The 115,343-nt window shown below is 67.7% G+C and carries 101 protein-coding genes and 1 riboswitch (2 of these 102 only partly in view); of the genes, 39 read left to right on the top strand and 62 right to left on the bottom strand.

Translation table 11 applies throughout. The features are described from left to right. Nucleotides 1-117 carry the beginning of an ABC transporter substrate-binding protein gene (locus NET02_RS09330; protein ID WP_284057130.1) on the bottom strand. 1,644 nt of this gene lie to the left of the window's left edge, so the window shows 117 of its 1,761 coding nt (coding positions 1-117); it begins with the start codon at nt 115-117; its stop codon lies off the left edge, out of view. Nucleotides 118-180: 63 nt separating this feature from the next. Next, nucleotides 181-864, bottom strand: coding sequence for an ArsR/SmtB family transcription factor (locus tag NET02_RS09325; RefSeq protein ID WP_284057129.1), 684 nt, complete (start codon nt 862-864; stop codon nt 181-183). Between the two features lie 642 nt (nt 865-1,506). Between NET02_RS09325 and NET02_RS09320 the strand changes: the two genes are divergently transcribed. After that, nucleotides 1,507-3,168, top strand: a complete 1,662-nt coding sequence (locus NET02_RS09320) for an FAD-dependent thymidylate synthase (RefSeq protein WP_284057128.1) — start codon at nt 1,507-1,509, stop codon at nt 3,166-3,168. 10 nt (nt 3,169-3,178) lie between these two features. On the opposite strand, the gene NET02_RS09315 is transcribed toward NET02_RS09320, so the two are convergent. Both NET02_RS09315 and NET02_RS09310 read right to left on the bottom strand, forming a co-directional pair. Then, nucleotides 3,179-3,646: a hypothetical protein gene (locus NET02_RS09315; protein ID WP_284057127.1), complete on the bottom strand. Its 468-nt coding sequence runs from the start codon at nt 3,644-3,646 to the stop codon at nt 3,179-3,181. A 58-nt stretch (nt 3,647-3,704) separates the two neighbouring features. After that, the gene (locus tag NET02_RS09310; protein WP_284057126.1) at nt 3,705-4,607 is read right to left on the bottom strand and encodes a YihY/virulence factor BrkB family protein; all 903 of its coding nucleotides are present in this window, start codon (nt 4,605-4,607) and stop codon (nt 3,705-3,707) included. A gap of 154 nt (nt 4,608-4,761) precedes the next feature. Here NET02_RS09310 and NET02_RS09305 point away from each other — a divergent pair, with 154 nt between their 5' ends. The 3 genes from NET02_RS09305 (at nt 4,762) to NET02_RS09295 (ending at nt 6,394) form a co-directional block, all read left to right on the top strand. Next, nucleotides 4,762-5,724 carry a cation diffusion facilitator family transporter gene (locus NET02_RS09305; RefSeq protein ID WP_284057125.1) on the top strand — a complete coding sequence of 321 codons (963 nt, stop codon included), beginning with the start codon at nt 4,762-4,764 and terminating at the stop codon, nt 5,722-5,724. A gap of 101 nt (nt 5,725-5,825) precedes the next feature. After that, nucleotides 5,826-6,020, top strand: coding sequence for a hypothetical protein (locus tag NET02_RS09300; protein WP_284057124.1), 195 nt, complete (start codon nt 5,826-5,828; stop codon nt 6,018-6,020). A gap of 167 nt (nt 6,021-6,187) precedes the next feature. Then, on the top strand, nt 6,188-6,394 hold the full coding sequence (locus NET02_RS09295; protein WP_284057123.1) for a hypothetical protein: 207 nt from the start codon (nt 6,188-6,190) through the stop codon (nt 6,392-6,394). 27 nt (nt 6,395-6,421) lie between these two features. Here the strand turns inward: NET02_RS09295 and NET02_RS09290 are convergent, their stop codons facing one another. From NET02_RS09290 to fliP, 26 genes are all read right to left on the bottom strand, one after another. Next, entirely contained in the window at nt 6,422-8,197 is a 1,776-nt protein-coding gene (locus NET02_RS09290) for a M28 family peptidase (protein ID WP_284057122.1), read from the bottom strand. 18 nt (nt 8,198-8,215) lie between these two features. Continuing rightward, entirely contained in the window at nt 8,216-8,917 is a 702-nt protein-coding gene (locus tag NET02_RS09285) for an AroM family protein (RefSeq protein ID WP_284057121.1), read from the bottom strand. Between the two features lie 95 nt (nt 8,918-9,012). Beyond that, nucleotides 9,013-10,794 carry a M28 family peptidase gene (locus NET02_RS09280; RefSeq protein ID WP_284057120.1) on the bottom strand — a complete coding sequence of 594 codons (1,782 nt, stop codon included), beginning with the start codon at nt 10,792-10,794 and terminating at the stop codon, nt 9,013-9,015. Nucleotides 10,795-10,882: 88 nt separating this feature from the next. After that, a complete protein-coding gene (locus NET02_RS09275) occupies nt 10,883-11,941 on the bottom strand; it encodes a CapA family protein (protein ID WP_284057119.1) in 1,059 nt (352 codons plus the stop codon). Then, on the bottom strand, nt 11,938-12,840 hold the full coding sequence (locus tag NET02_RS09270; RefSeq protein ID WP_284057118.1) for an ABC transporter permease: 903 nt from the start codon (nt 12,838-12,840) through the stop codon (nt 11,938-11,940). Before NET02_RS09270 ends, NET02_RS09275 begins: the two co-directional genes overlap by 4 nt. Nucleotides 12,841-12,853: 13 nt before the next feature. After that, nucleotides 12,854-13,801, bottom strand: a complete 948-nt coding sequence (locus NET02_RS09265; RefSeq protein ID WP_284057117.1) for an ABC transporter permease — start codon at nt 13,799-13,801, stop codon at nt 12,854-12,856. 224 nt (nt 13,802-14,025) lie between these two features. Beyond that, the gene (locus NET02_RS09260) at nt 14,026-15,783 is read right to left on the bottom strand and encodes an ABC transporter substrate-binding protein (protein ID WP_284057116.1); all 1,758 of its coding nucleotides are present in this window, start codon (nt 15,781-15,783) and stop codon (nt 14,026-14,028) included. 79 nt (nt 15,784-15,862) lie between these two features. Further along, entirely contained in the window at nt 15,863-16,699 is an 837-nt protein-coding gene (locus tag NET02_RS09255; RefSeq protein WP_284057115.1) for an IclR family transcriptional regulator, read from the bottom strand. A gap of 348 nt (nt 16,700-17,047) precedes the next feature. Next, a complete protein-coding gene (gene csrA / locus NET02_RS09250; RefSeq protein ID WP_284057114.1) occupies nt 17,048-17,317 on the bottom strand; it encodes a carbon storage regulator CsrA in 270 nt (89 codons plus the stop codon). An 8-nt stretch (nt 17,318-17,325) separates the two neighbouring features. Then, entirely contained in the window at nt 17,326-17,784 is a 459-nt protein-coding gene (gene fliW, locus NET02_RS09245; protein ID WP_284057113.1) for a flagellar assembly protein FliW, read from the bottom strand. 30 nt (nt 17,785-17,814) lie between these two features. Next, on the bottom strand, nt 17,815-18,690 hold the full coding sequence (gene flgL, locus NET02_RS09240; RefSeq protein ID WP_284057112.1) for a flagellar hook-associated protein FlgL: 876 nt from the start codon (nt 18,688-18,690) through the stop codon (nt 17,815-17,817). A 9-nt stretch (nt 18,691-18,699) separates the two neighbouring features. Continuing rightward, nucleotides 18,700-20,106 carry a flagellar hook-associated protein FlgK gene (flgK, locus tag NET02_RS09235; RefSeq protein WP_284057111.1) on the bottom strand — a complete coding sequence of 469 codons (1,407 nt, stop codon included), beginning with the start codon at nt 20,104-20,106 and terminating at the stop codon, nt 18,700-18,702. A 206-nt stretch (nt 20,107-20,312) separates the two neighbouring features. After that, nucleotides 20,313-20,672 (bottom strand): hypothetical protein, encoded by a 360-nt coding sequence (locus tag NET02_RS09230; RefSeq protein ID WP_284057110.1) that lies wholly within the window; start codon nt 20,670-20,672, stop codon nt 20,313-20,315. A 77-nt stretch (nt 20,673-20,749) separates the two neighbouring features. Beyond that, nucleotides 20,750-21,067, bottom strand: coding sequence for a flagellar biosynthesis anti-sigma factor FlgM (flgM, locus tag NET02_RS09225; RefSeq protein WP_284057109.1), 318 nt, complete (start codon nt 21,065-21,067; stop codon nt 20,750-20,752). Nucleotides 21,068-21,212: 145 nt separating this feature from the next. After that, complete coding sequence (locus tag NET02_RS09220) at nt 21,213-21,992, bottom strand: flagellar hook-basal body protein (protein ID WP_284057108.1); 780 nt, start codon at nt 21,990-21,992, stop codon at nt 21,213-21,215. An 11-nt stretch (nt 21,993-22,003) separates the two neighbouring features. After that, the gene (gene flgF, locus NET02_RS09215) at nt 22,004-22,747 is read right to left on the bottom strand and encodes a flagellar basal-body rod protein FlgF (protein WP_284057107.1); all 744 of its coding nucleotides are present in this window, start codon (nt 22,745-22,747) and stop codon (nt 22,004-22,006) included. Further along, nucleotides 22,744-23,373, bottom strand: a complete 630-nt coding sequence (locus tag NET02_RS09210) for an anti-sigma factor domain-containing protein (protein WP_284057106.1) — start codon at nt 23,371-23,373, stop codon at nt 22,744-22,746. Before NET02_RS09210 ends, flgF begins: the two co-directional genes overlap by 4 nt. Nucleotides 23,374-23,377: 4 nt before the next feature. Beyond that, nucleotides 23,378-23,860 carry a hypothetical protein gene (locus tag NET02_RS09205; protein ID WP_284057105.1) on the bottom strand — a complete coding sequence of 161 codons (483 nt, stop codon included), beginning with the start codon at nt 23,858-23,860 and terminating at the stop codon, nt 23,378-23,380. A gap of 16 nt (nt 23,861-23,876) precedes the next feature. Next, nucleotides 23,877-24,665, bottom strand: a complete 789-nt coding sequence (locus NET02_RS09200; RefSeq protein WP_284057104.1) for a sigma-70 family RNA polymerase sigma factor — start codon at nt 24,663-24,665, stop codon at nt 23,877-23,879. Between the two features lie 38 nt (nt 24,666-24,703). After that, the gene (locus tag NET02_RS09195; RefSeq protein ID WP_284057103.1) at nt 24,704-25,018 is read right to left on the bottom strand and encodes a hypothetical protein; all 315 of its coding nucleotides are present in this window, start codon (nt 25,016-25,018) and stop codon (nt 24,704-24,706) included. A gap of 141 nt (nt 25,019-25,159) precedes the next feature. Continuing rightward, complete coding sequence (locus tag NET02_RS09190) at nt 25,160-26,236, bottom strand: flagellar biosynthesis protein FlhF (RefSeq protein WP_284057102.1); 1,077 nt, start codon at nt 26,234-26,236, stop codon at nt 25,160-25,162. 4 nt (nt 26,237-26,240) lie between these two features. Next, a complete protein-coding gene (flhA, locus tag NET02_RS09185) occupies nt 26,241-28,301 on the bottom strand; it encodes a flagellar biosynthesis protein FlhA (protein WP_284057101.1) in 2,061 nt (686 codons plus the stop codon). 22 nt (nt 28,302-28,323) lie between these two features. After that, on the bottom strand, nt 28,324-29,373 hold the full coding sequence (gene flhB, locus NET02_RS09180) for a flagellar biosynthesis protein FlhB (protein WP_284057100.1): 1,050 nt from the start codon (nt 29,371-29,373) through the stop codon (nt 28,324-28,326). Nucleotides 29,374-29,380: 7 nt separating this feature from the next. Beyond that, nucleotides 29,381-30,163, bottom strand: coding sequence for a flagellar biosynthetic protein FliR (gene fliR / locus NET02_RS09175; RefSeq protein ID WP_284057099.1), 783 nt, complete (start codon nt 30,161-30,163; stop codon nt 29,381-29,383). 22 nt (nt 30,164-30,185) lie between these two features. After that, nucleotides 30,186-30,455 (bottom strand): flagellar biosynthetic protein FliQ, encoded by a 270-nt coding sequence (locus NET02_RS09170; RefSeq protein WP_284057098.1) that lies wholly within the window; start codon nt 30,453-30,455, stop codon nt 30,186-30,188. Nucleotides 30,456-30,468: 13 nt separating this feature from the next. Beyond that, on the bottom strand, nt 30,469-31,284 hold the full coding sequence (gene fliP / locus NET02_RS09165; RefSeq protein WP_284057097.1) for a flagellar type III secretion system pore protein FliP: 816 nt from the start codon (nt 31,282-31,284) through the stop codon (nt 30,469-30,471). Nucleotides 31,285-31,570: 286 nt separating this feature from the next. Here fliP and NET02_RS09160 point away from each other — a divergent pair, with 286 nt between their 5' ends. From NET02_RS09160 to NET02_RS16685, 8 genes are all read left to right on the top strand, one after another. Next, nucleotides 31,571-31,804, top strand: coding sequence for a flagellar FlbD family protein (locus tag NET02_RS09160; RefSeq protein WP_284057096.1), 234 nt, complete (start codon nt 31,571-31,573; stop codon nt 31,802-31,804). A gap of 12 nt (nt 31,805-31,816) precedes the next feature. Further along, entirely contained in the window at nt 31,817-32,629 is an 813-nt protein-coding gene (locus NET02_RS09155) for a flagellar motor protein (RefSeq protein WP_284057095.1), read from the top strand. A gap of 6 nt (nt 32,630-32,635) precedes the next feature. Further along, entirely contained in the window at nt 32,636-33,367 is a 732-nt protein-coding gene (locus NET02_RS09150; protein WP_284057094.1) for an OmpA/MotB family protein, read from the top strand. A gap of 27 nt (nt 33,368-33,394) precedes the next feature. Then, entirely contained in the window at nt 33,395-33,910 is a 516-nt protein-coding gene (locus tag NET02_RS09145; RefSeq protein ID WP_284057093.1) for a flagellar basal body-associated FliL family protein, read from the top strand. Between the two features lie 13 nt (nt 33,911-33,923). Beyond that, nucleotides 33,924-34,958, top strand: coding sequence for a flagellar motor switch protein FliM (gene fliM / locus NET02_RS09140; RefSeq protein WP_284057092.1), 1,035 nt, complete (start codon nt 33,924-33,926; stop codon nt 34,956-34,958). Further along, nucleotides 34,931-35,317 carry a flagellar motor switch protein FliN gene (gene fliN, locus NET02_RS09135; RefSeq protein ID WP_284057091.1) on the top strand — a complete coding sequence of 129 codons (387 nt, stop codon included), beginning with the start codon at nt 34,931-34,933 and terminating at the stop codon, nt 35,315-35,317. The genes fliM and fliN overlap by 28 nt, the downstream gene beginning before the upstream one ends. Next, complete coding sequence (locus NET02_RS09130) at nt 35,317-36,117, top strand: FliO/MopB family protein (protein WP_284057181.1); 801 nt, start codon at nt 35,317-35,319, stop codon at nt 36,115-36,117. The genes fliN and NET02_RS09130 overlap by 1 nt, the downstream gene beginning before the upstream one ends. Nucleotides 36,118-36,385: 268 nt before the next feature. Continuing rightward, a complete protein-coding gene (locus NET02_RS16685) occupies nt 36,386-38,899 on the top strand; it encodes an NAD(P)-dependent malic enzyme (protein WP_284057090.1) in 2,514 nt (837 codons plus the stop codon). Nucleotides 38,900-39,028: 129 nt separating this feature from the next. Here NET02_RS16685 and NET02_RS09120 read toward each other — a convergent pair whose 3' ends face one another. Together NET02_RS09120 and NET02_RS09115 are read right to left on the bottom strand one after the other, a co-directional pair. Continuing rightward, nucleotides 39,029-41,752: a cation-translocating P-type ATPase gene (locus tag NET02_RS09120; RefSeq protein WP_284057089.1), complete on the bottom strand. Its 2,724-nt coding sequence runs from the start codon at nt 41,750-41,752 to the stop codon at nt 39,029-39,031. A gap of 191 nt (nt 41,753-41,943) precedes the next feature. Beyond that, nucleotides 41,944-43,341: a universal stress protein gene (locus NET02_RS09115; RefSeq protein WP_284057088.1), complete on the bottom strand. Its 1,398-nt coding sequence runs from the start codon at nt 43,339-43,341 to the stop codon at nt 41,944-41,946. A 224-nt stretch (nt 43,342-43,565) separates the two neighbouring features. Here NET02_RS09115 and NET02_RS09110 point away from each other — a divergent pair, with 224 nt between their 5' ends. From NET02_RS09110 to NET02_RS09100, 3 genes are all read left to right on the top strand, one after another. After that, nucleotides 43,566-44,330: a fumarylacetoacetate hydrolase family protein gene (locus NET02_RS09110; RefSeq protein WP_284057087.1), complete on the top strand. Its 765-nt coding sequence runs from the start codon at nt 43,566-43,568 to the stop codon at nt 44,328-44,330. 41 nt (nt 44,331-44,371) lie between these two features. After that, nucleotides 44,372-45,013 carry an HD domain-containing protein gene (locus tag NET02_RS09105; RefSeq protein ID WP_284057086.1) on the top strand — a complete coding sequence of 214 codons (642 nt, stop codon included), beginning with the start codon at nt 44,372-44,374 and terminating at the stop codon, nt 45,011-45,013. A 67-nt stretch (nt 45,014-45,080) separates the two neighbouring features. Further along, on the top strand, nt 45,081-46,403 hold the full coding sequence (locus NET02_RS09100; protein WP_284057085.1) for an MFS transporter: 1,323 nt from the start codon (nt 45,081-45,083) through the stop codon (nt 46,401-46,403). Between the two features lie 15 nt (nt 46,404-46,418). On the opposite strand, the gene NET02_RS09095 is transcribed toward NET02_RS09100, so the two are convergent. The 4 genes from NET02_RS09095 to NET02_RS09080 all read right to left on the bottom strand — a co-directional run bounded on the left by NET02_RS09095 (nt 46,419) and on the right by NET02_RS09080 (nt 50,403). Next, a complete protein-coding gene (locus NET02_RS09095) occupies nt 46,419-47,474 on the bottom strand; it encodes a S1C family serine protease (RefSeq protein ID WP_284057084.1) in 1,056 nt (351 codons plus the stop codon). A 25-nt stretch (nt 47,475-47,499) separates the two neighbouring features. Continuing rightward, the gene (locus NET02_RS09090; RefSeq protein ID WP_284057083.1) at nt 47,500-48,021 is read right to left on the bottom strand and encodes a hypothetical protein; all 522 of its coding nucleotides are present in this window, start codon (nt 48,019-48,021) and stop codon (nt 47,500-47,502) included. 324 nt (nt 48,022-48,345) lie between these two features. Further along, nucleotides 48,346-48,996 carry a potassium channel family protein gene (locus NET02_RS09085; RefSeq protein ID WP_284057082.1) on the bottom strand — a complete coding sequence of 217 codons (651 nt, stop codon included), beginning with the start codon at nt 48,994-48,996 and terminating at the stop codon, nt 48,346-48,348. Nucleotides 48,997-49,017: 21 nt separating this feature from the next. Further along, nucleotides 49,018-50,403 carry a TrkH family potassium uptake protein gene (locus NET02_RS09080; RefSeq protein WP_284057081.1) on the bottom strand — a complete coding sequence of 462 codons (1,386 nt, stop codon included), beginning with the start codon at nt 50,401-50,403 and terminating at the stop codon, nt 49,018-49,020. A 310-nt stretch (nt 50,404-50,713) separates the two neighbouring features. Here NET02_RS09080 and NET02_RS09075 point away from each other — a divergent pair, with 310 nt between their 5' ends. Then, nucleotides 50,714-51,421, top strand: a complete 708-nt coding sequence (locus NET02_RS09075) for a phosphatase PAP2 family protein (protein WP_284057080.1) — start codon at nt 50,714-50,716, stop codon at nt 51,419-51,421. A 24-nt stretch (nt 51,422-51,445) separates the two neighbouring features. On the opposite strand, the gene NET02_RS09070 is transcribed toward NET02_RS09075, so the two are convergent. Then, entirely contained in the window at nt 51,446-52,657 is a 1,212-nt protein-coding gene (locus NET02_RS09070) for an aminotransferase-like domain-containing protein (RefSeq protein WP_284057079.1), read from the bottom strand. A 285-nt stretch (nt 52,658-52,942) separates the two neighbouring features. Here NET02_RS09070 and NET02_RS09065 point away from each other — a divergent pair, with 285 nt between their 5' ends. The 3 genes from NET02_RS09065 (at nt 52,943) to NET02_RS09055 (ending at nt 55,825) form a co-directional block, all read left to right on the top strand. Then, nucleotides 52,943-53,563: a hypothetical protein gene (locus NET02_RS09065; RefSeq protein WP_284057078.1), complete on the top strand. Its 621-nt coding sequence runs from the start codon at nt 52,943-52,945 to the stop codon at nt 53,561-53,563. 503 nt (nt 53,564-54,066) lie between these two features. Then, nucleotides 54,067-55,287: an FAD binding domain-containing protein gene (locus NET02_RS09060; RefSeq protein WP_284057077.1), complete on the top strand. Its 1,221-nt coding sequence runs from the start codon at nt 54,067-54,069 to the stop codon at nt 55,285-55,287. 52 nt (nt 55,288-55,339) lie between these two features. After that, nucleotides 55,340-55,825, top strand: a complete 486-nt coding sequence (locus tag NET02_RS09055) for a VOC family protein (RefSeq protein ID WP_284057076.1) — start codon at nt 55,340-55,342, stop codon at nt 55,823-55,825. Nucleotides 55,826-56,083: 258 nt separating this feature from the next. On the opposite strand, the gene NET02_RS09050 is transcribed toward NET02_RS09055, so the two are convergent. From NET02_RS09050 to NET02_RS09030, 5 genes are all read right to left on the bottom strand, one after another. Continuing rightward, the gene (locus NET02_RS09050; RefSeq protein WP_284057075.1) at nt 56,084-58,501 is read right to left on the bottom strand and encodes a xanthine dehydrogenase family protein molybdopterin-binding subunit; all 2,418 of its coding nucleotides are present in this window, start codon (nt 58,499-58,501) and stop codon (nt 56,084-56,086) included. A 60-nt stretch (nt 58,502-58,561) separates the two neighbouring features. Beyond that, nucleotides 58,562-59,047, bottom strand: a complete 486-nt coding sequence (locus NET02_RS09045) for a (2Fe-2S)-binding protein (RefSeq protein ID WP_284057074.1) — start codon at nt 59,045-59,047, stop codon at nt 58,562-58,564. Nucleotides 59,048-59,049: 2 nt separating this feature from the next. Further along, nucleotides 59,050-59,922 (bottom strand): FAD binding domain-containing protein, encoded by an 873-nt coding sequence (locus tag NET02_RS09040; protein ID WP_284057073.1) that lies wholly within the window; start codon nt 59,920-59,922, stop codon nt 59,050-59,052. A gap of 416 nt (nt 59,923-60,338) precedes the next feature. Then, entirely contained in the window at nt 60,339-62,231 is a 1,893-nt protein-coding gene (locus NET02_RS09035; RefSeq protein WP_284057072.1) for a helix-turn-helix domain-containing protein, read from the bottom strand. Nucleotides 62,232-62,536: 305 nt separating this feature from the next. Next, a complete protein-coding gene (locus NET02_RS09030) occupies nt 62,537-63,916 on the bottom strand; it encodes an MmgE/PrpD family protein (RefSeq protein ID WP_284057071.1) in 1,380 nt (459 codons plus the stop codon). A 208-nt stretch (nt 63,917-64,124) separates the two neighbouring features. On the opposite strand from NET02_RS09030, the gene NET02_RS09025 reads away from it, so the two are divergent. The 3 genes from NET02_RS09025 to NET02_RS09015 are packed head-to-tail and all read left to right on the top strand — an operon-like array spanning nt 64,125 to nt 66,487. Continuing rightward, complete coding sequence (locus NET02_RS09025; RefSeq protein WP_284057070.1) at nt 64,125-64,865, top strand: ABC transporter ATP-binding protein; 741 nt, start codon at nt 64,125-64,127, stop codon at nt 64,863-64,865. After that, nucleotides 64,865-65,956, top strand: coding sequence for an ABC transporter permease (locus tag NET02_RS09020; RefSeq protein WP_284057069.1), 1,092 nt, complete (start codon nt 64,865-64,867; stop codon nt 65,954-65,956). The genes NET02_RS09025 and NET02_RS09020 overlap by 1 nt, the downstream gene beginning before the upstream one ends. A 3-nt stretch (nt 65,957-65,959) precedes the next feature. Beyond that, on the top strand, nt 65,960-66,487 hold the full coding sequence (locus NET02_RS09015) for a DUF84 family protein (protein WP_284057068.1): 528 nt from the start codon (nt 65,960-65,962) through the stop codon (nt 66,485-66,487). Nucleotides 66,488-66,543: 56 nt separating this feature from the next. Here the strand turns inward: NET02_RS09015 and NET02_RS09010 are convergent, their stop codons facing one another. Beyond that, nucleotides 66,544-67,422, bottom strand: coding sequence for a histidinol-phosphatase (locus NET02_RS09010; RefSeq protein WP_284057067.1), 879 nt, complete (start codon nt 67,420-67,422; stop codon nt 66,544-66,546). A gap of 512 nt (nt 67,423-67,934) precedes the next feature. Next, a riboswitch (cyclic di-GMP riboswitch) is annotated at nt 67,935-68,020 on the top strand. 76 nt (nt 68,021-68,096) lie between these two features. Between NET02_RS09010 and NET02_RS09005 the strand changes: the two genes are divergently transcribed. The 7 genes from NET02_RS09005 (at nt 68,097) to NET02_RS08975 (ending at nt 82,786) form a co-directional block, all read left to right on the top strand. Beyond that, nucleotides 68,097-70,433 carry a glycosyltransferase family 2 protein gene (locus tag NET02_RS09005; protein ID WP_284057066.1) on the top strand — a complete coding sequence of 779 codons (2,337 nt, stop codon included), beginning with the start codon at nt 68,097-68,099 and terminating at the stop codon, nt 70,431-70,433. A 60-nt stretch (nt 70,434-70,493) separates the two neighbouring features. Further along, the gene (locus NET02_RS09000) at nt 70,494-72,125 is read left to right on the top strand and encodes an ArnT family glycosyltransferase (protein WP_284057065.1); all 1,632 of its coding nucleotides are present in this window, start codon (nt 70,494-70,496) and stop codon (nt 72,123-72,125) included. Beyond that, nucleotides 72,122-73,549 (top strand): alkaline phosphatase family protein, encoded by a 1,428-nt coding sequence (locus NET02_RS08995; protein ID WP_284057064.1) that lies wholly within the window; start codon nt 72,122-72,124, stop codon nt 73,547-73,549. Before NET02_RS09000 ends, NET02_RS08995 begins: the two co-directional genes overlap by 4 nt. Nucleotides 73,550-75,712: 2,163 nt before the next feature. Next, entirely contained in the window at nt 75,713-76,906 is a 1,194-nt protein-coding gene (locus NET02_RS08990) for an endo-1,3-alpha-glucanase family glycosylhydrolase (protein WP_430981077.1), read from the top strand. Between the two features lie 21 nt (nt 76,907-76,927). Beyond that, the gene (locus NET02_RS08985; RefSeq protein WP_284057063.1) at nt 76,928-77,641 is read left to right on the top strand and encodes a hypothetical protein; all 714 of its coding nucleotides are present in this window, start codon (nt 76,928-76,930) and stop codon (nt 77,639-77,641) included. A 108-nt stretch (nt 77,642-77,749) separates the two neighbouring features. Further along, nucleotides 77,750-81,742 (top strand): fibronectin type III domain-containing protein, encoded by a 3,993-nt coding sequence (locus NET02_RS08980; protein ID WP_284057062.1) that lies wholly within the window; start codon nt 77,750-77,752, stop codon nt 81,740-81,742. A 60-nt stretch (nt 81,743-81,802) separates the two neighbouring features. After that, nucleotides 81,803-82,786, top strand: coding sequence for a hypothetical protein (locus tag NET02_RS08975; RefSeq protein ID WP_284057061.1), 984 nt, complete (start codon nt 81,803-81,805; stop codon nt 82,784-82,786). Nucleotides 82,787-83,067: 281 nt separating this feature from the next. Here the strand turns inward: NET02_RS08975 and NET02_RS08970 are convergent, their stop codons facing one another. Continuing rightward, a complete protein-coding gene (locus NET02_RS08970; protein ID WP_284057060.1) occupies nt 83,068-85,509 on the bottom strand; it encodes a CBM96 family carbohydrate-binding protein in 2,442 nt (813 codons plus the stop codon). 939 nt (nt 85,510-86,448) lie between these two features. On the opposite strand from NET02_RS08970, the gene NET02_RS08965 reads away from it, so the two are divergent. Beyond that, entirely contained in the window at nt 86,449-88,539 is a 2,091-nt protein-coding gene (locus NET02_RS08965) for an AAA family ATPase (RefSeq protein ID WP_284057059.1), read from the top strand. A gap of 124 nt (nt 88,540-88,663) precedes the next feature. Then, on the top strand, nt 88,664-89,089 hold the full coding sequence (locus tag NET02_RS08960; protein WP_284057058.1) for an ester cyclase: 426 nt from the start codon (nt 88,664-88,666) through the stop codon (nt 89,087-89,089). Nucleotides 89,090-89,147: 58 nt separating this feature from the next. On the opposite strand, the gene NET02_RS08955 is transcribed toward NET02_RS08960, so the two are convergent. Then, nucleotides 89,148-89,669, bottom strand: coding sequence for an arsinothricin resistance N-acetyltransferase ArsN1 family A (locus tag NET02_RS08955; protein ID WP_284057057.1), 522 nt, complete (start codon nt 89,667-89,669; stop codon nt 89,148-89,150). A 213-nt stretch (nt 89,670-89,882) separates the two neighbouring features. Here NET02_RS08955 and NET02_RS08950 point away from each other — a divergent pair, with 213 nt between their 5' ends. The 3 genes from NET02_RS08950 to NET02_RS08940 all read left to right on the top strand — a co-directional run bounded on the left by NET02_RS08950 (nt 89,883) and on the right by NET02_RS08940 (nt 92,392). Beyond that, entirely contained in the window at nt 89,883-90,179 is a 297-nt protein-coding gene (locus NET02_RS08950) for a hypothetical protein (protein WP_284057056.1), read from the top strand. 165 nt (nt 90,180-90,344) lie between these two features. After that, complete coding sequence (locus NET02_RS08945; protein WP_284057055.1) at nt 90,345-91,316, top strand: ABC transporter ATP-binding protein; 972 nt, start codon at nt 90,345-90,347, stop codon at nt 91,314-91,316. Further along, nucleotides 91,313-92,392, top strand: a complete 1,080-nt coding sequence (locus NET02_RS08940) for an ABC transporter permease (protein ID WP_284057054.1) — start codon at nt 91,313-91,315, stop codon at nt 92,390-92,392. Before NET02_RS08945 ends, NET02_RS08940 begins: the two co-directional genes overlap by 4 nt. Nucleotides 92,393-92,519: 127 nt before the next feature. Here NET02_RS08940 and NET02_RS08935 read toward each other — a convergent pair whose 3' ends face one another. The 8 genes from NET02_RS08935 to NET02_RS08900 all read right to left on the bottom strand — a co-directional run bounded on the left by NET02_RS08935 (nt 92,520) and on the right by NET02_RS08900 (nt 99,249). Continuing rightward, nucleotides 92,520-92,954 (bottom strand): TIGR03668 family PPOX class F420-dependent oxidoreductase, encoded by a 435-nt coding sequence (locus tag NET02_RS08935; RefSeq protein ID WP_284057053.1) that lies wholly within the window; start codon nt 92,952-92,954, stop codon nt 92,520-92,522. Between the two features lie 361 nt (nt 92,955-93,315). Further along, nucleotides 93,316-93,537, bottom strand: a complete 222-nt coding sequence (locus NET02_RS08930) for a DUF2795 domain-containing protein (protein ID WP_284057052.1) — start codon at nt 93,535-93,537, stop codon at nt 93,316-93,318. After that, the gene (locus NET02_RS08925) at nt 93,524-94,549 is read right to left on the bottom strand and encodes a DNA-3-methyladenine glycosylase family protein (protein ID WP_284057051.1); all 1,026 of its coding nucleotides are present in this window, start codon (nt 94,547-94,549) and stop codon (nt 93,524-93,526) included. The genes NET02_RS08930 and NET02_RS08925 overlap by 14 nt, the downstream gene beginning before the upstream one ends. Before the next feature lie 109 nt (nt 94,550-94,658). Then, a complete protein-coding gene (locus tag NET02_RS08920) occupies nt 94,659-95,465 on the bottom strand; it encodes a hypothetical protein (RefSeq protein WP_284057050.1) in 807 nt (268 codons plus the stop codon). A 14-nt stretch (nt 95,466-95,479) separates the two neighbouring features. Continuing rightward, nucleotides 95,480-96,355, bottom strand: coding sequence for an ABC transporter permease (locus NET02_RS08915; RefSeq protein ID WP_284057049.1), 876 nt, complete (start codon nt 96,353-96,355; stop codon nt 95,480-95,482). After that, nucleotides 96,348-97,094, bottom strand: a complete 747-nt coding sequence (modA, locus tag NET02_RS08910; protein ID WP_284057048.1) for a molybdate ABC transporter substrate-binding protein — start codon at nt 97,092-97,094, stop codon at nt 96,348-96,350. The genes NET02_RS08915 and modA (NET02_RS08910) overlap by 8 nt, the downstream gene beginning before the upstream one ends. Nucleotides 97,095-97,110: 16 nt before the next feature. Beyond that, a complete protein-coding gene (gene modA / locus NET02_RS08905) occupies nt 97,111-97,881 on the bottom strand; it encodes a molybdate ABC transporter substrate-binding protein (protein WP_284057047.1) in 771 nt (256 codons plus the stop codon). A gap of 234 nt (nt 97,882-98,115) precedes the next feature. Then, the gene (locus tag NET02_RS08900; protein WP_284057046.1) at nt 98,116-99,249 is read right to left on the bottom strand and encodes an XRE family transcriptional regulator; all 1,134 of its coding nucleotides are present in this window, start codon (nt 99,247-99,249) and stop codon (nt 98,116-98,118) included. 218 nt (nt 99,250-99,467) lie between these two features. Between NET02_RS08900 and NET02_RS08895 the strand changes: the two genes are divergently transcribed. Beyond that, nucleotides 99,468-100,298 (top strand): SDR family NAD(P)-dependent oxidoreductase, encoded by an 831-nt coding sequence (locus tag NET02_RS08895; RefSeq protein ID WP_284057045.1) that lies wholly within the window; start codon nt 99,468-99,470, stop codon nt 100,296-100,298. Between the two features lie 27 nt (nt 100,299-100,325). After that, nucleotides 100,326-102,104, top strand: coding sequence for a nitrilase-related carbon-nitrogen hydrolase (locus tag NET02_RS08890; RefSeq protein WP_284057044.1), 1,779 nt, complete (start codon nt 100,326-100,328; stop codon nt 102,102-102,104). Nucleotides 102,105-102,158: 54 nt separating this feature from the next. On the opposite strand, the gene NET02_RS08885 is transcribed toward NET02_RS08890, so the two are convergent. The 8 genes from NET02_RS08885 to NET02_RS08850 form a co-directional block, all read right to left on the bottom strand. Further along, a complete protein-coding gene (locus NET02_RS08885; RefSeq protein ID WP_284057043.1) occupies nt 102,159-103,079 on the bottom strand; it encodes an ABC transporter permease in 921 nt (306 codons plus the stop codon). Continuing rightward, nucleotides 103,072-104,019 (bottom strand): ABC transporter permease, encoded by a 948-nt coding sequence (locus tag NET02_RS08880; protein WP_284057042.1) that lies wholly within the window; start codon nt 104,017-104,019, stop codon nt 103,072-103,074. Before NET02_RS08880 ends, NET02_RS08885 begins: the two co-directional genes overlap by 8 nt. Before the next feature lie 30 nt (nt 104,020-104,049). After that, nucleotides 104,050-105,747: an ABC transporter substrate-binding protein gene (locus NET02_RS08875; protein ID WP_284057041.1), complete on the bottom strand. Its 1,698-nt coding sequence runs from the start codon at nt 105,745-105,747 to the stop codon at nt 104,050-104,052. Nucleotides 105,748-105,945: 198 nt separating this feature from the next. Next, on the bottom strand, nt 105,946-106,704 hold the full coding sequence (locus tag NET02_RS08870) for a FadR/GntR family transcriptional regulator (protein ID WP_284057040.1): 759 nt from the start codon (nt 106,702-106,704) through the stop codon (nt 105,946-105,948). A 218-nt stretch (nt 106,705-106,922) separates the two neighbouring features. Beyond that, nucleotides 106,923-107,366 (bottom strand): hypothetical protein, encoded by a 444-nt coding sequence (locus NET02_RS08865; protein ID WP_284057039.1) that lies wholly within the window; start codon nt 107,364-107,366, stop codon nt 106,923-106,925. Between the two features lie 10 nt (nt 107,367-107,376). Next, nucleotides 107,377-109,494, bottom strand: a complete 2,118-nt coding sequence (locus tag NET02_RS08860) for a hydantoinase/oxoprolinase family protein (protein WP_284057038.1) — start codon at nt 109,492-109,494, stop codon at nt 107,377-107,379. A gap of 28 nt (nt 109,495-109,522) precedes the next feature. Beyond that, nucleotides 109,523-110,806: an FTR1 family iron permease gene (locus tag NET02_RS08855; RefSeq protein ID WP_284057037.1), complete on the bottom strand. Its 1,284-nt coding sequence runs from the start codon at nt 110,804-110,806 to the stop codon at nt 109,523-109,525. Further along, nucleotides 110,803-111,957, bottom strand: coding sequence for a hypothetical protein (locus NET02_RS08850; RefSeq protein WP_284057036.1), 1,155 nt, complete (start codon nt 111,955-111,957; stop codon nt 110,803-110,805). Before NET02_RS08850 ends, NET02_RS08855 begins: the two co-directional genes overlap by 4 nt. A 360-nt stretch (nt 111,958-112,317) precedes the next feature. Between NET02_RS08850 and NET02_RS08845 the strand changes: the two genes are divergently transcribed. Beyond that, complete coding sequence (locus NET02_RS08845; RefSeq protein WP_284057035.1) at nt 112,318-112,545, top strand: hypothetical protein; 228 nt, start codon at nt 112,318-112,320, stop codon at nt 112,543-112,545. 249 nt (nt 112,546-112,794) lie between these two features. Here the strand turns inward: NET02_RS08845 and NET02_RS08840 are convergent, their stop codons facing one another. Next, nucleotides 112,795-113,409, bottom strand: a complete 615-nt coding sequence (locus tag NET02_RS08840; RefSeq protein WP_284057034.1) for a hypothetical protein — start codon at nt 113,407-113,409, stop codon at nt 112,795-112,797. Between the two features lie 310 nt (nt 113,410-113,719). On the opposite strand from NET02_RS08840, the gene NET02_RS08835 reads away from it, so the two are divergent. Then, a complete protein-coding gene (locus NET02_RS08835; RefSeq protein ID WP_284057033.1) occupies nt 113,720-114,805 on the top strand; it encodes a sensor histidine kinase in 1,086 nt (361 codons plus the stop codon). A gap of 326 nt (nt 114,806-115,131) precedes the next feature. Further along, nucleotides 115,132-115,343 carry the start of a serine hydrolase domain-containing protein gene (locus NET02_RS08830; RefSeq protein ID WP_284057032.1) on the top strand. Its footprint extends 1,144 nt past the window's final position, so only the first 212 of its 1,356 coding nucleotides appear in the window; it begins with the start codon at nt 115,132-115,134; its stop codon lies off the right edge, out of view.

The raw sequence follows: 115,343 nt of genomic DNA, 5'->3' as shown, positions 1-115,343 counted from the left end.
GAGGCCGAGCGCTCCAGCCGCGGCAAGGCCCGACGCCAGGACACGGCGGCGACTTAGCCGCGTCGCGAGCCGCATACCCCGAGCATCGCGCGTCATGCCTGCGTTGCACTCAGTCATGGTTCTCCTCCTCTTCTCTGTCCGGATGTTCCCCTGCTGGCACGACGAACACCCTCTACACCGCTACGAGTGTGATCCGTCTCCCCCGCGTCCGGCCTCGCCGCGCGAGCGCGCTGCCCGGCGTCGACGCCGTTGCGGATAGGTCGCTCGCGATGCGTGCGGGAAAAGCACAGGCGTAAACTCGAGCGTAACCTCCCCGCCCTCCTGGTCGAGCGACTGAAACAGATCGATCAGCTCCTGGAGCCGCTGCTTGAACTCGCGCGCCCGCTGGGGCGTCGTCCTGACGATCCAGCGATGGACCAGGCTCATGTCCGGATGCTGCGAAAACACGCCTTGGACGAGCGCCGCGCGGAGATGCCAGGCTGTCAGGTCGAGCGTCGTCATGACGAGCTCGACGCTGGCGTCGAGCCGCTCCTGGCCATCCCCGCCCTGGAGCATCGCTAGCGGCAGCCGGTAGAACCGCGCGACCGCCCGGTAGTACTTCGTCTGGATGCCAGACTCGATCGCGGTTCGAACCAGCCGGATCAGTCCCGCTTTCTCTAGCTCGCGGACGTGGTAGTAGAGCGTGGTGGATCGAATGCCGAGCCGCTCACCCACCTGCGCCACGTTGAGCGCCTGTTCCTGGAGCGCCTCCAGGACGGCGAGCCGTAGCGGATGCAGGCAGGCGCGAAGGGTTTCGAGGTCTTCGATCACGAAGACCTCGGCAGGCTCGAACGCATCCTCCTGATTGTGCTCTGCGTCGCTCATGGTAACTCATTCTATGAGTCTTCAACATTCAAATGTTGTTGAACGGAGTCTAACGGCCGCTGGACACCGAGTCAAGGGGGGAGACGGCGTTACGCCTGCGGTGGGAAACGCGGGCCTCGGCTACTGCTGCGAGCCTCCGGCCCGGGCCGCTCCGCTTCCGGGCGAGCGCGCCGAGTACAATGGGTACCGTGGTCGCGCAGTCCGGTTCCGCGCCGTCTCCCCGGAGGAGCTATCGCTGCGTTCACGGTCTCCGGCGGTACGTCCGAGGTACGGCTCGGCGCGGAACGGTCGCTGGAGCTCACCACCGCCAGCAGAGAGAGGCGAGCCCGCGGGCACGGTGTCGCCTCGTTCGAGCAGACCTGCCTGTCCTGGCAGCGCAGCGTCCAGAGCGGCGAGTCCCAGGGTCGCACCCCGCATGCCCCGCCGGCAGAGATTCGGGAGGTCGTCTACCAGGTCTGGCCGGCCTGGCGACCGGCGCACTCGACTGGCTGGTCACGGTGACGATCGCGGTTGGAAGACGAGGCCGGGTGAGCCAGACCTCCAGCCCTTGTACCTGTACGTACACCTCTGCCATACTTGAGCGTGTGCAGCGCGGTTACCGCGGCTAGCAGGCTCCCGGCATCACGAGCGCGGAGGATTGTCATGGAGACCGCGTATCCTTTCCGTTCCGAGCCGCCCAGAGTCCGGCTCCTCACCTCGGAGTCAGCGTCCCATCCGTTCGCGCTCACCATCGCGGCCGCCTGGTCCTGCTATGGCCCGCGTCCAGCCAAGGTCGAGAGCGTGCTCGACCTGCTCGACGAGTCCCGAGACGAGCCGGGAGACGAGACCCGGCTGGCGCGCCGGCGTCGCGCTCACCGCCTCTACGCTGACCTCTTCGAGGCCGGCCACCACACCACCTTCCAGCACGCCAACTTCGTCTTCGTGCTCGACGGCGTCTCTCGTCTGGCCATCTGGTCGTTCTTCCACCACCATCCCTTCTACAACTCCGAGCAGGTCTCGCAGCGCTACCGCGAGGTCTCAGGCAAGACGATGGTCACGCCCGACCTGCCCGAGCCGCTGCTCGAGGTCTACCGGAGTGCCATCGATCGGGCCCTGGCGGGCTACCGCCGCCTGACCGAGTTGCTGATCCCGGACATCACTGCCCGCTACGCGCAGGTCTTCCCGGCACGAGCCCGGGCGCGCAGCCCCGAGGCCGCTCAGAAGCTGCGCACGGCCGTGCAGCGGCGGGCCCAGGAGGTGGCTCGCTACGTGCTCCCGCTGGCGACGCCAGCGCACCTCTACCACACCATCAACGGGCTGACCCTGCTGCGCTACTACGTCCTGGCCAACCAGCTCGACGCGCCGGCCGAGGTGCGCTACCTGGTGAACCGGATGGTCGAGGAGGTGCTGAAGGTCGACCCGTACTTCCTCGGCGCGCCCGGGCACCCGCTCGACCTCCAGGTGCTGGCGGCCGAGGACACGCTCGAGTACCAGGTGCTGGCCCAGCTCCAGGAGACCCTGCAGCGGCCGGCCAGCGAGGCCTTCTTCCGCGAGTTCGACCAGGCGCTCGAGGACTACGACTCGAAGCTGGTCAGCTACAACCCCGATTCAGAGCGACTGCTGGCCGACGCCGTGCGGGCCGTGCTCGGACGCACCCGCGAGGAACTGCCCGACCGGGAGGCGATCGCCGAGGTGCTCGACCCGGCCCGCAACCGGTACCTCGGGCATCCCCTCTTCCTGGCCATGCATTCCAAGCTGATGCAGACCATGGCCCACGTCCCCTTCACCTTCCAGAAGCGGATCAGCGGCGCCGAGGACGCCCAGAACCAGCGCCACCGCGGCACGATCTCCTCCGGGCCGGTCCTGACCGCCCATCTTCGCCAGGAGCCGGACGTGATCATCCCGGCCGACATCGCCCGGGTACCGGCGGCGCTCGACGAGTACCTGGCGACCATCCAAGCGCTCTGGGACGCGAAGAATCGACTGCTGGACGCCGGCGTGCCGGCCGAGCAGGTGCTCTACCTGCTGCCCAACAGCCACCGCGTCCGCTTCTACGAGTCGGGGACGCTGCTCACCTACTTCTGGAAGTGGGTGAAGCGGCTCTGCTACAACGCCCAGACAGAGATCTTCGAGACCGCGCGACAGGAGACCGAGCAGGTCGCGCGCGTGTTGCCGGAGATCGGCCGCTATGTAGCCAGGCCGCCCTGCGTCCTGCGCAGCGAGGCCGGCATGCGCCCCGCCTGCCCGGAGGGGGAGCGCTACTGCGGCATCCCGGTCTGGCGCGACTACGAGTTCGCCGAGCTTGCCCAGCGCCGCGTGCTCTGACCCAGCCGCGCTACGGCGCGACCTCTATAGCGACGTTGTCGAAGGAGGCCTGGCCGGGCACGTCGGAGAACCCCTCGGCGTAGACCCCAGGGATGCCGCGCGAGACGCTGCTGTCGTCGAACGCCGCCACCTCCGTGCCGTTGATCACGAATGTGATGCGGCTGCCGATAGCCGACATCATCAGCGTGTTGAAGTCGGCTGGGTAGAACAGGTTGGAGGGCGTCGGCTCGACGAGCGAGGTGTACTGGCTGTCGACGAAGACGCCGCACCCGTAGGCCGCCTGGCTAGTGATGTAGCAGAGATAGAAGCTCAGGTTGCCCCTGTCGTCAACCTTGATGACCGCGAGGTCGTCACAGGTGCTGACGCCCACGAAGCGCGCCGGTCGCTCACGGTTGCTGCCCGCGGGGACCACGGTGATGGCAGCCGCGCCCTCCACGACGTGCGCATTGGTGACGAGGCACGTCTGGCAATAGGTCATTGGTATCAATTCCCAATGTCTGAACCTCGCGCCAGCCTCCAGAGACCGATCCGGCGGCTCACCGATCCGCGGCACTCGTCGAGCCAGCACGCTCGCGGAAGAGCACGGCCGCGAGCTGCGCGCCGAGCAAGGCCGCCAGCGCGACGAAGTACACGAACACCAGGAACGCGACGACCCCGCCCAGCGTGCCGTAGACCACGTCGTAGCGGCCAACGCGCGCGACGTAGAAGCCGAACCCGGCCCGGATCAGCTCGATGCCCAGCGCGGCGGCGAAGGCGCCGATCGCCAGATCGCGCCAGCCCGGCCGTGACGCGGGGAGGACAGCATAGGCCAGCAGGGTCAGCCCCCACGTCAGGAAGAGCGAGAGCGGCCACAGCACCCAGCCAGCAGGCACCCACTCTAGCTCGACGCCCAGCCGACGCGGGATAACCGCGAGCACGCTCAACAGCAGGCCGAGCGCCGTCCACAGCACCGCCAGCGCCACGAGCCCCAACACCGCCAGCAAGTCGATGAGCCGGCCCCGGATATAGGGCCGGGGGCGGGTGACCTCGAAGGTATCGCTCAGCGCGCTGCGCAGGGCACCGACGACCTGGCTGGCCCCGAGCAGGGAGCCGAGGAGCCCGATGACACCGAGCAGGCCGCCGCGAACGCCGGACAGCTCAGCGATAGCGCGCTCGATCTCGTCGCCGAAGTCGGCGGCCTGAGGAACCTGGGAGATGACGAAGTCGACCACGCGCTCTCGCGTCGCCGGGTCACCGACGACTAGGCTCACCAGGCTCACCAGCAGGATCAGGAAGGGGAAGAAGGAGAGCAGCGCATAGTAGGCCAGCGCCGCGGCGTAGGTCCCTCCTTGGTGCCGGGAGAAGCCCTGGACGACCTCGGCTCCGAGGCAAGCCGGATACCACCGCCGCACTCTCTCCACGGTCGCGCCGGCCCGGATGCGCACAGCTCGAATCACCATGCCGCACCCCTCTCCGAACAGGCGGGGGATCGCCAGGCGCCGGGGTCTTGCATCGATTTCACGCGGCCGAACTTGGAAATTGGCCCCTGACTAACCGGACCTGGTGCCGGTAGAGTTACCGTCATGGACTGATCGCCTGATCTTCCGAGGGCCGATGATGAAACCGGTCGACGCTGGCGAGTCCGCACCAATCCGAGATCTCTCGACACCTCGCCGGACCGCGAAGATCCGGCAAACGCTGCTCGTCGTTCTCCTGCTCAACCTGCTCGTCGCGATCGCCAAGCTGGCCTATGGCCTCATCAGCGGCAGCCTCAGCATGACTGCCGACGGTATCAACTCGCTGATGGATGGCGCTGCGAACGTCGTCGGACTCATCGGTCTGGCCATCGCCGCCCGGCCGCCGGATCCCAATCACCCCTACGGGCACCGGCGCTTCGAGACCATCACCGCGCTGGCGATCGCGATGGCAATGGTACTCGCGGTCATCCAGATCGTGCAGGAAGCCTGGCATCGCTGGCAGGCGGGGACGATCCCCGAGGTGACCCCCTTCAGCTTCGCGATCATGGGCGGAACGCTGCTTGTCAACGTCGGCGTGACGCTCTGGGAGCGCCGCCGGGGGCGGGAGCTACGGAGCTCGATCCTGGTTGCGGACGCCAAACACACCGCAGCCGACGCGCTCGTCTCGATCTCGGTCATCGCCGGGCTCGCCGCCGTGCGGTTCGGGTTTCCAACCGCCGATCTCGTCCTGGCCATCGCGGTCGCGGGGGTGATCACCTGGGGCGCCTGGACGATCATGCGAGACGCGGCGCTGACGCTCTCCGATACTGCCGCCGCTCCGGTCGAGGTCATCGAGCGCGCCGCGCGGACGGTTCCGGGCGTCCGAGGGATCCACAACATCCGCACCCGCAGTGGCGAAGGGCTCGTCTGGGTCGATCTGCATATCCAGGTCGACCCCCACCTGCGCGTCGAGCAGGCACACGAGATCGCCAGCGCGGTAGCCGCTCGAGTCGAAGAGGAACTGGGCCAGCCCGCCGACGTAACCGTCCATATCGAGCCGGCCACCAGCCGGCACCTGCGACCGACCCGAGGCTATCGTCCCTGGCACGAAGAGCGCTGACGCACTCGCCGAGCCGCAGCATCGCAGGCCACGGCGTGCTATCATTGCGCTAGTACTCAGCGTCACAGCGAGAGCGTCGCTTACGAAGAGGAGCGTGCGCCATGTCGCGCTTGCAGGTCGCTATCTGGTTCGCGCTGCCGCTGGTCGGGCTGCTGATCCTGATGACCTTCGCTGGCTACATCTACGGCGCGCTCGCAGTCGCCGGCCTCGCCGGCCTGGTCGCGGTGGTTCTGCTCCTCGTCATCTTCTTCTCCCGCGGCCAGCGCACCAGCACGAAGCCGCCGGGAGGAGAATGACGCCAGCGGCCTCGAGCGAGCCAGGAGCCTGATCCAGGCCACTGCCGCTGGCGAGCCCGACTGTGGACACTCCGCATCGCCGAGCCGGGAGCAGCGAGGGCGAACGCCGAGCCCTGCCCGCGCTCTTGAGGGTAACCGTCTATCGCCACTCACCGCCGGATCGAGCTATGGCCGACCTGCTCACCGTCGTGACCGCCTTCGCTGCCTTCCTGGCCGGCCCGCCGTTCCTCGCCTCCTGCGCCGACCACGCTGACCGCTGCGATCGAGCTGGAGACACGCTGGGGGCCTTCGCCTGGACGCTGGCCGGCGTGCTCGGCGCCTACGGCGTGGGGTTGGCCTTCCTCGTCCTGGTGATTATGGCCGCCCGGTCATAGTCTAGCGGGGCGACCCGCTCTTCGCGCCTACAGGGCACTGGCGACATCGTCTGCCAGCGCGGTCGCCCGGCGTAGGGCATCTTCTATCCGATTGCGCTGGCGCACGAGCTGCGTCCAGAGGAACCGGTACTCGTCGCTCACCGGGTCGAGCCCGGCGAGCCGGCGCATGGGCGCCAGCCCCGGCAGAACCGGGAGCTGCAGTGCCGGGTCGAACTCGTACGGTCCCTTGACGGTGAAGAGGACTGGGTTGAGCAGCCGCGACAGCTCGCGCATGCCCCGGTTCAGCTCGGCTACCTGCCCGCCGTCGTCGCTGGCTCGCTGTGCGGCCACGTCGAGCCGCTCGGCGGCCCGCTGGAACGCCTGCGCGCGCTCCAGCGCCGGTGCCAGGTTCAGGTGCGCGCCGGCGGCCTCCTGCAGCTCACCCAGGTGGCGCAGGAAATCGCCAGCGACTGGCACGAACCGGTACGGGTGCCGCCGCGGCAGGCACATCCGGGCGATCATCGTCACGTAGACGCGGGTGTCGTCGGCTAGGACACCGGCATCGGCCTTGTCCAGCGTGTCGTGGGGGGTATGCCACCACCAGCCACCGCCAGAGCCGCCGACGGCCTTGCGGTCGGGGTGGTCGGGCGGGAGCATCCGGAATGCCCCCAGCGAGGGTAGCCCAACCCCGAGGAACGACTGGTCGCCGGCCTTGAGCGGGCGACGAAGGTTCGGCTCCTGCCCGGACAGCTCTCGCACGACGGCGGCGGTGACGTGCTCCACCTCGGCCGTGTTGTAGCGACAGTCCCAGACGGAGGCACCACGGATCCCCGGGGAGTCGATGTTGAGATAGCCCAGGCAGCGCTCGCGCAGTTCCATGAAGTGCGTATCCGCGTACCAGGTCGAGCCGGAGTAGCGGCCCGTCGAGTGGCCCGGCCACCAGGCGAAGCGCACGCCGTAGTGCAGTGCCTCCTGATCCTGCGCCAGGATACAGGCCATCTCGATCAAGCTGGCATCGCCGGTCGCGTTGTCGGTGATCCCCTCGTACCACGAATCGATATGAGCGCCGACGAGCAGGAACGCCCCCTCGGGGTCGCGACCGGGGATATCGGCCACCACCAGTGGCAGCCGCATCCACTCGGTACGGACTTTCGAGGTCAGCCGAGCGCGCACTGGCCCGGCAGCGCAGGCCTGGGCCAGCCGCTCGCCGTCGGCGTTGGTCACACCGAGGGCCGGGATCTTCGGGATGCTCGGGGCGGTCTCGGGCGTCGGCGTGCCCCAGACCGGCGTCGCGATCATCTCGTGGATGGCAGGCTCGTCCGAGGGCCAGATGTGCACGTGGGCCAGCGCGCCGCGCTCCTCGGCCCGGCGGATCCCGTCTGGGCCGCCGTCGGCGGTGAGGACGATCTTGCCCCGGACATCGCGCCCTTCGTAGTCACCAGCCACTGCCCGGTGGGTAAAGATCATCTCCCCCTGGCCCGGCTTCTGGAACGGGATGAAGACGAGCTCCGCCTCGATCCCCTCCGGCGGCGTGACTCCGCCGAACGAGCGCGGCCGGGCTGGGATCTCCTCGCTCCTCCCGTCCGGATAGGTGACGACGAGCGTCGCCTCGAGCGGCCAGGAGATGAGCGAGTCGAAGGTGAGGATCTTCACCTTCGCGCCGGCCGCGCTCACCTGCTCCGCCACGTACTCGGCCGCCCGGAGCTCATCCTCGCTCCCGCTGTCGCGGAAGAGAGTGCTGAAGCGTTCGAGGTGCCGCTGCAACCGCTCAGCGGAGACCACCTGCCGCAACCGGCGCTCGACCTCCGTCGCTACCTGGCTCATCGCATCCCTCCCCTACGGTCACACCCGGGCCGGCTGCCGGACGGCGACCAGCTCGGCCACGATCCGTCCCAGCAGCGAGCGGGCCAGGATGACCGGCTTCCCCGTCACCTCGGCCACCACCTGGCGCATCGGCTCGTCCATGCCGATACAGGTCATCCAGACCAGCTCGCAGCCGGCGTCGCGCAGCTCCTCCGCCGCCCGGCGGACTAACGGCAGCCGCTCCTCGCCGGCGTAGGGGGAAGCGCTGGTCACGACCGCTTCGATGCCCAGCGCGCGATAGCGCTCCACCTCGCTCGCCACCTGACCGGGCGAGGGCTTGATGACGCCGAGCTTCCGCCCGAAGGCGAGCGACGCGATCACCGCTGGGAACAGCCGCCCCGGGTTCACGAGCGGCACCGGCGAGTCGATCGCGCTCCAGTCCGCCCCGCAGAGGATCACGACCAGATCGGCCCCCTCGTCCCGCACCAGCTCGTCGACCAGACGCTGCATGCGCGGAAGGATCTTGCGCTGCGAGAGCAGTGTCTCGCCGCCTCCGCGTAGCCGCGCCACGATGCCGACCTCGCCGGGATCCGGTGCCAGCGCAGCGATCTCCTCGGTTCCGAGGCCGTTCAAGTTGCCGCGCTCGACGATCCGGACATCCGGCGGCAGGAGCGCGTGGATATCGGGGATGACGTCGTCGCGCGGTGCCTCGGCGATAGTGACGAAACCGACGGTAGACATCGCCTCATCCTCCCGGGTCACAGCGGCCCATCGGCCCCACTCTATCGCATCTGGCCCGGGCGCGCCCCCCATGTGCGGGTCGAGGCGGCGCGGACTCAGCCCAGCACCGCCTCCACCAGCTCGCGGGCCTGCTCCAGCGCCCAAAGCAGCCGGTTCTGCCCGCGGGTCAGGTGCGCCACCAGGATTCCCCGCCGGTGCGGGTCATCCTTCGCGCCTGGCATCGCCAGCGCCGGCGCCAGATCCGGCAACGGCGGCACGTTCAGCGCCGGGTCGTGCCAGAAGGGGGCCATCCGGCTGTAGTTGACCGGCACCAGGATGCGCGCTAGACGACGCTGCACCGCGTTGATGCGACGCGCCTGCGGGCTATCGGGCGCGCATGCCGGAACCGCGCTGTACAGCCGCTCCAGTGCCCGCTCCAGCGCGTCGACGGCCTCGAAGGCGGGAGAGAAGCTGAACGCGTCACCGGTCGCTGCCTGGTAGCGATCGAGCGTGCGGCGGAACTCTCCGGTGGTACGCGTCCAGTCGAAGGGGTGGATCGGCGCGTTGAGCACCCGCAGCAGCGAAGCAGCATACATGCGCATATCGCGCAGCAGGTTGTCGCGATCGGCAATCTCTAGCGTGTCGTCCTCGGTATGCCACTGGATATTGGCCCCGCACCCGCCGACTGGATAGTACCCGCGCTCCCGGCGAGCTTCCTCCGACATCGTCGAGCTGAGCATGTAGAAGCTGGTGATGCCGATCTGGTTGAACGAGTAGTCGCCGGCGCGCGGCGGCCGTTCCGGCTCGGGCACGATCCCGGTCGTCTCCCGGATGACCGCGTCCACGAACGGCTCGGTCTCGCTCATCGCCGTGAGCTCATTGTAGGTATCGGCCCAGCGACAGCCCGGCGAGTCGCAGTTGATCTGCGCCACGCAGTTGCGGGCCAGCTCGAGACCGAAGGTATCGGCATACCAGGTGGAGCCGGCATAGCGGCCGTGAGAGTGGCCAGACCACCAGGCGATCCGCAGCGAGCGAGCTAGCCGATCGCGGTGCTGCCAGAAGACGCGAGTCAGCTCCAGCATGGTGGCGTCGCCAGTGGCGTTGTCGCCGATGCCGACGTGCCAGGAGTCGAGATGGCCGTGGAGAAGCACGAACTCCTCGGGAACCAGCCGGCCAGGGATCTCGGCCACCAGCACCGGGATCGGGCGCCAGCCGGTATCGAGGCGTGTGGAGAGCGCTACCTGCCCACCACGCTCGGCCAGCGCGATCAGCTCCTGGCCATCGGGGTTATTGACCGCCAGCACCGGGATACTGGGCTGGCGCTTCATGCTGTCGAGATCGGGCGCGCCCCAGATCGTCGTGCAGATGCCCTCATGGATGTAGGTACCCGGGTTGATGAAGATGCCGGCCAGAGCACCGGCGTTCATCACGTCGTTGACCTTGCCTGGGGACGCCATCCCCTCGGTCAGGACGATCTTGCCGCGAACGTCCCGCCCGCCCAGGTCGACGCCGGCGGAGAATACATCGCCGGCCTGGGTTCCACCCGCGCCCGGCACGTAGACCAGCTCGCCGGTGATCTCCTCGCCCCCGGTGGAGACTGACATCGAGACGGTCTTAGCCCGGTAGGCTTTGCCGCCCGGCTCCAGGCTGCGCAGGGTCGCCTCCAACGGGATGGAGATGAAACAGACCGGCTCGTAGAGCGTGTGCGGCACACCCCAGGAGCGCAGGTGCTCCATCAGAATCTCGACCGCCCGCCGCTCGTCCGGCGATCCTGAGAGCCGAACCAGCCGCGAAAACTGCTCGACGATGCTCCAGGGCACATCGAGCGATACCTGCGACAGCAGCTCGCGCTCCAGCGCGGGATCGCTCCAGGTCACGAACGGCCTTGTCGAGGTCATGATCCCTCCCTCTCCTTCTGGTACCACACCCGTTCGCCCGTTACCCGAGGTTGGCCACCAGCGCCGTCGGGCACGCTGGAGGTGGCGATTATGCCGGGCAGACTGCCCAGCCTCCGCCGCGCTCCTCGATCGCGCAGCCGTAGCTCGCCGACATTGCCCGCAGTTTCTCGACGACCCGGGTGGCCTCTGGCCCACTCGCCAAGGCTGGGAAGCCGTCCTCGTCCAGCAGCAGCGGTACCAGCTCGACCACCGGCGGGGCACCCGCCTTCAGCCGCACGAGCACCGATTCCGGCTCCATGAACGCTGGTGGATCCTCGAACAGAAAGTTGCCCAGGCTGTAGAAGATCGGCTTGCCCCGGTACCACTCGATCGGATGCAGGCAGTGCGAGTGGTGACCAGCGATCACGTCAGCGCCGGCCTCGATCAGGGCGTGCGCTAATGGCTGCTGGTACTCGGCCAGCAGGCCGAGGTAGGGAGACAACCAGTGCGGCGGCACGCCCCAGTGGATGCCGACGATCACGACATCAGCCTCTCGCCGGGCCCGACGCACCTGATCGCAGACCCGCTCGAGGTCGCCAGGCTCTGGCCAGCTCCGCACCGGGGGCACCGTGCCCGGCTGCTCAGCCAGCAGGTTGGTATCGACTTCGAAGGAGAAGCGAACCCGTAACGGCGCGATGCCCGGCTTCCCCGGGCCAGCATCCGATTCGACCGGCAGGGTGCTCGCGACGCTGAGCAAGGCGACCTTCGTGCCCTGTGTCGTCAGCCAGGCGGGCGCGAGGGCAGCATCGAGATCCAACCCGGCGCCGCAGCGGGCGATCCCCGCCTCATCGCAGGCGGCGAGCGTATCGAACATCGCCTCGGGGCCGTAGTCCATCATGTGGTTGTTGGCGAGCGTGACCGCAAGGACGCCGAGCTCGCGCACGCTCCAGATGACCTCGGGATCTGAACGCAGGTTGGAGTGCTTGGGCACCCGGTAGCCCCGGCGCGAGAGCGGCATCTCTAGGTTGGCGATCATCAAGTCGCAGGCGAGGATCGCGTCACGAGCGGCCGCGAGCCCCGGTCGGCGGTCGAAGGCATCGTCCGCCAGCGGCCGCCGTAGCATCAGGTCGCCAGCCAGTCCGATAGTCGGCAAGGCGGGAGACGTCATAGCTGCCCCTCCCGGTACTGCGGGTCGAGGGCATCGCGCAGGGCATCCCCGAGGAAGTTGTAGGCGAGGACAGTGAGCAGGATGAGGAGACCGGGATAGAGCGGCAACAGCGGGTTCTCCCAGAGGTAGGCCTGGGAGTTGCTGAGCATGTTGCCCCAGCTCGCTTGAGGCGGCTGGATGCCGAGCCCGAGGTAACTCAGCGCCGATTCGAGCAGGATAGCGTTGGCCACGCCGAGTGTGGCCGCCACGATGATCGAGGGCACAGCGTGGGGCAGGATGTGGCGCAGCAGGATACGTGTGCTCGAGGCGCCCAGCGCCCGAGCGGCCAGCACGAAGTCGAGCTCGCGCGTGCGCAGCACTTCGCTGCGGACGATTCGCGCTACCACCATCCAGCTCGTCACGCCGATCACCAGCACGATATTGCGGAAGCTCGAGCCGAAGACGGCCACGACGATCAGGACGAGGAAGAAGTAGGGAATCGCCATCATGCCATCGGTGATGCGCATCAGCACGCTGTCTACCACGCGGCCGGCATAGCCGCTGACCCCACCGATCAGCGAGCCGATCGCGATCGAGATCACCATCGCGATGAGGCCGACGCTCATCGAAATGCGGGCACCGTAGATCAACCGCGAGAGCACGTCGCGGCCGTTCTCGTCGGTACCCAGCAGGTGTTCGCTCGAAGGTCGCGCGTGGATGTAGAGGATGTCGCCCTCGTTAGGATCGTAGGGCGCGATGAACGGAGCGAGCAGGGCCACCAGGTACATCGCGACGAGGTAAAGCGCTGCGAGTATCGCCACCCGGTTGCGCAGGAAGCGCCGGCGTGCCAGCGCCCACCAGGAGCGACGAGGCCGCTCCTGAACCTGCTCCAGATAGCGGGTCATCGAGGTTCCGGTCATCCTCCCTCGCCCTCTAGCTCAGCCGGATGCGCGGGTCGATGTACGCATAGAGGAGGTCAGTCACCAGACTGCTCAAAACCACGACTAGCGCCACGGTCAACGTCGCGCCCAGCACGACGGGATAGTCGCGCGTCATCGCCGCCTCGACCGCTAGCCGGCCCATGCCGGGCCAGGAGAAGACAGTCTCGGTGATCGCCGCGCCGCTGACGGCACGCGGCAGTAGCACACCGATGATGGTGATCACCGGGATCAGCGCGTTGCGCAGCGCGTGCCGTGTGAGCACCACACGGTTCGGCAATCCCTTGGCCCGGGCCGTTCGGATGTAGTCCTCGCCCAGCACGTTGATCATCCCCGAACGGGTGTACCGTGTCAGCTCGGCCAGGTTCGCGACGACCAGCACCAGGCTCGGCAGGAGGAGATGCTTCAAGCGGTCAACGAGCGAGAACTCGGCGCCCAGCGTATACATCCCACCAGCCGGCAACACCTTGAGCTGCACGGCGAAGACGATGATGAGCATGATGCCGAGCCAGAAGACCGGGATCGAGACCCCGATGAAGCTGAAGCCGGCGATAATCCGGTCGATCGCCGAGTTGCGCTTGAGGGCGCTGAGCACGCCGAGCGGCACCGCCACCAGGATCGAAAGCACCAGCGCGAGCCCGGTCAGCATGACGGTGTTCGGCAAGCGCTCGGCGATCAGCCGGGTGACCGGCTGCACCGTGTTGTAGCTGCTGCCGAAATCGCCCCGCGCAACGTTGCCCAACCACCGGAGGTACTGGACCGGCAACGGGTCGTCCAGCCCGAGCTGCTCGGTCATCTGCTGGATCTGCTCACGGCTCAACTCTGGGTTGGCGAGGAGCGCCGGCCCCCCGGGAGCTGAGTGGATCAGCAGGAAGGTGAGCACGCTGACGAGGAACAGCAGCACCACTGCCTGCAAGAGCCGGCGCACGACATACGCAGCCATTCGCGCCTCTCACCCTGATCGCGGGCATACGGCGCGTCGCCCGAGCCGGCTGACATCCTTACCCTGAGTGCGAGGTCTCGGGCGGGATCGCTCTGCGCGCCATTCGTCCTGGCCTGCCCCGCCCGCCCCTCCCTGCCCGATGCGGGCGGGAGGGGCAGCGAGCACAGAAGGATCCGTCATATGCGCCAGAGCTTGTGCCAGGCGAGCGAGCAACGGCCTCCTGGTTACTCCTCGAGCCAGACCTTCTCCATCCAAGTCAGCGCGTCACGGTAGCCGATCAGAGGCAGGTCCTTCGTCCGCGTGTTCATCGCCTGCAGCTCGCGCGGGTAGTAGAGATAGATGACCGGAAGATCATCCGCGATCAGCTTCTGAATCTCGTGGTAGAGCTGCACGCGCTTGGCCCGATCCGGCTCGCTCCGCGCCTGGACCAGCAACTCGTCGAGCTGCGGGTTCTTGTAGGCCCACCGGTTTTGTGCTGACTCACTGTGGTAGTGGTCGTAGAGGTCGGGATCGGGCGGCGTGATCCACCACTCCATCAGCAGGTCGTACTGGAGGTTGCGGTACTTTTCTAGATGGATCGGCCAGTCCACGATGTCGAGGGTCACCTCGATGCCGAGCTTCTGGTACTGCTGCTGAGCGTAGGTGATGACCTGCTCCATCACCGGGAACCCCTTGGGCCCGTTGAAGAGGATGGTGAAGCGCTCGCCGCTCGCGTTGGTGAGGATCCCGTCCGGCCCCTTCGTCCAGCCGGCCTCTTCGAGCAGCGCGGCCGCCTTCTCCATATCGTACTCGTACGTCGTAACGTCGGGGTTGTAGTAGTCGCCGAGCAGCGGGTTGATCGGACCGGTCGCGACCTGCCCGTACCCGCGCAGCACGCGCTCCACGATCGCCTGTTTGTCGATCGCGTGGGAGAGCGCCCGGCGCACCCGGACATCCTGCAGCCGCGGCACCGAGTGATTGACCGCGAAGAAGTAGTAGTTGACCTGCGGCGCCTCGCGGATTTCGACATTCTCCGCCCCCTGCAGAGCATCGACCTGCGGCGGCTCGATGACGGCGAAGTCGACTTCCCCTGCTCGCACCTGAGCGACCCGGGCATTGCCGTCCGGGATGACCTTGAACACGATCCCGTCGAGGTACGGAGCCCCGTCGAAATAGTCAGGGTTCGCCACCACCTCCAGGTGGCTCCCCTGGACGAACTCCTTGAACTTGAACGGCCCGGTTCCGACCGGATTCGCGATGAATTCGGTCGGCTGGTTCAAGTCCTTCCCCTCGAGCAGGTGCTTGGGCACGATGGCCTGGTTGTACCCCAGCATCACCGGGAAGGGCGCGAACGGCCGCTTCAGGACGAAGCGCACGGTGTATTCGTCGACCACTTCCACGCGATCGATCGACGACACCGGCCCGCGCAGTGCCGCGTTGACGTTGGGGTTGAGAATCGCATCGAAGGTGAACTTCACGTCCTCAGCGGTAAAGGGCTGACCATCGTGCCACTTCACGCCCTGCTTGAGCGTGAAGGTGTACTCGGTCAGGTCGTCGTTCGCCTCCCAGGATTCGGCCAGGTCGGGTACGACCTCGATCTGGTTGTCCTTGAGCTGGTACTGCGTAAGGCAGTTATAGATCGTCTTGTTCACCAGCAGGTCGGCCAGCGCGCCGGGGATTGTAATTGGATAGGCCGTCGGGTTGGCATGGAGCGCCATGCGCCAGACCCCGCCGCGTCGCGGCTGGCCAGCACTGGTGGTCGGGGTAGCGGCTGGTTGCTGGGCCGGCGTCGTCGCGGCGGCGGCCGTCGGGCTCGGCTGAGCGCCAGTAGCGCCGCTCGGGGTCGACGCACCGCCCTCCTCGCCCCCGCCGCAGGCCGCCAGAGCGGCGCCCGAGACGAGCGCGGCGCTGCTGAACATGGCGAGCTGGAGCAGCTCGCGACGCGAGACACGCACGCCAGCGCCGCGGAGTTGCTGGAGCACCCGGTCGACTGACTCTCCCATCGATGCCTCCCTCCTCGTCACCTCGAAGCCTCCTCACGATTCGCCACTCTCGATCGAAACCGATCCGGGGTATCGGCCGTCACCGGAGCTCCACACCAGCCGGGAGCGCCTGACCGTTCGACCCGGCCAAGCGGTAGCCCAACCGCCGGGAGATCTCCGCAGCGGCAGCCGTCACGGCCGCGCGGTAGCGCGCCCGTTCGGCCGCACCGAAGCGCGAGACCGGCATGGCGATGCTCACGCCGGCGATCACTACTCCGTGGCGGTCGAAGATCGGCGCAGCGATGGCGCAGGCACCGAGGTCCAGATCCTCGTCGCTCACGGAATAGCCGCGCTCGCGGATCGCCGCCAGCTCCGCCCGGAGCGCGTCGGGGTCGGTGATCGTCCGCGGGGTGAACCGCTGGAGCGGCTGGCGATGGGTCAAATAGCGCTCGATGCTCTCCGGCGCCGAGAAGGCGAGCAGCAACTTGGGCACGGCCCCCGCATGGAGCTGAAAGCGGGCGCCGATCTTGGCCGTGATCTGGAGGAGCCGCGCGCTGTCGCGCTTGTCGATGCAGATCGCCGTGAACTCGTCGGCGCGGGCGATCAGGTTGATCGTCTCGCCAGTCTCCTGCGCCAGTCGATCGAGTACCGGACCCGCCGCCTGGACCAGCGAGGAGCCGCGCGAGGCGACCGCCCCGAGCTCGGTCAGCGCGTAGCTGAGCGTATACGTCTTCGCCTCCGGATCCCAGTTGAGCAGACCCTCGGCAGTCAACGTCCGCAGCAGCCGGAACACCTGGTTCTTGCTGAGTCCCGTAATCTGGCTCAATTCGGTGACGCCGAACCTGTGCGGAGGCGTGAGGAAGGCACGCAGGAGCTGAACGGCTCGCCCAACGGCGTCGATGTAGTAGCGTGTAGAAGCGACGGTTGTTTGATTCATTCAAACTCCGTTCTACTCTCAGTAACATCCTAGAGGAATCGGCCCGCCCTGTCAAGCGGAGCAGCGCCAGAATGCTGTGCCGGCACGCCGGGATCGCAGGTTGCCTGTGCGTGCCTGAGCCGCGCATCGGCACGGCTACCGTCAGGTGCGACGCCGCATGCCGGAGCGTAGGAACGTTACGGGATCGCGATAGGTGACCGGGTACCGAGGAGGTGGTGGTACTGGTAGGCCACGGCTGCGGCCTACCCTCTGACATCAGCCGCTGCCGGAGGCCTGCCCTGAGCGCGAACGAATGGCGCCGAGCTTACATGCTCACCAGAACACGCTACCGGCGAGCGCGTGCGGCGCTCAGCGCCGCTCCTGCGGTGGATGGGAGGATGGCGGTGAACCCTTCAGGCGGCCCTGGAGCCTGCCGAGGAGTTCGCGACGGGAGCCGGCACGGGCCGCGCGGGTATTCTCTTCGGACACCGCCTCGGCCAGCTCGGCGCGCAGGACCGGCACCTCGCGCGGTGCTTCGATCCCGACCCGCACTCGCTCTCCCTCTACCGAGAGGATCACCACCCGGATGCCGTCGCCGATGACCAGCGCCTCGCCGGGCCGCCGGCTGAGGACGAGCATCGGTCGCCTCACTTTCCGGCCGGAGCGACCGGATGCCGCGTGCTCCAGGGTGAACCCGACAGCACGACTTGCGAGCCGCAGCCGCGCCCGAAATCGAGCACCAGCGGGCCGAGCAGGTTCGCGGTGACCGAGTCGTCCGCGTGCACCGACAGCGTGCAGTAGAGCCGCACGGACGGGTCACGTCCCAGACCGAGGGCGTGCAGTAGCCCGAGATCATCGGGGTTCAGCGTCGACAGGAAGCCGGGTACCAGGTCCTCCACTTCAGCCAGGACGAACGCGACGTCCTCATCATCGAGCGATTGCAGCACTGCAAGCCCGGGCACCTCGCCCGGCACGACGAACGCGAAGCGCCGCCACTCCGGGCAGCCGACCAGACCGAAGGGGAAAACGATCTCGACCGGCTCCCGGCCTGGGGCAACCTCGAGGCTTCCCGAGGCCGGCTGCTGGCTCTGCTTGGGCATGCTCATGGAAAGCTTTCCTTTCTGTCAAGAGGAGGCTCAGCGCAGGTAGTCAGCCAGCGTAGGCTGAATCGCCTTGGCGCCGGCCTGGAGCGCGGCACGGTAGGTCAACTCCTCCTTCGCGAAGCGGGTGATCGCCTCGGCCATATCGGTATCGTGGGCCTCGCTCAAGAGCCGCAGCGTGCTGGTATGCGCGTCGAGCAGCCGGTCGCGCTGGGCGTCGAGCCGGTTGACCCGGGCGCCGACCTCAGCCTGGGCGGCGAGAAGCTGGCTGTGGGCGCTGTCGAGCTGGCTGAGGCTCGCCTGAATGGCAGCGGCATTGCCGAGCGCGACGGCATCGCGGGCGGCCTTGACCGCTTGCAGCACCGGCAGAATCGCCACGTCGCCCGTCACGTTGATGGGAAGAGTGACGCCGGCATCGATCATCCGCTCCAAGCTACCACTGTCGCCCTGATAGGTCGGGGGGTCGGTCGTCAGGTCGAACGGCTCGGTCTGCGTCCTCTGGCCAGCGAACAGGTACTGACCCGCGTGAGCGAAGTTGCCGGTGTTGGCGATCTGCTGCTGCAGCGCCGTCAACTCCTGCCAGATCGCGTTGCGGTCTGGAGCCGAGAGCGTGTCGTTGGCTGCCTGGACGACCAGCTCGCGTGCCCGCTGCAGGGCGTTACCGATGGTCGTCAGCGCCTGGTCGGTCAGGTCGAGCCAGGAGCGGGCCTGCTCGACGTTCTGCACGTATTGCTCGATCTGCGCGCTCGCCGATTGGAGCCGGAGGATCGTCGCCGCGCCGACCGGATCGTCTGACGGCCGGTTGACTCGTTTGGCCGACGTGATCTGCTCGTGGACGCGCTCCATCCGGCTCAGGTTGCGCGAGAGGTTGCGCAGCAGGGTATCGACCAGCATCCCATGAGTGACGCGCATGCCCTACTCCTATCGCCCGACGATGCCCATACCGTTGATAATGCGGTCGAGCATCTCATCGACCGCCGTGATCGCTCGCGCTGCCGCCTGGTAGGCGTGCTGGAATTTGACCAGGTTCGCCATCTCTTCGTCGATCGAGACGGCAGAGATCTCCTGCCGCTGCCGGTCGATCGCCTGCACCAGCGTCTCCTGGTTCTCCTTCGCCACCCGCGCCTGCCGGGAATCCCCGCCGAGTTCGGCAATCAGCGCATTGTAGAAATCATTGACCGTGGCAGTATTGCTATTCATCACCAGCGCGTAACGGAGATCGGCGATCTGCCGGGCCACGTCGTTGTTCCCGGGCGCCCCCGGGGCGCTCGATGCCGCAATCAGAGCTGGGTCGCTCACCAGAGCGGGATTCACTCGGAGGTCGCCGCTCGGCAGTATCTCGAAGAAGTCGCGCCCGCGTGGTGGCGGCAAGGTATCGGTCAGCCCGTAGCCAGTTTGGTGCAAGGCGTTCACCTCGTTCGCTAGGGCATCGCGGATGCTCTCCGCCTGCGCCAGCAGGCCAGGCACGACCGTGTTGTGAAGGTCGAGCAGCGCTGTCAGCGAGCCGCGCTGGATCGCGGCCGCGCTGCCGCTCGCCTGCCAGGCGATGCTCGCCGTCCCGCCGGAGATGACGACCTCGAGTGCGAAGGACTGATCCTGGTCGACCAGCGGATAGCCTCCGAGGTACAGGTTGACGGCGCCGTTGGGGAGCGTCCGCGCGGTGACGCCGGTGAACTGCGCGAGCTGGTCCAGCAGCAGGTCGCGCTGGTCGGCCAGGTCGTTCGGATTCTGGCCCGTCGCGATCGCAGCGGTGATCTGGGCATTGAGCGCCGCCACCCGCTCGGCGATGCTGTTGACCTCGCCTGTCTGCAAAGTCAGTTTCTGGACCAGGTCTTCCTGGAGCTGTCCGAGTTGCTGGCGAATGCGGTTGATGTTCGCTGCGAGCGTAGTCGACTCCTGCACCAGGCTGGCCCGGGCGGCCAGGTCCTCTGGCTGGTTCGTGACCGCCTGCCAGGCTCGCCAGAAGCGATCCAGGAGAGCGCCCAGACCGTTCTCACCCGGTTCGTTGAAGATCCCTTCGAGCTGCGTGTAGGTAGCCACTCTGGTAGACGCGTCCCCTAGCGCCTCGGACTGCACACGGAGCTGGAAATCGAAGACGTACTCCCGCACCCGGGTGATCGCCGCCACGGTCGCGCCGGTGCCGACCTGCCCAGCGAGCGCGCTCCGGTTGAACGCCGGCACGGTATAGGGTGCGGTGGGCGTGAACAGGACGCGCTGGCGCGAGAAACCAGGAGTGTTCGCATTCGCCACGTTGTGGTTGCTGGTGTCGACCGCCCGCTGCTGGGAGATCAGTCCCCGGTAGGCCGTCTCCAAAGCCCGGAACGACATGCCTCACGCCTCTCCGCTCGCCACCTCGGCCCCTCGATCCCTACCTGGAACTATCGGCACAGGAGGCCAGGGCTTGAGCCGAACCCGATCTCCTGGTACCGGGGTACCATGTCGGAGAGCGCCAGAACGCCGTGCGCCGCGAGACGGCGCAGCGCGCCCGGCGAGGCCGGGCCTACCGCACGCGTTCGATCTGCCGGCCACACTGTTCATGCCGAGGCGTCGATGAGGCGCTGCTCTTCGAGTTCGACGGCCCGGCGGTGGGCGTAGTCCGTCCCGGCGGCGAGCTGCTCCTGAACCGCGACCACCAGATGGTGATTAAGCGTGAAGAGCGTCTCGAGAAGGTGTAGCGTCCGCGTCCGCTGCTCCCGCAAGCGAGCCAGCTCGGCCTCCACTTCGCGCTGGAGCTGAGCGAGGGAGCGATCATCCACGCCGGCCTCGGAGCGCACCCCGGTCTGGAACGCGCGCAGCTCTGAAGCGAGCCCGTCATACGCGGTACCGGCTAGTTCGGCCGCCTCTTCGACTCGCCTGATGGCAAGGTGAACCGCGGCAAGATCCCCGCGGCTCACGGCCCGCTCCAGCTCGGCCAACTGAGCACGAACGGAGCGCAGGGTTCGGAGCTGTTCTGCCAGTCGGGAAACCAGGCTCATGTGAGGTCCGGACGCAGCTTGGCCACGAGCCGCACAGCCAGTTCAGCCGGATCGACCGAATACCGGCCGGACTCGATCGCCTGGCGCAACTCGGCGACACGCTCCACGCGAACGTCGGGAGCTTGCTTGACGGTCTCGATCGCCCGCTGGAGCTCGCGCAGGTGTGGCGAGAGTTCGACAGCCTGGCCGCCGACATGGATGTCATCGCGTTGATCGGAGGAGACGACGTTGCGCGACCTCAATTCAGGCCGCTCTGTCGTGTCGACCCGCTGTACTTGAGCGTCGGTGGCCGATGGCCCGATACCCTGTACCATTCCGATCCTCAACCCCCTCTACACGCGAAAGCTGGGCGAAAAACACTCGCTATGATCCCATATCGGCCGACTCGCTCGAAAGCTTAACCCACCGGCATGGCAGGGTTCAGCAGCTTTGCGTATCGAGGGCATCGGAGGCACGAGGCTACGAGCGCGTCCGGATCACCAGGCCGAGCATCTCGTCGAGGGTCTCCAGCGCCCGCGCGTTGGCGCTGTAGGCCCGTTGGGCCTCGATCATCTGGACCATCTGGTCCGCCAGATCAACGTTGGACGCTTCCAGCATGCCGCTCGCGATCGCCGGCCAGCCATCCGTCGCTGGCACCCCGAGCTCCGGCGCGCCCGCCGCCGGCGTGGCGACGAAGCGGTTGTTCCCGATCGCCAGCAGTCCATTAGGATTGGGGAAACGTGCCAGCACGATCTGCCCCAGCGGCTGGGGCTCGGTGGCGCCAGCGGGCAAGCCATAGATTACCCCGCGCTCGTCCACGTGGCTCACTCGAACGCCGGCTGGAACGACGATAGGTGGGGTCAAGAGACTGCCGTCGCCGAGCGTCAACCGCCCTGCTCCGTCTATCGAGAGCGTGCCGCTACGGATGTAGGCTGTGACGCCTTCGGGCGTGGTGACCTGAAAGAACCCATCCGATCCGAGAATAGCCACATCGAGCAGATTGCCGGTGACCTGTACCGGCCCCTGAGTAAATGCCCGGCTCGTTCCGTTGAGGATGACCCCGCTACCCACGTCCACCTGGCCGAGCACGGTCGCGCCGGCCCGCGCCACCCGCACGTCTTGCGGTGGCAGCGCAGCGAACTCGGCCCGCGCCGCTTTGTACCCGGTGGTGTTGCTATTCGCCAGGTTGTTCGCGATGACGTCCAGCCGCTGCTGCTGGGCTCGGATCCCGCTGACCGCCGGGAAGTAGAGGCTGCTCATCGGCCGTCCCCCTACGCGCTGATCTTGCCGATCTCGTTGACCGCTAGCCGCAGCGAGTCATCGGCGATCTGGAGTGCCCGCTGAGCCAGGGCGTAGCTGCGGTTCGCCGCCAGCATATCGGTGATCGCCCTGGTAATGTCGACGTTCGACTGTTCCAGGAACCCCTGGCTCACGCCGGCGGTCTGTGATGGCACGCCGGCGACATCGCTGGTGTAACGGTTCTGCTCGACGAGCTCAAGCTGGGCATCGGCAGGGAATTCGGTCAACAGCAGCCGGCCGATCACCTGGTCGTTCACCCGCACCGTGCCATCTGGATCGACCCAAACATCGCCGGGTGGGATCGTGATCGGCCCTCCCTCCCCGAGGACCGGGAAGCCGTCCGCAGTCACGAGGCGCCGCTGCTCGTCCAGCCGGAAGCGTCCATCGCGCGTGTACTGCAGCCCCTCCGGAGTCTGGACGGTAAAGAAGGCCGCGCCGGCGATCGCCAGATCGAGCGGTTGTCCCGTCTCGACAAGTGCCCCCTGGCTGAGGTCGAGTTCCGGTTGATCGAGCCGCACTGCCGTCGAGATACTCCCGATGAGCCGCACATCCGCTCTGGCAACCCGGCTGAGCAGCATCTCCCGGAAATCGTTGACGCCGCTGAGCTGCTGGCGATAGCCCGGCGTGTCGACGTTGCTCAGGTTGGTGCTGATCGTTAACTGGCGCGCCATCTGGGCCATCATGGCCGAGGCAGCCTGGTAGATCGTTCGGATCATCGACCCCTCCCAACCCCTCTCGCTCGTCGCAAGCGCAGGAGACCGAGGAGCAGCACGGTGTTCGCGCCCACCAGCCCTGCCCACTGGCCGGGCAGGGTCGCACCTTCGCCGGTCTTGGGTAGCACGGGTGGCACGAGCTGCAGCTCGATCGGAGTGCCGGGGAAGGCTCCTACCAGCACTCGCCTCGGGTCCGGAGTTGCCGGATCAGGATCCGGTTCTGGCTCGACGGTCACCAGCACGATGTCCCACCCGAGGTCTGGAATAGGCTCAGGGAGGAGGAAATCGACGTGGGTGACCGGTGTATCCCTCTCTACCGAAAACCGGCCGAGCGAGCGGGTCTCGCCCGATTGCGACTGCAGCAGCCAGAGCTCGTAGCGCTCGTTCCCACCGAGCGGCGGCAGGCCGACGAGATCGGCGCGGATATCACCCTCTTCCAGTACCAGCATGACCACGCCGTTGGCGTCGGGAGGCCCCCAGGTGGTCATGACCGGTACATGAGAGAGGATTACCCGCACTGGCAGTGCCTCGGCCCCCGCCCCCATGTTGCCCGCCACCAGCCCACCGAGTGCCAGCAGGAGAGCCGCCAGAACCCGCAGTATCGGCAGATCACGCCGGCTGGCTGCCATCAACCTACCGCTCCAGGTCGCTCGACCGCCAGGGAACGCCAGCATAGCCGCCGTTGCCGGCCTCATCACTCGAGGCATAGATCGCCGGCTGGCTCAGATCGAGCGAGCCGCGCAGCAGCCGGCGGAGCGATTCGGGTGAGGACTGGAGGAGCTGGTCAGCCACTGCCGACGCCTCCGCAAAGGTGCCGGAGTTTGCGAAGCCGGCAACGGCGGCTGACTCGATCGTCCAAGGCGCCGGCTGAGACCCACGCGCCAAGCCCTCGAGGCTCGGGAGCCGGTCGTCGTCCCAATCCAGGGCAAGCGCAGCGGGATCACCGGGGCGGAGGGTCTGGAGTTGCTCGTACAGCAGGCTGAAGTCGCGCTCGATCGCGCGCTGGCGCTGCCAGAGAGCAGCACTGGTCCAGGCTGCTACGGACGCAATGCCCAGGAGCCCGATCAAGGCGATCGCTTCCATCTCCGGAAGACCGACGAAAAGCGGAGCTATCATCGGACGTTCCTCCTGACTAGAGGGTCAAATCGCTACTGTGAACGCCACGCTCCTGCAGAAGCGTGCGCAGTTGCAGCCGCACACGGGTGAGGATCTGGCTGATGCGTGATTCGCTGATTCCCAAAATCTCGCTGATCTCGCGCATGGTCAACTCCTCGTAGTAGTAGAGCGAGAGGATCAACCGATCCCGCCCGCTGAGCTGCTCGAGCGCCGCAGCCAGTCGATCGGCCAAATCCGTCTGCACGGCGAGATCGTCCGGATCGGGCGCGTCGTGGTCAGCGAGCTGCTCCTCGAGCGTCAGCTCATGAGAATCATCGGCATTATTGAGCGGGAGGAACAGGCAGGCCACGTCCTGGATCGCCTGGTGCAACTCCTGCACGCTGAGCCCCAGGTACTCGGCGATCTCGGCCTCGCTGGGCATGCGGCCGGACGCGGCGAAGAGCTCGCGCGTCGCCTGCTCGATCTGCCGCGCTCGATGCCGGGCGCCGCGCGGGACGATGTCCAGCGAGCGCAGGGCATCCAGGATCGCGCCACGGATACGGAGAGCCGCGTAGCTCTCGAACTTGACGCCCCGCGAGGGATCGAATCGATCGATCGCTTCGATGAGGCCGATCGTGCCGTATCCGATCAGATCGTCGCGTTCCAGGCTCGGTGGCAGGGAGATCCGCAAGCGGTCGACGACGTACTTGACCAGTGGCGCGTACTGCTGAATGAGCTGCTCACGGGTCGTCGTGTCGTGGCTCATGGTGTAGCGCTGCCAGAGCCGCGCCGGCTGGTCCAGATTGGTCGATGGCATTGCCGTCATCGGTCTCCCCCATCACCTGTCGGCTACGACACGGTCCGCTAGCCCTCCGCGCCATTCCCCGCCGGAACCTGGTCGCTCCGCTCGTACGTCGCCACTGGCTCTTCGATCAGCTCGTCGGCGATGGCATCCTGGCGGCAGGCCAGTAGCAGGATCCGCTCGATGATGAGCCCGGCGCCGAGCACGATCAGCAAGGCCAGCGCGCTGCTGGTCGCAACCCAGGCGAACGGCTGCTGGCGCACCAGCCCGGCCCCGTAGACCGCGAGGAAGACCACGACCCCGGCCAGGATGACCAGGTGCCGGCCGGGGACCGGATTGGAGCTGCTCTGGAACTGGCGCGTCGAATGCTGCCGCATCTGCCTCGCCTGAACTCACCCGGAAAGCCGGAGTACCGATAAGCGCTCGAACCTCACTAGCCGATACGTCGCAGCCAGCATAGTGACCGGCCTGGCAAGTCCTGAAGCCCCCACGGTCCAAGCTGAGCCAGTCGGGTGGTACTAGGCCCGGTGGGCCACAGGTCCTACCGCAACCGGCGACGACCGCAGCTCGCGATCCAGCGTCCACGCCACCAGCTCGGCCAAAGCCGCAGGGCTCGCTGGGACCAGGTCATCGGGCACTTGTGGCCCGGTCGCGAGCCCTGCCAGCGGCAGGCCGAGCTGCTCGGCGATCCCGATGCAGGAGGCCGCTCGGCGGGTCTCGTCGAGCTTGGTCAAGAGGAGCACGGTAGGGTTCAGGCGGAGGAAGCGGCGCCCGATATCGATCAGCTCGGCAGTGTCCCCGGTCACAGCCAGCGCCAGACAGCAGACGATCGGATCGCGGGAGCCGAGATCGTCGCGCAGCCGCTTCAACTGCGCCTGGTCGTACGGGTTGCACCCCGGCGTATCGATCAGGATCAGATCGGCTCGACCGGCGGCTGCTACGGCCTCAGCCAGCTCTACCCGGTTGCCGACGACCACGCATGGGATCCCTAGGTGTTCGGCCCAGGCAGCCAGCAGGCTACCGGTGATCGGATTAGGATCGAGCCCGAGCAGCGCGATGCGCGCATACCGACGCCGGAGCTGGCTCGCCAGCTTGGCGATCGTCGTGGTCTTGCCGACACCGCTGGGGCCGATCAGCGCGACGATGGACTGGCGTTGCTCGGCCGGCGGCAACGTGCAGAACCTGATCTGACGGGCAAGAGCGGTCGCCAGCGCGGCGCGGCGCTCCTCCGTCGGCCGCGCGCGGGTGCCGTCGTATACTGCGGCCAGCCGCTCGGCCAGCGTGGCGCTGATCCCCAGGCGCTGGAGCTTGCGCATGGCAACCTCGATCGGCGAGGTGCGATGACCTCCCGGCTCGCGCCCCTGCGCGCCGGGTGCTCGATCCGGCGAGCCTCGCAGCGCCCCGCCGATCAGCGGCCCGGCCACACCCTGCTGGTGGGCAGCGATGGCACTGATCTCGACAGTGCCTTCCCGGCTCTGCCCGGGCACGACCGGGCTGATCCGGCGCACCTCGAGGATCAGCGCATCGGGTCCCAGTTCGGCCTTGGCCAGCCGGATCGCTTCCTGGACGGTTGCCGCGCGATAGGTGTATGGCATCGTCTCATCCTCTCACCGATCCAAGCACCTGAACCTGCACGCCAGGCGCGACCTCCTGGAAGGCCAGCACAGCCAGGTTCGGGAGCGAGCGTCGCAGCAGCCGGCTCAAGCCCAGCCGGATCGTCCCCGGCACGAGCAGCACCGGCTGGTGCCCCATGCCGGCCATACGCTCCATCTCGTGCGCCAGGTTGGCGACCAGCCGCTGGAGTCGATCGGGGCTGATCAGGAGCTGGGGCCCCTCATCCGTCGGGTGTACCGCGTCGCCCAGCTCGGCACTCAGCTCGGGGTGCAGCGTGATGGCGTAGAGGAACCCATCCGCCTCGAGATACTGCTGCGTGATGACCGGGGCGAGCGCTGCCCGCGCGTGCTCGGCCAGCGCCGCCACGTTGCGGACACTTCGCGCGTGGTTCCCCAGCGTCTCTAGGATCGTGACCAGGTCCCGGATCGGAACTCCCTCGCTGAGGAGGTGCTGGAGGATCTGGTGAACCTCGCTGAGCGAGAGGAGGTGTGGGATGAGCTCGTCGACGACTGCGGGATGATCCTGCCGCACGAGATCGAGCAGGCGCTGGACATCCTGGCGGCGCAGGAGCTCAGCCGCGTGACCGCGGATAACCTCGCTGAGATGGGTGGTGACCACCGAGGCGGGGTCGACGACGGTGTAGCCCTGCAACTCGGCCGCCGGCCGCTGGGCCTCCTGCACCCAGACAGCCGGCAACCCGAACGCCGGCTCCTTGCTCTGGATACCCTCGATCTCGGGTGGGCCACCAGCGGGGCTCATGACCATCAGCCGGTCTGGGTAGATCTCTCCCTGGGCCACTCGCACGCCGCGCAGCAGTACCCGGTACTCGTTCGGCCGCAGTTGCAGGTTGTCGCGGATACGGATCGTCGGGACGATCATGCCGAGCTCCTGGGCGATCTGCTTGCGCAGGAGCGTGATGCGGCGCAGGAGTTGGCCGCCCGCGGACTGATCGACCATCGGGATCAGCCCGTAGCCGATCTCGAGCTCCAGCGGGTCGACGCTGACTAGCTCGGGCAGCGAATCCTCGGGCTCGGCAGCCGGCGCCGCAGGCTCACCGGCTGGAGGAGCAGCAGGTCGGCGCAGAAGCCGGCTGGTCAGCAACAGTCCAGCCGCCCCCACGAAGAAGGGCAGCTTGGGCAGACCAGGTGCTAGGCCGAGCACAGCGAGAAGCACCCCCGCGATCGCCAGCGCTCGCGGCGTACTCAAGATCTGGCGCGCGACATCGAGGCCCAGGTTCGTATCGGCGGCACTGCGGGTCACGATGATGCCGGTTGCGGTGGAGATGAGCAGCGCCGGGATCTGCGAGACCAGCCCGTCACCGACCGTCAGCAGGGCATAGGTCTGGAGCGCCTCGCCGAGCGGCATGCCGTGCTGGAGCGCGCCGATGGCGATGCCTCCGACGATGTTCACGACGATGATCACGATGCCAGCGATCGCGTCGCCCTTGACGAACTTGCTGGCACCGTCCATCGCCCCGTAGAAATCGGCTTCGCGAGCGATCTCCTCGCGGCGCCGCCGGGCCTCGTCTTCGGTGATCAACCCGGCGTTGAGATCGGCATCGATGCTCATCTGCTTGCCGGGCATGGCATCGAGCGTGAAGCGGGCGGCGACCTCGGCCACGCGCCCGGCGCCGTTCGTGATGACCACGAACTGGATCACGACCAGGATCAAGAAGACGATGATACCGACCACGTAGTTGCCGCCCACGACGAACGTGCCGAACGAGCGGATCACCTCCCCGGCATCGCCCTGCAGCAGGATCAAGCGGGTCGAGGTGATGTTCAGCGCCAGCCGGAACAGCGTCGCCAGCAGGAGGATCGAGGGGAAAGCCGAGAACTGGAGCGGCTCCTGCACGTAGAGCGCGACCAGCAGGATCGTAATCGCGGCAGCGATGTTCGTCGTTATCAGCACGTCGAGCAGGCGCGTCGGTACCGGGATGATCATGATGGCGACGATGGCGACCACGCCCGCTGCCAGCATCACGTCGCTGTAGCGGACGAGCCGCCGCAGCCCCACCACCGTCGCCTCGCCTGGCCTGGCTGCCATTCCTTCCCTCCCTGATGCCCGGCTAGCGGAGTCGCAGCCGGTACACGTACGCGATCACGTCGGCGACCGCCTCGTAGAGGGTCACCGGGATCTCCTGACCGACCTCCACCGCGCGGAAGAGCGACTGCGCCAGCGGGCGGTTCTCGAGCACCGGGATGGCGTGCTGCCGCGCCACCGCCTTGATCCGCTCGGCCAGGTGGCCGGCTCCCTTGGCGACGACGACCGGGGCACGCATGCTCCGAGCGTCGTAGCGGATCGCGACGGCCAGGTGCGTCGGGTTAGTCACGACGACGGTCGCCTTCGGCACCTCCGCCATCATCCGGCGCTGGGCGTACTGGCGCTGGAGGCGGCGGATGCGTGCCCTGATCTCCGGGTCGCCCTCGGTCTGCTTCAGCTCGTCCTTGAGCTCCTGGCGGGTCATTCGGAGCCGCTGCTCGAGATCCCAGCGCTGGAAGCCATAGTCGAACAGCGAGAGCGCCAGAAAAGCCGCTCCGGCGCGAAGCCCGAGGTCACGGATCGAGCGGCCGATGGCTTGCCCAATGCTCAGGGGATCGGCGCCGGTGAGCGTGGCGAAGAGCGCGAGATCGGCTCGCACCAGCGGGTAGGTGACCGCGCCGATGACGACGATCTTGATCACCGCCTTCGCTGTCTCGAAGGCGCCGCGGCGCGAGAGGATGCGCTGGAAGCCAGCGACCGGGTCGATACGCTTGAGATCAGGCTTCAACGCGGCCGGCGCGAAGACGACCCCAACCTGCGCCAGCGTGCTCGCGACCCCGGTCAGGAGCATCAGGCCGAGCAGCGGCAGGGTGATCCGGAAGAAGACGCTGCCCGCATCCCAGCCGAGCTGTGCCAGGCTCGCAGTCGTCAAATCCTCCCGCGGCAGGCGGCTGAAGGCTCCCTGGAGATAACGGCTGACGTGATCGAAGGCGTAGGCGCCGTACCAGGGAAGGAAGAGCCCGACAGCGAGCAGCCCCAGCGCCGAGGTGAGATCGGCACTGCGGGCCACTTGGCCCTGCCTGCGGGCCTCCTGTCGCCGCCGTGGCGTTGCGCGTTCAGTGCGCTCGCTAGCCATGTCTCTCCTATCGAAGCACCTGCAGCATCTGCGCCACCGAGTCGCCGAGCTCGCGCGTCACCACGTCTGCCAGCACGCGGACGAGGAAGGGGAGCGTAAGGGCGAGCAGCAGCAGTCCAGCGAAGACTTTGGCGGACAAGCCCACGAAGAAGACGTTCATCTGCGGCACCATCCGGCTCAGGATGCCCAGCGCGACGTCGGCGACGAGCAGCGTGCCGGCGATCGGCAACCCTAGCCTCAGGGCATCGGAGAACATCGCCGCGCTCAGCTCGACCAGCGTCTGGTCGGCGCCGGGCGCCGGGCTGACCCCGCCGAGTGGGATGGTCTGGAAGCTGCTCTGGAGCCCGAGCAGCAAGAGGTGATGGCCATTGGTGATGAAGAGCAGCAGGGCGGCCAGCGCCAGGTAGAGCGTGTTCAGGGCCGTCCCCTGCACGTTGAGCGTTGGATTGAAGACGTTCGCCAGGCTGAACCCCAGTTGAAAGCTGATGATACTGGCCGCCATCTCCACGGCGGCGAAGATCATCGCGACCGCCAGCCCGAGCGCCAGGCCGACCAGGAACTCCTGCGCCAGCGCCAGGACGAACCGCTCCGCGCGGCTGAGCGCAACGGCGTCGGCCTGCACGAAGGGGCTGAGCATCAGCGCCAGGATCACGGTGAGGGCAACCTTGGCCTGGTTCGGAACCGAACGGCCACTCAGTCCTGGGATCAGCGTGATCACCAGCCCGATGCGGACGGACATCAGGAGGAAGACAGCCATCGAGCTGGGGAGCAGCGGGGAATCGACCACCATCGGTCAGCACCTCCCGGCGCGGTCACCGGCGCAGCAACGGCAGCATCGTGAGCACCTCCACGGTGAAGGCAGCGAGCTGCCGCGCCATCCACGACCCGGCGAAGAGCACGACCAGGAAGGCGACCACGATCTTCGGGATGAATACGAGCGTCTGCTCGTTCACCTGCGTCACCGCCTGCACGATGCTGACCAGCAGGCCGACGGCCAGGATCGCTGCCAGCAGCGGGAACAGAACCAGCAAAAGCGTGGTGATAGCGGTGCGTGCCAGTTCCAGCAGCATCAGCTCGTTCATCGCCCCCTGCCTCTCACGCGAAGCTGCTGACCAGCGACCGCACCAGCAGGTCCCAGCCATCGACCATGACGAAGAGGAGGATCTTGAAGGGGAGCGAGACCACAACCGGAGGCACCATGATCATCCCCATCGCCATCAGCGTGCTGGAGACGATGAGATCGATGATCAGGAAGGGAATGAAGATGACGAAGCCCATCATGAACGCTGTCTTCAGCTCGCTCAGGATGAAGGCCGGTACTAAGACCCAGGTAGGCACATCGTCGGGGTTACGCGGACGGGGCAGGTTGCCGAGATTCATAAATAGGGCGATGTCCTTCTCGCGCGCCTGCTCGAACATGAACTGGCGCAGGGGGGCGAGCCCGCGGTCGAAGGCGGTTCGCTGATCGATCTCGCCGGCCAGGTAGGGCTGGAGCGCCGCCCGGTTGATCTCCTGCCAGACCGGCGCCATCACGAAGATCGTCAAGAACAGCGAGAGGCCGATCAAGACCTGGTTCGGTGGGAGCTGGGGGATGCCGATCGCGTTCCGAACGAACGAGAGCACGATGATGATCCGGGTGAACGAGGTCATCACCATCAGGATGGCCGGAAGCAGGCTCAGCAGCGTCAGCAGGAACACCAGCTCCAGCCCCGAGGCCAGTGAATTCACCTGGCCATCCGGCGACCCGCTCTGCACGTTGATCTGGGTATTGCCGAGCGTAGCGTTCAGGCCACACGCCGAGGTCAGGAGCGCGATGCCGAGCACGGCGCAGATGCGCCGCACCCGGCGTAGCCACGCCGCCGGTCGATCGGAGGGACTCGGTGCGTAATCCGCAGTGCTGGCCGTGGCCATCGTTATCCTCACCGGCAGTGGCGATTCGGGCTGCCGCCTGGCGCGCGACGACAACCTACATCTCATCCCTTCCCGTCGCTGCACTCTACGCCGGCGCTCGGAGAGCGGGCATGCCCAGCGCGTCACGGCTTGGCGAGGTACAGCGGTACCGATGCGGTAGGGCCTGCTTCCTGTTCGGCCCTGTGGCTGGAGTACTCATCGGGTTGGGACTACCGGCAGCTTGGCGCCCTGGGTACGTCGCGCTCAAACTGCCTTGCCCCGCAGGGGTTGCAGTTCGGAGCGGGCCATGATCGCGGTGACCCGGCTGGACGGCGAGGAGATCGTGATCAACGCGGAACTGATCGAGTCGATCGAATCAGTGCCGGAGACCGTGATCGTGCTGGTCACCAAGAAGCGGTTGATGGTGCGAGAGCCGGTCGATGAAATCGTGCGGCGGGTACTCGCCTACCGGCGAGCGGTGCATGGAGGGATCGAGGGGGTCGCGTTGCCGCGGCCACCATCGCCACCAGTCGTCGAGTGAGGAAGTAGCCTGATGGATATCGCTACCCTGGTCGGCATCGTCCTCGGCTTCGCGTCGCTGATCGTCGCCTTCCTCATGGAAGGCGGGCACGCTGAGTCGCTGCTCGGGATCACGGCCGCGATGATCGTGTTCGGCGGGACGATCGGCGCAACGATGACCAGCTACTCGTTGGCCGATATTCTGAGTATTCCCAAGTTGATCGCCAGATCGATGAAGACCCCGCCTGACCGGCGCCCGGAGCTGGTGGAGGAGATCGTCAAGCTGGCCGAGATGGCGCGCCGGGACGGCTTGCTCGCGCTGGAAGGACATCCGATCGACGATCCCTTCCTCAAGCGCGCGGTGATGATGGTGGTCGATGGCACCGACCCCGAGCTGACCGAACAGATCCTGCACGCCGATGTCGAGGCGATGGCGGCACGGCACGCGCGAGCCTACGGCATGTTCACGACCATGGGTGGCTTTGCGCCGACGATGGGGATCATCGGTACCGTCATGGGACTGGTGCACGTGCTGAGCAGCCTCGAGAACCCGGACGAGCTGGGGCCAGCGATCGCCGTCGCCTTCCTGGCGACGCTCTATGGCGTCGCCTCGGCCAACCTGCTCTGGCTCCCGATCGGCAACAAGTTGAAGCTGCGGAGCAAGGAAGAAGTCGAGGAGCGGCAGCTCATCATCGAGGGCATTCTCGGGATCCAGGCCGGCGAGAACCCGCGCATGCTGCGCGAGAAGCTGGTCGTCCTGCTGCCACCGGCTGCCCGATCCGGGCGCGCGACCAGGGGTGCGACGGCACAGGTCGGCACCAGCGCGATGGCACCGGGGGGCGAGTAGGCGGCGATGGCGCGGCGAGCCCGGCACCACGAGCAGGAACATGAGAACCACGAGCGGTGGCTGATTACCTACGCCGACCTGATCACCTTGCTCCTCGTCTTCTTCGTCGTGATGTACTCGATCTCGCGCGCCGACCTCGAGAAGTTCCGGCAGGTGACCTCCTCGCTGCGAGCCGCGTTCAACCTGGAGGTGTTGGATAGCCCAGCTCCGCCCCAGCGCATCACCGCGCCGCTGGAGCAGGACCCGCGCTTCGCGGACTACCTGGGGGTGCGCGCCGAGATGATGTCGCTGCTGACACGCCTGGGGCTGGACCGCGAGTCAGTCGAGGTCGAGCTGACGTACGAGGGCATCGTCATCCACCTCTCCGACGCGCTGCTCTTCCCGCCCGGCCAGGCCCAGCTCCGGCCCGAGGCAGCCCGCGTGCTCGATGGGATCGCCAGCATCCTGGCCACGTTTCCAAACCACGTCCGTGTCGAGGGACACACCGACGATGTACCGCCTCCGGCCGGTGCGTACCCGGACAATTGGGAGCTTTCGGTGATGCGGGCGGTGGCTGCGGTGCGCTATCTGACAGATGTATCGGGGCTGCCTCCCGAGCGGCTCTCGGCTGTGGGCTATGCCCAGTATCGTCCACGAGCCGACAACAGCACGCTCGAGGGGCGGCGCAAGAACCGGCGAGTCGACATCGTGATCCTCCAGCCGGCACCCGGATCGATGGCAAGCCCGGTCGCCCCCTGAGCGCTGGTAGGTCAGGGAGGAAGGGTTGTGAAGCGACTGCTCAAACATCGAGTACTCCTGGTAATCCCGCTCGCGCTGGTGTTGCTCGCGGGTGCGGCCCTGAAGCTCGGAATCGTCCACGTGCCGGTGGTCTTGAACGTCAATATCGGGGGCAAGCAGGCAGAGGCTGCCCCGCAGAAATCGCCCGAGCGCGGCATCCCCGTCTCGCTCGGCGAGCGGGTCGTCAACCTCGCTGATCCAGGGGGCTTCCGCTATCTCAAGGCCGAGGTCGTCGTCGAGCTAGCGGTGGAGGGCATGGACCCAGAGAAGATGAGCGCCGAGGAGCTCGCGCACGAGCAGGAGGCGTTGAGCGCCGAACTCCAGCCCTGGCAGCCACAGATCCAGGACGTCTTGACGATGGTGCTCACCTCGAAGACCGTGGCCGAGGTATCGACGCCAGAAGGCAAGGAGGCGCTCAAGCAGGAGCTCAAGACTCGCCTGCAACCGCTCTTCCACCACCACGAGATCAAGGCGGTCTACCTGGCCCAGTTCGTGATCCAGTGAGGGCAAGGCTCTGATGCCGGGCAAGAAGAGTCACCAGCTCACCACGTCCGGGAGCAGCACGCCAGCACGGCGCGCCAGCGCCAGTGGCACGCGGCGGCCGGCCGCCTACGACTTCCGCCGGCCGGACAAGTTCTCCAAGGATCACATCCGCTCGATTCAGAGCATCCACGAGACGTTCGACCGCTACGTAAGCAATCACCTCTCGGCCCAGGTCCGCTCGGCAGTGCACGTCGAGCTCGCGCAGCTCGAGCAGACGACCCTCGGTGACTACCTCGACCGCCTACCGGCTCAGACCGTCCTCTGCCTGGCCGAACTGGAGCCGCTCGTCGGGCGGGTGTTGATCCAGATGGACTTCGGGATCGCCTCGCGCATCATCGACCGCATGCTGGGCGGCGCTGGCGAGGAGCGCCCGTCGTTCACGAGCTCGACGGTGACCGAGATCGAACTCTCGCTCTTGCAGGACCTCGGCGACGGGGTCTTCCGCGAGCTGGTCAGCGCCTGGGACCAGGTGGTAAAGCTCCAGCCCTCGCGCTGCGAGGTCGTGCTCTCGGCACAGCAGCTCCAGGGGATGCTGCCGAGCGAGATCGTGCTGCTGGTACGCCATGAAGTGCGCCTGTTCGACGCGCGCGGGGAGATGACGATCACGCTCCCTGCATCGACACTCGAGCCGATCATGCCGCGGCTCAATGCGCGGGTGCTCTTCGCCAACCCGCGCCGCACCGCCAGCAGCGAATCGATCGCCGATCTGGCCGCTCAGCTTCAGGAGGTATCCCTGCATCTCCGGGTGGAGATCGGGCGGACGACGCTGACGGTCGCTGAGCTGCTGGAGCTGGATGTCGGCGACATCCTGTTGTTCCACGCGCCGGTCGACCGTCCGCTGCCGGTGTTCGTCGAGGGGGAGCCGTGCTTCCTGGCTTTCCCGGGGCGGCGTGGACGGTCGTTCGCGGTGCGGATCGCCGGGCTGTACGGGGAGGAGTGGCCGGCGCCCACGGAGATGGACGATGAGGGAGGTGAATCGCTATGGGGAACGACGCAGGCAGCGGGATGAAAGCGGACGAGACGCGCTCCGTCCGATCCGGCGACACGCCAGTGCAGGAAGCACAGTTCGTCTCGCTCGGCGAGCAGGTGGCTGGGGGGCCACTGCATCCGATCGAGCTACTGCGGGATGTCGAGGTCGAGTTGACCGCGGAGCTTGGCTCGACCCGGATGCAGATCAAGCACATCCTGGGGCTACGCCCGGGTTCCGTGATCGAGCTCGACCGGTTAGCCGGCGAGCCGGTCGACCTGACCATCAATAAGACGCTGATTGCCCGGGGTGAGGTCGTCGTAGTCGATGAGAAGTTCGCGATCCGGATCGTCGAGATCGTCTCGCCGGAGAAGCGACTTGCCAGCAGCGGCGGCGCGTGATGTGGCGACAGTGGCCCAACGTACCAGGCCGTTGGCGAGGGGCTGACCGGCTCGGGCGAACACCCGGCCGCTGGATCGCCCTGGCTGGCCTGCTCGTCGTGGCGCTCCTGGCTGGCCAACTACTCGCGGGGTTGCGAGGGGCGGGGGAGTCTCCGTCTCCGCCGCCGACAGCCGGCAACGACGGAACGACGTTTCTAGCGGAAGGCTACGCGCAGCTCGAGGACTCGGACGATCGCTTCTCCAGCGCGCCCTCAGCCTGGGAGATCATGGGCAGCATGGTCGTCCCGCTGATCGTGGTGATCGCCGGTGCCTACGCGGCGATCCGGGGGCTGCGCTACCTCAACAGACGCATGGCGGTCTCGGCCTCGACCAGCGATCTCCTGGAGGTGATCGATACGCTGCCACTCGGCGGCTCCGGTGTGCTGCACGTTGTGCGCATCGGCGAGCGAGCGGTGGTGATCGGCGCCGGTGGCGCGGGGATCTCGCTGATCGCCGAGCTCGAACCAGAGGAGGCGCGGGCGCTTCTGGCCAGGCGGGCAACGCAGCCAGGTGGAGCCCCGGGCATGACTTCGGTATTGCCCCGCTTCCGCGACGTGCTGGCGACGCGCATCCCGCACTCCTGGTCCATCCTCGATACGGCAGTACCGGAGCATGAGGGCAGGCTCGCCCAGGGCCTCGGCCACCGGGGTGACCCTCGCGAGACAGGCACGGAGAGCGCTACCGGTACGCCGCCGCGAGTCGCCCAGCAACCCGCCACCCAGCCCTCGTTCGGTTACCGGCCAGATAGGCCGGCCGGGTGAGTTCCCGTCTCGGCAAACACGGCTCGCCCTCGACCGCAGCGTCGCCGATGTCCGAGCAGCCGACGCGACGGGCTGTTCGCGGAGAGTCGCTCAGGCACTTCCGGTGCGGCCGGCGAAGTAGCCCGCGCGGTATCGGCGGCCAACGATGGCCTGTGGGCACCGCGCGACCCGCTGGGACGAGCGAGCCGCGCGATTGCCGCGGGGATGGCGAGGGCGTACAATCGGCCGCTGGAGGAGGCATCGGCCGCTTCGGTCAGGGTGACAGCGCGTGTACCTGCTTGACCAGCCAGACGCAGCTCTCGCGTTCCGGCGCCGCTACCGGGGGCTGATCGGGATCTCCAGCAAGGTGCCGCTGCGCGACCGCGCCATGCTCAGCCTGGTCTACACCCCCGGCGTTGCCGAGGCATGCCGGGTGATCAGCCAGGACGAGGTCGCTTCGTTCGACCTTACCTCCCGCGGCAACGCGGTCGCCCTGCTCACCGACGCCTCCGACCTCTTCGGCCCCACCCGCGGACCGGTCGAGGCTGCGTTGCCGCTCCTCGAGGCAAAGAGCGTCCTCTTCAAGACTTTTGCCGGCGTCGACGCCGTGCCGATCTGCGTCGACCTGCACGACCCGCTGGCAATCGTCGAGGCCGCCCTGGCGCTGGCTCCAACGTTCGGCGCCATCTGCCTCGACCATATCCGGGCACCGCACAGCTTCACCATCGCCGATCATCTGGAGAAGGGTGCGCCGATCCCGGTCTTCAGCAACCAGCACCACGGCACCGCCATCCTGGTGCTCGGCGCGCTCAAGAACGCGCTCGAGGTCGTCGGCAAGCGGCTGGAGACGGTGCGGGTAGTCATCGCCGGCGCCGGGCTGTCCGGCATCGGCGTCGCCCGGCTGCTCTACCGGGTCGGCGTGCGCGATATCGTGGTATGCGACCGTGCCGGGGCAATCTACCAGGGCCGCCCCTACCGGATGAACTGGGCCAAGGCGTACCTGGCCAAGGAGACGAACCCCGAACGCCGGCGCGGCTCGCTGGCCGAGGTGCTCGAGGGGGCCGACGTCTTCATCGGCCTGGCACAGGGGAACATCGTCACGCCGGAGATGGTCCGCTCGATGGCGCCGGACCCGATCATCTTCGCGCTGGCGCTGCCCACCCCCGAGATCGACCCGCACGAGGCCAAGGCTGCCGGAGCGGCCGTCGTCGCCACCGGCCGCTCCGACTACCCCAACATGATGGACATCTCGCTCGTCTTCCCCGGCGTCTTCCGGGGACTGCTCGACTCTGGCGCCCGCAATATCCGCCTGCGCACGCTGGTCTACGCCGCCGAGGCGCTGGCCAGCCTAGTCCCGCCCGGGCAGCGCTCGGCCGAGAACATCGTGCCGCAGATCTTCGACTTCCAAGTCGCGCCGGCCATCGCGGCCGCGGTCGTCCAGGCGGCGCGGGAGACGAACGAAGCCACGCGCCCGGTCGATCCGGTCACGGTAGCCGAGAACACCCGGCGCTACGTCTACGAGGGCATCTTCGAACCACGGCGACGGACCGGAAGGAGACCGGCCACGCTCCGCGAGGAGGCGCTGGAGCTCCGCCGGCGCTACCGCGGCGTGCTCGAGATCCGCAGCCGCATCCCGATCCGCGACCACCACATCCTGAACCTGGTTTACCTGCCCCCGGCCGCGCTGGCGCCGGTGGACGAGATCCGCCTCAACCGCGAGGCAGTCTACGACCTCACCGTCAAGAGCAACCTGGTCGCGATCGTGACTGACGGCAGCGCCGTGCTCGGCCTGGGCGACATCGGCCCACAGGCAGCCCTGCCGGTGATGGAAGGCAAGGCGGTGCTCTTCCAGTCGCTCGGCGCGGTCGAGGCCTTCCCGATCTGCATCGCCGAGCGCGATCCCCAGCGGATCGTCGATATCGTCGCCGCGATTGCGCCTTCCTTCGGTGGCATCAACCTGGAGGACATCTCGGCGCCGCGCTGCTTCGAGATCGAGGCGGCGCTCAAGGAGCGACTCGACCTGCCGGTCTTCCACGATGACCAGCACGGCACCGCGGTCGTGGTACTGGCCGCCCTGATCAACGCCTTCCGGCTGCGCGGCACCCCGCTCTCCGAGGCGAAGATCGTGATCAACGGGGCCGGCGCCGCTGGGATCGCCACCGCCAAGCTGCTCCTGGTCTACGGCGTGGGGGATCTGATCCTCTGTGACCGGCTCGGTCCGATCTACCGGGAGCGCGAGGCGGGGATGAATCGCTACAAGATGGAGATCGCCCGCCTGACCAACAAGGCCGGCGCGCGGGCCTCGCTGGCCGAAGCGCTGGAGGGCACCGACGTGTTCATCGGGCTCTCCTCACCCGACATCCTGACACCGGAGATGATCCGCTCGATGGCCCCCAACCCCATCATTTTTGCCCTGGCGAATCCCGATCCGGAGATCCACCCCGATTTGGCGCTGGAGGCGGGCGCGCTGGCGGTAGCGACCGGCCGCTCCGACTTTCCCAACCAAGTGAACAACTCGCTCGCTTTCCCCGGCATTTTCCGCGGCGCGCTCGACGTGCAGGCTCGGGATATCAACGACGCGATGAAGCTGGCCGCGGCCGAGGCCATCGCGGCCCTGGTGCCGGAGCGCGAGCTCTCGCCGCGCTTTATCATCCCCGATAGCCTCGACCTCAAGGTTCCCCCTGCCGTGGCCGCCGCCGTCGCCCGCGCGGCCATCGAGACCGGCGTGGCTCGGGTCACGGTCGACCCGGAGGAGATCGCCGCGCGGACGCGCGAGCTGCTCTACGAGGACACGCGCCGCTGAGCGGCGTGGAATGCCGAGACCCGGTGGACGATGCATCCTGAACCCCTCGCGCCTGGGCACGCTGCCGATGGCTGGGCACCCCGACCCGCAGCGCCGGCGCGCTCGCTCCATGCCTTCACCCGGCGGTGGTCAGACGGGTACCGTCCGTGATCTGCCGCTCGGCCAGCGTCGCCGAAGCAGCTTGTGGAGTTCGACCGCTACGAGCAGCCATACAGCCACCAGGAGGATTTGCAACCACAGCTCCAGCGGAAGCGGCTCCACACGCAGGACGAACTGCGTCGGTGGGAGGTACAGAGCCATCACGTGGATGGCGAGTGAGGCCGCATTGGCGACGAAGAGGTAGCGATTCGAGAAGGGGCTGATCTGGAAAATCGAGCGGCTGGTGGAACGAGCATTCCAGGCCTGGAAGACCTGGAAGATCACCACTGTCGTCAGAGCGACGGTCCGCGCCAGGGCGAGCGAGCCGGTTGACTCGAGTGTCCAGTCGAACAGCCAGAGCGTCCCGGCAGCCATGACCAAACCACTCAGGAGCATCCGTTCCCAGAGCACTGGTGACAGGATGCCCTCGTTGCGGGGCCGTGGGCGCCGGCGCATCAGGTCGGACTCTTTCGGCTCGAAGGCCATCGTGATGTCCTGAAGGCTATCAGTCACCACGTTGAGCCAGAGGAGCTGCGCCGGGAGAAGAGGCAAAGGCCAACCGAGAACCATGGCCGCTGGCAGAGCCACGAGCATGGCAGCGCTCGTCGAGACCAGGAAGAAGGTCGCCTTGCGCAGGTTGTCGAACGCCCCCCGGCCCTCTTCGACCGCGGCGACGATGGTTACGAAGTTATCGTCGGCGAGCACGATGTCGGCGGCCTCGCGTGCCACGTCGGTGCCGCTCCGGCCCATCGCAATGCCGACGTTGGCGGCCCGCAGAGCTGGCGCATCGTTCACCCCATCGCCCGTCACCGCCACCACCTCGCCCTGCGCCTGGAGCGCGCGGACAATGCGGAGTTTCTGCACAGGCTCGACGCGCGCGTAGACGTTGACGTCTCGCACCACGCGCCGTAGCTGCTCGTCGTCCATCGACGAGAGTTCGACGCCGGTAAGCACCCGAGAAGCGCGCGGCGCGATGCCGAGCTCTTCGGCGATAGCGAGCGCGGTATCGGCATGGTCACCGGTAATCATGACCACACGGATGCCCGCCTCCCGGCAGCGAGCGACCGCGTCTTCGACACCCGCACGCGGCGGATCCCACATCCCCTGCAGACCGAGAAACGTGAGCTGGCCCGGCTGGAGCAACTCGGCGATATCGTCCGGCTCCTGATCCAGCCGGCGATAGGCCATCGCGAGCACGCGCAGGCCGTGCCGGCCCATGAGCGAGAGCGCCGCCAGTATCTGCTCACGGTCGAGCGAAACCGGTCCCTCGTTGGTGAGCCAGGAGGTCGACATCTCCAGCACGCGCTCCGGCGCGCCCTTGACGAACAAGTACAGCGCCCCACCAGAGCGACAGACGGCGGCGGAGAAGCGACGCTCCGGTTCGAAGGGCACTTCAGCGACCACCGGCAGGAGGGAACGCACCTCCTCTTGGAGGAGCCCCCACGCCGCTCCCGCAACCAGCAGCGCCACCTCCGTCGGGTCGCCGATGCCGGCCCACGTGTTGTCCTCGCCACGAACCAGGCGAGCCTCGTTCGGCAGCACGCCAGCGACGAGCGTGAGTTCCACCGGTGAGAGCTGTTCGATGATCTCTGGCACCTCGACCTTGGGCAGGATCGGGTTGCGGCTCCGGGGCGCGGCCGGATCCGCCTCGCCAGGCATCTCCATCCAGACGAGGTCCCCGGCAGACCAGACGGCGCGAACAACCATCCGGTTTTCGGTCAACGTGCCAGTCTTGTCCGTCCCGATGACGGTGGTGCTACCCAGTGTCTCGACGGCGGGCAGGTAACGCACGATCGCATTGCGTCGGGCCATCCGCTGCACACTAACGGCGAGCACGATCGTCACCACGATCGGCAAGCCTTCGGGGACGATCGATACCGCGGCGGCAACGGCGAAGACGAAGATCGCGAGAGGTGCTTGGCCGCGAGCGAGGCCAACGAGCGCGAGCACCACGATCACAACCAGTACGATGAATGCGAGCGTCCGCGTGAACTGGCCGATCTGGCGCTGGAGGGGTGTCTCTGGCTGGACTTCTTGACGGCTCGCCGCCGCGATCTTGCCGAGCTCGGTCTCCCGGCCCGTCGCCACGACGACGCCGCGGCCGCGCCCGCTCGACACGATCGTCCCGGCATAAGCCATACAGCGCCGCTCAGCCAGGGGAGTCTCGGCGGGAACCGGCTCCGGCCGCTTCACAACAGGAACAGACTCGCCGGTTAGCAACGACTCGTTCACCTGCAGCGCGACTGTCGCGAACAGCCTGAGATCAGCCGGCACGCGCATGCCTGACTCCAGCAGCACGACGTCGCCCGGGACGAGATCGCGGCTGTCGCACATCCGCTCCCGGCCGTCACGCAGGACACGTGCTCTCGGGGCGAGGGAGCGCATCAACGAGCGGAGAGATCGCTCCGCTTGATACTCCTGCGTGAAGCCGATCGCGGCATTCAGCAGGAGCGCGGCCGCGATTACCACCGCGTCGATCCACTCGCCGAGCAACGCGGTCACGACCCCCGCTACCAGCAAGATATAGATCAGCGGGCTCGTAAACTGATGAAGGGCCAGCCGGAGAAGATTCGGTGGTCGGATCTCTTCGACCTGGTTCGGGCCATACCGCTGGAGTCGCTGTCGAGCCTCTGCCTGGCTCAGCCCCGACGACGTGCTTCCGAGCCGGCGCAGGCACTCCTCGGCCGAGAGCGCATGCCAAGACTCAGCGCTCACTGTGCTCTGGCTACCGGTCGCGTGCACCGGCCGATCGCCTGGCATGGGGAAGAACCGGTTTCTGTTGCCAGCCCTCGCTTTCCTCCTGGTCCACACGTGCGTGTCGCCGGTTGGGTCCATCTCACGACCAGACGGCATGCGATGGCCTTGTCTCCCTGGTTCTCACCGCGACGGCAGTACAGTGGAGCGAGCTAGGCGCTCCTGGCCATGAGCTTGAGCAGGTCGCGCCGCGTCACGATGCCGACGACCTGGCCATCCCGCACCACCGGGATGTGCTCCCGCTCCTTCTCGAGCATGAGCTGGGCGATCTCGGAGACGGTGGCATCCTCGCCGACAGTGATCACCGGGCTGCGCATGACCTCCCTGGCCTTGATCGCCCGCCCCAGGCCATAGATCTCTTCCAGCCCCTCCGGCGGCAGCCAGTGGCCGAAGAGCTGGGGCGCCCGGTAGACCGAGAAGGGAACCCCCTGCTCCTGGGCCATCAGATCACGCTCGGTGATGATGCCGACCAGCCGACCGTCCTGATCGACGACTGGCACCGCCCCGATACCATGCTCGAGCATCGACCGCACCACCTGCTCTAGCGTGTCATCAGGGGAAACGGTGACGACCGGGCTGGTCATCACGTCACGCGCCCGCAAGGTCAGCCGGCGCGCATCGACCTCCGACCCCTCCCCTCCGGCGCTCACCGCGGCAGGAGGCACGGCCACCTCTTCGGGGCGCTTCACCGCGCTGGGGCGAACCAGCAGGAGCGGCACGCGAGCGTCGTGCAGCACGTGCTCGGCGGTGGAGCCGAGCAAGGCACGCCGGATCCCGCTGCGCCCGTGGGTCGCCATCGCGATGAGCCCGGCCTTCATCTCAGCGGCGGCCCGGGCAATGGTTTCGGCAACGTGTCCCTGCCGAACGCTCCAGGTCACCGCCATCCCCTGCGAGGTCAGCCGCTGGGCCAGGCTCTGAAGATAGGCTTCCCAGTCCCTGCTCTCGGCACCTGCCGCCTGCACGTGGAGGAGGTGCAGGGCCAGCCCATCCGCGCCGAGCACGCGGGCGACCGCGTCGATGCTCTCCTCGGCGAGCGGGGAGCCGTCGAGCGGGACGAGCACAGGGGTCAACGTCACCATCGTGTTCGGCGCCGGCGCCGGAGTCCTGGCGCGCACGACCAGCACCGGGCAGCCGATCCGCTGGACGGCGCTGAAGGTCACGCTGCCGACGAGCAGGCGCGAGATCCCGACCCGGGCGTGGCTGGTCATGGCGACGACCGAGGCCGGCAGCTCGTTGGCCATCGCGGCGATCTGCCGCGCCGGATCGCCGACCCGTACCTCGATCTCGACCGGGACATCGGTGATCGCCTGCGCCAGCCGCCGTAACGCCTCTTCACGCTCGGCTGCCCAGCGCCGGGCGAGCTCCTGGGCGCGCTCGCCTTCGGCCTCCAGGAATGAGCGCAGGTAATCCCCCAGCTCAACGACCGAGCCCAGAACGAGCGGGACGCGCTGCCGGGCGGCGATCGCCCGCCCGTAGGGGATTGCGCAGTGGGTGACCCGGTCCGGATCGAGATACGTCGGTAGAATGGGGACAAGTACGTGCTGGGCCATGGCAAGCTTCCCTCTCCTGGCTCGACCTCGAGCAGACATTGGGCACGTGCAGCCGGATCGCCAGGGCTGGGCGTCTTGACGAAAGCCTACCAGTTCGCAGCAGGTTACGGGAGAGCCGGTGCGGCCTGGGTATCGCCGCCCTATCCCGGCGTGCATGCCCACGCGGCCGTGCTAGGATAGCCAGGTCGGTGAGGGTGGAATCAGCTCCTGGGAGGAGAGGCACCATGAAGATCGCGCGAGTGCTCGTGGACGGGGAGCCGGCCCTGGTCATCGTGGAGGACGGCATCGCCTACCGGGCCGAAGGTGAGCTCTTCGGCCGGCTCCGGCGCGGTCCCGAGATCGCCGCCTTTGACCAGCTCACCGTGCTGCCGCCGGTCGAGCCGAGCAAGATCGTCGCCGTCGGTCTCAACTACGCGGCCCATGTCACCGAGAACGACCCGACCCGGCAGATCCCCGACGAGCCGGTGATCTTCATGAAGCCTCCCTCCGCCCTGCTCGGCCATGGTGGACGCATCCTGCTGCCATCCGGGAACCGGATCGACTACGAGGCCGAGCTCTGCATCGTGATCGGCCGCGAGGCCTACCGCGTACCGGAACAGGCCGCGCTCGACTACGTGCTCGGTTACACCTGCGGCAACGACGTGAGCCACCGCGAGTACCAGCGCAAGGACGGCCAGTGGGTGCGGGCCAAGGGGTTCGATACCTTCTGTCCCCTCGGCCCGGTGATCGAGACTGAGCTGGATCCGAGCGATCTAGCGATCCAGTCGCGACTGAACGGCGAAGTCCGGCAGAGCAGTCGCACGAGCAACATGCTCTTCGGCCCCGCCTTCCTGGTCTCCTTCATCTCCAACGTGATGACCTTGAAGCCAGGCGACGTGATCATGACCGGGACGCCCGAGGGCGTAGGGCCGATGCGACCAGGGGACGTGATCGAGGTCGAAGTCGAAGGGATCGGCGTGCTGCGGAACCCGGTCGCGGCGCGGGAGTAGGGCCGGGGGAGGAGACGCCGCCCCGAGGCAGGGGCAGATCGATGGGCCAGCACTGGGACGCGCTGCTGGATTTCCTGGAGCAGGCCGGACGGCTCAAGCGGTTGCGCCGGAAGGGCTGGGTCGACCGCGGCGTCGCGGCTCCGGAGTCCGTGGCTGACCACAGCTACCGGCTGGCGTTGCTGGCGCTACTCGCCGGTTCGCTCCATCCCGAGATCGACGTCGGGCGCGCGGCGATCCTGGCGCTCGTCCACGATTTGCCGGAAGCGCTGGCCGGCGACCAGACCCCGTTCGACCGGCAGCTCGAGGCAGGGGCCGATCCAGCACAGCTCTTCCGCAGTTATCCCAGCTACTCCCCAGAGGCCGAGGCAGAGAAGAGCGCGCGCGAGCGGGCCGCCCTGGCGCAGATGGTCGCCCGGCTGCCGGATGAGCTCGCGCGACTGCTCAGCGAGGCATGGGAGGAATACGAGGCCGGAGCGACGCCGGAAGCCCGGCTGGTCCGCCAGTTCGACAAGCTGGAGACAGCGCTCCAGGCAATCGAGTACCGCACGGAGCAGCCGGAGATCACCATCGACTCCTTTCTCCTCGGCGCTGATGCAGAGAGCGTCGACCCGCTCGCCCGAGAGCTTCTGGGAGCGATTCTCGAGCGGGCCGGGCCGGTGGGGGAGCGTATGAACCAGGACTGAGCGGCTCTGGTCTTCCCGTCCAATTCATGGTACGGTGAAAGGACCAGACCGCGCGGCGGGAGTTGGGATGGCCAAAGCGCCGACGCCTGACCGGTGCGCCGGTCGGGCCGCGAGCGAGTTGCGAGCTGATGCCGAGGTTCGTGGTCGCCCGGCCACGCTTGCCTGGCCGGCTGCCTGGCGACGATTCCGGCCGGAAGGCAGCGCGCTGGCCGTTCCGGAGTTCCGGCGCTTCTGGATCGCCCTGATCGTCTCCAACATCGGGAGCTGGATGCAACTGGTGGCTCAAGGGTGGTTGATCCTCGAGCTCACCAACTCCCCCTTCTACCTCGGTCTCTTCGGCTTGCTCCGCTCCATCCCGGCGTTGACGATCACGCTCGTCGGCGGGGTGGTCGCAGACCGCTTCGATCGTCGCCGGATCCTGTTGCTGACCCAGGTCTCCGCTGCGGCGCTGGCTTTGCTCCTCGGCGTGCTCGACCTCGCCGGGCTCGTGCGGATCTGGCATGTGCTGGCGATCGCCTTCCTGAGCGCGACTGTCATGGCCTTCGATAACCCAGCCCGCCAGTCGCTGGTGCCGAGCCTGGTCGGGCGCGAGCGGATCGCCAGCGCCGTCGGGCTCAACTCGGCGGCCTGGAACTCCGCAGCCGTAGTAGGGCCGTCGCTGGCCGGCCTGCTGGTCGCTGCAGCCGGCACCGGCGGCGCCTTCGTCCTCAACGGACTGAGCTACTTCCCGGTGATTTGGGCCGTCTGGACGATCCAGCCGGCCCAGGCCCAACCTCGGCCGCGCACCGGCCTGGCGCAGAACCTGATCGCCGGGCTGCGCTTCATCCGCAGCGATCGCCGCATCTGGGGGCTGCTGACCATGCTGGCCGTCCCCACGCTGCTGGGGCGACCGTATCTCCAGCTCATGCCGGTGTTCGCCCGGAATGTCCTGCATGCCGATGCCTCGGGCTACGGCCTGCTGATGGGAACGAACGGGCTCGGAGCTCTGCTCGGCGCGCTGGCGGTCGGAGCGACGGGGTCGCGGCACGGTAAGGGGAAGCGCCTTCTCCTCGTCAGCGCCGCCTTCGGCGTCACGCTCGTCGCCTTCAGCCTCTCGCACTGGTTCCTGATCTCGGCCGCACTCCTGCTGCTGGTCGGGGCCAGCCAGACGATGATGATGGGGCTGACGAACACGCTGCTCCAGCTCAACGTGCCGGAAGAAGTCCGCGGCCGGGTGATGAGCGTCTATACGCTGATCCCGATGGGCTTCATGCCGCTCGGCACCATGCTCCTTGGCTCACTCGGCGAGTACTTCGGCGTCCCGCTGGTGGTGGGGGTCGCTGCGCTGCTGGTAGTCGCCTTCGCGGCTCTGGCCTACCAGGCCTTCCCCGACGTTCGCGGCCTCCCCTGACGCGAGGCCGCCGAGCTAGGTGCCGGACTCGGGCTCGGCGCCGAGCGTCACCGGCAGGGTGAGCAACCGCCCCTCGCGTACCACGCCTACCGTCACCGTTGCCCCGATGGTCGCCCGGCTCAGGAACCGGTGCAGGTCGTCGATCCCCTCTAGCGGCAGGCCATCGATGCTGACGAGCAGATCGCCCGGACGGACACCAGCGCGATCGGCCGGCCCCTCAGGCGTCACCTGAAGCACGCTGATGCCGGCTCCACGGGACAACCCCTGCTCGCGGGCGATCCGGCCCGGCACCGGCCGCAGCTCGGCGGTGATGCCCAGGAAGGCCCGGCGTACCCGGCCCTCTTTGATCAGCAGGCCGGCCACCCAGCGGGCGGTGTTAGACGGGATAGCGAAGCTCATGCCCTGCGCCCCGGCGATGATCGCCGTGTTGACGCCGATCACCCGGGCCCGGCTGTCGACCAGCGGGCCGCCCGAGTTCCCCGGGTTGAGCGCGGCGTCCGTCTGGATCACGTTCTCGATCAGCCGGCCGGTCTGGCTCCGTAGCGAGCGCCCCAGAGCCGACAGCACGCCGGTGGTGACGCTGGCCTGGAAGCCATACGGGTTGCCGATGGCGATCACGAGCTGGCCCACCCGCAGCCGGTCCGAGTCACCCAGCTCCGCGACCGGTAGCCCACTGCCCTGCACGCGAACCACCGCCAGGTCGGTCGCCGGATCCTCCCCGACAAGCTCGGCCGGGAGCGTGCGCCCATCGGCCAGCGTGACCTCGAGACGCCGGGCACCATGGACGACATGGCTGTTGGTCAGAATGTAGCCGTCGGGCGTGATGAGGAAGCCGGAGCCTGCACCAGGCAGATCGTACTGCGCCGGCCCGCGCGGCGTGCGGACCATCCCGCGGCGCGTCGAGGTGATGCTGACCACGGCCGGTGCCACCTGCTCGACGACGGCGATGACCGCCTGGGAGTAGGCATCGAGCAGCAGCTCGGCCTCCTCTGGGCTCACCGCTATTCCGCCGGGCTGGCCGCTCCCGTTCGGGCCCGCGATGGACTGTAAGAGGATCGTCTTCGGTCGCATCGTCTCGTGTCTCTTCCCTGCTCGTCTACTCGAGTTCCGGACCGCTCTGCCGGAGCTGCTGCACGCGCACCAGCGCCTCGCGCAGTTCGGCGAGCCACTCCGACTGGTGCTTCGCCACCAGCCGGACGCACCAGGCCAGCGCCTCGCTGCGGCTGCGCGCCACCCCGGCCTCGACCAGGGTATCGAGGGTCTGCCGCTCGGGCAGACGCAGCCGGGTCATGACCGGCACGCTCAGTACCGTGAAGAGTTCGCGCCGATCGCCGCAGACCACGCCCCAGGACACCTTGCGCCCGAACCGGTGCTCTGCCTCCGTCGCGATCCGCATCCGCTGGGGTCGCGTCTCCTCGCGGAAACGCTGGATCCTGGCAACCACAGCCTCGGCCCGCGCCTCCGGAGCGGCCCCTTCGGGCAGGCTCGGCTCAGCGAGCCGCCCAACGACCAGAATCTCGTCGCGATCCATCGTGAGTTCCGGCGGCTGGGTGAACCAGCCCTCCGGGATCCGCCCGATGAACCAGCCGAGCACCTCCGCCTCTATCCCCTCGACCATCGTCTCCTCCTGATCGCACTCGTAGCGGGTAGCTATTACGTGATTACACTATTACACACCGGGGCGGCGCCGTCAAGCGCGGCGGGCAAGCCGGTAACGTGCGGGTAGCAACCAGGCTGGTACGCGGGCATTGCGGGTGCTGTCACTCAGTCTTCAGCCAGGTCTCCCGGCGCAGGCTCGGAGGCCTCTTACGACGACGGCCTCCGCAACGAGCGACAGCGAGGGCCGACAACTATGTCGGGACGGATGGCCATCCGCACCCACGAAGTATTTGGCGCTATCAGGAGTGCAATGAGGTGGCAGTGCGTCCTAGCCCGGCCAGGCTCACATCTGCAGGAGCTGCTCGAGCTGCTCGTCTCGCCCGGCAACGGTCAGCTCGTCGCCGAGGCGGAGGCGCTCCTCGCGATGAGGGTTCATGATGACTTGCTCGCCCCGCCGCAGGAAGAGTGGCGTGACGCCGAATCGCCCGCGCAGATCGAGCTCTTCGAGCGTCTTCCCCACCAGCCGGGAGTCGACGAACACCTTGGCGAGCCCGTAGCCGGGGCCAACATCGAAGTAATCTTTGGCCAACGGCATCGTCAGGCTGTGGGCGACCCGGATGCCGGTCTCGCGCTCCGGGTAGACCACACGATCGGCGCCGACCATGCTGAGGATATCGCCGTGCAGGGCGTTCTGGGCCTTGGCCAGCACGAACTTCACGCCCAGCTTCTTCAGCAGCACGGTTGCCATGATGCTCGAACGCTCGTCAGTGCCGATCGCGACCACCGCGGCGTCGAAGTCCTGGGCTCCGAGCTCGCGCAGCGTCTCCAGGTCGGTCACATCGGCGGTGACAGCGTGCGTGACATAGTCGGCTACCGCTTCGATCGCCCGGCTCGAGCGGTCGATCGCCAGCACCTCATGGCCGAGCCGCTCGAGCTCCATCGCCACCGCGCTGCCGAAGCGTCCGACTCCGATGACGATGATCTGCCGTCCCATCGATCCTCCTCTTGATGGCGCCTACCCCAGCCGGACGGTCTCCGGCGCGTAGCGAACCGGGCTGGGCCGCGTTCGCGCGGCCAGTGCCAGGGCAAGGGTCAGCGGCCCGAGACGCCCGGTGAACATCGTGGCGATCAGGATCAGCCGGCCCACGGTGTTGAGTTCCGGCGTGATGCCGGTGCTGAGACCGACGGTGCCGAACGCCGAGACGGCCTCGAACCAGACATCGATGAAGCGTGTCTCGATCGTCAGCGCCAGCGTCAGCGCCACGCTGAAGACGACCGCGATCGAGAGCAGCGCCACCGCCAGCGCCCGGTACACCTGCACGTGCGGCACCTCGCGGCCGAAGGCGACTACCCGGGTATGTCCCTGCACACTCGCGAGGATCGCGAAGAAGAGCAGGCTAAAGGTCTGCACCTTGATGCCGCCCGCCGTCGAACCACTCGCGCCGCCGATAAACATCAGCGCGGTGATCAGGAACAGCGTCTCCTCGCGCAGCGCGCTCATATCGACCGCGTTGAAGCCGGCCGTGCGCGGCGTGATGCTGTGGAAGAGCGCGTTGAGCAGGCGGGAGCCCCAATCCAGGCGCCCGAGCGTCGCCGGGTTGCTGCTCTCGATCAGCAGGAACGCCACCATGCCGATCAGAAGCAGGAAGCCTGTGGTCGTCAGCACGAGCTTGCTGTCGACGGTGAGCCGCCGCCAGCGCCGCTCGACCGCGATATCGCTAAGCACGACAAAGCTGATCCCGCCGAGGACGATCAGCAGTCCGATCGTCAGCAAGACCCAGGGATCGCGCTGGTAGGGGATCAGGCTACGGTACCCACCAGTGATGTCGAAGCCGGCGTTGTTGAAGGCGGAGACGCTGTGGAAGAGGCTCCACCAGATCGCATGCCCGGGCGGATGAACGTCGAGCGCGCGCGGCAGGAGGAGCAGCGCCCCCGCCAATTCGATGAGAAAGGTTAGAACGGCGAAGCGACGGACGAGCCGCAGGATCTCGCCAGGCGCGGTGGTATCCGCGCCGAGGCTGAAGCCGCACGCCAGCCGCTCGCGCAGGGTCGCCCGGTGCCCGATCGTGACCAGCAGCAGCGTGGCGCTGGTAGCGAAGCCGAAGCCCCCGGCTTGAATCAGCAGCAGGATGACCGCCTGGCCGAAGCGACTCCAGTAGGTGCCGGTATCGTGCACGACCAGGCCGGTGACGCAGACCGCCGAGGTCGCGGTGAACAGCGCATCGACCAGCGGTGCCCGCTCTCCCGAGGCCGTCGCGATCGGCAGGCTGAGCAGGGCCGTACCGAGCGCGATCAGGCCGATGAAGCCGTAGACCAGTGTCAGCGCGACCGGACGGCCGCGGCGCGGTGGACGCGGGGGCCGGAGCTTGACGGTCTCAGTACGTAAAACTGCCCGGCGCACCACACGGTCGCCAGGCCGCCGGACTGCCTGCGGTGGACGGGTCGGACGAGTGGGCTGGCTCACAGGTGGTCGATCTCAGTCCACATCCTCCCCGAAGGGGGATGGAATACCCTGCACCGCCGGGAGCCACGCGATCCTGGATCGCTATTCGAGTCGGCCCGCTCGACAGCGCCGGGCTGAAGCGTACGCCGGATTGCGACAACTGTCAACGCCAGGCGCGCCTGCGGTCTTCGTCATGGGGGATACCCCTCGCGGGCCAGCGTATGCGATAAAGGGAACGCGCGCATCAGCTCTGTTCCCGGGAGCATGCATGACGCTCGAGCCAGCAGCCCGCGGCCTCTCCGCCCCAGCCCGGTCGGCTCTTTGGAGCATTGCGCTCGCCGTCGTGGCCGGAGCGACGCTGGTACTCAGTCTCTGGGCGGCGGCCTGGCCAGTCCTGCCCGGCGATGTCGCCAGCGCCCGCTGGCTGCAGATGCATCCGTTCCCGTTCAGTCGAGAGCTTGCCCACGCGATCAATATGCTCGGGTACGCGCCCGGCGCGATCTCCATCACGGTGGTATTCGCTGGTCTCCTGGTCTGGCGCGGGCATCCACGTCCCGCAGCCGTCATCCTCGGTACCCTGCCGCTGCGGTTACTGCCGAGCGCGCTCAAAGCGATCGTCGACAGCCCGCGGCCTACGCCAGACATCGTCGAGGTGCTCGAATCCCCTGCTGATCCAGGGTTCCCCAGCGGTCATGCGTTCGGGGCCGTGCTCGTCTTCGGTCTCCTCTGGTGGCTGGCGCCGAGGTTGGCCAGAAGCCAGCTCGCGAGCCGCGCCCTCCGTGCGCTCGCGCTGTGCCTGATCCTCGCCACCGGCTACAGCCGGGTGCTGGTCGGCGCCCACTGGCCCTCGGACGTGCTCGGCGGCTATCTCTGGGGACTGCTCGTCCTGCTCCCCCTGCTCCGGGTCGCGGCGCGCCTGGAAACGGGGGCCGGTAAGGAGACAGGGACGGAGGGCGGCAACGCTCGGACCCGTTGACGGCGAGCACCCGCGCGCAGCGACTCAGGCCGCCAGCTCCTCGCGGATCGCCTCGGCCAACCGGGCGATGCCTTCGCCGATCTGCTCGGTCGTCGCGAACGAGTAGCAGAGCCGGAGCGCGCTGTCGCCCGAGGAGAAGAACGAGCAGGCCGAGCCGGGCATGACATCGACCCCGGCCGCGGCAGCACGCTCGGCGACCCTGGCAGCACTTGCGCCCGGCGGGAGCGTTAGCCAGATGAAGAAGCCCCCCTCTGGGCGCGTCCAGGTGACGCCCTCGGGCATGGTCTCGGAGAGCGCGCGCAGCATCGCGTCGCGCCGCTCGCGGTAGATCACGCGTAGCTCGGCCACGTGCTCCAGCAGCATGCCGGTCGCGCAGAACTGGGCGGCGACAGCGCCGGCGAACGGGCTGGTGCCCCCTTCCGGCTTCAGGCCGGCGACCGCCGCGACGAGCGCGGGGTCGGCTACGATCCAGCCCAGCCGCATGCCAGCCGCCATGATCTTGGAGAATGTGCCCAGGTAGGCAACGTGGCCCCGGTCGTCCAGCGCGCGAAGCGGCGGCACCCGCTCTCCTTCGTAGCGCAGGTCGTAGTAGGCATCGTCCTCGATCACCAGAAGCTGGTGCTCGTAGGCCAAGGCGAGGAGCTCGCGGCGGGCCGCGAGGGGCATGGTGACACCGGTCGGGTTCTGGAAGGTCGGGATCAGGTAGAGGAGCTTGGGGCGCCGCCCCCCAGCCGCCAGTTCCCGGAGGATCGCCGCCAGCGCGTCCAGCTCGATCCCCTGGGCCCCGAGCGGCACCGGGCGCACCTCCACGCCGGCGGCACGGAAGATCCGCACCGCGCCCATCCAGGTCGGCTCCTCGCTCAGCACGACGTCGCCGGGGTCGCAGAGCGCGTCGACGAGCAGCCCGAGCGCCTGCGAGGCGCCTGCGGTAATCAGCACCTGCTCCGGCGTCGCCGCGATGCCCTGGTCGCGACGCAGCTTGACCAGGAGCTGCTCGACCAGCAACTCGTACCCACGGGTCGCGCCGTATTCAAGCGCCCAGACGCCGTCTCGCTCCAGCGCCAGCCGCGCGCACTCCAGGATCTCCTCGCGGGGCAAGCTACTCGGTTCAGGAAAGCCGCCGAGCAAGGAGATCCGCCCCTCGGCAGAGCGGGGAACCCCGAACCAGCCAGGGCCGGCACGCTGCGCCTTGCTGCTCAGCAGGCCCGTGACCTCGAGACCGGTTGCGCGCGCCATGGTACCTCCCGCTCTCCCCCGACCGTTCTGCGCCGGCCTGGGCATTGTATGCCCAGGTGCCGTCAGACTCAATCGCCCGCGAATAGATTCCCGAACCGGAGGCGGTCGCGCGCAGGCGAGACCCTCAGCCCAGGCGCCCGGGACGAGGATCGCGGTGTGAGAGGGAAGGTGGCCTCAACGCCTGCTGTCACCAGGGCCCACGGGCGTCCAGTGTACACTCAGGGCAGGCCCAGGGGGATGAAGGGCCTCAGATCTCGGCAGAGTGACGAGAGACAGGCGGGCACCATGGCGACGGGCCCAGACGCCAGAGGACACGAGCAGCCGGCGCCGGAGACACCGGAATTCCTGCGCGCCGTGCGCCGCGCTGCCGGCTGGCGCGTCTCTCCCCGGCACCTGGAGCCAGTGCTCGAGGCCTTCCGGCGTACCCGTACTCCGGTGACGGTCGAGCGGGTGGCTGAGCTCGTCTCCGCCATCCACGGCGACCGATCCGCCCGGCAGCGCCGCCACCCCGAGCTATGGCGTCTCCTGGGCTCCTATCTCGCCCTGCAGGGTCGACCTGCTCACCCGGAGGCCCAGCGCGCTTTCATCGGCCGCTGCCGCAGGCTCATCGGTGCCGAGGTGAACGACATCTTGCTGCTGGCTGTGGCGACGGAAGCCGGTGCGGCCGGCAAGCCGCTCGAGGCACGTTTCGTCGCACGGGCGGTACGCTGGCTGCTCGAGCGCGGTGCTGCCGGGGCAGATCCCGAGCAGATCGACGAGCTGCTCCCCCAGGCGATCGAGGCCGCCTCCCGCGTCGAAGCGCCGGCCGGGCGCTCCCAGGCACGCCAGCCGGGCGGACGGCGGCCCACCCCCAGACGCTCCAAACCCGGGGCACACGGCCAGCGCCCCCCTCGCCGGAGACGCTGACACTGCACACCCTCGGCCAGTCGGATCACTCGAGCCAGCCGGCAGGACGCAGCGCTGCAGGGAAACCGGTAGATACGGGACGCGCTGATCAGCAGCAGCCCCAGGCCGAACTCCATGCTGCCAACTACCCCTCCGAACAAGGAGCGCCAACCGTGGAGGGCAACGCGGCGCGCGTTCGCTGGCGGCCGGTACAACAAGGACACTATTCTTTTGTCCCGCAAGACATTGCTCTCCTGGGATCTCATCGCTACGATCGGGCGTAAGGGCGATCAGCCTCACCGGTCAGCCCGTACGATGCCGTCGCCAGCAACGGCGTCGTCCGGCGTGGACCTCGGCGCCGCTTGCATACCGGGCGCATCCGTCGCGGCGACGAGCCCGGCGGCGAAATCCCCGCCTCACGGGCAAGGAGGCACGTGATGGTTGGGACGATGATCGCGCCGACAGGGTGAGCCAGGCAGCGCCCAGGCAAGTACGGAAGGTGCACCTGAAGGAGTCCAACACGCATGACCTCCAGCACGTCACAGCCGCGCGTCATCGTCATCGGTGGCTCGCTCGGTGGCTTGAACGCCGCGCTGTGGCTGCGTGAAGCCGGCTGCGACGTTGAGGTGTTCGAGCGCGTCCCGGTGCCACTCGAGGACCGAGGCGCCGGCATCGTGCTCAACCCGGCGACGATCCGCTACTTCATCGCCCATCGCCTGCTGGACGTGACACAGATCAGCGCCTCGGCACAGTGGTTTCGCTGCATGGGCAACGGCGGTGACCTCATCTACGAAGAGCCGTGCCGGTACCGCTTCACCTCCTACAACGTCCTCTATCGCGGCCTGCTCTCCTGCTTCGACGAGCGCCGGTACCACCTCGGCGAGGAGTGCATCGCGTTCGACCAAGACGCGGACGGGGTCACTGTTCGGTTCTCCAGCGGCCGGGTCGAGCGGTGCGATCTGCTCGTCTTTGCCGACGGGATCAACTCGATCGGGCGACGGCTCCTGCTCCCGGAAGTCCGGCAGCAGTACTCCGGCTACGTGGCCTGGCGGGGTACGGTCGAGGAGCAGGAGCTGAGCCCCCAGGCGTTTGCTGCCCTGCACGAAGCGATCACCTACTCCCTACAAGCGGACAACCACGTCTTGAGCTACCCGATTCCCAATCGGGACGGCACGGTGGAGGACGGCCGCCGGCTCACGAACTGGCTCTGGTACCGGAACGCCACTCCCGGCGCTGAGCTCGAGGACTTGCTCACCGGCCGGGGCGGGGAACGCTTCACCACCTCGGTCCCTCCAGGGTTCGTCCAGGAGCGGCATCTGCGGCAGCTGCGCGAGGATGCTGCCGCGCTCCCACCGGCATTCGCGGAGATGATCGCCAGGACCAGAGAGCCCTTCCTCCAGGTGATTATCGACATCGAGGTCCCTCGGATGGCGTTCGGGCGCGTCTGCCTGATCGGCGATGCCGCGTTCACCGCTCGTCCCCACGCCGCTGCCGGCTCGGCGAAAGCGGCTGAAGACGCCTGGAAGCTGGGTGAGGCGGTCAAAGCCTGCGGCGGCGATGTGGTCACCGCGCTCGAGCGATGGGAGCCAGGCCAGCTTGCGCTCGGCCGGCAGCTCGTGGCCCGAGCGCGCCACGTCGGCACGCGGTTGCAGCATGGCCGGTGGCCGGTTGGCGAGTCGCTGCCGTTCGGGCTCTACGAGATCGGCGACAGCGCGTTCGACGACGAACTCGAGGACCTCGGGTGACGAGCGGGGAAGTCGCCGGAGACGAGACGCGAGGAAGAGAGGAGGCACACCGATGCCAGCGATCAGCCTGAACCACGTGAGCGTCAGCGCGAGAAATCTGGAGGAGTCGGTACGCTTCTACGAGGAGCTCTTCGGGATGGAGCGCATCCCGACACCGAACTTCGGCTTCCCGGTGCAATGGCTTCGGGTCGGATCCCTCCAGCTCCACATCTTCGAGCGCCCCGGGGATGCGCCCACGTATCACCACCTCGGGCTCACCGTCGATGACTTCGAAGCGGTCTATCACAAGGCAAAGGTGCTCGGGATCCACGACTATACCACCTTCGGCCATCACCTGTATGAACTCCCGAACCAGAACGTCCAGATGTACCTGCGTGACCCGGCCGGCAACCTCGTTGAGGTCGATTGGCCCGACGTGACGACGCTCTCGCCGGACATCCTCGCCGATATGAAGAAGCTGGCGGACCGGTATCCACAGGGCGAGGACAACCAGCGCGCGACGCTCTTCCTGGACAGGCAGGCCGGCCGCGTTTCCTAACGTTACGTCCCGGCGAACGCTCGCCGGAAGGGCATGTCCGGTTCGCTTTAGCCGTGATGACGCTGGGATCGCCCGGCGTCTCACCCGCCCGCCGGGCGGCTGCTTCCACGTGCCCCGGTGCCCCTTGTACCGAAGCGGTGGGGGCGCCGCGCGTTCGATCCCCCACCGCTTCTCATCAGATCGCGCCGAGAGATGCCGGTCCCGCTACCGCCTCCCCCTCCGGTGCTCAGCATCGCGCACTCATCGATGGGTCTCGCCTCATGCCTGGCCGCCGCGCGCCTGCTGGATCCAGCCGACGATCTTGCTCGGCGTGATCGGCAGCTCGGTGATCCGCACGCCGAACGGCTCCAGCGCATCCTCCAGCGCGGCGGTGATTGCGCCCGGCGACATCATCCGACCGCCCTCGCCGCCTCCCTTGATCCCGTACGGCGTGTAGGGCGATGGCGTTTCCTGGTGGTCGATGTCGAACCTGGGGACGTCCATCGCCGTGGGCACCAGGTAGTCCATGAAGCTGGCCGTGAGCATCTGCCCGCTCTCGTCGTAGACGTACTCCTCAAACAGCGCGGTCCCCAATCCCTGGACAGCTCCGCCGGTGATGTGCCCGTGGAGGGTCATCGGGTTGACCACCGTGCCACAGTCGTGCACCGCCGCGTACTTGTGGTAGGTGAACTGGCCCGTTTCCGGGTCGACCTCCACCACCGCGATGTGACAGGCGTGCCCGACGAACGGATAGAAGACGCCCAGATCCTTGCGGTCGGCCGAAGGCAAGGTAGTGTAGGGGTGATCGTAGGTATAGCTGGCCTCCAGCCCGCTCTCGATATCTTCTGGCAAGTCCAGCCGGAACATGTAGGCCTTCAGCGCAATCTGGTCGAGCGTCAGTGCGCGGTCGGGGCTACCCTTGACCCGCACTTTCCCCTCGCTGAACTCCAGATCGTCCGGGCTGACTTCCAGCTCGTGCGCGGCAATCTTCTTGATCTTCTCCTTGAGTCGAGCCGAGGCGCCGACCAGCGCGCCGGTGACCATGACGGTGAACCGCGAGCCTCCCGGCCCGGTGCCCGGGAGAGCATGCTGGGAGTCGGCGTACGTCACCACGATATCGGATGGGTCGACATCGAACTCCTCGGCGACGACCTGGGTCACGACGGTCTCCGGGCTGTTGCCCCAGAAGGCTAGCGAGTGGAGCGTTACCACGAACTTGCCCGTGGGGTCGATCGTGATGGTCGCGCTCTCCGGGCTGCTGGTGACCGGGAATGACGGCTGATCGAACCAGAACCAGAACTCGGTGGAGCTGAAGACGCTCCGCTCCTGCGCGGTCACGATGCCGATGCCGAGGTACCGCCCCTCCTGTCGCGCGCGTTCCCGCTCCCCGACCCAGTACTCGTAGTCGACGAGCTTAAGGGCCTTGTCGAGCACGCCCTCGTAGTTGCCGCTGTCGTAGATATTCCCGGTCGGGATCTTGTAGGGGAACTGCTCGGGGCGGATGAAGTTCTTGCGCCGGATCTCGGCCCGGTCCATGCCGAGCTTGCGGGCCGCCAGATCGACCATCCGCTCCAGCACCCAGTTGTTGACCTCGGAACCGAATCCTCGGTAGGCCCCCTGCTGGTTCTTGTTCGTCAGCACGGCGGTCAGCTTGTACTGCACGCTCTGGATCCGGTAGGGGCCGACCACCTGCGCCAGCGCATTGCCATGGGTGCCGGTGCCGAACTGCAGATAGGCCCCGTAGTCATCCACGCAGTCGATCTTCAACGAGCGTAGGGTGCCGTCGTTGTCGAAGGCGAGCGAGACATCGTAGTACCGGTCCGAGCCGCAGTGGTCGTTGTTGAGAATGTGGTCGATCCGATCCTCCACGTACTTCACCGGCCGCCCCGCCACCATCGAGAGGAAGCCCGCCATGGTGGGGACCTTGTGCATGAAGAACTTGGAGCCGAAGCTGCCGCCGGCGTTGATCGGCACGACTTTGAGCTTGCTCGCCGGGATCTTGAGCGAGGTCGCGATCAGCCACTGGAAGTAGGTGAAGTTCATCGAGTTGGCGTAGATCGTGAGCGTGCCGGTCCCCTCGTCGTAGTCGCCGATGGCGCCGTTGGTCTCCATCGGCATGGCGCTCGATCGTGGCCAGCGCAGCCTGGCGCTGACGACATGATCCGCGTTGGCGAAGTCGCCCTCGACATCGCCGAAGGTGAAGGTGCGGCTGTAGGCGATGTTGCTGCCGAGCGCCTCATGGACCAGCGGCGCGCCCGGCTCCATCGCCTCGAAGGGATCGACCACCGGCGGCAAGGGCTCGTACTCCACCTCGATCAGGTCGCACGCATCCTCGGCGATGTACCGGTTCTCGGCTACGACCGCCGCGACGGCCTCGCCGGCGTAACGCACCTTGTCGACGGCCAGCAGGTGCTGGTAGATCGGGCCGACGGCGAACGTCGGCAGCGGGTTCATCCGCTCGGCGACATCCTTGCCGGTAACGACCTTGTACACGCCGGGGAGCCGCTCAGCAGCGCTGGTATCGATGCGGACGATCCGGGCGTGGGCATAGGGGCTGCGGAGAATCGCGGCGTGCGCCATATTCGGCAGCTTGAGATCGTCGATGTAGCGCCCCTTGCCGCGCAGGAAGCGGAGGTCCTCCACCCGTGGCATGCTCTTGCCGATCCACCTGGGGCGCTTCGTCGCTACCTCGGCCATGATCAGCCTCCTCCTGTGCAAAGCATGCTCATCCACCTCGATCGGGCCGGCGCGCTCTGACTACGGCGAAGGCGCCATCTGCTTCGCCGCCGCACGGATGGCCGTCACGATGTTCTGATAGCCGGTGCAGCGGCAGAGGACGCCGCTGATCGCCTCCCGGATCTCCTCGTCGGTACCGGCGTCCGGTCGAGTCGTGAGGTATTCGTAGGCGGTCAGCAGCATGGCCGGAGTGCAGAAGCCGCACTGCAGCGCATGGTGCTCCCAAAATGCCCGCTGGAGCGGATGAAGGTCCCCATTCGGCGCCAGCCCCTCCACGGTGAGCACCTCGCGACCGTCTGCCTGAACGGCGAACATCAGACACGAGCGCGTGCTCTTCCCATCGACCAGGACCGTGCAGTTGCCGCAGACGCCGTGCTCGCAGCCCAGGTGCGTGCCCACCAGGTTGAGGTCTTCTCGCAGGAAGTCAGCCAGGGTGCGACGCGGCTCCACCTCGGCCCGATAGAGCCGGCCGTTCACGGTGACGGTGATCGCATGCTTCTCCGCCATGCCTACCTCCTCCCACCCGCGCGTTCGACTGCCGTGGTCAGCGCCCGGCGCGCGAGCACCCGTGCGACGTGCCGCCGGTACTCGGCCGTGGCGTGGACATCGGACGCGGGCTCGATCACTGCCCCGGCCACGTCAGCGGCAGCAGCGATGGCGTCCGGGGTCGGCTGCTGCCCGATCAGGAGGTCGCGCACCTCGACCACCTGGGGAACCGGCCCGACGCCGCCCAGCACCAGTCGCGCATCGGTGCAGACACCCGCCTCGTCGCGCGTCACCAGCGCCGCCACGGCCACGAGGGCGAAATCGCCATGCCGCCGGCTTACCTCCAGGAATGACCAGCCGGTGCCCGGCGAGAGCGCCGGGAGACGCACCGAGGCCAGCAGCTCATCCGGCTCGAGCGCGGTCGTCAGGGTGTCGAGAAAGAACTCCCGAGCCGGAATGGCTCGCGCCCCGCGCGCACTGCTGGCCGTGATCTCCGCGTCGAGCGCGACCATCGTTACCGGGAGCTCGGCCGCAGGGTCGGCGTGGGCCAATGAACCGCCGACCGTTCCCCAATTCCGGATCTGACGGTGCCCGATGTAGCGGACTGCTTCGACGAGCAGCGGGTAGCGCTCGGCTACCGCGCGGTTCTCCAGCAACGACTGCTGCCGCGTCAGCGCGCCGAGCACGAGCCCGTCGCCGTTGGCGTGGAGGTACTCGAGCGCGGCCACGCGGTTGATGTCGATGATCGCCGCGGGCCGGGCCAGGCGCATATTGAGCAAGGGCACCAGGCTCTGGCCACCGGCGAGGATCTTCCCGCCCCCGCCGTGACTGGCCAACAGAGCGTGGACTTCCTCCACCGATGTCGGGCGGTAGTAGTCGAACGCGACCGGTTTCATCGCCTCGTCACCCTCCTCCGCACCATCGTCCTGGTCGAGCGCGGAGACACCCGCGCCCCGGGCTTGGAAGGCATGTCGATCCCGGAGGACGCGCGCCCCGCGCGGCTCGACCGAGGAGACTCACCCAACCATTGCAGCCGGTTCCAGACAACAGGCAGCGGCGCACTGCCGGTGTCGCCGCTGCCGATCGATCCGGCACCGCACTCAGTGGGCTGGCGTCACAACGCTGCATCGCTCAGCGCTCCTTCATCCTGACGGCAGCTCCAGATGTGATCACGCAACGGCCGGCAGGCGACCGCTCCGTGCAGAGGCGTGAGAAACCATCGGCGTCGAAGCGTGTTACCCCTATCCTACAGGGGAGGTTGTGCGCCGGAGAATGTCGCAGCGGACAAATCGGAAGGAATGCTCTTGTCCCTTTATACAGCGGGGGACGGTGTGCTGGTCTGATCCATCAGGCGGAGGATCATACGGGCGAGCTGGATATCCAGCAGCAGCGAGACATCGGCCAGCGGAGCGCCGAGCAGCTCTTCCACCTTGCGCAGCCGGTACCGGAGCGTATTGGGGTGGAGACCGAGCTGTTCCGCCGCTAGGGGCACCGACTGGCCGGCATCCAGGTACGCCTCCAGCGCCTGGATCAGGATGCCCCCGTGCCGCTGGTCGTAGGCGAGCACCGGGCCCAGTCGTTGGCGCGCGAAGTCGATCAGCTCGGCCGGCTCGTTCACGTGGAAGAGCAGTCGAGCCGCCCCGATGTCGGTGTATCGCAGCACCTTGGCCTGACCGCCGAACCGGCGGATCACCCGGAGCGCTCGCTCGGCCTCCTGGTAGCTCGTGGCGATCTTTCCGAGGTGATCTGTCACGCGGCCGATGCCGACCGACACCGAGAGATCGGGCAGCGCCCGAGCGACGGCGTGCTGGACCGCGTGGACGATCGCGTCCGCAGCACTGGCCCGTGGCCCTTCGACGGCCGTGAGGATCACGGCCACGTTGCCATGGCGACTGGCGATCAGCGCATGTGGGGCATGCGCCATGGCCACGCTCTGGAGCACGCTGAAGAACCGTTGCCTGAGGCGATCGATGCCGGCTTCCGGTGGCTGTGCCCTGGTATGATCGTGACTCTCATGGTCGATATCGAACACAAGGACCTGGAATGGGCCGCGCAGGTCGTAGCCGAGATACCGGCCGCGATCGCGCATTAGCTGGGCGTCGTCGAACCGGCCAGCGATCAGGTCCTCGGCAAAGCCATGGCGCACCCGGAGCTCGATCTCGTGAGCCAGGCGGTCCTTGACGATCGCCAGCGCCAGGACCGTCGCCGCGTGCGCCAGCGTGCGCATGGTCAGCGGCGGCGCCGGCAGTTCAGCCAGAGCCAGCGAGACGTAGCCGAGGAGATCCCGACCGGCGACGATCGGCGCGACGGCGCACGGGTGATCGAGACCGCGCTCGGGCAGTGCCGGAAGTTCGAACGGCCCCCTCGCGTCACGCTGGCCGAGGCGCAGCCCAGGTGAGGACAGCAGCTCCTGGGTGAGCGGAGTCAATGCAGTGGCCGGTTCCTCGGTCGGGTGCGCTTCGCACACCACGCGAAGGAACTGGTCCTGCACCAGCACCGGACGATCGACCAGCCTGGCCAGCGTGCGCGCGATGGTCGGGATGCCCTGGTTGGTGAGCACGAGCTGGGTGAGCGCGTCGTGGATCTCGGCCGCGCGCTCGAGGAGCCGGTGTTGTTCCTCCAGCTCGGCGGTCAGCTCACCGAGGCGTCGGATGGTCTGCTTCTGGGTTTCGACCATGCGAGCGATCTCGATCGCGATGCCGGCCTGCGTGGCGACCGTGAGGAGGGCCTGTACCTCCTCGTCACGATAGCGACGGGGCTCGCCCTGGTAGCCATTCAGCGTCCCGATCACGCTCCCCCGCGAGCAGAGCGGGACAGCGATCAAGGAGCGAATGCCGTGCTGGCGGGCCAGCGCGCGCCAGCGGCGAAACCGCGGGTCGGTCTCCGTATCCTCCACGATGACCGGCTGCCCGGTGCGGAACGCCTGGCTGGATGGTCCCTCGCTGAGCATCGGATCCTCGATGCGAATCGGATGGCTGCGGTTGACCGCATCGACGTAGCCGGAGGCAAGCCCGGCCGCCCCCTCGATCATGAGCAGATCCGCTCCGGACCGCTCCAGCAAGATCGCGCAGGAGCGAAAGCCCAGCCGGGCGCGGACAGTGGCGGCAATCGTCTCCAGCGTCGTCTGGAGTGGCTGAAACTCCGCGAGCACCCGGAAGATCTCGCCGATCAGCAGGCCATCGACTCGGGGCAACCTCTTCGCCATAGAGCAGCACTCCTTATATCGAGATGCGGCCTGCTCGTCCGTGCGACGCTCCCATCGGGGCACATGCGCGGAGGGTGGACAATGCAACTATAACCGTCTCGGCTCGAGGGTCCCAGCTTCGCTCCGCTGTGTGACGACACTGACCGCTCGTCGGTGAAGCCAGCGGCAGACCTCCGGGCCCGGGCGCGCCGGCCCGGACGACAGCCGGCTCAGTTGGCGCCTGCGTGCAGCTACGGTCCCTCGGAGCGCTGCTCATCATTCCCGGCGTCCCGGTAAGCCAGAGGCAGATGTGCTGGCCGGTTGACTTACACCACGCGGCATGCGTGCAGCAGCACTGCCACATCCGGCGCCTCCGGCAGCCGCTCGGCGGTCGAGAGCAGGCGATCGGCCGCGCCGGGGCCGAGCCGCGGCTCGACCAGCGCCCGCAGCTTGGCCAGCAGCTCCTCGCGCGCCAGCGGGGAATCGGGATGTCCGGGCGGCTGGCGCACTGTCGTCTCCAGCCGTCGACCGTCGATCAGCTCGACCACGACCCGGCAGCCCAGCACGCCCTCCTCGTGGAACGCGCGCTCGAACTCAGGATCGATGACCAGGTCGATCCGTCGCATCAGGTCGAGCAGCGCAGGGTCGTGCCAGGGCTCGCCCTGGTAGCTGGCCGGGGTGAGGTCGCCATCCCGCAGCGCGATCGCAACCACGAAGGGCGTGCTGTGGTCGGCCGCCGCCCGCGTCCGGGGAGCATACGCGCTGGGTGAGCCCTGCACGCCGGCTGTGACCTGCCGATGACCGTAGACGGTCACGACGGCGATGTCGTCCACCGAGCCGATCTCGCGGTGGAGCGAGGATGCAGCCGCGATCGCCGCCTGCGTGTAGAACTGCGCGGGGTAGCGCTTGACGATCGTCCGGAGCACCGCCCAGTCGCCCCTGCCGTCGAGCCGGTCGAACGCTGCGGGGTCGACGTCAGCCGGCAGGCGCTCGAAGAGCGCCTCCAGCGCGTCGGGCGGCGCAGTCAGCCCGCGAGCCGCGAGCTGGACAGCTTCCAGCGCTCGCTGGCAGACGAGACCAGGCGCCGCGCCCTTGATGAGCGGCAGCTCTGGCCCCGGCTTGAGCCAGGATTGCAGCACCAGCCCGCCAGTCGTCCCGGCCAGGCCGATCGCCGAGACCGTCTGCTCCCGGCTCAGCCCGAGCAGCCAGCCGGCGGCGGCAGGCACGGCCCAGGCAACCTGGCTAACCGAGTGCAACCCCCGCTGCATCCAGTGGTACGCCTCGGCGAGCGCTGCTTGCAGCTCGTAGACCGCCACGACCGCAGCCAGGAGATCCTGACCGCTGGCTCCGGCCAGCTCGGCGGCAGCGAGCAGCGCCGGGATCGCGTCGGAGAAGTGCCCGGTGTCTTTGCCCGGTGGCGCCGCGTAGATATCGTTCGCGTCGAGGTCGCGCACCAGCGTAGCGTTGACCAGCGTTGCCAGCGGCAGGTCGACGCGCTCACCGCTTCCGAGCAGCGTCGCTTCCGGGCGGCCGGCGCGTTCCCGCGCGTACTGTCTCAGGAGCATCGGGCCAGGCTCCTCCAGCGCCGCCACGCCGCACGCGAGGGTGTCGGCGACAATCCGGACGGTCGCTTCCACCACCGATGACGGCAGCGCGCGAATATCGATGCTCCGCGCGAACTCGGCCATCCGCTCCGCGAGGTACACGGCGCCCCCACTCCCTAACAGCCGACCATCGCCGGGGCAATCCGGCAGCGCTTGATTGTACCGATCTCCCGGATCTCACCTCCGGGAAGCGAGCGATGAACACGCCAGGACACCCACGTGCGACCGGCGTCCGCTAAAGGTATCCTTCCGCCGGTGAGCAGCACGGAGAGCCCTTCCCAGGCCTGGCTGTCCCGGTGGCGGAGGGAACATGGGCGCTACCATCGTTGCTGATGAGGTCAGCCGTACCTTCGGGCCAGTCCGCGCGATCGACCGCCTCACCCTGGAGATCCCGACCGGCGTGATCTACGGTCTGTTGGGCCCGAGCGGCTCCGGCAAGACGACCTTCCTGCGCATGGTCGTCGGCGCGCTCCGCCCGACCGAGGGCCGGCTCCTCGTGCTGGGCCGGACCATGCCCGACCGCGCGGTAGCCGGCCAGATCGGCTACATGCCCCAGACTGCCGCGCTCTACCCCGACCTGACCCTGCGCGAGAACCTCGCGTTTTTCGGCCGGATCTACGGCCTCCGCGGCCGGAAGCTGGAGGATCGAGTCGAGCAACTCGTGAACGACCTCGGGCTGCTCGGCTGGCTCGACCAGCAGCTCTACCGCTTCAGCGGCGGCATGCTCCAGCGCGCCTCGCTGGCCTGCGCCCTGTTGCACCAGCCCGAGCTGCTGGTGCTCGATGAGCCAACCGTCGGCCTCGACCCGGTGCTGCGCCGCTCGCTCTGGGCGCACTTTCGACAGCTCGCCGAGGAGGGCAAGACACTGCTGATCTCGACCCATACGATGGACGAGGCCGATCGTTGCGATCTGCTCGGCTTCCTGCGCGGCGGCCGCCTGCTAGCTAGCGATACCCCAGCGGCGCTGCGCGTGCAGACCGGCCAGGCGGATCTGGAAGACGCCTTCCTGGCCCTGGCTGGGCAGCCCGGCGTACCAGTCGGAGAGCCGTAATGAGCTGGCAGCGAGTCCTGGCGCTCATGCTCCGCATCGTCCGGCAGTTCCGGCGCGACCGGCGCACGCTGGCCCTGATCCTGGTGGTGCCGGTGCTCGTCCTCTCGCTCCTCGGCTACATCTACCGCGGCTCGGGCGAGCCGACCCGCCTCGCCGTCGTGCTCCAGGGCGAGAGCCCGCTCGCCCCGCAGGTCATCGCGCTCCTGGAGGAGGACTCGTCCCTTCACGTGCTCGTGATGGAGCGAGAGCAGGCACTCCAGGCAGTCGATCGGCGGGAGGTCGACGGCGTCCTGGTCCTGCCAGCCCTGCCTCCTCAACCGGGGACGCGGCCGGAGGTCGAGCTGATCCTGGAGGGCTCGCAGCCCAGCGCCGCTGGCGCGATCGCCAGCGCGGTCAGCCGCGCGCTGCCCCAGGCGATCATCCAGACGATGAGCTCGTCCGGGCAGGCGATCCAGCTCGAGCCGAGGTTCCTGCACGGCGGGCCGCAGTTCGACCAGCTCGACTACTTCGCGCCGACCTTCATCGGCTTCTTCGCGTTCTTCTTCGTCTTCCTGCTGACCTCGGTCTCGTTCCTGCGCGAGCGGCTGCAAGGAAGCATCGAGCGGCTGATCGTCTCGCCGCTCGACCGCAAGGAGATCGTGCTCGGCTACATGCTCGGCTTCACCCTCTTCGCTACCGTCCAGTCGATCGTGATGGTGATCTTCACCGTCGCGGTGCTGCGCATCCACTACGCCGGCGAGCTCTGGCTCGTCGTCTTCCTGACCTTCCTGCTGACCGTGGGGGCGGTTAACCTGGGGATCTTCCTGTCGGCCTTCGCCCGCACCGAGCTGCAGGTAGTGCAGTTCATCCCGATGGTGATCACCCCGCAGGGCTTACTCTCCGGCATCATCTGGCCGGTCGACTCGTTGCCTCGCCCGCTCCAGTGGCTGGCCCAGGCCCTTCCGCTGACCTGGGCTAACGAGGCGCTGCGCGCTGTCATGATCCGGGGCGAGGGGCTCGATGCGCTCGGCCTGCACCTGATGGTGCTCATCGGCTTCGCGGCGGCGATGGCCGTGCTGGCGATGGTGACGCTGCGGCGGGAGGTCGCCTGAGGTATGGGCGCGCCCGTCCGCCTCGCGCTCGGCTCGATGAGCCCGGTCAAGCGGGCCGCGGTCGAGCGGATCGCGCCCCAGCTCTTCAGCGAGTGGCAACTAGAGACGCTCGAAGTCCCCAGCGGGGTACCGCGCCAGCCCTGGGGCGATGAGGAGACGGCCCGGGGAGCCTGGGAGCGGGCCAGGCAGGCCCAGAAACTCACCGGGGCCGACTACGGGATCGGGATCGAGTCAGGGGTAGTCGAAGGGCCCCTCGGCCGCGTCTACGCGGTGAGCTGGGCGGTGGTCGTCGACCGCCGGGCGCGGCTGGGCGTCGGCGGCGCGGAGCGCTTCCCGCTGCCGGACGTAGCCGTCGAGCGGCTGCGAGCCGGCGAAGAGCTCGGGCGGCTGCTGGAGATGCTGGCCGGCAATGAGGAAACCCGGCCTGAGCTGGGCGCGGTCGGGGCCCTCACCGGCGGGCGCCGGAACCGGGTCGACCTCCTAGCGGTCGCCGTCCTCCACGCCTTCATGGACCTGCTCAAGCGGAGCTGACAGCCGATTTCAGGTGCTCGCCCCTGCCCTCATCCGCGCTCGCGCTCAGGCGCCGGCTACGACAGCGGGTGTCTGGTCCAACCGTCCTCATCCAGGGTCACGACCTCCCGGTAGCCCACCGCGCGCAGGAGGGCAGCGGCCTCCTCGAAGCCGGCGGTCAGGTCTTCCGGCCGGTGCGCGTCGGACGAGATCGTCACCGGGATGCCCAGCGCCTTGCACCGGTGCAGCACGCGCGGCCCGGGATACGGCTCGCCGATGTCGCGGCGCAGCCCAGCGGTGTTCACCTCCACCACCAGCCCGGCTGCCTGAATAGCCTGCAGCGCCTCCTCGATCGCCGCCAGGTACCAAGGAGCGTCCTCCGCGAAGTAGCGCCCACCCGCATTCCACATCTTGATCTTGTCGATGTGCCCAGCGATGACCGGCAGACCCAAACCCGGCATCGCCAGCGCCATCTCGACGAGCAGGCGATAGTACTCCTCGACCAGCCGGCGCGCGTCGCCCCGGTAGACCGTTTCGAGCTGGCGCACGAACGATTCGGCGGACTCATCCATCGTCCAGGGCAGGCCATCGGGGTCTCGCCCCACGAAGTGCACGCTGGCCACGACGTAGTCGGGCCGGTGTACCAGGATCTTCTGGCGCTGGAACGCCGTCCCCTCCGGGATCAGGGCTGGGGAGAGATAGTCCAGCTCCAGTCCCAGCCACAAGCGCAGGCGGCCCTGGTACGCCACCCGGGCGGCGCGCACGTCGGCACAGTACGCCGGCAGGCGCTCCAGGGGCATCGTCCAAGAGCAGGGGAACGGTACCGGAGCGTGCGACGAGAGGCCCAGACTGCGCAGGCCAGCCGCCAGTGCCGACTCCGCGTACGCGTCGATTGAGCCGGAGCCATCGCAGTAGCCGGGGTGATTGTGAAAGCTCCCGCTGATCGTCGCGCTCATCTACCGCTTCCTCTCATCTAGCGTCCCTGCCTCCTGCCCCACAACCCGACGAGCACTCCCCCGATCTTACCGCGTGGCCGGATTTTGGCTATTCGCCTGGCGATCCGCCGCATCACGTCCCGTCGGTGAGCATCGATTGGACAGCTCTTGAACACCGAGTGACCACGCATTGGCCAGCCCTGTGACTGGTACTCACCCCACCAGCCCTCTACATTATGTTGCGACAAGATGAAGGGGCAGCGAGGGAGCCAGCGAGCAGGGTGTCAACCCCCGGGGGACGCTTCCCGTGATCCGGCCCTCAGCGGCACGCAGCTAACGGGGGACATCGCGATTCCACTCCATCCTTGCCGGACGGCACTCCCGACGTCATGCCGCGGGTGTACCTTGCGCCCTCCTCGAGGAGGTGAGACGAGCAGATGACGAGGTAGATCAGGTATTTGAGCTGGTAGATGCGGGGTGATATCGAACGAGCGTGCCGAGACCTCCGGTAAAGGCAAACCGAGATCTCGTCAGCAATGTTCGGAAGCGATGATACGCGGGTCGTAACTCTGGGCGCCTGGCCCGCGCGGAGCGAGTGGCGCAACCGGCCGATCTCGAGAGCTCACGATCGGCCGGTTCTGTTTTGGCAAAGCAGAAGTCACCACGTCTGTGCAGGGTACAGAGGGGGGAAACTCATGGAGCACCGCCACACGTTCGAGGGTTCGGATACCCCTCGAGCACCCCACCTGACAGAGGCTCCGGTCTCCGGGAACGGTCATCACCTGGAGTCGCACGTCCTCGCTCCCGTATCGGTCATCGCGCCGACGCGCAACGAGGCGGAGAACATCGCGCCGCTCGTCGCTCGGCTAGAGCGCGTGCTTCCTGAAGGCTCCGAGATCATCTTCGTCGATGACAGCGAGGACGATACGCCTGCGGTAATCGAGTCGGTAGCGTTACGCTCGCGCTGCCCGATTCGCCTGATCCATCGCCCGCCCAGCCAACGAGACGGAGGGCTGGGTGGAGCGGTCGTCGCTGGGTTACGAGCCGCCCGCTCATCCTGGGCATGCGTTATGGACGCGGACCTGCAACACCCGCCGGAGTTGATCCCGCGCTTGCTGGCTCAGGCCCGGTTGACCCAGGCCGACCTGGTAATCGCCAGCCGGTACTGCGACGAGGGGAAAGCTGAGGGGCTCGACGGGATACGCACAGCAATCTCTCGCACCTCCACGACGGCTGCGCGCCTCGCCTTTCCTCGCCGGCTGCGACGAGTCAGTGACCCGATGAGCGGATTTTTCCTGCTTCGGAAAGATCTGATCGACATCGACGCCCTGCGACCACGAGGGTTCAAGATCTTGCTCGAGATTCTGGTACGGAATCGGCATCTCAAGGTGAGCGAGGTCGGCTTCGAGTTCGGCAAACGGTATGCAGGGGAGAGCAAGGCATCGCTGCGCGAGGGGTTCCGCTATCTGGCCCATCTCGGCACGTTGCGGCTGGGCAACGACGCGCTGCGCTTCGCCGCCTTCGCCGCGATCGGCCTCTCCGGCCTGCTCGTGAACACGCTCGTCCTGCTTGCCGGTACCGAGCTCGTCGGCTTCCACTATCTGCTCTCGGTCGTCTTCGCAACCTGGGCATCGACGCTCTGGAACTTCAGCCTGACCGACGCCTGGGTCTTCGGTGACCGGCGAGAAGCCAACCGATGGGGCGAGCGTCTAGCGATGTTCGCGTTCGTGAACACGCTGGCACTGCTCGTGCGCGGCCCGATGATCTATGTCCTGACCTCGATCCTGGGCATCTACTACGTGCTCTCGAACATCATCTCGCTGGTCTCCCTGTCGCTCGTGCGCTACGGGATGTCAGACGCCTGGATCTGGAAGGTCACGCACCAGCCACGTGCGCGCGGCCCGTACTGCTATGACATCCACGGGATCGTCACCGTCTGGTCGGAGACCTGGCTGCCTGAGCTGGAGCGCTTCCTCACCACCGAGACGATTGCTCAGCCGACGATCCGGGTGCGGATCGGCGGGCTGCGGCCACCGGGCCCGCTCGGCCGACCAGGGACGGTCGGCGCGACGCCGGATGGCCGGCGATTCTTCTACGACGATGGCCTCGGCCCACTGGGATTCTGGATCGACGTCACTATGGGTGAGACAGTCGAGGTGATTGCCTCGCCGTTCCTACGCCGATCGCCGCATGTGCTCTACACCAACGTGGTGGAGCCGATCCTGCGGTGGACGTTCGTGAGAAAGGGCTATGCCCTCGTCCACGGCGCCTGCATCGCCTTCGGCGACGAAGCCTACCTGGTGACGGCCCGCACCGATACCGGAAAGACCACCACCATCCTGCGCGTGCTCGACCGCCAGCGCCGGGCCACCGATACTGGCGCCTTCCTCTCCGACGATCTGACGTTGCTCAGTCCCGACGGTCGGGTCCTGAGCTATCCGAAGCCGATGACGATCAGCCGGCACACGGTCGCCGCCGTCAACACCCCGATGCTCACACGCCGGCAGCGCTTCGGCCTCTGGGTGCAGAGTCGCCTGCACTCGCGAGAGGGGCGACGGTTCGCACTCTTGCTAGCCCGCACGAGATTGCCGGTCGCCACCATCAACGCTGTGGTGCAGTGGATCGTGCCGCCGCCCAAGTACCACATCCAGCAGCTCGTACCGCGCGCGAAGTGGACGCGCGAAGCCAAGCTCGCTGGGATGTTCGTCATCGAGCGCGGCGGTGAGGGAGAAGTCCCGCTCGATGATCGCGCGGCGCTGGAGACGCTGCTGAGCAACAGTGACGACGCGTACGGGTTCCCACCGTACCCGGTGATCCGCCACTACCTCCACAGTTCCGGAGGACAGGACCTGCAACTGCTCGAGCGCCAGATCGTCGAGCGGGCGCTGAGCGGCGTTCCGGCCCGGCTGCTCCGCAGCAGCGCGATGGATTGGTGGCAGCGTATCCCGATGCTCGTCAACCTGCGCGATGCACGACCTCCGGTGGAGCAACCGGCATCGCCGGTCGTGGCGACCGGGGCGAGCGCGACGTAGAGCATGGGCGACTGGTTTCGGAAGCGGGACTAGTCTCCCCGGGGTGGATCAGGAGCAAGAGTGGCAACGAAGCCTCATATCGATCAACGACAACGCACAAAGAGCAACGCATCTCCAGCCACGTCCCTCCCTCGGGTCGGCGCTCACCCCTGGCCCCGGCGCGCGCTGGTGGCCGCCGGGGCGGCAGCGACGGTCGATCGGCTGATACTCGCACTTGCGCTGGTTACCGGAGCCGCGCTCCGGCTCTGGCAGATCAACAGCCTCGGCCTGAACAGCGACGAGGCAGTCTACCTGGGACAGGCAGCGGCCATCGCCGGGGACCCGATCCTGAGCCAGTTCTTTCCGATCTTCCGCGCCCATCCGCTCCTCTTCCAGTTCATCCTGGCCCTCGCGTATCCGATCGGCGGCACGGATGGATCCGACCTGGTCGGCCGGCTCGTCTCCGTCGCTGTCGGATTGGCAACGGTGTACCTGGTCTACCGGGCCGGAGCGCGGCTCTACGGGCGACGCGCCGGCGCAATCGCTGCGCTGTTCCTGGCGCTCATGCCGTACCACGTTATCGTGACGCGCCAGATCCTGCTCGATGGCCCGATGACCTTCTGCGCAACGCTCAGCCTCTACATGGTGTCGCGCTTCGCGGCCACCGAGCGCCCGGTGTGGCTCTACGCCGCCGGAGCCGGCATGGGTCTGACCTTCCTGGCTAAGGAGACCGGCATCATCCTGCTCGGTAGCATCTACGCCTTCCTGGCCCTGGCACCGGAGATCCGCTTTCGCCTGCGCGACCTGGCGCTCTCCACCGCCATCATGGCGCTGGTCATCGCCCCCTTCCCCCTCTCGATCACGCTGGCCGGCGGGGGCGGCTCGCAGCGCGCTCACCAGTATCTCGTCTGGCAACTGTTCCGGCGGCCGAACCACGAGTGGACGTTCTATCCCTCGACGGTGCCGCTCGCCATCGGCCCGCTCCTGATCCTGACCGCGCTCCTCGGGCTCTGGCTGGTTCGCCGCCGGTGGAGCTGGCGCGAGAAGCTGCTCGTGGCCTGGATCGTAGTGCCGGTGCTGTTCTTCCAGTCCTGGCCGACGAAAGGGTTCCAGTACCTCCTGCCGATCGCACCGCCCCTCGCGATCCTCGCCGCTCAAGCGGTCATCCAGCTCGGACAACGGGCAGCCGCCACCAAGATCCGGCGTGCGGGGTGGCTCGCCCCGCTCCTGGCCGGGGCTATCGCGCTGACGCTGCTGGTTCCGAGCTGGTCGCGCATCCAGGCCTCGACGTCAGACCGGTTCCTCGCTGGCTCGGGAGGCGTGCCGGGCGGGCGCGAAGCGGGAGAGTGGATCCGAGAGAACACCCCGGAGGGAGCGCGCTTCATGACCGTCGGGCCGTCGATGGCGAACATCATCCAGTTCTACGGGCATCGCCAGGGGAAAGGGCTTTCCGTCAGCCCGAACCCGCTGCACCGCAATCCGTCCTACGAACCCATTTTCAACCCTGACCTCCAGCTCCGGAGCGGCGAGCTGCAGTACATCGTCTGGGACTCGTTCTCAGCCGGTCGATCACCGTTCTTCTCCGAGAAGCTGCTCAGCTACGCCCGGCGATACCACGGGCGGATCGTGCACACCGAGTCGATCCCGGTGGCCGCCCCTGACGGCTCCGTCGTGCAGAAGCCGGTCATCGTCATCTACGAGGTGCGCCCATGATCGGCCGGCGAGTCTTTTCCACTGTCTCGACACTCCTGGCCTGCCTGGCCCTGTTCATCGGGCTCCTGCCCCAGCGCGCGGCGCGGGCCGCCGAGCCACAGCCGAAGACGCCGATCAAGCACTTCATCGTGCTGATGCAGGAGAACCACACCTTCGACAACTACTTCGGCACCTACCCCGGCGCCGACGGGATCCCGGAGGGGGTCTGCATGCCGGTCGATCCCGCCGACCCAGCGAGCGAGTGCGTCGAGCCGTTCCACATCGGAAACCGGCCGATCGAAGACCTCGATCACAGCACCGCGACTGCACTGAACCAGTACAACGGCGGGAAGATGGACGGCTTCATCTGGGCCCTGCGACTGCGCAACCAGGAGGGATCGCTCGCCATGGGCTACTACGATGGCCGCGACCTGCCCTACTACTGGAACCTGGTCGACCAGTACGTGCTATTCGATCGCTTCTTCAGCTCCGCCATAGGCGGCAGCGTCTGGAACCACATGTACTGGGTCGCGGCCCAGCCGGGCAGCGAGGAGAACCGGATCCCTCCCGAGGGATACGGCGACGACGTGATCACGATCTTCGACCGGCTGGAGGAGCGCGGGATCTCCTGGAAGTTCTACATCCAGAACTACGACCCGACGATCACCTTCCGCACGATGGACCAGGGAGGCCAGCGCGCCGCTCAGGTAGTGTGGTGCCCGCTGCTCAACTTCCCGCGCTTCATCGACAATCCCGATCTGTTCAGCCACATCGTGCCGCTGGACGAGTATTTCACCGATCTCCAGAACGGCACGCTGCCCTCGGTGGCCTACATCGTGCCATCGGGCGCCAGCGAGCACCCGCCCGGGAGCATCCGGGCAGGGCAGCGGTTCGTGAAGTCGCTGATCCAGGCCCTGATGCGTAGCGACGCGTGGGAGAGCTCGGCCTTCATGGTCACCTACGACGACTGGGGCGGCTGGTACGACCACGTTCCTCCGCCGAAGGTCGACGACTACGGCTACGGCTTCCGCGTCCCGGCTTTCCTGGTCAGCCCGTACGCCAAGCGCGGCTATATCGATCACACTGAGCTCGATTTCACCTCGATCCTCAAGTTCATCGAGGAGAACTGGGGGCTCGAGCCACTAGCGGAGCGCGACGCCCGCGCCAACAGCATCATCAACGCCTTCGACTTCTCCCAGCCACCCCGGCCACCAGTCTTCATCCCGGAGGAACGAGTCAGTGAGGAGCAGCGCCCCAGCCCGCGACGCGGCGTGATCTATAGCGCCTACGGGATGGGGCTCGTCCTGGCCGGCTCGGTCATCGGCTGGGCAGCGCTCGATTCCCGCCGCCAGCGAAGCGCCGACCCTGTCTACCCACTGAGGAGACTCACCCGGCGCCGGAGGCGCTCGATGACGAAGAGATCGAGGGGAGCACCCGACGAATGAGATCATCAAAAGGGTATTTCGCGAGCATAATTCTCGCTCTAGCGCTCATCGCCTTCGGCACGCTGCTACCCGCGGCGTCGGCCCGAGCCGCCGAGGACTCGCCGCTTCCGACTGCGCTGACGATCCAGCCGCTCGATCCGGTCACGGTCGGCGAGGACTTTACCATCGTCGCCCAGCTCACCAGCTCGACTGGCGACATCCCCGGCGCCGTCAACAATGAGGCACTCGAGCTGTTTATCGATGGCGTGCGCGAGCGGCGAACACGGACGAACTTCGCCGGCGTCGCATCGTTCCCGATCCGCCGATTCCTCCCAGTCGGGCAATACACCGTCACGGTGGTGTACGCAGGCAGCCGCTCGCTGCAACCGGCGAGCGCCACAGCGACGCTGACGATCGCGCCGGCCGTGCTCGAGATCAAAACCGTCCCAGCCCTCGCTGGCGTCACCTTCTCGTTCAATGGGCAGACCCTCCGCTCGGGTGCGGACGGCGTAGCGCGCGTCGAGGTCTCGACGCCCGGGATCTACCCGCTGGAAGTGCTCCCCATCGAGCGGGACGACATGCGCGCCGAGTTCAGCCGCTGGGGGGACGAGATCTTCACCACCGCACGCGAGGTCGAGATCCCGGAGATGAAGTCGCTCGAGGTCGGATTCGACGTCAGCTATCAGGCGAGCTTCTCGTTCGTCGATCTCGCGGGGTTGCCGGTAGACCCGAAGCGGATCACCTCGATCACGCTCAAGAGCAGCCTCGGCGAGACACGCACGCTAACGGACCCGGGCCCAGAGTGGTTCAAAGCTGGGCGGGTTGTCCGGCGCGTCAACGGGTTGGAGGAAACGCCCGTCCAGTGGTCGGTCGAAAGCGTCATCATCGGCGGCACCAACGTCGTGAACCAGTTCCAGCAGCGGTTCTACCTCCAGCCCGGCGCTCGACTGCAGATCGAGCTGCTGCTCTACGCAGCCCGGTTCACGGCGCGAGATGCGCTGTTCGGCTTTCCGATCGGCGAGGGTATCAAGCTCCAGTATCCCGACGGTTCGGTTGAGGTCATCCCGTTCGGTCCAGACCGGCAGGCGTTCGTCACGTCGCTCCCACGTGGGGAATACCTGGTCAGTGTCGCAGGCGCCCCCGGACTCTCACCCGCCTCGCCGGTCGCGCTCTCGAAGAATCAGGAAGCGGAGTTACTGGTCATCAGCTACCTCGACATGGCCGTGGCCGGCGTGCTGGTCGGGCTGCTCGCTGTTGGGCTGCTGTTCGTGGGCCGGCCTCACCTGCTAACCTGGCTCAGGCTCCCGGTACCGTCTCATGGCTACCGCACAGCGGCGCTAGCAATGACCGGCGCGACGCTGGTGATCGGTTTGACCGTCTTCGCGCTCGGCTCCGGCCGGGCACCGGCAGAGTCGACCGATACGCCGCTGCCCGCTCAGAGCCAGGCAGGCCCGCCGGCAGAGACCACGACCGAGACCGGAGCGATCAACGAGGCCGAGGCCCTGTCCCCCGAGTCATCTCCACCAGGTCTCACCCCCGGACGGGCTGTGCTGCCTGAGGAGGCGATCGCCGATGTCTTTAGAGCGTTCTGGGAGCGGAACGGTGGGCTCTCGACTTTCGGCTATCCGATCAGCGAGGCGGTCGAACGGAGAGACCCACGGACAGGCCAGGCAGTGACTGTGCAGGAGTTCGAGCGGGCACGCCTCGAGTACCACCCGGAGCTCAGCGGTACGCCGTACGAGGTCCAGCTCGGGCTCCTGGGATACGAGGATGCGGCCTCTCGCGGGCTCCTCGACACCGAGCCGTTCCAGCCACGCGAGCCAGTGCCGGAAGAGCGCGAGGATTGCACCTACTTCTGGCAAACCGGGCACCGGGTCTGCTCGTACTTCCGGGCCTACTGGCGAAGCCGCGGGCTGGAGTTCGGAGATCCCGACGTGTCACTGCGCNCCGGGTCTGCTCGTACTTCCGGGCCTACTGGCGAAGCCGCGGGCTGGAGTTCGGAGATCCCGACGTGTCACTGCGCGAGTCGCTCGCGCTCTTCGGCTACCCGATCAGCGAGGAGTTCGTCGATCCACAGACCGGCATCCGGGTGCAGTACTTCGAGCGAGCGCGGCTCGAGTACCACCCGGAGCACGCCGGGACACCGCACGAGGTGCTGCCCAGCTCGCTGGAGAGGGGGGAGCCGTGAGAGCGAGACCGTACCGCACAGCGACCGCCATCGCCAGGGTCAGGCTCGGGGCCTGGCCACGCGCCATCGCCCTCCTCCTGGCAGCGCTCACCGCGCTCGTGGCCTCCGTCCCGGCCCTGGCGGCTACCGAGCCGGTTAAGACCGACCCGATCCCGGTGCTGGCGTACTACTACATCTGGTTCGACCCGACCTCCTGGGACCGGGCCAAGACCGACTACCCGCTGCTCGGCCGCTACTCGAGCGACGACCGGGCCGTTATGCAGCAGCACATCCGCTGGGCCAAGCAGGCGGGGATCAACGGGTTCATCGTGAGCTGGAAGAGCATGCCCAAGCTCAACCGCCGGCTCGAGCAGCTTATCGAGCTGGCCGAGACCGAGAACTTCAAGCTACTGATCATCTACCAGGGGCTGGACTTCGAGCGAGAACCTATCCCGGTCGAGAAGGTTGCCAGAGACCTCGATTACTTCGTCTACCGATGGGGGAATCACCCGGCCTTCGACCTCTTCGGCCGCCCGGTCGTCATCTGGTCTGGGACCTGGGAATTCTCGGTCGAAGAGATTGCGAGCGTTACCGAGCGTTTCCGCGATCGCATCTACATTCTCGCGTCCGAGCGCAATCTCGAGGGCTACCAGCGGCTAAGGCACCTGGTCGACGGCAATGCCTACTACTGGTCGTCGGTCAATCCCGATACCTACCCTGGCTATGAGGAGAAGCTGCAAGAGATGGGCGACGCAGTCCATGCGGACGGTGGTCTCTGGATCGCTCCGGCAGCGCCGGGCTTCGATGCCCGGCTCATCGGCGGCACCCGGGTGGTCGAGCGCAAGGACGGCGAGACTCTGAAGCGAGAGTTCGCCGCGGCGCTGAGCTCCTCGCCCGACGCGATCGGCCTCATTAGCTGGAACGAGTTCAGCGAGAACAGCCATATCGAGCCCAGCGAGAAGTACGGCGCGCGCTACCTGGAGGTGCTCGCGCAGATCCGCGGGCTGCCTGCCCCGGATGTCGGCAACTTCGACTCGGACGCCCCTGCGGCCACCGGGGCCGGTTACGGGCTCCCGATGATCGGGGCGATGGTTCTCCTCCTGATCGCGAGCCTCGCCGCCATCGTCTGGAGAGAGGCTTACCGGCGCAAGCAGCCGGTTGACTCGGGGAGGCGAAACACGACTGACGAGACCGCCGCTGACCTGCTCTAGAGGGAGAGGAGAGTACCACCGATGAAACGACTATCTCGCCATCGTTACCTGACCGTCCTGGTACTCGTACTCCTGGCACTTAGCAGCTTTGCCGCCTACACCGCCGCGGGGCCGCGGCCAGCCCCGCCACCGGGAGGAGAAGACCCGGTCGCGCGGCTCCGGGCTGAGCGGCGTTTCGCCGTTCCCCAGGAGATCGTCGACCGGGTACGCCAGGGGCCATCGAGCAGAGCGCAACCTTACGGAAGCTATGTGACTCTCGGTCACGACTCCGACAAGATCACAGTGGAAGTACCGGCAGCCTGGAACGAGATCGAGTACCTGCCCTGGGTCTACCAGGGGCAGGAAGTCGGTGTCACACTGATGGCCTCGACTGACCTCGCCGCTTTCAATCGGCGGTCAGCTCCTGGTGTCTTCATCGGCGTGTCTCACCTCCTCACCGAGATCTCTGACCCACAGACGGTACTCCAGACCGAGGAGCAGGACTTCTCCCGCGGCTGCGCTCGCGGCCGGCGCTTCGACTACGACGACGCCATCTACAAGGGATGGTTCGACCATTTCGCGTGTGACGGAGCGAGCAGCGTGATCACGGCCGTCACGACGACGCCGGACGGTGGCTTCATCGTGCTCATCCGCGTGGTGGTTCGCACTCCGGCCGACTTGGACGCAGCGAAGCGGATCTTCGATACCTTCCAAGTCGTAGGCAATCCCGAGCAGGACGAGCACCACGATCATTAGGAGGACACCATGAATGCACCTCGCCACTCGATACGAGCTACACGCATCCGTCTCGCCTCGCTCGGTGCTCGCGCTGCCGGCGCGTTAGCGCGTGGCTACCCGGGAGGTATGCGTGCAGTCCTGCTGGCGCTCGCTATCGCTCTCCTGCTCGCACCAGCCTCGGAGCTCCTGCCTGAGCGGACTCACGCCCAGCCCGGCTGGCAATGGTTCATGGTCGATACCCATGTGCACTCCTCGGTAAGCGCCGATGGCTATACCGATGTCGGCATTCACGCGGCCGCCGCCAAGGCTTTGGGCTACAACGCGCTCTTCCTGACCGACCACAACGGGGGCAGCAGCTTCCACATCAATAATTTGACCGCGAACCACATGGTCTTCGAGGACAGCTATACTCGCTGGGAGAAAGGAACGTTCGGCAGCTTGAGTAGCAGCCGCAACGAGCTGGCCACCTCGCCGGTCAACACCGGATCCCGCTCGCTCCGGCTGAGCGCCCGCTCGAGCGGCTATGGCGAAGCCTTCGTCTGGACCAAGCGGGGACCGAACTTCCGCTCCGGCGACATTATTCTGAAGGTTTCAATCTATCCGACGCGGATCGATACCGGATCCGGCATCTACGTGTCGGTCTCGATCGGTGGCGACCCTACGGTGGTCAAGGATCCCTACGGCTACACGACGCAGGACGGGATCGTCTCGCCAGGCAAATCGACCGTCCTGGTCTGGCAGCTCGGCTCGGCGCGCGCCCCGTCCTCAGATCCGAACCAGCGCGTCCTGGTCTATTCGCTCGGTACCCCCACGCTCAACGCCTGGAATCACTACACCATCAACGTCACCCAGGCGCTGAACGACATACCGGCCGCGGATCGCCCGCTCGACTACAACGGCTTGACGTTCCTGAAGATGGCCGCGGCGGGCAACGGCGGGACGACCGAGGCCTACTTCGATACCTACTCGATCGACGCCTCGAATCCGGTTGCTCCAGCGGACGAGTTCGTCTACCGCACGCCGCGGGTCGACGACTTCGACACGAGCACCTTCGAGGTCTTCGCCTCGTACGAGATGGGGCAGCAGAAGCACTCCAACCGGTTCAACTTCGCCATCACCGATCCGACACAGTACGTCTCCTACCTCTACGGATCCGACGGCATCGCAGAGACACAGCAGACCGGCTACCCGGCTCAGCTCAACCACCCGGGGACGACGATCACCGTCCAGGAAGCGATCGACACGAAGGGAGGCGGCGCGGACTTCCTGGAGGTGCGGGAGCCGGAATGGGTGGCAGCCTGGGACACGATCCTCGAACAAGGGGTGCAGATCATCGGGACCTGGTCGAGCGACACTCACACTGGTGAGAGCGCCGGCAAGGCAGCCACGTACATCTACGCTCCGGCGCTCGACTTCAACGAGCTGATCCACTCCTACTTCGAGGGACGCGTCTACAACGCGCGCAACGATTTCGGGGGCCGGGTGGTCTTCAACCTCGACGCCGCATCGCAGGAACCGTACCCGGCGCGCTACCCGGTCTATGTCTCGGATGCCCAGACCACCGCGAACGTCCACCTGGCCGTCACGGGTGACTTGAGGACTAGTTACACCATCCGCTGGATCCGCAACGGTGAGGTGTTCGCGAGCGAGAACCCACCGGGCTCCTCCTACGACGCGACGAAGGCGGTCCCGCTCGACGGTCCGTTCACCTATGTCCGGGCGGAGATCCTCAGCTCGAGCGGCTCGCTCCGAGCCATGACCCAGCCGATCTTCTTCATCGATGTCTCCGGGCTCCCAACCGACAAGCGCCTCCATATCGATCGGACGACCACTGCGGACGATATCTGGTACAACAAGCTCTACACCAAAGGCATCACCGCGACGAGCTGGTCCGGAGACATCCAGGCGCTGTCGTTCACGCTGAACAACCCAGCCGAGGCACTCGTCCGCCTGCGCATGCAGACCGACGCGGCTCCGGACCGGGTCAAGGTGGATGGCACGCTGGTCGCGGCAGCCGGTTCCCTCCCGGACTTCGAGGCCGCGACCGGCTCGAGCTGGTACTACGACAGCGGAGCCAAGCTCCTCCATCTCAAGGTCCGGCATGCTGGCACGACCGCCGATGTCCTGGTCGCCTTCTCGGCTCAGACCGACACCGAGCCACCGACCCCGCCGGCCAACCTGACCGCGAGCGCCATCAACAGCAACCGGGTTGACCTGCGCTGGGACCCCTCGACCGACAACGTCGGCGTCGCAGGCTATGACATCTACCGCGACGGCGCTCTCCTGGCCTCGATCGGGACCGAGACCAGCTACTCGGACACGACGGTCGTCGCCGAGACCACGTACTCGTACGAAGTGAAGGCGCGCGACGCGGCCGGCAACGTGTCCGGCCCCAGCAACTCCGTGACCGTTACGACGCCTGCGGCCGCGCTCTTCAGCGACGGCTTCGAGACCGGCGACCTCTCGCAGTGGACGAGCTCGACCGGCCTCATCGTCCAGCAGCAGGAGGTCTTCAGCGGCAGCTACGCCGCCCGCGGCACCTCCACCGGCAGCGCCACCTACGCCACCAAGCAGCTCGGCAGCACCTACAGCGACCTCTACTATCGCCTGCGCTTCAAGCGGATCAGCCAGGGCAGCAACACGGTCTACCTGCTCCGCTTCCGTACCGGCACCGGCGGCTCGCTGCTCGGGCTCTACGTGAGCAGCACCGGCAAGCTCGGCTTCCGCAACGACGTGGCCGGCCAGAGCACCACCAGCTCGCTCACCGTGACCACCGGCGAGTGGCACGAGGTCCAGGTCCACCTCGTCATCAACGGCTCCTCCAGCCTGGTCGAAGTGTGGTACGACGGCACGAAGGTGGACGCCCTGAGCAAGACGCAGTCGCTCGGCACTAACCCGATCGGCCGTATCCAGCTCGGCGAGAACTCGACCGGCCGCACCTACGACTTCGCCTTCGACGAGGTGGCGGTCGATACCGCCTTCATCGGCGGGGGCGGCGGCGGCGGTGGCGGTGACACCACCCCACCGGAGACGACGATCACCAGCGCACCGCCCGCCACCACCGACCAGACGAGCGCCACCTTCGAGTTCACGGCCAGCGAGCCGAACAGCACCTTCCAGTGCAAGCTCGACACCGGCACGAGCGAGGCCTGCACTAGCCCCCGGACCTACACCGGCCTGACGGCGGGCAGCCACACCTTTACCGTCGTCGCCACCGACCCAGCCGGAAACATCGACCCGAGTCCCGCAACGCATACCTGGGAGATCACTGCTCCAAGCGACACCCAGGCGCCCACCGTGCCGGCCAACCTCTCGGCCACCGCCACCAGCAGCACCCGGATCGACCTGCGCTGGGACCCCTCCACCGACAACATCGGCGTCGCCGGCTATACCGTCTACCGCGACGGCGTCCAGCTCGCCACCGTCGACGGCTCCACCACCACCTACGCCGACACCACGGTGACTGCCGGAACAAGCTATACCTACACGGTGGATGCCTTCGACGCCGCCGGCAACCACTCGGCCCAGAGTACCCCCGCCACCGCCACCACGCCGGCCGCAGGACTGCTCTTCAGCGACGACTTCGAGAGCGGCACCCTCGCCAAGTGGTCCACCGTCAGCGGTCTGACCATCACCAGCGAGGCACCACACGGCGGCACCTACGCAGCCCGCGGCAATTCCACCGGCAGCGCCACCTTCGCCATCGCCACCCTGAGCCAGACCGCCAGCGAGCTCTACTACCGCATCTGGTTCAACGTGGCCTCGCAAGGCTCCAACACCGTCTACCTCCTCAAGTTCCGAACGAGCACGAACTCCTCGCTCGGCGGCGTCTACCTCTCCAGTACCGGCAAGCTCAGCTACCGCAGCGACGTCGCCGCCCGCAGCGTCACCACCACGACGAGCGTCACCAGGGGTACCTGGCACCAGCTCCAGGTCCGCCTGGTCACCGGCAGCAGCGGGCTCATCGAGATCTGGTACGACGGCACCAAGGTGGTCAGCGCCGCCGAGAACTTCGGTACCAACCCGATCGGCCGTATCCAGCTCGGGGAGAACTCCACTGGCCGCACCTATGACGTCATCTTCGACGACGTGGCGGCCGGCACGAGCTTCATCCCGTGAGCGCAAGCGCGGAAGGTGGATGCTCGTGCCGACGAGTGAGCGGGAGGAGAAAGACGAGGCGTGAAGCGCCTTTCACGTCGTGGACTGCGGTCAGCAGCCTTCGGTATCTGCCTGGCGCTGCCGCTCCTGGCCTGCGGCAGCGCGGTGCAGCGGCCGTTCTTCGTGGCCGAGGCAGGAACGATGACGAAGAACCTCTGCTTCGGCGTCGAGAGCCTGCCCGGCGGGTTCGAGGTGATCGGCAAGGAGATCTACGACAACGCAGCCGCCGCCCGAGACGCGCCCGACCCGGCACAGCGGGAGCGCGACTACGCGGCCTGGGGGCGGGTCACCGGGTCGTTCCTGCACTGGGCGTTCGAGCCGCCGAGCGTCCCAGCGGAGGACGCCGACGGCACCATGTCGGAAGCAGAGATCGAGGCGGCCCTGGAGCGAGCGCGCCAGGAGATGCTCGATGCCCCCTTCACGGGAGCGACCTGCCGCGTGGATCTCTACGAGACGATCGAGGGAGCGAGCCAGGCGTTCACGGCCGAGGCTACTGATCTCCTGGCGCAGCCGTCCGCGATGGAGATCGAGCGGGATAGGCTGGGAGACGAGAGCCTCTTCCTGGTTCGCCGGTACGACGCCCCGCCGATCAGCCGGTTCATTCTCATGGTCCGACTGCAGAACATGATCGGGCAGATCACAGTCAGCGCCCCCTGCGACACGCCTGGGGCGCAACCCTGCGCCGTGGCCGAGGACCGGACCCGCTCGCTCGGCACGCTGCTCATCCGCCGGCTGGCCGAGAGTGCCCCCCTAGCCACTCCGGTACCACAGGGCGAGCCTGCGACGACCGGCACGACTCTGCGCCAGGAGGCCGAGCAGCTTTGCCCCGAGCGCGACTATACCGGCTGCGTTGCTGCCTATCTCGAGCACGCCCAGCAGCCCGTGCCTTTTGCGCTGTGCCGGACCGAGTACGGGCAGTGGTACTTCGAGCCGCCGGCTGGCCGTCTCGGCGAGCTCTGCGCCGACGGCGAGGCGACCATCATTGCGATCGTCGGCGGCCGGTGAGCGTGGAGCGGGCGCAGGGATTTACCGCTGCGCCCGCACTTCGTACCCGCTTCCCGCGCGCTGGACGCGAGTGTGAAGACATCCCTTCACGCTGGACTAAAGCCCGGCGCTCACCCGCGAAAAGCTGACTGAAGCCAGCTCCCGCGGCAGCCCCGTTCACGGGGCTTGGCTGCTGAGCCCGGAGCTTCGAACCCCGGGCCTGCCCGCTGGGACCGTTGGTAATTCAGCGTGCTGGGTAGGGGCAGCCAGGGTAGAGCCAGTACCCCTGGCTGCCCTGACACCTAGTTCTGCACCTTGTAGGAGCCGCTGTCGAGTACGGCCCCGCTATCGCTCACGAAGGCCCACTCGTACCGATCCGGATACAGCTTGAGCACCAGCACCCCGAAGTGCGTCTCGTCGGCAAACTCCCAGTTGTTCGCCGCCTTGTTGGCGTCGACGTCCTGGACGTTCTTGCCGCCGGCGCCGTTCACGAAGTGCCGGATCCCGTTCGGGTCCTTCGTCCCGTCCCAGCGCTGCGGCGCATGCCGCTGGTAGTTGTGGTCGTGCCCAGCCAGCGACAGCTCCACGTCATACTGCGTGAACAGCTTGTAGAGGTCGGTCAGGTCACTGTCACAGCAGTTGTGGTACTTGCCGGTCGACCAGTACGGGTGGTGCATGTAGACCAGGATGTTCTTGCTGGCATTGGCCTCCAGCACGCTCTTGACGAAGGTGTACTGCGGCGAGCCGGCTCGGCAGCCCCCCACCTTGGAGCAGTTGGAGTTCACGGCGATCGCGATCCAGCCGTTGCCCAGATCGACCGCGTAGTAGCCCTTGGCGCGGTCACCGGCCAGCGTGCCGAAGTAGTCGAAGTAGCCTTTCGCACCCTCAATCAGGTACTCGTGGTTGCCGGGCACCGGCCGGGTGATCGCCTTGAGCTGGCCCCAGGTGGGGTCGTAGCTCTTGAGGAACTTGTCGTAGGCCCCGTCCTCGTACTGGCTGTCGCCGAGGACAAAGACGTAGTCCGGGCCCTGGGCCGCGGCCACCTGCGCCGTGTACTTGTGGCGGCAGGAGGAGCTGGTGCCGTTATTGTTGTTCCAGCCACTCGAGGCCGGATCGCAGGCGATGTCCCCAGCCGCGACCACCACGACCGGATCGCCGCTGGAGGGTGGCGGAGTCGGCGTGGGAGTCGTGCCCGGCGACGGGGTCGGGCTCGGTGTTGGGCTCGGCGTGGGGGACGGCGTCGGGTTGGTACCGCCGGTGGACTGGCCGTTGGCGCGCAGGGCATCCAGGTAGGCGCCGTAGCCGGAGCTGGTCTTCCACTCTTCGGCTGACTCGACGCTGGTGCCCTCACCCCACTCGTTGAAGGTGGTGATAAGCTGCCAGGGCTCGCCAGAAGCCACCATGTCGCGGATGTTCTGCTGCCAGCGCGCGAGGTCGCGTGAAAGACGCGGCTGGCTCTCTTGCCGGTGCCAGAAGCCCGGCGAGATGGTGTAGGAGTAGCCCTTCTGGTGGTCAGTCGCTACGGCCGGGCTGTACTGGTGCCAGGAGTCGGGCTGATTGGCACAGTTCCGGTAGCCGGAGAAAACCTTGAGCACCAGGTAGGCGCCTAGTTCGCGGGCGACCGGTACCCAGCGATCCGCCACCTCGCAGGAGCTATCGTCGGCGTTGTAGACGAAGACGACGAACTTGCCGTTGACCCGCAGGTAATCCGGGTCGCTGGCGTACTTGTCGCGAATGTACGTGAGATCGGAGCGGATCTCGCTGGTCGAGAGATCGCGCTGTCCCTCCTGCTCGTGATAGATCGTCCACTTGAAGCCGGTGCCGTCGGTCGCCTTCAGAATGACGGCGAAGTCGTTATCGGTGTGATGCCCCTGCCCCCACCAGGAAGCGATGCCGGCCTGGATCTGGCCGTACTGCATGGCGGCGATATGCTGCTTGATCACCGCCGGATCGGCCGTGTCGTAGTAGCCAAGAGACGGGTGGTACCGGGTGTACGGGAAGATGCCGGACTGCTTCCAGGCCTCGGGGAACCAGGGGTAATAGAAGGCGGCCCGGATCGGGAAGCTTGGGTTGCCACCGCCCGTAGACGGGGGAGTCGGTGTCGGCGTCGGCGTCGAGCCCGATCCAGGCGCCGGCGTCGGAGTGGGAGTCGCCGACGGCGTGGAGCCCGTCGAAGAGCTGGTGGTCTCCACCACGAGCTGGGGCGGGTTCGTGCCCAGTTCCCGGCTCGTCAGCTTCATCTGCGTGGAGCTCGTCGTCGTCAGAGCCAGGCTGATCGCCCCGTTCCCCTTGACCAGCGGCGTGACGTCGACGACCGTCCATTGCCCGGCAGCAAAGCCACCGGATCGGGCGATAACGCTGGAGCCGACCGGCGGGGCCGTGTTGTAGGTGACCTTGAGCTCGTCCCAGCTCGTGTCCGCGACTGGGCGTACCTCGTAGCCGTCGCGGTGGGCGCTCTCGGCGTAGACCCAGAGCGTGGCCTTGGTCACCGATCCGCTCAACCCCTGCACGTTGAAGCGCAGATAGCTGCGCATCACCGGCGAGCCGTCGACTCGCAACGAGGTCGAACGGCCATAATTCTGGTCAGGGTTACTCTGGTAGACATAGGCGTCGGCCTCGGCCGCAAAGCCGAGTCGCTGTGTAGCCCCGAGGCTCTGGCCGCTCCAGGCGACGGCAAGGGCGGCCACGAGCACCCCTAGCACGCCGGCATACGCCAGCCAGCGCATCAGTGATTGTCGTGTCATCTCCGTCCGTCCTCCTTCACGCTCTTCACGCTCGCACCCCTCTTCCCGGCGAACTGTCCGTACGCATCGTTACGTCAAAGACTGAGCCAGTGGCAGAGCCCGCGCAACGACCCGTTGCGCCAGGGCATAGCTAGCCCTTCCTGGCGGAGAGAAATCGGGACGAATTTCTTAACCAGTGGGAATACTCAGGCGATGCAGTCTCAGGCTGATGAATTTCCCGAGACGAGATGAGAGGAATGAGACAGAACAGATAGTGACCAAGTGGCAAACTCACCTGTCACCAGGACACTTGCCGGCTGCGTCCCTTCCCCGCACGCAGCGCGGTCGAGAGTGTCTGTGCGCCAGGGATCTGCTTCGTTGGTCAGCGTGGTGTGGTGCTGGTGGGCCCCGGGCCCCCTGGATGAGGGCCGAGCCGGCCGCCCGAGGGGGGAGACCCGGTGCGACGAGCTCTCGCCGCGGGCCAGCTTCCCAGCCGGCGGGCGATGCGCTCAGCCCGAACGATACGCCCCGCAAGCGCTACCTCCGACTTACCCGGATAGCGTTGCCGGGAAGGCGCAGGAGGGTTCGAATGTCGTCAGACGAGCAACAGTGCTGAGCCGTGGTCGAGCTGGAGCCGTTCACGCTCCCCTTCCCCTGCCCTTCCCCGACCATCACTTCCCTGACCGCCGCCTGCGTTGCGACCGTACAGCCGCGAGCGGCTCCAGTCTGGAAGGGGCACAGAATGTCAAGTTGTGAAACCCCTCACAGACTGTTGTGCCTAGAGTAGCAGCCGACGGGTCCTGTGTCAACCTGTCACAACCCAGGGCTCGACGGGCACCGCTATTCCAGAGAACCAAATAGATAACTGGGTAGTTGCAAAACTCCTAGTACTGGAGTACTATGGACGTAAGATTTTTGGACTTGCTTCGCATCCAGACTGGGAAGAGGGAGGGATGGGACGTGGCAGGGCGTCTACTTGATCACCTCAGCGATCTGCGCCACCGCCTCTTCGTCGGCCGCACCGCAGAGCTCGAGCTTCTACAGACCGCGCTCCTCGCGGACGTCCGCCCCTTCAATATCCTCTATGTCTACGGCCCGAGCGGCATCGGCAAGACGGCGCTGCTCCACGAGTTCGCCCGGCTCTGTCGCCAGCTCGATGTCGCTGCCCGCTGGCTGGATGCGCGCGCGATCGAGCCGACACCGGCCGCCTTTACCAAAGCGCTGCGCCGGGCAGCCGGGCTACCGCCGGACGGGCCGCTCGGCGACGCGCTGGCCACTCCGGGCGGCCGGGTGGTGGTCTTCCTCGACGCCTACGAGCTGCTGCAGCCGCTCGAGCCCTGGCTGCGCGACGAGTTCCTCAGCGACGCGCCAGGAGACCTGCTTCTGATCATCGCCAGCCGCCAGCCGCCGGCGCCCCACTGGCAGACCGACGCCGACTGGCATACGCTGATGCGGGTGCTCCCGCTGCGCAACCTAACGCTCCAGGAAGCACAGGAATACCTCATCCGACGCGGCGTTCCGCCCGACGAGCACCCGGCTGTGCTCTCCTTCACTCATGGACACCCGCTCGCGCTCTCGCTGGTGGCCGACCTGTTCGACCAGCGCCCAGGGTTCCACTTCGAGCCTGACTCAGCGTTCGACGTCGTCCGCGTCTTGCTGCAGCAGTTCCTCCAGCAGGCACCAGGGCCAGCCCACCGGGCCGCCCTGGAGGCATGCGCCCTGGTTCGGTCTCTCAACGAGGCATTGCTCGGCGCGATGCTCGATCTGCCACGCACGGACGAGCTGTTCACCTGGCTACGCAGCCTCTCCTTCATCGAGCCAGCGCCCGGTGGCCTCTGCCCACATGAGCTGGCCCGGGATATCCTGGTCGCCGACATGCGATGGCGCAACCCGGACTGGTACGCCGAGCTGCACCGCCGGGCCCGGGGATACTACATCGCCCGCCTGCGGCAGCCAACCGGCCCGGCGCAGCAGCAGACGCTGCTGGACTACATCTACCTGCACCGTTACAGCCCGGCCGTGCGCCCGTTCTTCGAGTGGCGGACCGGCAGCCTGCGGGCCGACAGCATGCACCCGGCCGATCGACCGGCGCTCATCGCCATGGTCGAAGCGCACGAAGGGCCCGAGTCGGCCAGGCTGGCCGAGTACTGGCTGGCCCGCCAGCCGCACGGCGTCGTGGTGCTCCGCGACGCATCCGGCGAGCCGGTCGCCTTCCTCGCGAAGGTCGCTCTGCATGAGTTGACTCCAGGCGAGGCCGAGCACGACCCGGCGGTGGCCGCGGCTTGCCGCTACCTCGAGATGCACGCCCCGCTGCGCCCCGGCGAGGCCGCGACCCTTTTCCGCTTCTGGCTCGCGCGCGACACCTACCAGTCCGTCTCGGCAGCCCAGAGCCTGCTGTTCGTGAACATGGTGCGCCATTACCTGATGACCTCGCACCTGGCGTTCACCTTTATTCCCTGCGCGGACCCCGACTTCTGGGCACCCGTGCTGGGCTACGTCGACTTCCAGCGCCTGCCCGAGGCGGACTTCTCCATCGGCGGACGGGACTACGGTGTCTACGGCCACGACTGGCGAGTCATGCCGCCGCTAGCCTGGCTGACCGTGCTGGACGAGCGCGAGATCTCCGGGGACGCGCACGCGATGCCCTCGCAGCCCCCAACGCCGATCCTCGTGTTGAGCCAGCAGGATTTCTCGGAAGCCGTCCAGCACGCGCTGCGCGACTTTACGAACGTGATCAGGCTGCGCAGCAACCCGCTGGTGCAGTCGCGGCTGGTGCTCGAGCGGGCTGGGCTACAATCCGAGGCCCACGAACGGGTCGCCGCGCTGCGCTGCTTGATCGAGGAGGCAGTCGCTAAGCTCGGCCAGATACCCCGGCTCCAGCGCTGGCAACAGGTACTGGAGACGGCATACCTGCACCCGGTCGAGCCGCAGGAGCAGGCAGCGGAGCGATTAGGGCTTCCCTTCAGCACCTACCGGCGCTACCTGAAGGCGGGGGTAGCCTGGATCGCGGAGCATCTCTGGCTGCAGGAACTCGGCGAGACGGCGAGCTGAGCAGAGAATGACCTCATTTTGAACACTTGGTGCCCTGGCAACGGAACGGCTGCCTCGCTAGAGTGGACACGATGCGTCGCAGGTGCATGCCGCCAGCGGCCGCGCTGGTCGAAGCGGGGTAGCCATGAGCAAGGGGATACCTGAGGTGGTCAGCGGCCTCGTCGACGCCTGGAACGCGCACGACCCGGACAGAGTGGCGGAATTCCACGCGCCCGAGTACGTCGGACACGACATCGTGCAGGTGCGCCCAGAGATCGGCCCGGAGGGCGCGCGCCGTGCCTTCTGCCGCTTTCTCCGAGCATTCCCCGACCTCGAGCTGATCCCGGACCAACTGCTGACCGAGGGAGACCATGCAGCGCTGCTGTGGCGCATTCGCGGAACGCACACGGGCACGCTCCTCCGGATCCCCCCGAGCGGCCGTCGGCTCGAATTCACCGGCATCTCGATGCTCGAGATACGCGGCGACCGCGTAGTGCGACGCTTCACGCTCTGGGATCTCGCCGGAGTGTTGCGTCAAATCGGGCTGCTCCCCGCGCTTCCGGAGGAATAGCCACCCTGCGGCTCATACTTCGGATGCGCTCGCTCCGCTGCCTGACCGTCCGAGTGGGTCAGGTCAAATTCTCCGGGATCAACCGCTCGACGATGACCACGTCGAGCCAGCGCCCATCGAGCTTGGCGTGTTTCTCGTAGACCCCGACTTCCCGAAAGCCGAGCGCGGCGCAGAGGCGCCGGCTGGCGGTATTGAAGGGAAAGACGCGCGAGAGCAGCTTCCAATAGCCCAGCCGGCGTACCTCGTCGATCAGCGCGCCGAGCAGAACCTTGCCGATCCCCTGCCCTCTCGCGTCGCGGTGCAGGTAGATCGAGAACTCGCCCACCCCCGCGTAGCACGCCCGCGGTCGGTAGGAGCTGATCGATGCCCAGCCCAGCACCCGGCCGTCCCGCTCGGCTACCAGCACCGGGTGCCGCTCGTCGCGCTCGGCCAGCCAGGCCAGCATCACCTCCGGCGTGCGGGGTTCCGACTCGAACGTCGCGATCCGCTCGAGGATACCCTGGGTGTAGATCTCGGCAATCGCCGCCGCGTCCTCTGGGCGAGCCCGCCGAATAGCGAGTTCGTTCGCTGTGACCTGCATCTCCACCTCGCTCTCGAATGCCGGGTGAGCTGACCACCCGGCCGGCGATCCATCCGCACGAACTATTGAACCGCACGGAAGCGTACCGGAACCTCGTGCACAGCTCAGCATTCGCTGTGCACAGTGCACTACTCGCTCGAGGTCTAGCCTGAGTCGCTGCGGTATGCTTAGCGCCCGATCGATGGGCATCTGCCGTGAGATCGGACGGAGTCTATGCGCCTTATCCCGAGTGCCCGGCATAGCCTGACGACGCCGGTCTGGCTACCACCGCTCGCCAGCGTCGTGGTGCTGTTCGTCCTCTTCGTGGTCGCCACGCTCGTGCGCCGGAGCAGCCTGGCCGAAGCCGGGCGTCCAGTGATGATCGCGCTCTCGGCAGCGGCCGCCGTGATCATTACGCTGCACGGCGCCCGGATGATGGCCGCGGCGCGCACTCGCGGCTGGCCGAGCGCGCTGGCTGGGGCGATGATGGTCGTGCTCGGCATCTACACCCTGCTGCACGTCCTGCGCTGAACCCCGGTGGCTGCCCGGCGGTGCACGCCGCGCTCGCGCGGGACGGGCGAGACCGGATCCAGGCCAGCGACAGATGAACAAAAATGATGGTATACTGCGGTGCCACCGGTCGAGCTCGTGTGGTAACCAGGGATGGCGTTCTGTCGAGCGCAAGGAGCGGGGAGCGTGCAGCCAGTTGCGGCCAGGCAATCCGAGACCGAACCGACCGCTCAACCGATCATCCGGGTACGAGGGCTGGTCAAACGCTACGGCGCAGTCACGGCGGTCGATGGCGTCGATCTGGCGGTCAATCCCGGAGAGGTCTTCGGGATTCTCGGCCCTAACGGCGCCGGCAAGACGACCACCATCGAGATGATCGAAGGACTTCGACCGCCCGACGGTGGGAGCATCGAGGTTGCCGGTGTCGACGTCGTGCATCATCCGGAGCGCATCAAGCATCGGATCGGGGTGCAGCTCCAGAAGACAGCCCTCTTCGAGGAATTGACGGTGCGCGAGCTGCTCGGTCTGTTCGCCACGCTCTACCTGACCGACGCAAGCCGCTCGCGCATCGACGGCCTGCTGGATCGCGTCTCGCTGACCGAGAAGGCGACGGCGAGGGTGTCCACGCTCTCGGGCGGGCAGCTGCAGCGGCTCTCGCTCGCCATCGCGCTCGTCAATGACCCCGATATCGTCTTCCTTGACGAGCCGACGACCGGCCTCGATCCGGCCGCTCGCCGAAACCTGTGGGACATCATCGGCTCCCTCAAAGCCGAGAAGCGCACCGTTGTGCTGACGACGCACTATATGGAAGAGGCGGAAGCGCTCTGCGACCGGGTGGCGATCATGGACTACGGGCGAGTGCTCGCCTGCGACGCCCCTCGCCGGCTGATCGCCCAGCTCGGTCCGGCTGCGACCATCTGGGCAACGCTGGACGGGCCTGCGCTCGACGAGGCCGCTCTTCGTTCCCTCCCCGGCGTGACCAGTGCCCAGTTCGTCGACGGCGAGGTGGAGCTACAAACAGAAGACCCGGAGACGGCGCTGACAGCGCTGCTCCAGCGCGTGCGCCAGGCCGGTGGCCAGGTGGAGCGGCTGACGGTCACCTCGGCGACGCTGGAGGATGTTTTCCTGCACTACACCGGCCGGAGGTTGCGCGAATGAGCGGGCTCGGCACCATGACGCTCGCGTTCATCCGGATGACCCTGCGGAACCGCATGGCGCTCTTCTGGATGCTCGCGTTCCCCGCCATCTTCATCGTCCTCTTCGGTTTCATTCTCGGGAACGACGAGGGGCCCGACTTCGAGGTGGGCGTGGTCGGCGCGGAGCAGTCGCCGGTATCCCAGGGAATCCTGGAACAGATGCGGCAGACCGCCAGCTTCACGATCACGCTGGGAACGGAGACGGACGAGCGGCAGGCGCTGGAGGAGGGGGATCGCGATGCCGTGCTTGTCTTCCGGCAGGCGGACAGTGGCCGGCTGAGCGCGCAGATTCTCTACGACCAGACGGATTTCCAGCGGTCCCAGGTGGCGATGCTCGCCATCCAGCAGTTCCTCGAGCGGGCTAACGCCGAGATGGCGAACGCCCAGCCGGCGATCGACATCACGGTGGAAGGCGTCCAGAGCAACGCGCTCCGCTTCATCGACTTCCTCACTCCCGGCATCCTCGGCATGGCCATCATGCAGAACGGCGTGATCGGGATGTCGATGGGGCTGGTGGGCTACCGCGAGCGCGGGATCTTGCGGCGTATCAAGGCCACGCCTTTCCCGCTCTGGAAGTTCCTGGTCGCCCATGTGCTCAGCCAGCTCGGGATCGCCGTGTTGCAGGCCATCATCTTCATCGGGCTCGCCATGACCCTGTTCGACCTCGAGGTGGCCGGCGACGTGCTCTCGTTGCTCGTGCTGGTCATCTCCGGGTGTCTGGCCTTCATCTCGCTCGGCTTCATCGTGAGCGGGATGACCCGCAACGTGGAGACCGCGTCGGCTGTCGCCAACATCGCCACGTTCCCGATGATGTTCCTGAGCGGCGTCTTCTTCCCAGTCGACACCGCGCCGTCCTGGATGCAGCCACTCACCAAGATCATGCCCCTCACCTACCTGGTCGAGGCACTGCGAGAGATCATCATCCGTGGCCAGAGCATCCTGACGACCTGGCCGAACCTGCTGGTGATGGTGGCGACCGCAGTCGTCGGCCTGGCGATCGGCCTCCGCTTCTTCCGCTGGGAGCCGCGAGCGGTGTGAGGCCGGCGGCCCGGCTCAGAACACCAACACGCTGGTCGCCTCGACACAGCGCTGGGCGAATTCCGGCGGCGTGGTGAAGCGGACTCCTCAGTGCACCGGCTTCAGCCATTGCCTGAGCCGGCGCAGATCAACCGTCGAGCGCGCCCCAGCTCGCCACCCGCTCCGGTGTCAGCGCGATTACCGGCAGGCGCTCCAGCTCCATTCCCCGGTACTGGGGGTAACGGTCGCGCAGCAGCGCGAGCGCCCGGGAGTGGTCAGGATGAGCGGGCTCCAGGATCTCCGCCCGCCCACGCACCATCACCCAGGCCAGGCGCGACCAGTCCTCATCGTAGCGGTCGACGACCAGCGCCGCCCGGCCAGTTTCCTGCACGTTGCGAACCCGCCTGAGCGGACGATCTCCCCGCTTCGGCTTCTCGTCGATCGGGGTATAGAAACACAGGCCGTCGTAGGCGTAGCAGACCGGCACGACGTGCGGCTCGCCGCGGGCGTCGGCGGTCGCCAGGTGCCCCACGCGCTGCGCGTCGACGAAGGCGCGCTCCGCTGGGCTAAGCGTCGCAGCCATCCGCCGCGCCTCCTCGCCTGCTGCCCAGTCATCGGCCGTTACCCAGCCTAGCTTAGCCGGCGCCGGCAGCTTCGTCACCGGTTGGGAAGGTGGACGAGCGTGTTAGATCATCACCGAGGTCACCGGGTTCCGGCTGGTGCCGCTGCTGCCCCAGTGGACGACCTCATCACCCTGCGAGATCTCGAGGCCAGCAGCGCGGACAACGCATCGGCGGCGAGAGCGCGGGGAAGCCGTTCATTCGCCGTTCCACCCCTGTGAGCCGGACCACCCGCGCAGCGTGAAGGCGCCGAGCGCCGGAGTATTCCCGGACGAAGGGGGACGACCGGGCGGCCGTCCCCCGATACCGGCGCGCGGTGGCCGGCTACATCAACTTGCTCATCTGCTCCGAGACATCGTTGGGGCTGTTGAACGTCGTCTCGGGCAGGCGCTCGAGGGCACGCAGCACGTTCTCATCGGCGCCCTCGCGCCGCGCGGTGTCGAGCAGCGTCCGCTTGTCGGTCGGATAGTCGATCCCTCGGAGGAGCTTCTGTACCTGCACCGGGTTGGGCATCTGCCCCTGGCCGTGAGCCTCATGGTGTGTCATCGCTCTCTCCCTTCGTCGTGCAGTCCTGGCGACCGCTCGACGCCGAGGGTACACCACGAGGAGTGGTGTGTAAAGTTATGTCATGTTTGGTTGTTGGGTCGTGTGGGGGGACGTCGAACCAGAGCGCCAGGTAGCGCCAGCGACCCCAGGGCTCATAGATCGCCCTCACCTGCGCCTCGCCGACCGGCTGGCCCTGGAAGTACTTCCGCGAGACGAACGCTTTCGCCTCCGAGTCGATGCCGATGAAGTCGTAGTGCCCGAGGAGCATCAGCAGCGTGGACGCCGCGTAGTCCCCGACCCCCTTGATCCGGCGCAGGGCGCGGTACAGCTCCTCGGTGCTGAGTCCCGGGTCTTCCAGCGCGCCGAGATCCAGCCGCCCCTCGACCACGTCCAGGGCGAGCTGCCAGAGGTAGGCGCTCCGGTAGCCGAGCCGGGCCTCCTGCCGCAGGCGGTCTGGCCCGGCAGCCGCGATCGCCTGCGGCGTGGGGAAGGCGCGCCAGTCGTCGCGGCCGGGGAACGGCTCGCCCAGCGTCGCAACCAGCCGCTCCACCATCCGCTTGGTGCCTGACCAGTTCACGTTGGTCGTGCAGAGGGTGTAGACCATGTCCTCGAAGAGGCTCGGGCAGCGGAGCAGCCGTCCACCGCCCGGCGTAAGGCGAAGGCTCCAGCCGTCGAGCTGCGCACAGTACTGGTAGAACTCGGAGGGATCCTCGTCCAGCCGCAGCATCCGGCGCACCACCCGGCGGATCTCCGCCTCCTCCTCGGCAGTGAGCGCGCCCCCCACCGCCTCGACGACCACGCTCACGGACGAGCTGCCCATGGAACCTTCCCGCATCCGCAGGCGCGCAACTCGGCCGCTGGCCAGCCGGTGAATCCGCCGGAGCTCGCTTGCAGCCTCGTCCCACTCGAACGGCTTCAGGTACGCCCACCCGTGCTCGCTCGCCGTCGAGACGAAGTCGAACGGCTGCGGCGCCGGCTCCTCCAGGCGCGCCGATACCACCCGCGCATCCATGTGCACCTCCCCGCGAGACGAGTGTCGCGAGCGACGCTCTCAGGCCGCACTGTAGCACCAATGTTCTAACCTGTCAAGAAGAAAACGCTGGTAAGAGAAGGCTCCGGGGTTAAGCCCCGCGCCCTTCGGCCTGCCAGGCCCGGATCGCATTCAGCACGCCCGCTGCGATCCGGGCCGGTCGCTCGCCGATGCCGAAGACCTGCCCAGCCGCACCGCGAGGGTCGATCTCGATCACCTTGGTGCCCACGCTCACCGGAACGCCGCTCCGCGTCAAGCCTCGGATAGCTCCGCCGAGCGGAGCGCGCAGCATGGCCTCGCCGATGCGGGCCAGCGGCTCGCCGGCCTCGACCAGCTCGCCGATCTGGCGCGTCGTCTCGAACACGCCGGCAAGAGGGGCGTAGACGTAGCGATCGCGCGCGTGCCCAGCAATCTCCCGCGGCTCACCCTCGAGCGGCCGGGTCGGGCCGCGCGCGATAACCCGGCCGAGATCCTCGCCCCAGGCCGTCTCGACGGCCAGATCCGCCTGCTCGCCGGCAACGAAGCCCGGCCCCAGGCCGACAGTGAGCGGTGCCAGCCCGCGCAGGGTCTCCGGCTGTGCCCGCTTGCGCATCCGGGCATCGACGAGGACGTTCGGCCGCAGGCTGCCCGCGAGGTCGCGCAGGCTCCAGCCGACGAGCAGCGGGATAGCGACCCGGCTGGCGAGCAGCGCCTCCACCTCGGGGATCGACTCGACTCGCCGCGCTCGCAGCCCGGCCAGCTCCGCCTCGCCGTCGAAGACGGCATCGGCGAAGGCCATGCCGCGCCGAGTGACCGCCGGTGCCGGCCCCTCCGCCAGCACTACGGAGTAGCCGGCCGCGACGAGACGGTGCGCGACCGCCGAGGCGACGTCGTTGGTGCCGAGGACAACGACCAGCACGCCTGCCCCTCCGGCTATCCACTCATCGCCAGCTCGTCGCGGCCGCCGAGCAGCGCGCGCACACCGAGGAGGATGGCGAGCGAGACGAGCATCAGGAGCACGGCCAAGGCCAGCGCCCGGCTGACGTCCGTCTCCATCGCCGTCATGATGGCGAGGGTCATCGTCTGCGTACGCCCGGGCAGGTTGCCGGCGAAGAGCAGGGTGGCGCCGAACTCGGCCGCCGCGCGGGTGCCGCAAAGCAGCAGCCCGGAGAGCAGGCCCGGGAACGCCAGCGGCAGTGTGATCCGCCGGAACGCCTCCCACCCGGTCGCGCCGTCGACGGCCGCGGCTTCCTCCAGCTCGCGCGGCACGGCCCGGAAGCCGAGCGCCGCTCCCCGCACGTAGAAGGGCACGGCGACGAAGAGCTGGGCCAGCACCACCGCGGCGGTGGTGAAGGGCAGGGCGATACCGAACACCTCGAGGGCCGGGCCGAACACCCCGCGCCGGCCGAACGCCATCAGCAGCGCGACGCCGGCGATCACCGGCGGCAGGGCGATCGGCAGCTCGACCAGCGTCTCCACCAGTTGCTTGCCACGGAAGCTGGAGCGCGCCAGCCAGTAGGCGAGCGGCGTGCCGGTGAGCACGGCGAGGAGGAGGACGAGCCCGGTGGTGAGCAGCGTCAGGCGGATCGCCGAGACGACCAGCGGGTCGCCGAGCGCCCGCAGCGTCGCCGGGCCCGTCCCGCGCCAGAGCAGCGCCAGCAGGGGCACGGCGAGGTAGAGCAAGAGGAGAACTGCCGGCACCCGGGCGAATGGCACAGGCCGGCTCGGGCGGGCTGGCGGTCGAGACAGCCGCTCATGGCTCGCGACGGTCTGCTGCGCCGTCCGGGCAGTGGCAGGTCGCTCAGCCATCCTCGACCCCTCCGGACAGCCTCGCAAGCGGCAAGAAACCCGCAGCCTCGAGCAGCATCTGCCCGGGATCACCCGTCAAGAACCTCAGGAACCGCTCCGCTTCTGGCTTTTGAGAGCCGCCTCGCGCGACCGTCCCCGCCGTGAAGCGGATCTGATCGTGAAGATCGAGCCCTTCCGGCAAGGCGATGACGCGCAGGCGACCGGCGAGGCGTCGTGCCTCTGACAGGTAGAGGATGCCGGCATCGGCCCGGCCATCGAAGAGCGCTGCCGGCAAGTCGGCCGAGCCACGCGTATGTACGAGCTCGCCACGCCGGGCCTTCTCCCGCATCGCCTCGACGATCCCCGCGCGGGCAAAGAACGCGCGGACGTACTGTCCACAGGGATCGGTGATCGGCTGTGACACGACGAGGCGCAGGCCCGGCTGCGCGAGGGAATCGACGCCGGTCACCGGCGGGCGCGCGTCCGGCAGCGCGATGACGCAGAGGCGGTTTCCAGCGAACACCCGCGGCTCTGGGACGATGCCGACCTCGCGGAGCCAGTCCATGAACGCCCAGTTTGCCGAGACGACGATATCGACCTCAGTTCCTTCGAGGACAGCCTGAGCCAGCATCCCCGAGGGAAGGAACGGATGAAAGGTCAACTCGATGCCCGGTGCTTCCCGGGCGAAGGCGGTGCGGATCGTCTCGGCGATCTCCCGGAAGGCGCCGGGAAAGAGGAGCCTGAGCTGGGTCGCGGTCATCGTGACGCCTCCTCGATCACCGTTCAACCGGCGTGAAGCCCCACTTCTCCAGGATCGCCTGCCCTTCCGGCGACAGCACGAAGTCGATGAACGCCCGTCCACCGGCCGCGTTCGGCGCCTCCTTCGTCGTCGCGATGTAGTACTCGGCCACGACGTTGAACTGCTCGGGCACCTCGACGACGCGCACCTTTTCCCGCACGTCCGGCGTCACGTCCGAGACGTAGACGAACGTCGCGTCCGCCTCGCCGAGGGCGACCTTGGTCAGCGCGGCCTTGACGTTCGTCTCCTCGGAGACCACGTTGGCGAGCACGCGGTCGGCGAAGTCGCCACCATACGCGGGATCCTCGCTCGCCTTCGCCAGGATCTGCCGGGCATAGTTGCCGATCGGCACGTCCTTCGCCTCGAGGACGAGCCGGACGCCCGGCTTCGCCAGGTCTGCGAACCCGGCGATACCGGCCGGGTTATCTGCCGGGACGACCACGACCGGGGTGTTACGGACGAAGACGCGCGGCTCCTCGGCGACGGTGCCGTCTTCCTGCGCCCCGCGCATGTTCTTCTCGTCGGCAGAGGCGAACACGTCCGCCTTCGCCCCCTGCGCGAGCTGGGTGCGCAGCGCCGAGGAGCCAGCGAAGTTGAAGGTTACCGTCGTGCCCGGGTACATCGCCTGGAACTCCTGAGCGATCTCCTGGAACGCATCGGCGAGCGAGGCGGCGGCGAAGACGACGACTTCGCCGGAGACCGGCTCGGCAGTCGGCGTCGGCTGCGGCGTCGGGGAGGCGGGAGCCATCGGCGACGGAGTCGCCGTCGGTGAAGGACTGGCACTTGTCATCGCCGGCGGACTCGGAGGTCCGCCGGTTGCCGCTGTGGGGGATCCAGCCTGGCCACCACAGGCTGTGGCGAGCGCGAAGGCCACCACGACCAGAATGCCCCAGAGATTGCCTCCCCGAGGACGCACGCGAGACGAGCACCGCAGAGCCATCAATACCCTCCCTGCCCGATCCCTCGTCATTCGCTCCGTCACTCACTCGATCCGCGCGACGACCGTGCCGGCACTCGCCACGTCGTAGCCGCCCGCTTCGAGCTCCCGCCGGAACGGCAGCGAGGTGGCCAGCTCCAGCAGGTCGCGCACGGCGGGCAGGTCGAGCAGCTCGGCCGGGATGACGAGGTCGTAGCGCTCCTCCATCAGCGGCAGGAAGTCGAGCCCGTAGCTGCGGGCGACTGGCCAGACGCCCGGCCCGGCGTCGGCCAGGCCGCTGGCGATGACCTCGGCCAGCGCGCGGTGCCCGCGCACCTCGCGCTCGTAGCCGCTCAGCGCGGCCGGCTCCACCCCAGCGCGGCGCAGCAGTTCGTCGAAGACCAGCCGGCTGCCGGAGCCGGTCTCGCGGTTGACGATGCGCACGTCCGGCCGGGCCAGGTCACCGAGCTCGCGGATCCCCTTCGGGTTGCCCGGAGCGAGCAACAGCCCCTCGGCCCATCGAGACAGCGTGACGACGGCGACGGGGCGCCCGGCCAGCTCGCGGCGCACGGCCGGCAGGTTGTACTCCGAGGTCGCCGGATCCCAGAGATGGGTGCCGGCGATATGCACCTCGCCGCGGGCCAACGCCCGGAGCGCCTGCAGACTGCTCTGCGGCAGCCAGACGACCCGTACGGCGCGGCCAGCGCGGCGGAGATGGGCTCCGAGCACGGCGAGCGCCGGGTCACAGCCGGCGATTACCAGCGAGCGCTCGAGCTCGGCGGGGTCGCTGACGAGCTCGACAACGAGGCGGCGCTCACCCCGCCGCTCGCGCGCGATGCCGTCGGCCTGCTCGTCGCTCGCGGCGCCGGCCAGCGGCCAAGCCAGCAGGCGCGGCCCGACCCGGGCTAGCCAGACGCGGAAGGGAGGCTCGAGCGACGCAGGCACCCCGCCCCCCAGTTCGGCCTCGACCGTGGGGTGAACGTCGGGCAGCGCGAAGAGGTCATCGACGCGGCAGCGTAGCGCCCGGGCGAGGCGGAGCGCGACCGCGACGCTGGGGACGAGGCGACCGGCCTCGATACCGATGAGCGCCTGGCGGCTCAGCCCGGCACGGCCGGCCAGCTCCTGCTGGCTGAGGCCGAGCGCGAGGCGACGCTCGCGCACGCGCACCTGGAGCGGTAGGGTTTCGGCCCGGCGACCCATCGTGCCTCCGAAGACCCGGTCACTATCCTCTGGATAGCATCGTAACCGATGGGCGACATGATGTCAACAATGTTCGACACCCAGTGATCCCAACGCTGCTCGGCCGCACCTGCGCGGCGTGCTGGCGCAGGCCCGCAGCGGCCTCAGCGCCCGAGCTGACCTCGCGCGTGACGCCGAGGCGCGGTAGGATGGCGCCGTCGAGCGAAGGAGAGGCATCGATGATCGACCCGGGGCTGGAGGGCAAGGTAGCGATCGTGACCGGCGCCAACCACGGCATCGGCGCCGCGGTGGCCCAGGCGCTCGCCGCGCAGGGCGTCGCTGTCCTGATCCACTATCTCCGCCTTCCAGCAGAGGGGATCGGTCGCCACGCCGCTCACGCCGCTGGCGCCGACGCGGTGGTGCAGGCCATCCGCACCGCTGGCGGCCGGGCCGAGGCGCTCGAAGCTGACCTCGCCGACCCGGCAACCGTCCCGTCCCTGTTCGACCGCGCCGAGGCCGCCTTCGGCCCGGTCGAGATCCTGGTGAACAACGCCGCCCACTGGGAACCGGACACGTTCCTGCCAGAGCCCGCGCAGCGGGAGCAGCTTTGGCCGTCCGGTTCACTGCCCCCGGTGACGGCAGAAAGCCACGACCGCAGCTTCGCGGTGAACAGTCGGGCCGTCGCCCTGTTGATGGCCGAGTTCGCGCATCGACACATCGCCCGCGGGGCGCGCTGGGGGCGTATCGTCAACGTCAGCACCGGCGGATCGCCCGGCTTCCCAGGGGAGGTCTCCTACGGAGCCAGCAAGCACGCGCTGGAGTCCTACAGTCGGGCCGCCGCGGCCGAGCTGGGCCGCCACGGGATCACGGTCAACGTCGTCTCGCCGGGGCCGATCCAGACCGGCTGGATCGCGCCGGAGCTGGAAGAGCGGATCCGGGAGGAGGCCCCGCTGGGGCGGGTAGGCCGGCCGGAGGACGTGGCCGACGTGGTCGTGTTCCTAGCCTCGGAGCAGGCCCGCTGGCTCACCGGCCAACTCCTGCATGCCGGCGGTGGGCACCGGATGTGGTGATCTGGCTGCGAGGGAGCGGAGGAGCTCATGACTGGAGGTCACGCGCCGCTCGAACGATACGCCGTCGCCGCCATCCAGTTCGAGCCCGAGTTCGGAGAGAAAGAGGAGAACATCCGCCGCCTGCTGGGGCTGGTCGACGAGGCGGCGCGCCAGGGCGCCCGGCTGATCGTGACGCCGGAGATGGCGACCACCGGCTACTGCTGGTACGACCGCGAGGAGATCCGGCCGCACGTCGAGCCGATCCCTGGCCCGACGACCGAGCGCTTCGCGCAGGTGGCCCGCGAGCGCGGCTGCTACGTCGTGGTCGGCATGCCGGAGGTAGCGTCGGAGACCGGCATCTTCTACAACAGCGCGGCGCTGGTCGGCCCCGCGGGGCTCGTCGGCGTCTATCGCAAGACGCACAGCTACATCAGCGAGCCGAAGTGGGCCAAGGACGGTGACCTCGGCCTGCCGGTCTGGCACACGCCGCTCGGCCGGCTCGGGATCCTGATCTGCATGGACGCCGACTACTTCGAGCCGGCCCGGCTGCTGGCGCTCCAGGGCGCCGACGTGCTCTGCTTCCCCACGAACTGGCTCGAGGAAAAGAGCCCCTCGGCCGCCTGGATGGCGCGCGCCTTCGAGAACGGCTGCTACCTGATCGCCGCCAACCGCTACGGCTGCGAGCGCGGCGTCCAGTTCTCCGGCGGCTCGGCGGTGCTGGATCCGGACGGCTCGATCCAGGCCATGCTCGACACTGGCGACGGCGTCGTGCTGGGCGAGGTCTCGCTGGCCCGGGCGCGCGAGAAGTCGTTCCGCCCCGGCGGGCCGCCCGACAAGCTGCACGCCCGCCGTCCCGACCTCTACGACACCCTGACGCTCAACGCTTACCTCTGGAACCCGCTCCGGTTCCATGGGCTGTACGGTCACCGCCCGCTCCCGCCGGGCCGCCGCTCGACGGTCGCGGTCGCCCAGCTCGCGCCGGCGCCCGGCGACCCGGTCGCCAACCTGCGGGCAATCGCTGGAGTCATCGAGGGGCTGCCGGCGGAGGTCGAGCTAGTCGTTTTCCCGGAGTACGCGCTCACCGGCCCCCCGGCCTTCCGCGAGCAGGCCAGGCGCTGGGCGCTGGCCGACTGCTCCGGGCCGGTCGCCGAGCTGATCGATCTGGCCGCGCGGCGTCGGCTGCACATCGTCGCTGGGCTGCTGGAGCGAGTGGGGGATGAGATCTACTCCACCGCCGTCCTGGTCGGCCCCGAGGGGGAGCGCGCCCGCTACCGCAAGGCGCACCCGATCGGGCCGGAGCGCGACTGGTGCGTCGCTGGGCGGAGCCGCCCGCCGGTCGTCGACCTGCCCCTGGGGCGCGTCGGGTTGCTGCTCGGGAGCGACCTCTGCTTCCCCGAGATCGTCCGGGCGCTGGCGCTCGCGGGCTGCGACCTGCTGGCCGTCCCGGCCGGCCCCAGGCTGCCGCCGGTCCGCAGGCTAGGACCTACCGCCGTGCCACTGGAGCCGCCAGCGGTGACCGGCGAGGATCCGGTTCATTTCCACCTGGCGCGCGTGCGGGCGATCGAGAGCAACTGCTACCTGGCCTTCGCCAGCCTCCCTGTGCCGCTCGGCATCGGGCACAGCGCGGTATGCGGCCCCACCCCGGCCTTCCGAGCCGGCGAACTCGTACTCGGCCCGGATGAGAGCGGCGTGGTGGTGCGAGAGATGGACACCACCAACCTGGAGAGCGAGTACCCCACCTGCGCCGTGCGGGCCAAGGACTACCTCAAGATGCGCCAGCCCCACCTGTACGACCTGCTGCAGGTCGCCGAGCCGCCCGCCCTCTGACCGGCTGCTCCCTTGCTGCGCCCCCGTCCGGATCGGCCGGGCCGCGGCAGGGTCTCACTCTGCCTCGCTCACCGTACGCACGTCGAGCGCGTCGCGCAGGCCATCGCCGAACAGGTTGAGGCTGAGGACGGTCAGCATGATGGCGAGACCGGGAAAGACGCTGATCCACCAGGCCTGGCGCACGAAGTCGCGCCCTTCGTTGAGAGCCAAACCCCAGGTCGGCGTCGAGGGATCGACGCCGAGGCCCAGGAAGGTGAGGCCCGACTCGGCCAGGATGCCGAGCCCGACGGCAAACGTGGTCTGGACGATGATCGGCGCGGCGGTGTTAGGCAGGATATGCCGGAACATGATACGCAGGTTACCAGCGCCCACGGCGCGGGCTGCCAGCGTGAAGTCCTCCTCGCGCAGCCGCAGCACCTCGGCCCGCACTACCCGGGCGAAGTCATCGAGGTACGCCAAAGCGATCGCGATGACGACATTGCGGGCACCAGCGCCGAAGATGGCGACCATCCCAACGGTCAGCACGATGACTGGGAACGCCCAGAGCAGGTCGATGAAGCGCATGATGAGGCTGTCGACCCAGCGACCGTAGAAGCCGGCCAGCAGCCCCAGGAGCACGCCGGTCACCATCGCGCTGAGCGCTGCCAGGATGCCGATGGTGAACGAGATCCGTGTTCCCACGATCATCCGGCTCAGGAGATCCCGCCCGAACGAGTCGGTTCCCATCGGGTGGCTCAGGCTCGGCGGCTGGAAGAGCCCGAAGTCATCGGCATCGGGGTGGTAGGGAGCGATGGCAGGCCCGAACACCGCCAGCAGGGCCAGCACGCCGACGAGGAGCAGCCCGAGCATCGCCTTGCGCTCCGCGCGCAGGCGCCGCCAGAACCGGCTGCCGGCGGCGACCCGGCGCTGCTCGGCCAGCGCCGCCAGCCGGTCGTGCGCAACCTGTGCCGGTACGACGCCAGGCTCCCTAGCCATAGCGAATCCTCGGATCCAAGAACGTGTAGATGATGTCCACGATCAAGTTCGCCATCACGAAGATGACCGCGATGAGCAGGATGACCCCCTGGACGATCGGGTAGTCCTTGTCGAAGATCGCGCCCACCAGGATCCGGCCCAGGCCCCGGATGGAGAAGACGGTCTCGATCACCACCGTCCCGCTCAGGAGCAGCGCGAGCTGGATGCCAGCGACGGTCACCACCGGGATCAGCGCGTTGCGCAGCGCATGGCGCGCGATCACCGTCCACTCTGCTAGGCCCTTCGCCCGGGCGGTCCGGACGTAGTCCATGCCGAGCACCTCGAGCAGCCCAGCGCGGACGAAGCGCATCAGGATGGCGGCGTAGCCAGTGCCGACCGCCAGGCTGGGCAGGAGCAGGTGAGAGAGCCAGGGCCAGAATCCGTCTTGGGTGAGCGAGGCGTAACCCACCGCTGGGAGCCAGCGGAGCTGCACGGCGAACAGGATGATCAGGATGATCCCGAACCAGAACCCGGGCATGCTCACTCCGGCGAATGCCAGGATGCTGACCAGGTAGTCGATCACCGAGTTGCGCCTGAGCGCCGCCACGATCCCGGCCGGCAGCGCGATCGCCAGCGCGATCAGGAACGAGAGCACGGTTATGCTCAGCGTCTTGGGGAACCCCGTCTTGATCGCCCCCACCACGGTCTCGCCAGTAGCGATGGAATCGCCGAGATCGCCGCGCAGCACGCTGGAGAACCATTTCAGGTACTGCACGTAGATGGGCTGGTCGAGGCCGAGCTTGTGCCGCAGTGCCTCAGCCGCCTCCGGCGTGTACTCCGGGCCGAGCATCTGGAGCACCGGATCGCCGGGGATGAGCCGGATCATGAAGAAGACCAGCGTGGCACAGCCCCAGACGATAAAGACCGAGTGGATCAGGCGACGCACGATGTACTGCGTCATGAGCTCTCCCCGCTCTCGCGCTCCTTCCTGCTACTTGTCGAGCCAGACTGTCTCCAGGTACCGCATCTCCGGGATCGCGACGTAGCCCTTGACGTAGGTGTAGAACGCCGTCCGGTCCGGCGTGTGATAGAGGAATGCGTACGCCACGTCCTGCTGCAGGATGCGCTGGATCTCGTGCCACATCTCCCGGCGCTCGTCCTGGTTGTTCGTCCGGCGTGTCCCCTCCAGCAGCTCATCTACCCGAGGATTGTTGTAGCCGTAGGTGTTCCACGGCCCCTGCGAGTGGAAGAAGTTCCAGTGGCCGTCGTCCGGGTCGGCATCCACGACGCTGCCGTTGATATTCATGTCGTAGTCGCCGGCCTCCCAGCGCTCGTTGTAAGCCGCGTCCTGAAGCTGCTCGATCTGCACGTCGAGCCCGATCTCCTGGAGCATCGTCCGGAGGACTTCCTCTGGTCTGGGATCCTGCGCACTCGAGAGGATCTTCACCGAGGTGCCGCGAAGGCCCGCCTTCTCGGCCAGGGCTTTGGCCTCCTCCAGGTTGTAGCCCTGCGGGTTCTCGCCCCATTCTTCCGGCGGCACGTACACCCAGCCGAAGGCCGGCGCGATGGCCCCGATGCTCGGGACGGCCAGGCCGAAGAGGGCCTTGTCGATGAACTCCTGCCGGTTGATCGCCTTCGAGACCGCCATGCGGGCATCCAGGTTATCCCAGGGCGGCCGCGTGTAGTTCATCGTCAGGCCGATCCAATTCGTTCCCGGTGCCTCGACCATCGTGATCTGGTCGTTCGCTCTGATCTGCTCGACACCACTCGCCGGCACGATGTCGAGCATGTCGACGTCGCCGGCCTCCAGGGCGCTGATCCGGCTGGACGGCTCCGGGATGATCTGCACCACGATCTCGTCGAGCAGCGGCCGGCCCCCGTACCAGTCCTCGAAGGCGACCATCCGGAAGCCGCGGCCCACTTCGACCGACTCCGGCACCACCATGAACGGCCCACAGCCCACCGGTGTCAAACCGAACTGCTCGTCGCCCATCTCATCGATCGCGCGCTTGGAGATCGGGGTAAGCGCACGCCCAGGACCCCGGCTGCAGGCGGTGGCCAGGAACGGCGCGTACGGCTCGCTCAGCTTGATCACCAGCGTGAGCTCGTCTGGCGCCGTTATCGAGGTGACGAGGTTGAGCTTGTTCGCGTGCGGCGACGCGAAGTCGGGGTTGGTGGTGCGCTCGTAGGTGTAGATGAAATCCTGCGCCAGGAGCGGATCGCCGTTGTGGAACTTCAGCCCGTCTCGCAGGTGGAAGGTGTACTCCGTGCCGTCCTGGCTGACCTCCCAGTCCTCGGCGAGGTCCGGTACCAGGTCGAGCTGCTGGTCGAACTGCACCAGGCTGGAGAAGATGTTCGCGACCAGTTCCCCGGCAACGATCCCCTGGGTCACCTGAGCCGGGTCGAGGGTGAGGATCTGCCCGATGCCATAGCCGAGCCGAAGCGTACCCCCGCGTCGCGCCTCCCCCGCCGGCGTGGCAGCAGTTGCCGGCGTGGTGCCACCCGGCGTCGGCTGCGCTGCCTGAGGCGTGGCACCGGCAGCCGGAGCGGCCGTCGGCGTCGCCTCACCGCCCGCGCACGCGCTCAGCCACTGCGCAAAGCCGAACGCTCCGGTCGCCATCGCCATCTGCATCAAGGTGCGCCGGGAGACCCGTGGACCGCTCAAGACACGCCAGTCGAGACGCTTCATGGCTGACCTCCTCCTCGCTCGCCTCTACCTCCGTCCCATCCCCTAAGGAAGGCGGTTACTCCACCAGCCTCCAGTTCCTCCATCCCAGGCTCGCGCGATGCTCTGAATCCCTGGCCACTGCCCGGACTGTCCAGCCAGGTCTCCTGTGCCGTGCGCACCCCTTTGCCCTTCGCGCGCAGAGCGGTGGGCAGCGTCTCTCTAGCGTCCTCCTTCCCCGGTGGCTGTAGCGTCGCCCTGATTGCCCAGCGCCTCGCTCAGAATGTAGCCCTCGATCTCAGTCAGGTGCCGGGTCATCGCTGCGCTCGCCCCTGGGGCGTCATGTGCCTCGATCGCCGCCAGGATCTCCAGGTGTCGCTCATGCGCGCGCCGCAGGCGTTCGGTCGAGGCGACGAAGTGCCGGCGCACCTCCTGGAGCGTCTGGTTGATCAGCTCGATCACCCGCACCGCCACCTCGTTGTGCGACGCACGGGCGACCGCGCGGTGAAACGCCCGGTCATGCTCGAGCGCCTCCAGCGCCACGCCTTCCCGGTCCAGCAGCGAGGCCATCGCGGCGACTGCCGCGTTCATCTCGGCAATCTCGTCCGCCGTCGCTCGGACAGCCGCTCGCGCCGCGATCTGAGGCTCGACGATCATCCGGACCTCCAGGAGATCACCGACGAGGTCACCACTGGCGCCGAAGATCACGGCCAGCGGCGAGAGCAGCCCAAGTCCAGGCCCCTCACGGACGAAGGTTCCGTCCCCCTGACGGGACTCGACCACGCCCGCCACCTCGAGAATGCGAAGTGCCTCCCGCAACGACCCGCGACTCACCTGGAGTTGCTCGGCGAGCTCTCTCTCCGGCGGCAGCCGCTCACCGGGACTCCAGTAGCCATCCCGGATGAGCCGCCAGAGCTGGATAACCGCCTGATGCGAAATCCGCGAGCGGGCAATAGGCTGAAGGCCGGTCGGGCGATCCAATGCCGAATGCCTCACTGGTTCGATGGTCCAACCATTGGAACGCCTACACTCTAGCAGCGCGTGGCCTCCCTGTCAAGCGCCTTCCGCCCGCTGAGCCAGATCCGCGTGCTCGGCGTCGCCTGTGCCATCCTGAGCGAGCAAGGGGCGCTTCTCTGCGGGCAGGGTCATGTCACCACGCGCCGGTGTCGGATGAAGACTTGCCGGGGTGCGGGAAGCTCTCAGGGATGTACGCGCAAGCCACGAAGGAGTTCGATAAGCTCGCTTGCGCGCTGGTCGACCTCCGCCGGCGGGCGCCGCGCCTCGATGAGCATGCGCAGCTCCTCGATCGCGCGGTCGACCTGCGCGCGCTCCGGCTCCGGCACTTCCCCACGCACGGACTGCCACTCGCCGCGCACGCGCTCGATATCTGCCAGCGCGGCCTGGTATTCGGTCTGCATCACCACCTGGCCATCGCGCACGACATCCGGCGTGTAGTGCGAGATCCTGAGGACGTCGAGCTGGGCCATCATAGAGGCGACCGCCTGCGCGAGCCGCTCCTCGGCCGATGGCCTGGTCGCGGATCTGACCCACAGCCCGGCGCCGGCCAGCAGGAGAAGCGCGGCCAGCACGATCGCTCCCTTAGCCCAGAGCGGGAAGCGACGCTTCGGGCGGTAAACCACCATCGCTAGCAGCTCACCGACGAGCGAGGCTCATGCCGGCCAGGACAGCGATCTGCTCTCTGGCCGCTCCATCCAAACCGAGCGCGCTCAGGTCGAACCGGTGTGGCCCCCAGTCAGGCAGATTGAGGCAGCGCGGGCCCTGGACGACCAGCAGGTTCGGGCGCACGGCATACCAGCGCGCGTGGGCGTGGCCGAGTTCGCGGAGTTTCTGCTCGAGTTCCTGCGGCTCGCCGCTCAGATAGGTGCCATCGTCGGCGACGAAGCGCACCGCGCCCTCGCGGTCGATCACCGCGAGCCGGCACCGGCGGCGGAAGGGCCCGAAGCCCCATCCGGCCTCTGCCTGGAAGACCCGATAGAACCCATTGTCGAAGGCCAGGTCTAGCGTCTCCGGCCGTACTCCGAGCGCCTGGGCGGCCAGCGAGCGGGCCGTGGCGGCATCGACGGTGCCGAGGCGACTGCCGGCAGTACCCCGGCAGCTCCCGGCTGCCCGCAGGCGAACGGCCGCGCGCTCGGGGATCGGTTCGACGGTGACCTGCACGGTCTGGGGATCGGCCCCGTAGCGGATGGCCACTTGCTCCAGCTCGCGCACCCATTCCAGTAACTTCGCGGGCTCAGTCGGGTTGAAGCTTCGCTCTACCTCCACGCTGATCGGCGCGAGCGCGACGCCGATCGAGGAGATCACCTCCGCGTGCGGGACGATCTGGTAGTCGACCCCCAGGCGACGAGCGAGCGCCGGCACCAGCACCGCTGCGCCACCACCGAGCCCCAGCAGCACGGGCCGGCGCAGGTGATATTCCCGCACCAGGTCGCGGAGGAGCGGCTCGACCTCTCTGGCAGCCTGGTCGATGATGAGCTGCGCAGCCCGCTCGACCGGCAGACCGAGTCGCTCGCCGAGCGGCGCGATGGCTCGCCGAGCTGACTCCTGATAGCCACGCGCGTAGTCTCCCTCAGGCACCAGTCCGAGGGCATTCGCGGCATCGGTCAGCGTGACGGCATAGCGCCGCCCCTCGTCGTCCTCAAGGGCCGCGTAGTCCTCCGGGTCGCCCGGGCGCGGGGCCAGCGTCACCAGCCGGAGGTTCGAGAGCATCTCCGGGGGGACGAAGCAGGGATACGGCAGGCCAGCGATATGGGCGCTGCGAGGCCCGACGCCTGCCAGCTTGCGGCCTCTCAGGCGCACCAGGCTGCCACCCGCCACCCCGGCGACGCGGACATCGACCGAGCGCAGGCAGGTCGGGTGATCCATGATGCGCACGTACTTCATGACCGGTCGCCCCTGGCGGATGACGCCGACGTTCGTGCTGGTGCCGCCGACCTCCATGAAGAGCCCGTCGAGCAGCTTGTGGTAGAGCAAGGCGCCGGCGACGCTGGCGGCCGGGCCGGACAGGATCGTGGAAGCGGCCAGCCGGCGCGCCTCTTCCAGCGGGCTGACCGCTAGGTCACCGTGCATGATCATCAGGGGTACCTGGAGGCCGCTCTCCGCCAGGCTCTGCTCGACCCACCGGGTCGTCTCGGCCATGCGCGGCAGGATGCTGGCGTTGACAGCGGCGGTGAGCGTGCGCACCTCCAGGCCGTAGAGCCCGCTCATCTCATGGCCGGCAGTCGCCGGGAGGCCGAGGCCCGTCGCTACCTCCAGAACCGCTCGCTCCGGCGCAGGGTCTTCCACGCCGTACGCCGCGCTCACCGCTATCGCCCGCGCCCCACGTGCCACGAGGGCCCGCAGGGTATCGGCGATCCGCTCCTCGCTGAGCTCCTCGACCTCCAGAAAGGCGTGGAAGACCGGCAGGCGGCGCTCGGGCGTCAACTGAACCGAGTCGATCCGCGTCCGCCGGAACGCTTCCTTGCGGTTCGCCTCCGGCCCGATGCCGACGACGCCGACCGGGGCGACATCGCCCTCTAGCAGGGCGTTAACCGCTTGTGTCGTGCTCAGCACGACCAACTCGATGCGTTCGACATCGATCCCGGTCCGCTGCAAGAGGGACTTGAACGCTTCGACCAGGCCGCGCGCGACCCCTTCAGCCGCGTGGTGCGTGGTCGGCACGGTCACCTTGCCGACGAGAGCGCCCGAGACGCTCTCGATCGCGACCGCCTTGGTAAATGTGCCCCCGACGTCGATGCCGACTCTGATACCCACGACCGCCTCACTCGCACGGTTTTCCAGGTCACCGAGCTCCTGTTCCCTGGCGTCGCCAGGTTCCTGCCCCGCCCGGCTGCCACCAGAACGCATAGAGCCAGGCCGCCAGGTAGACCAGCAGAAGCACACTCTGCGCTACCACCGTCTCTAGGGTGGCATGCAGCCCGAGCAGGTCGGCCAGGAACCGGTTGAAGCGCGGGAACGAGTCATCCAGCAACGTCATCGGGATCACCCCGATCTGTTGCAGCTCCCACACGGCGTTGCCGAGCAGCCCGACCGAGAGCAGCATGATAACGGCCACGGCGATCCCCAGAAAGGCCCGCAGCGGCAGCCGGGCCCCGAGGGCGATGATCGCCCAGCCGATGACACTCAAGGCCAGGATCGCCAGACCGATGCCGAGCAAGACCCACAGCTCCAGACGCTGGGCGATCAGCAGGAGCGCCTGGTAGAAGAGCGCCGTCTCCGCCCCTTCACGGTAGACCGAGACGAAGCCGAGCGCCGCCACGGCACCGGTGTTGCCGACGGCCACCGCATCCCAGACCTTCGCCCGTAGGAACTCCATCCACCGGCGGACATCGAGACGACGGAGCAGCCAGAAGCTGATGTAGAACATCAACGCGACGGCGAAGAGGGAGACCAGCGCCTCGATCACCTCGCGGCCGATCGGCGCCACGCGCAGCACCCAGTTCAAGACGAACCAGGTCAGGACGCTAGCCGGGACGGCGAGTCCGGCGCCCCACCACAACGGGCGTCGCAGCCTCGGGTTTTGGGTCTGGATGTACCCCAGGATGGCGGCGAGAACCAGGATGACCTCGATGCCCTCGCGGAAGAGGATCGAGAAGGAAGCAACTGTCACCAGCGTCGGGGCGACCAGGCCCGGCCCCTCGAAGAGTGCCTCGACCTCGTCGAGACCGCGCTCGAGCTCCTGGACGGTCACGTCGACCTCGGCAGCGGGCGCGCCGGCTTCGATCTGGTTGCGCCACTCGGCGAACCGGTATTCCATCTCGAGCGTGAAGTTCGGGTCGATAACGCGCAGCGGGATCTCGACGAGCTCGAAGTGGTCGAGATACGCCTGGCGAGCCAGCCGCAGGGCCGTCTCGGCGTCACCGGCGCGATAGGCGTCCTGGCTCTGCTGCATCAGTGCTCGGATCGCGGCCAGCTCCCGCTGCACGTCCACCTGCGGCTCCGCGGCCCGCGCGGCCGGCGGGGCCACCCCGCCGAGGAGCACGAGGAGCACTGCCACCGCGAACAGGGCCAGCAGGCACCGCGGCACCCCACCCTGCCTGCCGGGCGCGAGGCCAGCGATCGTCATTGCAGAACCTCCAACGCCTGGTCGAGTTTGCCGCTGATCTCGTCGACGAGCGCCTGAAGCTCCTCCTGCGAGCGCCCCTCGCGGATCCCGTCACGGAGCTCCTTGAACTGGATCTCCACCTCTTCGACGAATTCCCGCTCGCCTCGCTGGATCAGGTCGCCCTCGATCGTCTCGAACCCTTCCAGATAGGCGTCTGCTGCCAGATCGTAGGCCTCGTCCTGCTCACCCCGGGCGTAGGCATCGAGCGCCTGCCGCATCATCTCCTTGATCTCGGCGACCGTCTCGGCCGGGCCCTTCGGCTCGGCAGTGGCGAGCTGGAGCGCCTTGGCTAGCTCGGCCCGCACCTCGCCGACGGCTTCGTCGACCTCTTCGGGCGAGGCCGGCGCCTGGCCAGGTTGGACGATGAAGGAGCCGAAGATCCGATCGAGCTCAGCGAGCTCGTGCTCGATCTCCTCAGCAGCCTCGCTCGAGCCGGTCTGCACCTGCTGCGCGATGTCCGGGTAGAGCTGCCGGGCGACGGTGAAGAACCCCCAGGCATCCTGGTACTCCACGAGCTCGGCGAGTTGCCCGTCCTGAACCGCTTCGCTGTACTCGTGCTCGACGGACTCCAGGAGGTGGCGGATGAGCTCCGCCCGGAAAGCCGGATTATTCCAGTCGTCGCCGGCGACAGTCTCCATCGTCTCACGAGTCCGCGAAACCGCCGCCTGGAGGGCTTGCTGGTAGTCGCTCGCCTGGCTCTCGACCGCCTGCAGGTAGCGATCCAGCGCCTCGCGCAACGGCTGCGCGAGCCCCTGCTCGTCGAGCGGGCCCTCGACCTGCTCCCAATACTCGGCGACCGGATGGCCAGCATGGGCTTCGGCATAGGCCCAATCCCCGGCCTCGATGCTCGCCGCGCTCGCCTCCAGGTGCCCCCAGATCTGCGCGAGCGCGCTGACCAGTTCGAGCGCCTCCTCGTCGACAGCGGCTGCCGGCGTGGTAGCCGGGGATGGAGCCACCGATGCCGCCGGCGTCGACGGCGCGGCTGCCGGAGTATCGACTGGTGAACCCGATGGCGACGGTTCGCCTCCGCACGAGCTGAGCAACAGGACGAGGACAGCCGCAACGATGCTGTGGGTCACTGGCCTGAGCAGGCACTGCCCGGCACGCAGCACGCTCTCACTCCCTCCCTCAGCGCAGGCCCGCTCCGCGTGCGGACCGGACACTGGAACGCTTGACTTCGGCAGGCGCGCCTGTATAGATTGGCCTATAATCGCGTGCGTCACGCACTGCACAATCCCGACTATATTAGTCGGGTTTAGGATAGCGACCTGTCGCCAGCCTGTCAAGCCACCCGCCGGAAATTCGTCCTGAGCAGCGATCGGCCGGCGGCCTGGAACGAACCTCCATGACGCGGGCCAGCGGGCCGCGCTGGTCGGAAGGGACTCCTGCAGCGCCACGCCTGCCGGCATCGCTTGTCCGAGGCTTCACGTAACGTTCACCATCCGGTGGCTCTGGAGTGGGAGGATAGAGCCGTGAGCGAGTGGACGCAAACCGGAAAATCGAACGAGTGGAGCATGGACGAGGAGGCGCGGATGGCCACGAGCGCGGCGCGCGATCTTTCAGAGCGAGCGGCCTCCCACGCGAAACGAGTACCGTCGGACAGCTTCGACCGCGCCGTGCGGCGAGCGCTCCTGCTGCTCGCCGGCGCGGTCGTTGTCCTCATCGCAGGCATCGTCGTCCTCGTGACTCTACTCTGGTAGCCTCTCGCCCCGCACTGCCCTATTCCGGAGCTCGCGCGGTGGCCTGGCATCCGGATCCCGCATGACGTGCGGGTGAGGATGACGCCTCTCATGCGCTCAGCGCTGCTGAGGTTCCTGTACGAACGACACGGGAGAAGGGGCAGCCGGCTGTGGGGAGGGGATCACAGCCGGCTGCGCGTGGGGAGGGAGGGGGCATGTGTGCCTCTTCAGGGAACCGGGACTGAACCGGCTCCCGGGTACTACGCGGGTCTAGCTCACCTGCGCCTGCGATTCCTCGATCACGGTGTCGCGGCGCTGCCGCAGTTGATCGATGAGCTGCGATGCGTCGCGGCGCCCGAGTTCCTCGATCGGGCGGCCGAACAGCTCGCGCGCTCGAGCGTCGAGATCCTCATCGGAGAGGCCGGCCTCGCGGGCAATCGCGCGCAGGAAACCGATCTGCCGCGGCGTCGCCGTCACTTCGGCTCCACGCCGGCCGGACACGCGGGTGAGATCGATCGGTGAGTCGACCACCCGGCGATCGGTGGCACCGAACTCGAAGTCCGGGCAGAACTGCGTGCCATAGCCCAGCGCAGCCAGCGCGCGCCCGAGCGCCTTGGTCTCCGCCTTTTCCAGATAGTCGTGGAAGTCGTCGAGCGTCTCGCTGCCCCAGCCGGTCGCTGAGCCTCCGCCCGGGATGCGCACGCGCGCGCGAAAGACCGCGACGCCGTTGCGGTGCTCGACCAGCTCAGTCTCGATCTCGCCGTCGGGGTGCTCAGTGCGGAACCACAGCAGCCGCCACTTCACCTCCAGGTAGTCGTGGCCGTTGACCTTGGTTAGGTACTTGCCCGGATCGAACCCGGCCCGCTCACCCTTGTCCACCATCATCGTGCTCCTCGAGCTTCGATCACCAGATACGAACATCTGTTCTAACTATAGCGCATGGGTGCCTCTGTGTCAAGCGACGGTGCCGGGGTGACCGGGGCATGCCCCGCAACGCTCGGACCACGCCGGCTCGCATCCAGTGGGGGATGCATGTCGAGCAGAGACCCCGGTGGACATCTGCTGGCTGGTGGGGGAGAATCCTTTCAGATCGCGCCCGGCACCGCCCCCGATCAGGACGGCGGTACCATTGCGTTACCTACCCTTTCTCGCTATCGTCTTGCCAGCGTCAGCGACAGCCGGAGGGGACAGCGCCATGCCCTTGCCCAAGCCACAGACCCGTGAGTTCACCGAGCGGCTCCGCCAGATCGTCGATGGCTGCCGGGCCGAGCTGGCCGAGACCGGCCGCTCGCTCCAGGAAATCGAGCTCCTGCTCAATCAGACCAATACTGAGGTCGAGCGGCTGCACCAGCGCGAGATCCAGCTCACCAACCGGCTGCGCGAGGTGGACGCGAACCTGGAGGCGTACCCGCGTGCCGAGATCCGGGATGCCTATCGCTCGGCTCAGGAGGTGACGCTGCGCCTGTTCATGATGCGCAGCCAGGCTGAGCAGCTCCAGGAGCGACAGGAGAGCCTGCGCCGCTACCAGGAACGGCTGCGTGAACTGCTGGAACTGGCCGAGGCGCAACTGGAGCACGAGGCCGAGCGTGCCCGCAGCAGCGAGGGGCGTACTCGAGCACTGCAGCGGCCCGACACGGCCGAACTGGTGAGCATTCCCCTGGAGGAGCTGATCCTGGCCGAGGAGGCAGAGCGAGGTCGAGTGGGACGGCAATTGGTGGAAGGGCCAGCACAGGCGCTGAGCAACGTGCTGCTGGAGCTGGAGATCTGCGAGCAGTTGCTGGTGCGGCGACCGGAACAGCTCGGGGAGGGACTGAACAGCCTGCGGACAACGGCGGCGCGCGCCCTGCTCGACCTCCGCCGGATGCTCTACGAGCTGCGCCCGGCGGTTCTGGACGAACTCGGCGTCACCGCGACGTTGCGCCGCTACCTCACCGAACTGGCCCGGCTCTACGACATTCAGGTCGACCTGACCGGGCCAGAGGGCGACGAGCTGCCGGAGGCAGCGCGGCTGGCACTGTACCGCCTGCTGCAGGAACTGGCCGGTACCGCCGCGTCCGACGAGCGCGCGCGACGGGTAAGCGTCGACCTGCGCTACGAGCCGGCGCAGGTGACGGCGCGCGTGGAGGCGCAGGGCCCCGGCGTGGGCCAGCGCCCGCGGCTTGCAGACCTCTCGCTGGACGAGGGATTCCAGGCCCGGCTGGAGCGATTGGGAGCCAGCCTGGCGGTGGAGAGCGTCGGCGACGACGTGAGCCGTGCCACCGTCCTCATCCCGCTCGCTTGACGCCCGAACTCGAGCGCAGTACCCGAGCCTGCCCCACCCTTCTCGACGAGCGCCTCTTCCCAGTGCGGCGGCGCCCGTGCTGTCACCCGCGCTAGCGTGCCGCTCAGAGAGCCCCGGCGGCATGGCCGCGTGACGGAGTCTCACACGCCCACGGGCGCTCATCGAACCGCAGCGCCGAGCGGCGCATCCGGAGGAGGACTGCCGGCTCGGGCCGGGCGGCGGCTGTACCGAACACCCCACTGTCACGCTTCCCTTGCCTGGTACCGAGCTACCGGCGATGATGCACGAGACGGATACGAGAGCCCTGCCGGCGGAGGTGTGAGGCGGTGAACGGCAGTCAGCAGCTCGCGCGGGTCGTGGAGCAGGCCTGTCAGCGACACGGCGTCCCCGGGATGGTCATCGGGGTGTTGCGTGGGGACGCGGAGCGAGTCGTGCACGCGTACGGGGTAGCCAGCGTCGAGACCGGCTGCCCGGTTCGGCGCGACACGCTCTTCCAGATCGGCTCGATCACCAAGGTCTTCCTGGCTACCCTGGCGAT

It is taken from the genome of Thermalbibacter longus (assembly GCF_023806485.1).
Classification (GTDB): Bacteria; Chloroflexota; Chloroflexia; order Thermomicrobiales; family Thermomicrobiaceae; genus Thermalbibacter; species Thermalbibacter longus.
The sequence above is the reverse complement of the archived record's forward strand: the minus strand, read 5'-3'. Positions and strand labels throughout refer to the sequence as shown.

Excerpts from the sequence above, each read along its gene's own strand:
- flgM (WP_284057109.1), bottom strand. The coding sequence starts at position 21,067 with ATGGTACAGGGTATCGGGCCATCGGCCACCGACGCTCAAGTACAGCGG.
- NET02_RS09060 (WP_284057077.1), top strand. The coding sequence starts at position 54,067 with ATGACCTCCAGCACGTCACAGCCGCGCGTCATCGTCATCGGTGGCTCG.
- NET02_RS09055 (WP_284057076.1), top strand. The coding sequence starts at position 55,340 with ATGCCAGCGATCAGCCTGAACCACGTGAGCGTCAGCGCGAGAAATCTG.
- NET02_RS08835 (WP_284057033.1), top strand. The coding sequence starts at position 113,720 with ATGCCCTTGCCCAAGCCACAGACCCGTGAGTTCACCGAGCGGCTCCGC.
- NET02_RS09195 (WP_284057103.1), bottom strand. The coding sequence starts at position 25,018 with ATGCGGCAGCATTCGACGCGCCAGTTCCAGAGCAGCTCCAATCCGGTC.
- flhA (WP_284057101.1), bottom strand. The coding sequence starts at position 28,301 with ATGGCAGCCAGGCCAGGCGAGGCGACGGTGGTGGGGCTGCGGCGGCTC.
- NET02_RS08960 (WP_284057058.1), top strand. The coding sequence starts at position 88,664 with ATGAGCAAGGGGATACCTGAGGTGGTCAGCGGCCTCGTCGACGCCTGG.
- flgK (WP_284057111.1), bottom strand. The coding sequence starts at position 20,106 with ATGTCGTTCCGGGCTTTGGAGACGGCCTACCGGGGACTGATCTCCCAG.
- NET02_RS09320 (WP_284057128.1), top strand. The coding sequence starts at position 1,507 with ATGGAGACCGCGTATCCTTTCCGTTCCGAGCCGCCCAGAGTCCGGCTC.
- NET02_RS09090 (WP_284057083.1), bottom strand. The coding sequence starts at position 48,021 with ATGGTCGAGGGGATAGAGGCGGAGGTGCTCGGCTGGTTCATCGGGCGG.
- NET02_RS08875 (WP_284057041.1), bottom strand. The coding sequence starts at position 105,747 with ATGAAGCGTCTCGACTGGCGTGTCTTGAGCGGTCCACGGGTCTCCCGG.
- fliR (WP_284057099.1), bottom strand. The coding sequence starts at position 30,163 with ATGGTGGTCGATTCCCCGCTGCTCCCCAGCTCGATGGCTGTCTTCCTC.
- NET02_RS09280 (WP_284057120.1), bottom strand. The coding sequence starts at position 10,794 with ATGACCTCGACAAGGCCGTTCGTGACCTGGAGCGATCCCGCGCTGGAG.
- modA (WP_284057048.1), bottom strand. The coding sequence starts at position 97,094 with ATGACCGCGACCCAGCTCAGGCTCCTCTTTCCCGGCGCCTTCCGGGAG.
- NET02_RS09160 (WP_284057096.1), top strand. The coding sequence starts at position 31,571 with ATGATCGCGGTGACCCGGCTGGACGGCGAGGAGATCGTGATCAACGCG.
- NET02_RS08980 (WP_284057062.1), top strand. The coding sequence starts at position 77,750 with ATGCGTGCAGTCCTGCTGGCGCTCGCTATCGCTCTCCTGCTCGCACCA.
- csrA (WP_284057114.1), bottom strand. The coding sequence starts at position 17,317 with ATGCTCGTCCTCAGCCGGCGGCCCGGCGAGGCGCTGGTCATCGGCGAC.
- NET02_RS08995 (WP_284057064.1), top strand. The coding sequence starts at position 72,122 with ATGATCGGCCGGCGAGTCTTTTCCACTGTCTCGACACTCCTGGCCTGC.
- NET02_RS09170 (WP_284057098.1), bottom strand. The coding sequence starts at position 30,455 with ATGAACGAGCTGATGCTGCTGGAACTGGCACGCACCGCTATCACCACG.
- NET02_RS08930 (WP_284057052.1), bottom strand. The coding sequence starts at position 93,537 with ATGACACACCATGAGGCTCACGGCCAGGGGCAGATGCCCAACCCGGTG.
- NET02_RS09300 (WP_284057124.1), top strand. The coding sequence starts at position 5,826 with ATGTCGCGCTTGCAGGTCGCTATCTGGTTCGCGCTGCCGCTGGTCGGG.
- NET02_RS09075 (WP_284057080.1), top strand. The coding sequence starts at position 50,714 with ATGACGCTCGAGCCAGCAGCCCGCGGCCTCTCCGCCCCAGCCCGGTCG.
- NET02_RS09220 (WP_284057108.1), bottom strand. The coding sequence starts at position 21,992 with ATGAGCAGCCTCTACTTCCCGGCGGTCAGCGGGATCCGAGCCCAGCAG.
- NET02_RS08985 (WP_284057063.1), top strand. The coding sequence starts at position 76,928 with ATGAAACGACTATCTCGCCATCGTTACCTGACCGTCCTGGTACTCGTA.
- NET02_RS08880 (WP_284057042.1), bottom strand. The coding sequence starts at position 104,019 with ATGACGCAGTACATCGTGCGTCGCCTGATCCACTCGGTCTTTATCGTC.
- fliW (WP_284057113.1), bottom strand. The coding sequence starts at position 17,784 with ATGAGCATGCCCAAGCAGAGCCAGCAGCCGGCCTCGGGAAGCCTCGAG.
- NET02_RS08935 (WP_284057053.1), bottom strand. The coding sequence starts at position 92,954 with ATGGCTGCGACGCTTAGCCCAGCGGAGCGCGCCTTCGTCGACGCGCAG.
- NET02_RS09115 (WP_284057088.1), bottom strand. The coding sequence starts at position 43,341 with ATGGCCCAGCACGTACTTGTCCCCATTCTACCGACGTATCTCGATCCG.
- NET02_RS08890 (WP_284057044.1), top strand. The coding sequence starts at position 100,326 with ATGACTGGAGGTCACGCGCCGCTCGAACGATACGCCGTCGCCGCCATC.
- NET02_RS09150 (WP_284057094.1), top strand. The coding sequence starts at position 32,636 with ATGGCGCGGCGAGCCCGGCACCACGAGCAGGAACATGAGAACCACGAG.
- NET02_RS09290 (WP_284057122.1), bottom strand. The coding sequence starts at position 8,197 with ATGAGCCAGGTAGCGACGGAGGTCGAGCGCCGGTTGCGGCAGGTGGTC.
- NET02_RS09265 (WP_284057117.1), bottom strand. The coding sequence starts at position 13,801 with ATGGCTGCGTATGTCGTGCGCCGGCTCTTGCAGGCAGTGGTGCTGCTG.
- NET02_RS09295 (WP_284057123.1), top strand. The coding sequence starts at position 6,188 with ATGGCCGACCTGCTCACCGTCGTGACCGCCTTCGCTGCCTTCCTGGCC.
- NET02_RS09085 (WP_284057082.1), bottom strand. The coding sequence starts at position 48,996 with ATGGGACGGCAGATCATCGTCATCGGAGTCGGACGCTTCGGCAGCGCG.
- NET02_RS09310 (WP_284057126.1), bottom strand. The coding sequence starts at position 4,607 with ATGGTGATTCGAGCTGTGCGCATCCGGGCCGGCGCGACCGTGGAGAGA.
- modA (WP_284057047.1), bottom strand. The coding sequence starts at position 97,881 with ATGGCTCCCGCCTCCCCGACGCCGCAGCCGACGCCGACTGCCGAGCCG.
- NET02_RS09020 (WP_284057069.1), top strand. The coding sequence starts at position 64,865 with ATGAGCTGGCAGCGAGTCCTGGCGCTCATGCTCCGCATCGTCCGGCAG.
- NET02_RS09005 (WP_284057066.1), top strand. The coding sequence starts at position 68,097 with ATGGAGCACCGCCACACGTTCGAGGGTTCGGATACCCCTCGAGCACCC.
- NET02_RS08885 (WP_284057043.1), bottom strand. The coding sequence starts at position 103,079 with ATGGCTAGGGAGCCTGGCGTCGTACCGGCACAGGTTGCGCACGACCGG.
- NET02_RS09100 (WP_284057085.1), top strand. The coding sequence starts at position 45,081 with ATGGCCAAAGCGCCGACGCCTGACCGGTGCGCCGGTCGGGCCGCGAGC.
- NET02_RS09155 (WP_284057095.1), top strand. The coding sequence starts at position 31,817 with ATGGATATCGCTACCCTGGTCGGCATCGTCCTCGGCTTCGCGTCGCTG.
- NET02_RS09255 (WP_284057115.1), bottom strand. The coding sequence starts at position 16,699 with ATGAATCAAACAACCGTCGCTTCTACACGCTACTACATCGACGCCGTT.
- NET02_RS09015 (WP_284057068.1), top strand. The coding sequence starts at position 65,960 with ATGGGCGCGCCCGTCCGCCTCGCGCTCGGCTCGATGAGCCCGGTCAAG.
- NET02_RS09035 (WP_284057072.1), bottom strand. The coding sequence starts at position 62,231 with ATGGCGAAGAGGTTGCCCCGAGTCGATGGCCTGCTGATCGGCGAGATC.
- NET02_RS09305 (WP_284057125.1), top strand. The coding sequence starts at position 4,762 with ATGATGAAACCGGTCGACGCTGGCGAGTCCGCACCAATCCGAGATCTC.
- NET02_RS09210 (WP_284057106.1), bottom strand. The coding sequence starts at position 23,373 with ATGGCAGCCAGCCGGCGTGATCTGCCGATACTGCGGGTTCTGGCGGCT.
- NET02_RS08955 (WP_284057057.1), bottom strand. The coding sequence starts at position 89,669 with ATGCAGGTCACAGCGAACGAACTCGCTATTCGGCGGGCTCGCCCAGAG.
- NET02_RS09270 (WP_284057118.1), bottom strand. The coding sequence starts at position 12,840 with ATGACCGGAACCTCGATGACCCGCTATCTGGAGCAGGTTCAGGAGCGG.
- NET02_RS09010 (WP_284057067.1), bottom strand. The coding sequence starts at position 67,422 with ATGAGCGCGACGATCAGCGGGAGCTTTCACAATCACCCCGGCTACTGC.
- NET02_RS08865 (WP_284057039.1), bottom strand. The coding sequence starts at position 107,366 with ATGGTGGTTTACCGCCCGAAGCGTCGCTTCCCGCTCTGGGCTAAGGGA.
- NET02_RS08900 (WP_284057046.1), bottom strand. The coding sequence starts at position 99,249 with ATGGGTCGCCGGGCCGAAACCCTACCGCTCCAGGTGCGCGTGCGCGAG.
- NET02_RS09105 (WP_284057086.1), top strand. The coding sequence starts at position 44,372 with ATGGGCCAGCACTGGGACGCGCTGCTGGATTTCCTGGAGCAGGCCGGA.
- flgL (WP_284057112.1), bottom strand. The coding sequence starts at position 18,690 with ATGCGCGTCACTCATGGGATGCTGGTCGATACCCTGCTGCGCAACCTC.
- fliP (WP_284057097.1), bottom strand. The coding sequence starts at position 31,284 with ATGGCCACGGCCAGCACTGCGGATTACGCACCGAGTCCCTCCGATCGA.
- NET02_RS09025 (WP_284057070.1), top strand. The coding sequence starts at position 64,125 with ATGGGCGCTACCATCGTTGCTGATGAGGTCAGCCGTACCTTCGGGCCA.
- NET02_RS09110 (WP_284057087.1), top strand. The coding sequence starts at position 43,566 with ATGAAGATCGCGCGAGTGCTCGTGGACGGGGAGCCGGCCCTGGTCATC.
- flhB (WP_284057100.1), bottom strand. The coding sequence starts at position 29,373 with ATGGCTAGCGAGCGCACTGAACGCGCAACGCCACGGCGGCGACAGGAG.
- NET02_RS08915 (WP_284057049.1), bottom strand. The coding sequence starts at position 96,355 with ATGGCTGAGCGACCTGCCACTGCCCGGACGGCGCAGCAGACCGTCGCG.
- NET02_RS09315 (WP_284057127.1), bottom strand. The coding sequence starts at position 3,646 with ATGACCTATTGCCAGACGTGCCTCGTCACCAATGCGCACGTCGTGGAG.
- NET02_RS08895 (WP_284057045.1), top strand. The coding sequence starts at position 99,468 with ATGATCGACCCGGGGCTGGAGGGCAAGGTAGCGATCGTGACCGGCGCC.
- NET02_RS09045 (WP_284057074.1), bottom strand. The coding sequence starts at position 59,047 with ATGGCGGAGAAGCATGCGATCACCGTCACCGTGAACGGCCGGCTCTAT.
- NET02_RS09130 (WP_284057181.1), top strand. The coding sequence starts at position 35,317 with ATGTGGCGACAGTGGCCCAACGTACCAGGCCGTTGGCGAGGGGCTGAC.
- NET02_RS08940 (WP_284057054.1), top strand. The coding sequence starts at position 91,313 with ATGAGCGGGCTCGGCACCATGACGCTCGCGTTCATCCGGATGACCCTG.
- NET02_RS08855 (WP_284057037.1), bottom strand. The coding sequence starts at position 110,806 with ATGACGATCGCTGGCCTCGCGCCCGGCAGGCAGGGTGGGGTGCCGCGG.
- NET02_RS09070 (WP_284057079.1), bottom strand. The coding sequence starts at position 52,657 with ATGGCGCGCGCAACCGGTCTCGAGGTCACGGGCCTGCTGAGCAGCAAG.
- NET02_RS09095 (WP_284057084.1), bottom strand. The coding sequence starts at position 47,474 with ATGCGACCGAAGACGATCCTCTTACAGTCCATCGCGGGCCCGAACGGG.
- NET02_RS09325 (WP_284057129.1), bottom strand. The coding sequence starts at position 864 with ATGAGCGACGCAGAGCACAATCAGGAGGATGCGTTCGAGCCTGCCGAG.
- NET02_RS08925 (WP_284057051.1), bottom strand. The coding sequence starts at position 94,549 with ATGGATGCGCGGGTGGTATCGGCGCGCCTGGAGGAGCCGGCGCCGCAG.
- NET02_RS08840 (WP_284057034.1), bottom strand. The coding sequence starts at position 113,409 with ATGATGGTGGACAAGGGTGAGCGGGCCGGGTTCGATCCGGGCAAGTAC.
- fliM (WP_284057092.1), top strand. The coding sequence starts at position 33,924 with ATGCCGGGCAAGAAGAGTCACCAGCTCACCACGTCCGGGAGCAGCACG.
- NET02_RS08970 (WP_284057060.1), bottom strand. The coding sequence starts at position 85,509 with ATGACACGACAATCACTGATGCGCTGGCTGGCGTATGCCGGCGTGCTA.
- NET02_RS09285 (WP_284057121.1), bottom strand. The coding sequence starts at position 8,917 with ATGTCTACCGTCGGTTTCGTCACTATCGCCGAGGCACCGCGCGACGAC.
- NET02_RS09275 (WP_284057119.1), bottom strand. The coding sequence starts at position 11,941 with ATGACGTCTCCCGCCTTGCCGACTATCGGACTGGCTGGCGACCTGATG.
- NET02_RS09065 (WP_284057078.1), top strand. The coding sequence starts at position 52,943 with ATGGCGACGGGCCCAGACGCCAGAGGACACGAGCAGCCGGCGCCGGAG.
- NET02_RS09200 (WP_284057104.1), bottom strand. The coding sequence starts at position 24,665 with ATGACGGCAATGCCATCGACCAATCTGGACCAGCCGGCGCGGCTCTGG.
- flgF (WP_284057107.1), bottom strand. The coding sequence starts at position 22,747 with ATGATCCGAACGATCTACCAGGCTGCCTCGGCCATGATGGCCCAGATG.
- NET02_RS08950 (WP_284057056.1), top strand. The coding sequence starts at position 89,883 with ATGCGCCTTATCCCGAGTGCCCGGCATAGCCTGACGACGCCGGTCTGG.
- NET02_RS09190 (WP_284057102.1), bottom strand. The coding sequence starts at position 26,236 with ATGCCATACACCTATCGCGCGGCAACCGTCCAGGAAGCGATCCGGCTG.
- NET02_RS09205 (WP_284057105.1), bottom strand. The coding sequence starts at position 23,860 with ATGATAGCTCCGCTTTTCGTCGGTCTTCCGGAGATGGAAGCGATCGCC.
- NET02_RS09050 (WP_284057075.1), bottom strand. The coding sequence starts at position 58,501 with ATGGCCGAGGTAGCGACGAAGCGCCCCAGGTGGATCGGCAAGAGCATG.
- NET02_RS09260 (WP_284057116.1), bottom strand. The coding sequence starts at position 15,783 with ATGGGAGAGTCAGTCGACCGGGTGCTCCAGCAACTCCGCGGCGCTGGC.
- NET02_RS09040 (WP_284057073.1), bottom strand. The coding sequence starts at position 59,922 with ATGAAACCGGTCGCGTTCGACTACTACCGCCCGACATCGGTGGAGGAA.
- fliN (WP_284057091.1), top strand. The coding sequence starts at position 34,931 with ATGGGGAACGACGCAGGCAGCGGGATGAAAGCGGACGAGACGCGCTCC.